At 59.7% G+C, this 84917-nt stretch carries 73 protein-coding genes and 9 pseudogenes; 44 read left to right on the top strand and 38 right to left on the bottom strand.

The genetic code is table 11. The features are described 5' to 3' along the window. Positions 1–175: 175 nt before the first annotated feature. The 4 genes from AAEZ09_RS24345 to AAEZ09_RS24360 all read right to left on the bottom strand — a co-directional run bounded on the left by AAEZ09_RS24345 (position 176) and on the right by AAEZ09_RS24360 (position 4487). Entirely contained in the window at positions 176–925 is a 750-nt protein-coding gene (locus tag AAEZ09_RS24345; protein WP_502947596.1) for a hypothetical protein, read from the bottom strand. Positions 926–1010: 85 nt separating this feature from the next. Next, positions 1011–2774 carry a DUF5666 domain-containing protein gene (locus tag AAEZ09_RS24350; protein ID WP_350601109.1) on the bottom strand — a complete coding sequence of 588 codons (1764 nt, stop codon included), beginning with the start codon at positions 2772–2774 and terminating at the stop codon, positions 1011–1013. Next, positions 2771–3616, bottom strand: coding sequence for a DUF6502 family protein (locus AAEZ09_RS24355; RefSeq protein ID WP_045057862.1), 846 nt, complete (start codon positions 3614–3616; stop codon positions 2771–2773). The genes AAEZ09_RS24350 and AAEZ09_RS24355 overlap by 4 nt, the downstream gene beginning before the upstream one ends. Positions 3617–3815: 199 nt before the next feature. Further along, entirely contained in the window at positions 3816–4487 is a 672-nt protein-coding gene (locus AAEZ09_RS24360; protein ID WP_350601110.1) for a hypothetical protein, read from the bottom strand. Between the two features lie 365 nt (positions 4488–4852). On the opposite strand from AAEZ09_RS24360, the gene AAEZ09_RS24365 reads away from it, so the two are divergent. Next, complete coding sequence (locus AAEZ09_RS24365) at positions 4853–5137, top strand: hypothetical protein (RefSeq protein ID WP_350601112.1); 285 nt, start codon at positions 4853–4855, stop codon at positions 5135–5137. Positions 5138–5338: 201 nt separating this feature from the next. Here the strand turns inward: AAEZ09_RS24365 and AAEZ09_RS24370 are convergent. Together AAEZ09_RS24370 and AAEZ09_RS24375 are read right to left on the bottom strand one after the other, a co-directional pair. Continuing rightward, positions 5339–5539: pseudogene (locus AAEZ09_RS24370) on the bottom strand (EamA family transporter); the annotation flags it as partial. Positions 5540–5862: 323 nt separating this feature from the next. Beyond that, positions 5863–6636 (bottom strand): IclR family transcriptional regulator domain-containing protein, encoded by a 774-nt coding sequence (locus AAEZ09_RS24375; protein WP_350601114.1) that lies wholly within the window; start codon positions 6634–6636, stop codon positions 5863–5865. A 145-nt stretch (positions 6637–6781) separates the two neighbouring features. Between AAEZ09_RS24375 and AAEZ09_RS24380 the strand changes: the two genes are divergently transcribed. The 5 genes from AAEZ09_RS24380 to AAEZ09_RS24400 all read left to right on the top strand — a co-directional run bounded on the left by AAEZ09_RS24380 (position 6782) and on the right by AAEZ09_RS24400 (position 11961). Continuing rightward, positions 6782–7600 carry a shikimate dehydrogenase family protein gene (locus AAEZ09_RS24380; protein WP_350601115.1) on the top strand — a complete coding sequence of 273 codons (819 nt, stop codon included), beginning with the start codon at positions 6782–6784 and terminating at the stop codon, positions 7598–7600. A gap of 31 nt (positions 7601–7631) precedes the next feature. Beyond that, the gene (locus AAEZ09_RS24385) at positions 7632–9410 is read left to right on the top strand and encodes an FAD-dependent oxidoreductase (protein WP_350601117.1); all 1779 of its coding nucleotides are present in this window, start codon (positions 7632–7634) and stop codon (positions 9408–9410) included. Further along, complete coding sequence (locus tag AAEZ09_RS24390) at positions 9379–9699, top strand: NIPSNAP family protein (RefSeq protein WP_045057867.1); 321 nt, start codon at positions 9379–9381, stop codon at positions 9697–9699. The genes AAEZ09_RS24385 and AAEZ09_RS24390 overlap by 32 nt, the downstream gene beginning before the upstream one ends. Before the next feature lie 68 nt (positions 9700–9767). Next, positions 9768–11585, top strand: coding sequence for an FAD-dependent oxidoreductase (locus AAEZ09_RS24395; RefSeq protein ID WP_350601118.1), 1818 nt, complete (start codon positions 9768–9770; stop codon positions 11583–11585). Continuing rightward, complete coding sequence (locus AAEZ09_RS24400; protein WP_045057868.1) at positions 11569–11961, top strand: hypothetical protein; 393 nt, start codon at positions 11569–11571, stop codon at positions 11959–11961. The genes AAEZ09_RS24395 and AAEZ09_RS24400 overlap by 17 nt, the downstream gene beginning before the upstream one ends. A gap of 170 nt (positions 11962–12131) precedes the next feature. Here the strand turns inward: AAEZ09_RS24400 and AAEZ09_RS24405 are convergent, their stop codons facing one another. Further along, positions 12132–13853, bottom strand: a complete 1722-nt coding sequence (locus AAEZ09_RS24405) for an FAD-dependent oxidoreductase (protein ID WP_350601120.1) — start codon at positions 13851–13853, stop codon at positions 12132–12134. 352 nt (positions 13854–14205) lie between these two features. Here AAEZ09_RS24405 and AAEZ09_RS24410 point away from each other — a divergent pair, with 352 nt between their 5' ends. Both AAEZ09_RS24410 and AAEZ09_RS24415 read left to right on the top strand, forming a co-directional pair. Continuing rightward, complete coding sequence (locus tag AAEZ09_RS24410) at positions 14206–15261, top strand: Gfo/Idh/MocA family protein (RefSeq protein ID WP_350601121.1); 1056 nt, start codon at positions 14206–14208, stop codon at positions 15259–15261. A 2-nt stretch (positions 15262–15263) separates the two neighbouring features. Further along, the gene (locus AAEZ09_RS24415; RefSeq protein WP_205892225.1) at positions 15264–16082 is read left to right on the top strand and encodes a sugar phosphate isomerase/epimerase family protein; all 819 of its coding nucleotides are present in this window, start codon (positions 15264–15266) and stop codon (positions 16080–16082) included. Between the two features lie 150 nt (positions 16083–16232). Here the strand turns inward: AAEZ09_RS24415 and AAEZ09_RS24420 are convergent, their stop codons facing one another. Beyond that, positions 16233–17009, bottom strand: a complete 777-nt coding sequence (locus AAEZ09_RS24420; protein WP_045057872.1) for a DNA-binding transcriptional regulator — start codon at positions 17007–17009, stop codon at positions 16233–16235. Between the two features lie 134 nt (positions 17010–17143). Here AAEZ09_RS24420 and AAEZ09_RS24425 point away from each other — a divergent pair, with 134 nt between their 5' ends. The 8 genes from AAEZ09_RS24425 to AAEZ09_RS24460 all read left to right on the top strand — a co-directional run bounded on the left by AAEZ09_RS24425 (position 17144) and on the right by AAEZ09_RS24460 (position 26095). Then, complete coding sequence (locus AAEZ09_RS24425; protein ID WP_152644231.1) at positions 17144–18802, top strand: bifunctional 3-(3-hydroxy-phenyl)propionate/3-hydroxycinnamic acid hydroxylase; 1659 nt, start codon at positions 17144–17146, stop codon at positions 18800–18802. A gap of 1 nt (position 18803) precedes the next feature. Next, on the top strand, positions 18804–19757 hold the full coding sequence (gene mhpB, locus AAEZ09_RS24430) for a 3-carboxyethylcatechol 2,3-dioxygenase (RefSeq protein WP_205892227.1): 954 nt from the start codon (positions 18804–18806) through the stop codon (positions 19755–19757). Between the two features lie 17 nt (positions 19758–19774). Next, positions 19775–20638 carry an alpha/beta fold hydrolase gene (locus AAEZ09_RS24435; RefSeq protein ID WP_045057875.1) on the top strand — a complete coding sequence of 288 codons (864 nt, stop codon included), beginning with the start codon at positions 19775–19777 and terminating at the stop codon, positions 20636–20638. Between the two features lie 14 nt (positions 20639–20652). Next, positions 20653–21459: a 2-keto-4-pentenoate hydratase gene (gene mhpD / locus AAEZ09_RS24440; RefSeq protein ID WP_350601123.1), complete on the top strand. Its 807-nt coding sequence runs from the start codon at positions 20653–20655 to the stop codon at positions 21457–21459. A gap of 32 nt (positions 21460–21491) precedes the next feature. Then, a complete protein-coding gene (locus AAEZ09_RS24445) occupies positions 21492–22427 on the top strand; it encodes an acetaldehyde dehydrogenase (acetylating) (protein WP_045057876.1) in 936 nt (311 codons plus the stop codon). 10 nt (positions 22428–22437) lie between these two features. Beyond that, the gene (dmpG, locus tag AAEZ09_RS24450; protein WP_045057877.1) at positions 22438–23457 is read left to right on the top strand and encodes a 4-hydroxy-2-oxovalerate aldolase; all 1020 of its coding nucleotides are present in this window, start codon (positions 22438–22440) and stop codon (positions 23455–23457) included. 85 nt (positions 23458–23542) lie between these two features. Next, the gene (gene mhpT, locus AAEZ09_RS24455; RefSeq protein ID WP_045057878.1) at positions 23543–24751 is read left to right on the top strand and encodes a 3-(3-hydroxy-phenyl)propionate transporter MhpT; all 1209 of its coding nucleotides are present in this window, start codon (positions 23543–23545) and stop codon (positions 24749–24751) included. Positions 24752–24823: 72 nt separating this feature from the next. Further along, positions 24824–26095 carry an OprD family porin gene (locus AAEZ09_RS24460; protein WP_350601124.1) on the top strand — a complete coding sequence of 424 codons (1272 nt, stop codon included), beginning with the start codon at positions 24824–24826 and terminating at the stop codon, positions 26093–26095. A gap of 333 nt (positions 26096–26428) precedes the next feature. Here AAEZ09_RS24460 and AAEZ09_RS24465 read toward each other — a convergent pair whose 3' ends face one another. Both AAEZ09_RS24465 and AAEZ09_RS24470 read right to left on the bottom strand, forming a co-directional pair. After that, positions 26429–26740 carry a putative quinol monooxygenase gene (locus AAEZ09_RS24465; RefSeq protein WP_350601126.1) on the bottom strand — a complete coding sequence of 104 codons (312 nt, stop codon included), beginning with the start codon at positions 26738–26740 and terminating at the stop codon, positions 26429–26431. A gap of 28 nt (positions 26741–26768) precedes the next feature. Continuing rightward, positions 26769–27767, bottom strand: a complete 999-nt coding sequence (locus AAEZ09_RS24470; RefSeq protein ID WP_350601127.1) for a zinc-dependent alcohol dehydrogenase family protein — start codon at positions 27765–27767, stop codon at positions 26769–26771. 102 nt (positions 27768–27869) lie between these two features. Here AAEZ09_RS24470 and AAEZ09_RS24475 point away from each other — a divergent pair, with 102 nt between their 5' ends. The 5 genes and pseudogenes from AAEZ09_RS24475 to AAEZ09_RS24490 all read left to right on the top strand — a co-directional run. Further along, complete coding sequence (locus AAEZ09_RS24475; RefSeq protein WP_082069117.1) at positions 27870–28757, top strand: LysR family transcriptional regulator; 888 nt, start codon at positions 27870–27872, stop codon at positions 28755–28757. Positions 28758–28944: 187 nt separating this feature from the next. Then, positions 28945–29088, top strand: a pseudogene (locus AAEZ09_RS24480) (IS5/IS1182 family transposase); the annotation flags it as partial. After that, positions 29088–29272: pseudogene (locus AAEZ09_RS29580) on the top strand (IS5/IS1182 family transposase); the annotation flags it as partial. The pseudogenes AAEZ09_RS24480 and AAEZ09_RS29580, both read left to right, overlap by 1 nt. Positions 29273–29360: 88 nt before the next feature. Then, positions 29361–29498, top strand: a pseudogene (locus AAEZ09_RS24485) (FAD-dependent oxidoreductase); the annotation flags it as partial. After that, positions 29492–30041, top strand: a pseudogene (locus AAEZ09_RS24490) (MFS transporter); the annotation flags it as partial. The pseudogenes AAEZ09_RS24485 and AAEZ09_RS24490, both read left to right, overlap by 7 nt. 117 nt (positions 30042–30158) lie before the next feature. Here the strand turns inward: AAEZ09_RS24490 and AAEZ09_RS24495 are convergent. The 3 genes from AAEZ09_RS24495 to AAEZ09_RS24505 form a co-directional block, all read right to left on the bottom strand. Next, positions 30159–31403, bottom strand: a complete 1245-nt coding sequence (locus tag AAEZ09_RS24495) for a serine hydrolase domain-containing protein (RefSeq protein ID WP_350601129.1) — start codon at positions 31401–31403, stop codon at positions 30159–30161. A 138-nt stretch (positions 31404–31541) separates the two neighbouring features. Then, positions 31542–32105: a G/U mismatch-specific DNA glycosylase gene (gene mug / locus AAEZ09_RS24500; protein ID WP_236695827.1), complete on the bottom strand. Its 564-nt coding sequence runs from the start codon at positions 32103–32105 to the stop codon at positions 31542–31544. Beyond that, the gene (locus AAEZ09_RS24505; RefSeq protein WP_350601130.1) at positions 32080–32703 is read right to left on the bottom strand and encodes a TetR/AcrR family transcriptional regulator; all 624 of its coding nucleotides are present in this window, start codon (positions 32701–32703) and stop codon (positions 32080–32082) included. The genes mug and AAEZ09_RS24505 overlap by 26 nt, the downstream gene beginning before the upstream one ends. A gap of 260 nt (positions 32704–32963) precedes the next feature. Here AAEZ09_RS24505 and AAEZ09_RS24510 point away from each other — a divergent pair, with 260 nt between their 5' ends. The 5 genes from AAEZ09_RS24510 (at position 32964) to AAEZ09_RS24530 (ending at position 39053) form a co-directional block, all read left to right on the top strand. After that, the gene (locus tag AAEZ09_RS24510) at positions 32964–34100 is read left to right on the top strand and encodes an HlyD family secretion protein (RefSeq protein ID WP_045057892.1); all 1137 of its coding nucleotides are present in this window, start codon (positions 32964–32966) and stop codon (positions 34098–34100) included. After that, positions 34100–35575, top strand: coding sequence for a DHA2 family efflux MFS transporter permease subunit (locus AAEZ09_RS24515; RefSeq protein WP_350601131.1), 1476 nt, complete (start codon positions 34100–34102; stop codon positions 35573–35575). The genes AAEZ09_RS24510 and AAEZ09_RS24515 overlap by 1 nt, the downstream gene beginning before the upstream one ends. Positions 35576–35594: 19 nt before the next feature. Continuing rightward, the gene (locus AAEZ09_RS24520) at positions 35595–37082 is read left to right on the top strand and encodes an efflux transporter outer membrane subunit (RefSeq protein ID WP_350601132.1); all 1488 of its coding nucleotides are present in this window, start codon (positions 35595–35597) and stop codon (positions 37080–37082) included. A 15-nt stretch (positions 37083–37097) separates the two neighbouring features. Next, positions 37098–38048: an aldo/keto reductase gene (locus AAEZ09_RS24525; protein WP_350601133.1), complete on the top strand. Its 951-nt coding sequence runs from the start codon at positions 37098–37100 to the stop codon at positions 38046–38048. Positions 38049–38120: 72 nt separating this feature from the next. Next, complete coding sequence (locus AAEZ09_RS24530; protein WP_350601135.1) at positions 38121–39053, top strand: LysR family transcriptional regulator; 933 nt, start codon at positions 38121–38123, stop codon at positions 39051–39053. Positions 39054–39097: 44 nt separating this feature from the next. Here the strand turns inward: AAEZ09_RS24530 and AAEZ09_RS24535 are convergent, their stop codons facing one another. Both AAEZ09_RS24535 and AAEZ09_RS24540 read right to left on the bottom strand, forming a co-directional pair. Further along, positions 39098–39358: a DUF2790 domain-containing protein gene (locus AAEZ09_RS24535; protein WP_350601136.1), complete on the bottom strand. Its 261-nt coding sequence runs from the start codon at positions 39356–39358 to the stop codon at positions 39098–39100. A gap of 351 nt (positions 39359–39709) precedes the next feature. Then, on the bottom strand, positions 39710–40021 hold the full coding sequence (locus tag AAEZ09_RS24540; RefSeq protein ID WP_045059058.1) for a cupin domain-containing protein: 312 nt from the start codon (positions 40019–40021) through the stop codon (positions 39710–39712). A 296-nt stretch (positions 40022–40317) separates the two neighbouring features. On the opposite strand from AAEZ09_RS24540, the pseudogene AAEZ09_RS24545 reads away from it, so the two are divergent. Beyond that, positions 40318–40704, top strand: a pseudogene (locus tag AAEZ09_RS24545) (helix-turn-helix domain-containing protein); the annotation flags it as partial. A 20-nt stretch (positions 40705–40724) separates the two neighbouring features. On the opposite strand, the gene AAEZ09_RS24550 reads toward AAEZ09_RS24545, so the two are convergent. Together AAEZ09_RS24550 and AAEZ09_RS24555 are read right to left on the bottom strand one after the other, a co-directional pair. Next, positions 40725–42584 carry an ABC transporter ATP-binding protein gene (locus AAEZ09_RS24550; protein WP_350601138.1) on the bottom strand — a complete coding sequence of 620 codons (1860 nt, stop codon included), beginning with the start codon at positions 42582–42584 and terminating at the stop codon, positions 40725–40727. Between the two features lie 105 nt (positions 42585–42689). Further along, positions 42690–43901 carry an MFS transporter gene (locus AAEZ09_RS24555; protein ID WP_045059056.1) on the bottom strand — a complete coding sequence of 404 codons (1212 nt, stop codon included), beginning with the start codon at positions 43899–43901 and terminating at the stop codon, positions 42690–42692. Between the two features lie 241 nt (positions 43902–44142). On the opposite strand from AAEZ09_RS24555, the gene AAEZ09_RS24560 reads away from it, so the two are divergent. The 3 genes from AAEZ09_RS24560 to AAEZ09_RS24570 all read left to right on the top strand — a co-directional run bounded on the left by AAEZ09_RS24560 (position 44143) and on the right by AAEZ09_RS24570 (position 46573). Beyond that, positions 44143–45036 (top strand): LysR family transcriptional regulator, encoded by an 894-nt coding sequence (locus AAEZ09_RS24560; RefSeq protein ID WP_350601139.1) that lies wholly within the window; start codon positions 44143–44145, stop codon positions 45034–45036. Between the two features lie 199 nt (positions 45037–45235). After that, the gene (locus AAEZ09_RS24565) at positions 45236–46177 is read left to right on the top strand and encodes an EamA family transporter (RefSeq protein ID WP_045059054.1); all 942 of its coding nucleotides are present in this window, start codon (positions 45236–45238) and stop codon (positions 46175–46177) included. A 96-nt stretch (positions 46178–46273) separates the two neighbouring features. Then, a complete protein-coding gene (locus tag AAEZ09_RS24570; protein WP_350601140.1) occupies positions 46274–46573 on the top strand; it encodes a hypothetical protein in 300 nt (99 codons plus the stop codon). A 43-nt stretch (positions 46574–46616) separates the two neighbouring features. Here the strand turns inward: AAEZ09_RS24570 and AAEZ09_RS24575 are convergent, their stop codons facing one another. From AAEZ09_RS24575 to AAEZ09_RS24610, 8 genes and pseudogenes are all read right to left on the bottom strand, one after another. After that, on the bottom strand, positions 46617–46979 hold the full coding sequence (locus tag AAEZ09_RS24575) for a response regulator (RefSeq protein ID WP_350601141.1): 363 nt from the start codon (positions 46977–46979) through the stop codon (positions 46617–46619). 24 nt (positions 46980–47003) lie between these two features. Then, complete coding sequence (locus AAEZ09_RS24580; RefSeq protein ID WP_045059064.1) at positions 47004–48446, bottom strand: ATPase domain-containing protein; 1443 nt, start codon at positions 48444–48446, stop codon at positions 47004–47006. Positions 48447–48534: 88 nt separating this feature from the next. Beyond that, positions 48535–49845: a sensor histidine kinase gene (locus AAEZ09_RS24585; RefSeq protein WP_350601142.1), complete on the bottom strand. Its 1311-nt coding sequence runs from the start codon at positions 49843–49845 to the stop codon at positions 48535–48537. A 175-nt stretch (positions 49846–50020) separates the two neighbouring features. Further along, entirely contained in the window at positions 50021–52135 is a 2115-nt protein-coding gene (locus AAEZ09_RS24590; RefSeq protein WP_350601144.1) for an EAL domain-containing response regulator, read from the bottom strand. A gap of 9 nt (positions 52136–52144) precedes the next feature. Then, positions 52145–52534: a response regulator gene (locus AAEZ09_RS24595; protein WP_045059062.1), complete on the bottom strand. Its 390-nt coding sequence runs from the start codon at positions 52532–52534 to the stop codon at positions 52145–52147. After that, positions 52519–54249, bottom strand: coding sequence for a PAS domain-containing sensor histidine kinase (locus AAEZ09_RS24600; RefSeq protein WP_350601145.1), 1731 nt, complete (start codon positions 54247–54249; stop codon positions 52519–52521). Before AAEZ09_RS24600 ends, AAEZ09_RS24595 begins: the two co-directional genes overlap by 16 nt. Before the next feature lie 223 nt (positions 54250–54472). Beyond that, positions 54473–54748: pseudogene (locus AAEZ09_RS24605) on the bottom strand (Nramp family divalent metal transporter); the annotation flags it as partial. Positions 54749–54930: 182 nt separating this feature from the next. Beyond that, the gene (locus tag AAEZ09_RS24610; protein WP_045059049.1) at positions 54931–55887 is read right to left on the bottom strand and encodes a threonine dehydratase; all 957 of its coding nucleotides are present in this window, start codon (positions 55885–55887) and stop codon (positions 54931–54933) included. A 104-nt stretch (positions 55888–55991) separates the two neighbouring features. On the opposite strand from AAEZ09_RS24610, the gene AAEZ09_RS24615 reads away from it, so the two are divergent. Beyond that, the gene (locus AAEZ09_RS24615) at positions 55992–56795 is read left to right on the top strand and encodes a helix-turn-helix transcriptional regulator (RefSeq protein WP_350601146.1); all 804 of its coding nucleotides are present in this window, start codon (positions 55992–55994) and stop codon (positions 56793–56795) included. Between the two features lie 9 nt (positions 56796–56804). Here the strand turns inward: AAEZ09_RS24615 and AAEZ09_RS24620 are convergent, their stop codons facing one another. Continuing rightward, positions 56805–57230: a universal stress protein gene (locus tag AAEZ09_RS24620; protein ID WP_350601148.1), complete on the bottom strand. Its 426-nt coding sequence runs from the start codon at positions 57228–57230 to the stop codon at positions 56805–56807. Between the two features lie 319 nt (positions 57231–57549). On the opposite strand from AAEZ09_RS24620, the gene AAEZ09_RS24625 reads away from it, so the two are divergent. From AAEZ09_RS24625 to AAEZ09_RS24635, 3 genes are all read left to right on the top strand, one after another. Next, a complete protein-coding gene (locus AAEZ09_RS24625) occupies positions 57550–57999 on the top strand; it encodes a hypothetical protein (RefSeq protein ID WP_045059047.1) in 450 nt (149 codons plus the stop codon). 141 nt (positions 58000–58140) lie between these two features. Beyond that, positions 58141–60267, top strand: coding sequence for a TonB-dependent receptor family protein (locus AAEZ09_RS24630; protein WP_205892248.1), 2127 nt, complete (start codon positions 58141–58143; stop codon positions 60265–60267). Between the two features lie 83 nt (positions 60268–60350). Beyond that, positions 60351–60911: a hypothetical protein gene (locus AAEZ09_RS24635; RefSeq protein WP_045059045.1), complete on the top strand. Its 561-nt coding sequence runs from the start codon at positions 60351–60353 to the stop codon at positions 60909–60911. 397 nt (positions 60912–61308) lie between these two features. Here AAEZ09_RS24635 and AAEZ09_RS24640 read toward each other — a convergent pair whose 3' ends face one another. Further along, a complete protein-coding gene (locus tag AAEZ09_RS24640; RefSeq protein ID WP_045059044.1) occupies positions 61309–61536 on the bottom strand; it encodes a hypothetical protein in 228 nt (75 codons plus the stop codon). Between the two features lie 100 nt (positions 61537–61636). On the opposite strand from AAEZ09_RS24640, the pseudogene proP reads away from it, so the two are divergent. Beyond that, a pseudogene (gene proP, locus AAEZ09_RS24645) lies at positions 61637–62839 on the top strand (glycine betaine/L-proline transporter ProP); the annotation flags it as partial. Between the two features lie 23 nt (positions 62840–62862). Here proP and AAEZ09_RS24650 read toward each other — a convergent pair. Together AAEZ09_RS24650 and AAEZ09_RS24655 are read right to left on the bottom strand one after the other, a co-directional pair. Next, positions 62863–64233: a heavy metal sensor histidine kinase gene (locus AAEZ09_RS24650; protein WP_205892281.1), complete on the bottom strand. Its 1371-nt coding sequence runs from the start codon at positions 64231–64233 to the stop codon at positions 62863–62865. Then, on the bottom strand, positions 64230–64901 hold the full coding sequence (locus AAEZ09_RS24655) for a heavy metal response regulator transcription factor (protein ID WP_045059042.1): 672 nt from the start codon (positions 64899–64901) through the stop codon (positions 64230–64232). The genes AAEZ09_RS24650 and AAEZ09_RS24655 overlap by 4 nt, the downstream gene beginning before the upstream one ends. A gap of 188 nt (positions 64902–65089) precedes the next feature. On the opposite strand from AAEZ09_RS24655, the gene AAEZ09_RS24660 reads away from it, so the two are divergent. Continuing rightward, positions 65090–65548, top strand: coding sequence for a GlcG/HbpS family heme-binding protein (locus tag AAEZ09_RS24660; RefSeq protein ID WP_350601159.1), 459 nt, complete (start codon positions 65090–65092; stop codon positions 65546–65548). A gap of 10 nt (positions 65549–65558) precedes the next feature. Next, entirely contained in the window at positions 65559–65969 is a 411-nt protein-coding gene (gene uraH / locus AAEZ09_RS24665; RefSeq protein ID WP_045059040.1) for a hydroxyisourate hydrolase, read from the top strand. 87 nt (positions 65970–66056) lie between these two features. On the opposite strand, the gene AAEZ09_RS24670 is transcribed toward uraH, so the two are convergent. Further along, positions 66057–66398 carry a YajG family lipoprotein gene (locus tag AAEZ09_RS24670; RefSeq protein WP_045059039.1) on the bottom strand — a complete coding sequence of 114 codons (342 nt, stop codon included), beginning with the start codon at positions 66396–66398 and terminating at the stop codon, positions 66057–66059. A gap of 188 nt (positions 66399–66586) precedes the next feature. Here AAEZ09_RS24670 and AAEZ09_RS24675 point away from each other — a divergent pair, with 188 nt between their 5' ends. Both AAEZ09_RS24675 and AAEZ09_RS24680 read left to right on the top strand, forming a co-directional pair. Then, entirely contained in the window at positions 66587–66823 is a 237-nt protein-coding gene (locus tag AAEZ09_RS24675; protein ID WP_045059038.1) for a hypothetical protein, read from the top strand. A gap of 108 nt (positions 66824–66931) precedes the next feature. Then, the gene (locus tag AAEZ09_RS24680) at positions 66932–69103 is read left to right on the top strand and encodes an ATP-binding protein (RefSeq protein WP_350601150.1); all 2172 of its coding nucleotides are present in this window, start codon (positions 66932–66934) and stop codon (positions 69101–69103) included. A gap of 64 nt (positions 69104–69167) precedes the next feature. Here AAEZ09_RS24680 and AAEZ09_RS24685 read toward each other — a convergent pair whose 3' ends face one another. Next, on the bottom strand, positions 69168–70268 hold the full coding sequence (locus AAEZ09_RS24685) for a polyamine ABC transporter substrate-binding protein (protein WP_045059036.1): 1101 nt from the start codon (positions 70266–70268) through the stop codon (positions 69168–69170). Between the two features lie 596 nt (positions 70269–70864). Then, positions 70865–71863: a bile acid:sodium symporter family protein gene (locus tag AAEZ09_RS24690; RefSeq protein WP_350601151.1), complete on the bottom strand. Its 999-nt coding sequence runs from the start codon at positions 71861–71863 to the stop codon at positions 70865–70867. An 85-nt stretch (positions 71864–71948) separates the two neighbouring features. On the opposite strand from AAEZ09_RS24690, the gene AAEZ09_RS24695 reads away from it, so the two are divergent. Then, entirely contained in the window at positions 71949–72737 is a 789-nt protein-coding gene (locus AAEZ09_RS24695; protein WP_045059034.1) for an AraC family transcriptional regulator, read from the top strand. Positions 72738–72850: 113 nt separating this feature from the next. On the opposite strand, the gene treS is transcribed toward AAEZ09_RS24695, so the two are convergent. Beyond that, positions 72851–74917: a maltose alpha-D-glucosyltransferase gene (treS, locus tag AAEZ09_RS24700; protein ID WP_205892251.1), complete on the bottom strand. Its 2067-nt coding sequence runs from the start codon at positions 74915–74917 to the stop codon at positions 72851–72853. 200 nt (positions 74918–75117) lie between these two features. Between treS and AAEZ09_RS24705 the strand changes: the two genes are divergently transcribed. The 3 genes from AAEZ09_RS24705 to AAEZ09_RS24715 all read left to right on the top strand — a co-directional run bounded on the left by AAEZ09_RS24705 (position 75118) and on the right by AAEZ09_RS24715 (position 79191). After that, complete coding sequence (locus AAEZ09_RS24705) at positions 75118–75624, top strand: sigma-70 family RNA polymerase sigma factor (protein ID WP_045059032.1); 507 nt, start codon at positions 75118–75120, stop codon at positions 75622–75624. After that, the gene (locus tag AAEZ09_RS24710) at positions 75621–76595 is read left to right on the top strand and encodes a FecR domain-containing protein (RefSeq protein ID WP_350601153.1); all 975 of its coding nucleotides are present in this window, start codon (positions 75621–75623) and stop codon (positions 76593–76595) included. Before AAEZ09_RS24705 ends, AAEZ09_RS24710 begins: the two co-directional genes overlap by 4 nt. Positions 76596–76749: 154 nt before the next feature. After that, a complete protein-coding gene (locus AAEZ09_RS24715; protein WP_350601154.1) occupies positions 76750–79191 on the top strand; it encodes a TonB-dependent siderophore receptor in 2442 nt (813 codons plus the stop codon). Positions 79192–79197: 6 nt separating this feature from the next. Here AAEZ09_RS24715 and AAEZ09_RS24720 read toward each other — a convergent pair. From AAEZ09_RS24720 to AAEZ09_RS24730, 3 genes and pseudogenes are all read right to left on the bottom strand, one after another. Then, positions 79198–80012 (bottom strand): annotated as a pseudogene (locus AAEZ09_RS24720) (tripartite tricarboxylate transporter permease); the annotation flags it as partial. 42 nt (positions 80013–80054) lie between these two features. Next, on the bottom strand, positions 80055–81143 hold the full coding sequence (locus tag AAEZ09_RS24725) for a polyamine ABC transporter substrate-binding protein (protein ID WP_350601155.1): 1089 nt from the start codon (positions 81141–81143) through the stop codon (positions 80055–80057). A gap of 52 nt (positions 81144–81195) precedes the next feature. Continuing rightward, a complete protein-coding gene (locus tag AAEZ09_RS24730; protein WP_350601157.1) occupies positions 81196–82497 on the bottom strand; it encodes an NAD(P)/FAD-dependent oxidoreductase in 1302 nt (433 codons plus the stop codon). Positions 82498–82645: 148 nt separating this feature from the next. Between AAEZ09_RS24730 and AAEZ09_RS24735 the strand changes: the two genes are divergently transcribed. Then, on the top strand, positions 82646–83545 hold the full coding sequence (locus tag AAEZ09_RS24735) for a LysR family transcriptional regulator (protein WP_045059027.1): 900 nt from the start codon (positions 82646–82648) through the stop codon (positions 83543–83545). On the opposite strand, the gene AAEZ09_RS24740 is transcribed toward AAEZ09_RS24735, so the two are convergent. Further along, entirely contained in the window at positions 83542–83763 is a 222-nt protein-coding gene (locus AAEZ09_RS24740) for a hypothetical protein (RefSeq protein WP_045059026.1), read from the bottom strand. The two genes, AAEZ09_RS24735 and AAEZ09_RS24740, sit on opposite strands and share 4 nt — an antisense overlap. A gap of 289 nt (positions 83764–84052) precedes the next feature. Beyond that, positions 84053–84706 carry a peroxiredoxin gene (locus tag AAEZ09_RS24745; RefSeq protein ID WP_045059024.1) on the bottom strand — a complete coding sequence of 218 codons (654 nt, stop codon included), beginning with the start codon at positions 84704–84706 and terminating at the stop codon, positions 84053–84055. Positions 84707–84917 lie beyond the last annotated feature (211 nt).

Here is an 84917-nt window from a genome sequence, read left to right on the forward strand (position 1 = left end):
GGTGAGTAGGTTCTCCAGTGGTGGTCGTGCCTGAGTTCAGGCCATTTGAAAATTCGACTTTTTCAACAGAATCGGCCAGACGCGGTCATTGGAATGCACATCCAGGAAACAACTCGTAATCGGCTAAAAGCAGTCAGTCTGCGGCGCTTGGTAAGTCAGGGGCAACGCATCGCCATTAGAACATGTGATAAAGCACCAGCCCGCCCTCTGCATCCGGGCTTGCGTCAGAAAAGCCTTTGACCACGTACAGTTGAATCTTCCATTCGTGGCTGAGCTTATGCGTGACGAACAGGGTGAGTTCCTGAATTTGCGAACCGGTGGAGACGACTTTCTGCCTCCAGTCGTAGGAGGCGCCCGCCGTGGTGCGCACAGCCACGGGCATGGCGAAGCCGAGGCTGGCAAATATCGGGTCGTCGAAATTGCTATCGGGTAGGTCGCCAAACTTTTTCCATCCCAGGGTCGCGAAGCCGGTCACCGAGCCGAAGGCCTTGGCGATGTCAACCTGAGCGGTATAGTCGAATTCGCCGGTGCCCAGGCACTGATCTTCATCTGCGGTGGGAAACTTGACCTTGCCGATCAGATCCAGCAACACGCCCCCCTCACTGCCATCGAGCAACGCATAATCTGCGCTGGTGACAGTATCGCCCAAGCCACTCTCCACATCCCTGCAACCACCGGGCAACGGGTCGCCGTTCGGGCCGACTTCGGGGTTAGTGATGCGCAACCAGGGCACGGTAACCTTGTAGGTCATAGGGCCCGTTTCATACTTTCCTACAACGGGGACATACCAGATTTCCGAAGTGGTACCGGTGCCATAGTCACCGCTTGAATAGTCCATGCCGATGGCGGTGCTGAAGGTATCGCCCGAAGCCTGCACGGTAAAGCTTGCCAGCAGGCTGGCAAAAAGAGGCAGCATGGGTCTCATCGTCACCTCAAAATCCCGTTGAGAAGTGTTATCGAACATACCCAGCCTAGTTGCTTATTCACCGTTTGTAGAATTGCCGCAGCGCTTATGCCGAACGGCCAGATCGATCCACTTTCTCTACTTTCTCTACTTTCTCTACTTTCTCTACTTTCTCTACTTTTTCGACCTTTTCAGGTAGTTCGACTTTCTCTGGTCCCTCTACCTTCTCAATTTTTTCGACCTTTTCTGGCCGCTCCACTTTCTCAACTTTTTCTACCTTTTCGGGACGCTCTACCTTCTCGATTTTCTCTGGTCGCTCTACTTTCTCAGCTTTTTCGACCTTTTCTGGCCGCTCCACTTTCTCAACTTTTTCTACCTTTTCGGGTCGCTCTACCTTCTCGACTTTTTCAACCTTCTCTATCTTCTCTATCTTTTCAGGCCGTCCACTGTTGTACTCCTTCTCGGGTTGCTCCATTTTCTCGACATGCTCTGATTTTCCAGACTTGTCCACGGTCTCGGATTTGCCGCTGTTGTTGCGGTCGTCCGCGTGGCTTCCACCGCTGCCGCCCTCACTGCCTTCACTACTTTCACTTCGCGGGCTTAAATCGCGCCCACCGTTACCGCTGCTGTTGTTGGGGTTGCCCGAGTCATCGGCACTCTGTTCCGTGTCGGCGCCCGTTCGGTTGTCACGTCCCCCATGGCCCCTGCCCGAGGTATCGGCGCGTTCGCTATGGAACTCGACACGTGTTGCCCGTATTTCACGCGTACCACTAAACACGCCGCTCACCCGAACGCGTCGATCCAGTACCAATGTGGTGGGCTGCTCCCCTACAAACACTGTGTCGTGCCCCAGTGTCACATTCAAGCCTGCGACCACCAGGTGTCGGTCCCGTCGGCTTTGTACCAGACCTTCGATCACGGCCTCATGCACACGGCCGGCAAAAGGCAGACTCGGGTCAAGACTGCTTTGAGCGACCTCCAACTGGTGACCGGACCATTGGCCACGCACCAGCACTTCCTGCCCCGGTGCCACGCGACTTCCCAGTTTCAGCCCCTGGAGGCTGCCGGCAGGATCTATCGAGCCGATGGCACTAGCTTCCCTGAGGGTAGGCGCCCGTTCGATGCGACTAGCGAATACTTCACCATTGGCATCTCGTAGACCGCTGACTCTGACCGGTTCACCCGTGCGTAGCCCTTCAGCAACCCGAGCCCCCACGGCAAGACGCACGGGTTGCCCCATGACCCGCAGCGGCGCCGAAGCAGTGGGTAATGCCGTCAGCGGCCCTTCATAGACGTTCAGGATCGAGATACGTCCGGCTCGCAGGCCTTGTTTGGTGGCGAATGCTTCCACCGCAACAACCTGTCCTATCGCCAGATGAGCGCTACTCGCGGCGACGCCGTTTTCGCTCACCGGTACGTCTTTGCCGAAGTGTACTTCCATTCCATTGACGCAAATCGAAGCGAACCCAGTGATGGTGCCAACGATTCCAGTGCCGCCAACACCTCCCGGATCCAGGATCGGTGCACCCGTGCCACCCACCCCGCCGTGACCACGATTGATGATGGTGCCATCCACGCCGGCAGCCACCGCGCCCGTACCACCGGTGCCTCCGGGACGCTGTTGCAGCGGCGCACCGGTGCCGCCGACGCCACCGCTTTCGGCGTGGATGCCTGTGCCGCCCACACCGCCTGTCTTTGCCCCGGTACCGCCAATGCCACCCGGAAACTGCAAGCCCGATGCGCCCGACATTCCCACTTCCTCGCGGCTAACACATGCCGGTGCTGCGTCGACCCGTGCGGGAGTCACCAGGTTCAGTCCAAAACCCAGGACAAGAGTGACAATACTGAAGCAGCGCTTGAGGGAGATCATGGGGCAGGCGTCATCGACGAAACGGGATCGGTGGGCTCAGTGTAGAAATAGAGTCCGATTGTGATGCGTTGACGTTGCTCGATACCTGGCGAATCAAGATTTTCGAGGTCTGCGGCAAGCCGGCTGAAATTGAGCAGGGTTTGCATTCCCTCCCTGGCAACAGCCTCGCGCAAAGTGTCGACACTGACCGCGGCCAGGGCGTCGTAGTGCACGCTGCGCTCGAAGAAAGGCAGGCCTTCCCCGCTCAGGTTATGCACCGCTGCACTGGCGTGATCGTGCAGGTTGTGGCCAAGGTAAGCAGCTTTCTCGTCGAAGCCCTTCTGCGGCAAGAACGCCTGGGCTTCAAGGTGTACACGGTCACGTTCATCGAGACGTACGACGCCGAGGCGCAACCATTCATCGAGCACCACCCGCGCGCGGATGTCCGTACTGACCTTCGCCATCAGGGCATCAAAGGAGCACTCACCGCCGACACTGGCCAGTCGCGGCAGAGGTAACGCCTGGCCAGCATCCGTGCAGAAAGGCCGACTGTTGGTCCAGGCGTTGACCAATTGCGCGCTTAAAGTAATGTTCTCCGGCAGCGCAGCGATTGACGTCTCGCTCTCGTTTCGCAGCCGGCGCACATCCTTGCGATGAACCCCCGTGAGCAGGCTGATGCGGCTGTCGCTCGAAACTTTGTCATCCAAGCGAAACTCACGATCAGCCACATCGACAAACACCTCTTTGAGCAAATCGGCGAATACCGTATAGGTGACCCCTTTGCGCAGCATCAGGCGCACCAGCGGGCGCATGACCCGCCGCAGGGCTCCTAACAGAGAGGGAGGTAAGGTGGGCGATTGCATACAGCACATTCCTTGACAGATAAACCCAGTATAACGACGTGGAAAAAATTCCCATATGAGCTGTTACGCACTTTGTCCAGGAATAAGGGATAGCTGCAAGCGCTCACTGCACATGCGTTACGGGGGGCAATAACGGGATGGACCAAATCTCATACAAAACTCTCTCCGAAGGTTTTGTATGAGATCCCATCAGAGTAAATCAGCTCCTGCTGGTGTCATCCCCTGCTTCGCCGCCGACATGAATGCCGCGGTCATCACCCTGTTCGCCACCCACAGGGTTGCCACGATTATCGCCAGGCTCACCCCCAACGTGATTTCCATTGTCGTCGCCAGGCTCGCCGCCAACATGATTGCCATGATCGTCCCCGGGCTCTGCGCCAACATGATTGCCATGATCATCACCAGGCTCACCACCAACGTGATTGCCGTGATCATCGCCAGCCTCAGCATGGTTGCTGCTGCGGCCAGAATTCGAATTCCCGGCGTTGCCCTGGCCTGCATCGCCATGGCTGCTGCCACTGCTACCACCGCCGTTGCCAGCATGACCACCACTACCACTGCCACCACCGCTGCTTCCACCATGACCGCCTCCACCTCCGCTTCCGCCGCCGTTTCCACCGCCGTTTCCACCGTGGCCACCGCCACCACCGCCACCACTGCCGCTGCCGCCTCCTCCTCCGCTACCGCTGCCACTACCGCCATTTCCGCCGTGCCCACCACTTCCGCCTCCACCGCCATGTCCGCCACCTTCTTTGGCGTAAGCACTGGAACCATGAAAGATCGTATCCGGCACCAAAACAATGGACGCCGACAGCACACCACCTATGGCCATCGCCAATAGTGCCTTGTTGAACAGCCTATGAATCTGCATTTTTCGTCTCCTGGTCATTACCGCGAGAAACGCCAAATCAAGTCAGAAATCGTAGTAAGTTTTTTTTGGCATTCAGTGCGTGGGATTTTTTCCCACGCATAATAATTAGACCTCTTTTCACGTAGGTTCAAGTGGCGCACAGAAAAGTCGACCGATGGTTGGCCTGGAAAGAAGTTGGAAATGACTTACCGCAAGATGATCTTTTTCGGACGGGACAGGCACTCAGTGCCATAGCCAGCGGCTGAGTGCCGGGGGAAAATGCAACAGTAATGTGGTTCTATTCGTCGACGCGTCCTTCGAGAAGCTCGACGAACGTTGTGAGTAGCCAGAGGTCAAACGGATACACGTCACTAAGGAGACGTCTGATGGTTACTCACTTCAAAGTAGGCGGGCATTTGGCCTGCGGTCACAATGGCAACCAACTCACCTCGACCACTGAACTGGCCCGCGTGAAATGCAGAAGCTGCCGCAACACCGACGCGTTCAAGGACGCACGCAAAAACCAGCGCAATTTGGCAAGACGCACGGCTCGCAAAGCAAAGATCACCCACGCGGCTAATGACTGGCGGGCAGCGTGGACCGAGCGACTCACCACCATGAAAGGGCGACAACGCCTGCCCCGTGGCTTTGCCGGCCAATCATTCGTCTAGCATGCCCATCTGGCGGCTGCGACGCCATTCCCCCAGCCGCCAACCCCAACGATTCAAGCAAAGCCAACAGCCTCCTCGGCTGATTTTGGCGATTATCGACTGCGTCAACTAGCATTTCGTAGCGTAACTGGGCTCTTTTCTTGTTTTCAGAGCGATCGCACAAGGACATGCTCCGTACGTGGCTCTGAATGCAAACGGTTGGAAAATCATGACTGAACCGAGCAGGCCGAAGACGGGCACCAATAATGACAATGGCGCGACTGAAGAAACTGGATATTGTTTCAGCAGTGAATTCCATACCCAGTAGCCTAACCGTGTATTGGGGTATACCTGGAACAGGATCGACAGGACGGCGCGGTAGTCGAGTTGATTCACCAATGCGCTGTAACCCGTCGAGCCGTTACTGTCCCATCAACGATGGAGATGATGCTCAGCAAACCACACAGAGCGAGCCCCATGCCCGCGTGCTGAAACAGGGAAATCGCAGTGCAGAACCTGCGACGGCTGGCCAGATTTTCATCTCAAGGGCCACCATTTTCTCCTGTGGTGGTCGCGCCTGAGTTCAGGCGATCTGAAAATCCGATTTTTTCAACAGAATCGGCCAAAAGCGGACTTTCACCATTTAATTGCTCGGAGTGATTTGCGCAATGGCTGCCACCTCTAAAAGCGTCGCCGAACCGCCTCAGTGAGTCTCCCATGCAAGCCTGACCACCAGCCCTTGAGATTCAACGCGTCATGATCGGCCGCAGCAGCGCCTGCCCTTCGTACAGCGTCGACAGATACCGCTCGCGCATGTCCTCAACAGTCATGCGCGATGCGTGAGTAGTCAGCGTCAGCGTTGCCTGTAATTGCCCTTTCCAATCAATCAGAGGCACGCTCAACACCCGCATGCCCACTTCATATTCCTGATCCACCATCACGTAACCACGCTCGCCCGCCAAGACGATTTCGCGGCAGATCAGTGCTTCGTCGGTGAGCGTATATGGCGTAATGGCCCGGGGCGGGTTGCGTTTGAAGTAGGTGCAAAGCGCCTCCTGCGAAAAACTCGCCAACCACAACCGTCCACTGCCGGTGCAATACATCGGCACACGTGAACCAGGTCGGATCGACATCGAGGTGATGTGGCTATAGCGACTACGCACCACATGCACAATGTCATCACCGTCGCGAACACCTACCGATACATGCTCCTGGGTGGTTCGTGCCACCTGTTCGACGATGGGCCTCAGCATGCGCGGCAGCACCGCGGAATCGACATAAGCCTGGCCGATACGCAAGGTCTTGGCGGTCAGCCAGTAATGGCGGCCGTCGGTCTGCGCAAAGTCGTCATGCACCAGGGTCAGCAGAAAACGCCGGGCGGCGCTCTGGGTCATATCGGCCATTCGCGCCACTTCCGGCACGCTCAGGCGCGGATGCTCCTGGGAAAACAACTGCAACAGCGCCAAGCCTTTTTGCAGGCCGACGATCAAATCCCGCGGGTGGATCGTAGGTTGCTTCATCACCTGGACTCTTTATCGCACACAGACTGCGATTATCGCACTGGCGATGCGATTATCAACCGAATCGTGCACAAGCTCGATTGTTCGCCGCGTTCACCGCTTGCAGTATCGGCCTTACAACAAAGCCAATAAGCGGGTATCTCTCATGATTCAGGGTTCGACTGAACTAGTCGCCATCGTCGGCTCGCCTGTAGCCCAGGTGAAATCGCCGGAAAACTTCAATCGCTGGTTCGCCGACCACCAGCAGAACGTCTCCATGCTCGCCATTGACCTTGCACAGAACGCCCTGGATGACTTCGTCCAGACTCTGCGCGGCTGGCAAAACTTGCGCGGATGTGTGGTCACCGTCCCTTACAAACAACTGTTGGCTACCTGCCTGGATAGCGTCAGTGCACGCTCGGCGGCACTACGCTCGGTCAATGTGATACGCCGCGAAGCCGACGGTCGACTGGTGGGCGATATCGTTGACGGCGAGGGTTTTCTCAACGCTACGCGCAAACACGGTTTCAGCCCCGCGAACACACAGGTTCTGGTGATCGGCACCGGCGGCGTAGGCAGCGCGATTGCGTATTCGTTGTGCCAGGCCGGGATCAGCCACTTGGCCATCAGCGACATCAGCCAGGAGCGCGTCGAGGTGCTCGGCGACCTTCTGCGCAACGCTTTCCCGGAAATTACGATCAGCGCAGGACCGGACTCACTTAATCACTTCGACCTTGTCGTCAACGCCTCGCCAGTCGGCATGAGTGCAACCAGTGATGACGGCCCGATGCCGTTGCCGACCGCGCTGATGCAAACCCTTAACGCTAAAACCCTTGTGGCCGATGTCGTGACATCACCCGCGGTGACACCTTTTCTCGCCTTGGCCCGAAGACTGGGCTGCCCGATTCAGACCGGACCGGAAATGGCATTGGCGCAGTTGGGCAACCTCGGTCACTTCATGGGTGTGACGCCGCTGGAGATCTGACCCTCCGGCGCGTCCTTGACAGGCGATAACAATGAACACTACGACTTTCCTGCATTCTGCCAATGCCGAGCTGACTTATGATGTGATCGTCCTGGGCAGCGGCGCAGCCGGATTCGCTGCAGCGGTGACTGCCAGTTGCCGCGGCCTTAAAGTTCTATTGGTGGAAAAGACTGAGGCCTTCGGCGGTACGTCGGCGATTTCCGGTGGTGCGGTGTGGCTGCACGATACCGACCAGGCCCGTGCTGCCGGGCATCACCTGCCCGCCGAACAGATGCGCATTTACCTGCAAGAGGTGATCGGTAACGGCTACAACCCGCAATTGATCGATGCCTTCATCGAGCAAGGTCGCGAAGCCCTGCGGTACCTGGAAACCCACAGCGAACTCAAGTACAGCCTGCGACCGTTGTCGCCTGACTACTACCCGGACTTGCCGGGTGGCACGCAAACAGGTCGAGCGCTGGAAATCGACGAGTACGACGGTCGTCGCCTCGGCGAGCATTTCAAAGACCTCAAGCGCCCCCCGGATGGCATGCTGCTTTTCGGCGGCATGATGGTCAATCGTGTCGACATCCAGCACTTCCTCAGCATCAAGCGTTCGCCGAAATCCCTCTGGCACTGCCTTAAACTGATCGGACGCTACGCCGTCGACCGCCTCAGCCACCCACGCGGCACCCGCCTGACCGTGGGCAATGCCTTGATCGCGCGCCTGGCCACCAGCGCTATGGCCAACGGCGTCGATCTATGGCTGCAAGCGACGGCCGAGGCGCTGATCGTCGAGCAGGGCTCGGTAAAAGGTGTGCAGATTTCCATGGGCGGAGTGCCCCGTTCCGTGTTCGCTCGTGGCGGTGTGGTGCTGGCCATGGGGGGGTTTGCCGCTGGGGCACAAGCCGCAGAACACCGGCCTTCCACTGATTCGGAGCATTGGAGCATGTCACCGCCTGCCAACGTCGGTGATGGGCAACGCTTGGCCGGCTCGGTCGACGCGGCAATTGGCGACAACCTGTCGGCGAATTTCTTCTGGGCCCCGGTTTCGGTGCTGCACAAGACCGACGGCAGTGTGGAACGCTTTCCGCATCTGGTCACCGACCGCGCTAAACCCGGTGTCATCGCAGTCAACCGTGCCGGGCGGCGTTTCGTCAATGAAGCCAATTCCTATCACTGTTTCGTCGAAGCCATGTTCGCCGAAGGCGGCGCCAATGCTCCCTGCTGGCTGATCTGTGACAGCGAAGCACTGAACAACTACGGCATGGGTTTGGCGCGTCCGCGACCCGTCGACAACAGCGCACTGATCGACGCCGGTTATCTGTTACGTGCCGACAGCCTCGCCGACCTGGCACGCATGGCCGGACTGGATGCGCATTCTCTGGAGCAAACCCTGGCGCAATACAACGACGATGCCGAACGAGGCGTCGACCAACAGTTCGGCAAGGGAAGTACGGCCTACAACCGCTACATGGGTGATCCACTGCATCAACCCAATCCATGCCTGAAACCCCTGCGCAAGGCGCCGTTCTACGCGGTGCGTTTATTTACCGGCGATCTCGGTTCAGCCCGAGGCCTGGTCACCAATGGCCAGGCCAACGTGCTGAATCGCAGCGCAGCGCCGATCCCCGGCCTCTACGCTGCTGGCAATGAAATGAATTCAATCATGGACGGTACCTATCCTGGTCCCGGAATCACCCTTGGCCCAGGCATCACTTTCGGTTATCTCGCCGCCAGCGATATCGCTCGCCGGCTCGAACACAGCACTGCACAACCATCCCGCACTGGAGAACACCATGTACTACGAACTGCGCACCTACACGATTAAACCAACCAAGCTCGGCGACTGGCTGGCCCTGTACAAAAGCGCCGCATTGGCCGTGCAGCAAGAACACTTGGGCAACCTGGTTGGCTTCTTCACCACCGAAATAGGTGAAGTCAATCAAGTGGTGCACATCTGGGGCTACGCCAGCCTTGACGACCGCATGACACGCCGCAATGCCATGGCGGCCGATCCACGCTGGCAGGACTTCGCGCGGCAGAACAAGGAACTGGACGCCGTGGTGACGCTGGATTCACGACTGCTGCGTCCGACCGACTTTTCCCCGCTCAAATAGCACTTCCGCCGCGTTGCGCTGCTTCTGATCGGGAGCGGCCAACCTCATTCCCTCTCGCGGTAATTCTTATGTACATCAGCGATCCCCTGCTTTGTGATGTTCTGGTCGTCGGCTCTGGTGCCTCTGGCCTGGCAGCGGCGGTGACTGCTGCGCAATTGAACCTCGACGTCATCGTTGTGGAGAAGGAGCCGCAGCTAGGCGGCACCAGCGCTTGGTCCGGCGGTTGGCTGTGGATTCCGCGCAACCCATTGGCCATCGCCGACGGTATCGTCGAAGACCTGGAACAGTCGAGGATTTACCTGCGTCATGAACTACGCAGCGAAGTGCTCGACCCGCGCGTAGAAACGTTCCTGGAACAAGGGCCGAGGATGATCGACTTTTTTCAACGCCATACCGAGGTGCAGTTTTTCTCCGGCAGCAAAATGCCTGATTTTCACGCCGGCGAAGGCCATGTAAAAGGTGGCCGCTCGGTCTGTGCGCAACCATTTGACGGTCGTCGCCTGGGCCCTTGGATCAACAAACTCCGCCCCCCGCTCGACATCATCAGCCTTGCGGGAATGGGCATCGCCGGCGGTGCCGACCTCAATCATTTTCTCAACGCCCGCCAGTCGCCGTCCTCATTGCTCTACGCCGGCAAGCGACTGTTGCGCCATGCCCGCGACCTGCTGTTTCATGGCCGGGGCATGCACCTGGTGAACGGCAACGCACTGGTTGCCCGCCTGCTGAAAAGCGCGCTGGATCGTAAAGTTCGCCTGCTGACCGACACGCCCGTGCGCGAACTGCTGCGTGACGGTGAGCGCGTGTTCGGAGCTCGTGTCGAATCTGCCGGGCGCCTGATCGAGATCCGCACTCGACGAGGCGTGGTGCTCGCTTGCGGTGGTTTCCCCCACGACCAGCAGCGCATCGCCCGCCTGTTCGGGCATGCCCCCAACGGCACCGAACATTTGAGCGCAGCGCCCAAAGGCAATACCGGCGATGGCTTGCGCCTTGGCGAAAGCGTCGGGGCGTGCGTGGCATCCGACTTGACCCATGCTGCAGCGTGGGCACCGGTGTCCAGAGTGCCGCGTGAAGATGGCGGTTTCAGCGGTTTTGCGCACCTGATGGAACGAGCCAAACCCGGATTCATCGCCGTGCGCCAAAATGGCCAACGCTTTGTCAACGAGGCCGACTCCTACCACGATTTCATGTGCGCGCTGTTTGAGGCCACGGAACCTGGAGAATGCCCTGTGTCCTGGCTGATCTGCGATCACCGCACACAACGTCGCTATGGACTGGGCTGGTCCAAACCCTTTCCGTTTCCGACCGCCAGGTATGTGCGCGAGGGCTATCTGTTCAAGGCCCCGACGTTGGTCGAACTGGCACTCCAATGTGGCATCGATGCGCAGCAGCTCGAAGAGACCGTTAGCGCTTTCAACCTAGGCGCGGAACTCGGTCACGACCCACTATTTCAGCGTGGTGAGTCGTTGTACAACAGAGCACAGGGGGAAGTTTTACATGGGCCAAACCCGTCCCTCGGCAGTCTACGCAGAGGGCCGTTCTATGCGGTGAAGCTGGTGCCCGGCAGCCTCGGCACCTTCGCCGGCCTGAACACCGATGCCTGTGCCCGCGCATTAGATGAACACGGCGCGCCGATCCCGGGGCTATTTGCCGTAGGCAATGACATGAACAGCATCATGAACGGCCATTACCCAAGCGGCGGTATCACGCTCGGTCCTGGAATGACCTTCGGTTACATCGCCGCAAGAGTTCTTGCCGGTCAGGCAGACGAAGGAAATCAGCCGGTCGACATGAGCTTTTCCAAGGCAGAAGAAATCGCCGGGGCAGATGAGCGTATGCGAAGTGATCAAGAAAAATTATCGGGAGTCTGCAATGAAAAATACACCTAGCAAGGCAATGCCTTCACGCTTGGCGTCCAGCTACCCAGATGTCCAACATGCATTGGACACGAGCATCCCAAGCAAAAAAATGGATGTGGCAACTCGTATCGTCTTGTGGGCAGCAAATGAAGCTGGCCTGAACAGGGCCGATATAGTTGTCGCACTCTCAAAAAGAGACCCAGAGCTATTCGACGACCTTTTCGCCGAAATGGAGGAGCAGCAATTCAAACTGTTTGAGCGCGGAGACGAGTTGCACCTATCGTTTTTCAGCAAGGCACGTGTCTATAACGCTAGCGCTTGGTTGGCTCGTGGAGCCCCTCATGAAGCAATATACGAGTCAACTTTTGCGACGGAAAAAACGCTCGTGGTTGCTGATTTTTTCTAGCAAATAAACGGCCATGCAATGATCTTGAGAGCCACCGTTGGTGGGTGAGCTTCCAGTCAGCTTGTGACGCCGTCGATGACCTTTACTATTCCAGGGCTGATTGGCAATTGGTTGGCCTCGCTGTTGGCTTTCAAACCCTGGGCATAAAAGTGTGCGTCCCGGTCGATCTCTTATTCATAAGTAGTGATGCCGGCGATATGGCGCGCGGCGATGTAGCCGAAAGTCAGCGCCGGCCCCAGGTTGATACCGCCAGCGGGGTAGTGGCCGCCCATGATGCTGGCCATGTCACCTCCCGCCGCATACAGGCCGGTGATGGCCCGGCCCGAGTCGTCGAGGACCTGGGCGTGTTGATTGACCTTGAGCCCGGCGAAAGTGCCGAAACAACCCGGTTCGACTTTCACGGCATAGAACGGCCCTTGTTCAATAGGCGCGACGCAGGGGTTGGGCTGCTGCAGCGCATCACCCTGTTTGCGGTTGTAGGGCGTCGAGCCTCGGCCGAATTGCGGGTCCTCGCCATTGCGCGCGTGGCGGTTGTAGTGCGACATGGTGGTGCGCAAGCCAACTGGGTCGATGCCGCAGGCCAGTGCCAATTCCTCCAGGGTCTTGCCGCTTTTCAGATAACCGCTGCGGATGAAGGATGACAGCGGTACCGGAAACGGCCGAGAAATACCCAAGCCATAACGTCGCTGAAAGCCATGACTGCAGATTAACCAAGAGGCCACTGCTTCGCCGGGCGGGGAGCAGGCGACCATGGCCGTCACATAGTCGTAGTAGCCATTGGCTTCGTTGACGAAGCGCTGACCGTTGCTAAGCACACCGATGATCCCCGGCTTGCCGCGCTCGATGATGTGCGGAAAATGGCCGCTGCTGCCATCGCGGTGTGGCACTCGTGAAACCGGTGCCCAGGCCACAGGCGACACCTGCTGGGTGTCGACTCGGGCGCCGGCGCTCTCGCCCAGCCGCAGGCCATCGCCAGACACGCCGAGGGGCGGTAGTGCCAAGTGTTCGTGTCCGGTCGGTGTGCGGGGGAACAGGGCCTTGCGCCGTTCGATATCATTGGCGAAACCGCCGGCCGCGAGCACCACCGCCCTGCGAGCCTTGATGCGAATCGAACCTTTGGCGGTGCGAACCACGGCGCCCTGAACCTGATTGTTCTCGCGCAACAACTCGGTAACCGGTGCCGATTCCCACAGCAGCACGCCAAGATCGTCGGCGGATTTCGCCAGGCGCGCTACCAGCGCCACGCCGTTGACCAGTTGCATCGCCCGACCATGCACGGCGAGGTCTAGCAAATGGCGAGTGAAACGCCGTGTAACGTGCCAGGCCGCCGACCAAGAGCGGGTCAGGTTGAGAAACGCGGTAAGGTCTGCGCCCGCCATGATCGGCATGCCCATGAAGGCTGTTTCGCGCATGGTTTTGCGCAGGCGCTTGAGCAGCTTGCCGACGTTGCGCGCGTCATAGGGCGCGGCGATCACCGAACGCCCGCCGGTACCGGCCCCCGGCGTGTCCCCATGAATGTCGGCAATCGCGTTGCCGTCGGCGAATTGCAGCGAGGTGTGTTGTTCGAAGAACGCCACCATGCGCGGTGCGGCCTCAAGGAAGGCATCGATCATCGCCGGGTCATACCGATCGCCCAGTTCATGTTCTAAGTAGGTGCGCGGTTGTTCAACGTCTTCAACGATGCCGGCCCTTCGGGCCAAGGGATTGCACGGTACCCACGCCCAGCCACCGGACCAAGCTGTGGCGCCGCCGAAAACCGGGTCTTTTTCCACCACTATCACTTTCAGGCCATGCCATGCCGCCGTCACGGCCGTTGCCAGGCCGGCTGCACCGGAACCGACGATTAGTACATCGCAGTCGATGTCGGGGAGGCAGTACGGTTGGACACGCATGGTTTGAGCTCCGATGCTAATTTATTGGAATTTGATTCCGGAAAATATAGTAAGGCGGAACTGGGCGGCAAGTTGCTGACCCGCAAAATGGGCGGTTATCGGACAGCTAGTTCAGATTTCGCTCGCCTGCGAAAATCCTTCGCGGGACCATGCTTGCTCACGAAGAGGGCGTGTCAGTCGACATTTAAGTTGAATGACCCACCGCACTCGCGAGCAAGTCCCACACGCATTTGGCCTTATCAAAGGTGTGCGCTGTTCGAACACTTTCAAAGTACGCTTGTATAAGAAACTGGAATCAGGTTCTAAATTGTTGAAATTCGACTTCCAACAATAATCACAAGAGGACCGCTGCATGAGTTTGCCCCTTCGAATAGCCATTATCGGTGCTGGCACCATGGGCCAGCAGCATTACCAGCATCTGAAAAATCTGACTGAAGCGACGTTGTGTGCAGTGGCCGACCCCGGGCCCCAAGCACCGGGTCTCGCGAAGGAGTGGGGTGTGGAATATTTCGCCGATCATCGTCAGATGCTGGAGCAGGTAAAGCCTGCTGCCGTCATTGTCGCCAACCCGAATGCGCTGCACGTCAGCACCGCGCTCGATTGCCTGGCTGCCGGCGTCCCGGTGTTGCTGGAAAAGCCGGTGAGCGTGCATCTGGATGAGGCCCGCGAGCTGGTGACTGCCTCGAAGTCGAGCGGCGTTGCGGTGTTGGTCGGCCATCATCGACGCCACAATCCCTTGATCGTGCGCGCTCATGAACTTGTCCACAGCGGCGCGTTAGGGCGGTTGAGCACCGTGACCGCGCTCTGGCAATTGCGCAAACCCGATAGTTATTTCGAGACAGCCTGGCGCCGCGAGCCCGGTGCGGGCATGTTGTTGACTAACCTGATCCATGATCTCGATCTGCTCAGGCATCTGTGCGGCGAAGTTCGCCAGGTGCAGGCCATCACCAGTAACGCCGTGCGTGGGTTTGCCAACGAGGATTGCGCGGCCGTGCTTCTGCAATTCGAAAACGGTGCGCTGGGCAGTCTGACCGGGTCCGATGCGGTGGCGGCACCCTGGAGCTGGGAGCTGGGTTCCGGAGAGAACCCGGTATATCCACGCCAAGCCGACCAACCGTGCTACTTGCTTGCGGGCACTGCGGGAGCGCTGAGTATCCCGCAGCTCAAACGCTGGCACTACACGCAAGCGGACGGTGGATGGCATCAACCCTTGGTGCCGACTAACGAGCCCTGCAGTGTCGATCAAGCGCTGCGCTTGCAGCTGCAGCACTTCGTGCGCGTTGCGCGTGGAGAGGCCGAACCGCTGGTCAGCGCCGCCGATGCAGCCCGCACCCTGGCGCTGGTCGAAGCGATTCGCCAAGCCGCTGAAACCGGGCGCGCCTGCGCACCCGCCTTGATCGAGGGTTGACCATGAGTGAACGAATTTTTTCCCTGGCCAGTCTGACTGTGCTGGAGTTGTCACCGCCGGACATGGTCGAAGTTGCGGCGCGGGCCGGTTACAGTCATGTCGGCTTGCGCCTGTTGCCGGCGACCCCAGAGGAACACCATTTTGCGTTGGTCGCCGATGCCGATCTGCGGCGCCAAACCTTGGCACGTCTGCGCAATACCGGCATTCGTGTCCTGGATATTGAAATCCTGCGGCTTAAACCGGACACCGTTGTTGATGATTTCGAGCGGGTGCTGGCAGTGGGAGCCGAATTCGGTGCCAGTGAGTTGCTGGTGGCTGGTAACGATCCTGACGAGGAGCGGCTGACAGAAAACTTTGCCCGGCTATGCGATCTGTCAGCGCCCTACGGACTGCATCCGCACTTGGAATTCATGCCCTGGACCGACGCGCGTGATCTGCAGCAAGCCGTGCGCATCGTTGAAAAGGCCGAACGTGAAAACGCAGCAGTGCTGGTCGACGCGTTTCACTTCGATCGCTCTGGGTCACGGCTGGAAGATCTGGCCAGGGTTGCCCCCTCGCGCTTGCGGTACGCGCAGTTGTGTGACGTAGCGGGTCCCCGGCCTGCAGACATGGCCGAGGTCTTACGGCAGGCGCGTAATGAACGGCGTTTTCCAGGCGATGGCGATTGTGATCTGCCAGGGCTGTTGCGGTGTCTGCCGGCTGACATCCCTTTGAGTCTGGAGATTCCCACCGCGAAACTGCTGGAGCAGGGCGTGAGTGGGCTGGAACGGGCGGAGATGGCATTGAGTAAAACCCTTCAATTGCTAGCGCGACTGACTTAGCTCCCGTGAAGTTTTTCACTATGAACATGGGCCCCCAATTACCATTAGCGCCCCGCTTCCGGTGTCGATCAGCTATTGCCAGAAGGTGTACGCCAGCCTGCTTGGCTGGCTATTGCTCCCCACCACCCGACCCTGACCAAACAGGCAACATCAGCCCAATTGAGCCTGGATCTGTTTCACTACGCCCTGCATCGCCGGCAAGTAGCGACGAGCGGCTTCCTCAATGGGCATCGCTTTAGCGATGTACACCAGATTCAGGCAGCCCATCACCTGCTCCTCGTGCATGACCGGGATAGCAATGGCGGCGATCTTGCGTTCCAGGCCCCAGTGCGAGTTGTTTTCGCCATACCCCTTGGCCAGCGTGTGCTCCACCAGCCGATCGACAAAACGACGATCCGCGGCCAGCACCGATTGTTCATCTTCGCGGCTGATCATCAATTCGATCAACTCTTCCCGCTCGGCGGGTGGGCAGAACGCAAAGTACGCACGCCCGGTCGCGGTCATTAGCAAGGGCAGGCGCCGACCCACCATGGACCGGTGAAACGACAGGCGGCTGAAGCGATGAGTGGTCTCGCGAATGACCATGGCATCGCCGTCCAGCGTGCACAGGTCGGTGGGCCAGATGACTTCCTGCAACAACTCTCCGAGCAAGGGCGCGGCGATGGAGGAAATCCATTGCTCATCGCGAAAACCTTCACTGAGTTCGCGCACTTTCAACGTCAGACGATAACTGTCATCCGACTCGCTACGCCGCACATAACCCTCAGCCTGCAGGGTCTCCAACAGCCTGCGCACGGTGGTGCGATGCAGCCCGCTCTGCTCAGCCAGTTGCGCGGTGCTGGCGCCGCCGTCGAAGCGGTTCAAGTCATTAATCAGTGCCAAACCTCGCATCAGGCCACGTACGGCTTTGTATTCGGTCTCGCTCATGGCTGGATCCTTTATCGTTGTAAATCAATCATGTGCACCCAGTGCACACTAACAAGGGTTGTCGTTGTCGACCAGCCCCGTGATTTCCATACTGGGCCCAATAAGAAATCCAAAAGCGCTGTACGGAGATGACCATGAGTTCTGCACCCACTCCTTCCTCATTGGACCTGACCACCGATGTCGCGATTATCGGCGCCGGCCCGGTTGGCCTGATGATCGCCAACTATCTGGGTCAATGTGGCGTGAACGTCACCGTGGTGGAAAAGCTCGAGAGACTGATCGACTATCCCCGCGCCATCGGTCTGGACGACGAAAGCCTGCGTACTTTTCAAGCAGTCGGATTGGCCGACAACGTGCTGCCGCACACCACGCCGTGGCACGCCATGCGGTTCCTGACGCCCAAGGGTCGCTGCTTTGCCGATATTCAGCCGAAAACCGACGAGTTCGGCTGGTCACGCCGCAACGCGTTCATTCAACCCTTGGCCGACCGTGTGTTGTTCGAAGGTCTGGCGCGCTTTGCCAACGTCAAGGTGTTATTCAGTCGCGAACTCGAAGGCTTCGAGCAAAGCGACAGTGGAGTGGCGCTCACCCTCAAAAATTCAGAGGGTCGTGGCGAACGCTTGCAGGCCAAGTACCTGATTGGCTGCGACGGCGGCAACAGCCTGGTGCGGCGCAGCCTGGACATCAGTTTCGAAGGCAAGACCGCACCCAATCAGTGGATCGTGGTCGACATTGCCAACGACCCGCTGGCCACGCCCCATGTTTATCTATGCTGTGACCCCGTGCGTCCTTACGTGTCCGCCGCCCTCCCCCATGGCGTGCGTCGATTCGAGTTCATGGTGATGCCCGGCGAAACAGAGGCAGAGCTGAGCAAACCCGAGAACATGCGCAAGCTACTGGCCAAGGTGTTGCCGAACCCGGACCACATCGAGTTGATCCGCAGCCGCGTCTATACCCATAACGCTCGTCTGGCCGGTCGGTTCCGTCAGGGCCGGGTGCTGCTGGCAGGCGATGCCGCGCATATCATGCCGGTGTGGCAAGGCCAGGGGTACAACAGCGGCATGCGCGATGCCTCGAACCTGGCGTGGAAGCTGTCGCTGGTGATCAAGGGGCTGGCGGCCGACAGCCTGCTCGACAGCTACGAACAGGAGCGCCGCGACCACGCCAAGGCAATGATCAATCTTTCCGTGCTCGCCGGCCACGTGTTGGCCCCCCCGAAACGCTGGCAAGGCACCCTGCGCGATGGCGTGTCGTGGCTGCTCAACTACCTGCCGCCAGTCAAACGCTACTTCGTGGAAATGCGCTTCAAACCCATGCCGCAATACACCCGGGGCGCCTTGATCGTGCCGAGTGAAAGGGGCTCGCCGGTAGGCAAGATGTTCATTCAGCCGAAGGTGTTGACTGACGCCGGCACCACTGTGTTGCTGGATGAAGTGATCGGCGAAAACTTTGCAATTATCGCCTGGGGCTGCGATCCGACCTGGGGCCTGACGCCGGCGCAAATTAAGCAATGGAAAGCCCTGGGCACCCGCTTTATTCAAGTGTTGCCGGATGTGCAGCTCAGAGCACCGAGTGATGCCGGCCCCGACGTGATCCGCGTCGGAGACAGCACCGGTCGTCTCAAGGAATGGTTCGCTCGCGGCACTTCGTCCATCGCCCTGGTGCGTCCAGACCGCTTCCTCGCCGGCCTGGCCATCCCCCAAACCGTTGACCAAGCCTGCGATGAATTGGCCCGGGCGCTCAAAGTCCTGCCGCAACCGGTTGCGAAAGCTGTTGTCAGCAAGGTGGCTTGAGATGAATGCCTATCTGCATTGCTTGTCTCACACACCACTGGTGGGCTACGTAGACCCAGAGCCACACGTGCTGGCGGAGGTCGATGGCATGATCAGCGATGCCCGTGAACGCATCGCCCGCTTCGACCCGGAGTTGGTCGTGTTGTTTGGCCCCGACCACTACAACGGCTTTTTCTACGACATGATGCCGGCCTTCTGCATCGGCATGGCGGCCGACGCCATCGGCGACTTCGACACCGCCGCCGGTCCCCTGGACGTGCCCAAAGCGCTGGCTGAATCCTGCGCCCAGGCGGTGTTGGATGCCGGTATCGACGCCGCTGTGTCTTATCGCATGCAGGTCGACCATGCGTTCGCCCAACCGCTGGAACTATTGCTGGGTGGCTTACAAGGTTGCCCGGTGATCCCGGTGTTCATCAATTCGGTCGCCGTGCCCCTGCCCGGCTTCAAGCGTGCCCGTCTGCTTGGTGAATCGATTGGCCAGTGGGCGCAGTCGCTGAACAAACGCGTGCTGTTCCTGGCGTCCGGAGGGTTGTCCCATCAACCTCCGGTGCCGGAACTGGCCAAAGTCGATGCGCGCATGGCCGATCGGTTGATGGGCAGCGGTCGCCAATTGCCAGCTGATGAGCGACAGGCGCGCCAGGAACGAGTCATCCAGGCTGCCCGGGACTTCGTTGAAGACCAACGCAGTCTGCACCCGCTAAATCCGGTTTGGGACCAGCAGTTCCTCGACACCCTTGAACAGGGCCGCCTGAGCGACCTCGATGCGCTGGGCAATGACGAGCTGTCGGTATTGGCCGGCAAGTCCACACATGAAGTGAAAACCTGGGTCGCCGCCTTCGCCGCCCTTAATGCCTTCGGCCCGTATCAAACCGAAGGTCGCTATTACCGTCCTATTCCCGAGTGGATTGCAGGCTTCGCCGCCCTCGGCGCACAGCCGCTGAACAACCACCATTGAATTCAAGGAACACTGCCATGACAGCCACTGCATTTACCGAAGCTTCCACCAGCCGCTTTGCCCGTATCAAGGAAGGCGATCTGGACCTGCAACTGCACTACAACGACGTTGGCGAAGGTGCCGAAACCGTGGTCATGCTGCACGGCTCCGGCCCGGGCGCCAGCGGCTGGGCCAACTTCCATCGCAATATCGAGCCGCTGCTGAATGCCGGTTACCGCGTGATCCTGATGGATTGCCCAGGCTGGAGCAAAAGCGACACGATCGTCAGCGAAGGCTCGCGCTCGAACCTCAATGCGCAAGCGCTCAAGGGCCTGCTCGATGTGCTGGAACTGGACCGCGTACACCTCATCGGCAACTCGATGGGTGCCCACAGCACAGTCGCCTTCGCCCTGGAATATCCTGAGCGGATCGGCAAACTGATCCTGATGGGTGGCGGTACCGGCGGCCCAAGCGCGTTTGTTCCCCAGCCCACTGAAGGCATCAAGCTGATCGGCGCGCTGTACCGCGAGCCGACCATCGAGAACCTGAAGAAGATGATGAACGTCTTCGTTTTCGATGCCAGTGGCCTGACCGACGAAATGTTCCAGACCCGCCTGGACAATATTCTGGCGCGCCGCGATCACCTGGAAAACTTCGTCAAGAGCAGCACTCTCAACCCCAAGCAATTTCCGGATTTCAGCCACCGCCTGCACGAAATCACCGCCGACACCCTGATCGTCTGGGGCCGTGAGGACCGCTTCGTGCCGATGGACACCGGCTTGCGCTTGCTGGCCGGCTTGCCCAAAGCGCAACTGCACGTGTTCAACCGTTGCGGCCACTGGGCGCAGTGGGAACACGCCGAGAAGTTCAACCGCATGGTCCTGGACTTCCTGACCCATTGAACACCGAGGCCGACATGAACCTGACTCAAGACACACTGCGACAGCTCGCCGCTGACCTGCGCCAGGCCGAAGCCCACGGCGAAGCCATCGGGCCACTGCGCGAGCAGATCGGCGAAAACAACGCCGAAGCCGCTTACAGCATTCAGCGCCTCAACGTCGACCACGGCGTGGCCAACGGCCGTCGCGTGGTCGGCCGCAAGATCGGCCTGACCAATCCAAAGGTGCAGGCGCAGTTGGGCGTCGACCAGCCAGACTTCGGCACCCTGTTCGCCGACATGTGTTACGGCGATAACGAAAGCGTGCCGGTGAGCCGCGTACTGCAACCGAAGATCGAGGCCGAAATCGCCTTGGTCCTCGAACGCGATCTACCCCGCGCGGACACTACATTTGCCGACGTAGTGGCGGCCACTGGCTGGGTGGTCCCGGCACTGGAAATCGTAGGCAGCCGCGTGCAGAACTGGAACATCCGCTTCGTCGATACCGTGGCGGACAACGCCTCCAGCGGCTGCTTCGTATTGGGGGGGCCGGCTCGACGCATCGACGGACTTGACCTGCGCCAAGCCAGCATGCGCATGACCCGCAATGGTGAAGAAGTCTCCAGCGGCAGCGGCGCCGAGTGCCTCGGGCATCCGCTCAACGCGGCCGTCTGGCTGGCCCGGACCATGGCTCGCCTCGGCGATCCGCTGCGGGCGGGCGACATCATTCTGACCGGCGCAATCGGGCCAATGGTGGCGGTGGCCGGTGGTGATCGTTTCGAAGCTGAAATTGAAGGCATCGGCAGAGTCGGTGTGGACTTCACGGTAGACAGTAGCGCCGAGTGATCGGCGACTTGCGTGCACATGAGGCAATAACAATGAATAAACTCAAAGTCGCCATCATCGGTTCCGGCAACATCGGCACCGACTTGATGATCAAGATCCTGCGTAACGCCAAGCATCTGGAAATGGCGGTGATGGTAGGCATCGACCCGGCCTCGGACGGCTTGGCCCGCGCCTCGCGCCTGGGCGTGGCGGTGACCCATGAAGGCGTTGAAGGCCTGACCCGTATGGACACCTTCAAGGACATCGACTTCGTGTTCGATGCCACCTCGGCCGGTGCCCACGTCAAGAATGACGCCTTCCTGCGCTCGATCAAACCTGGTATCCGCCTGATCGACCTGACCCCGGCAGCCATCGGCCCGTACTGCGTGCCTGTAGTGAATCTGGAGCAGAATCTGGATCAGCTCAACGTCAACATGGTCACCTGCGGTGGCCAGGCGACGATCCCGATGGTCGCGGCCGTATCGCGCGTGGCCAAGGTGCATTACGCCGAAATCGTCGCCTCGATCGCCAGCAAGTCCGCCGGCCCCGGCACCCGCGCCAACATCGACGAGTTCACCGAGACCACGTCTAAAGCCATCGAAGTGATCGGCGGCGCCGCCAAGGGCAAGGCGATCATCGTGATGAACCCAGCCGAGCCGCCGCTGATGATGCGCGACACGGTGTTTGTGCTGTCTGAAGCGGCCGACCAGGCGCTGGTCGAGGCATCCATAGTGGAGATGGCCGCGGCGGTGCAAGCCTATGTGCCGGGCTATCGCCTCAAGCAGAAAGTGCAGTTCGACATCATTCCCGAAGACGCGCCGCTGCACATACCGGGCCTCGGCACCTTCTCCGGACTCAAGACCTCAGTGTTCCTCGAAGTTGAAGGCGCAGCCCATTACCTGCCGGCTTACGCCGGTAATCTCGACATCATGACCTCCGCTGCCTTGGCTACCGCCGAGCGCATGGCGCAGTCGATGCTCAACGCCTGAGGAGACCGACATGACCTTTAATCCCGACAAAAAAATCTACATCTCCGACGTGACCCTGCGCGATGGCAGCCACGCGGTTCGCCATCAGTACTCGCTGCAGAACGTGCAGGACATCGCCCGCGCTCTGGACAAGGCCAAGGTCGATTCGATCGAAGTTGCCCACGGTGATGGCCTGCAAGGTTCCAGCTTCAACTACGGCTTTGCCGCGCACACTGATCTGGAATGGATCGAAGCCGCCGCCGACGTGATCAGCCACGCCAAAATCACCACCTTGCTGCTGCCCGGCATCGGTACGGTTCATGACCTGAAAGCCGCGTACAACGCCGGTGCCCGGGTGGTACGCATCGCCACCCATTGCACCGAAGCGGATGTCTCGAAACAACACATCGAGTACGCCCGCGAGCTGGGCATGGACACCGTCGGCTTCCTGATGATGAGCCACATGATCCCGGCCGAACAGCTGGCGGACCAGGCCAAGTTGATGGAAAGCTACGGCGCGACCTGCGTGTACATGGCCGACTCCGGTGGCGCGATGAACATGCAGGACATTCGTGACCGTTTCCGCGCGTTCAAAGCCGTACTCAAGCCGGAAACCGAAACCGGCATGCACGCGCACCACAACCTGAGCCTGGGCGTGGCCAACTCGATCACCGCGGTCGAGGAAGGCTGCGACCGCATCGACGCCAGCCTTGCCGGCATGGGCGCCGGCGCCGGTAACGCACCGCTGGAAGTGTTCATCGCCGCCGCCGAACGCCTGGGCTGGAATCACGGCACCGACCTGTACACGCTGATGGATGCGGCGGACGACATCGTGCGCCCGCTACAGGATCGGCCAGTGCGGGTCGATCGCGAGACCCTGGCCCTCGGTTACGCCGGTGTCTATTCGAGCTTCCTGCGCCACGCCGAAATCGCTGCCGCGAAGTACGGCCTCAAGACCCTCGACATCCTCGTCGAATTGGGCAAGCGGCGGATGGTCGGTGGTCAGGAAGACATGATCGTCGACGTGGCGCTGGATCTGCTCAAACGCTGAACCGCGCATCACCCCCGGCTGGTCGCCCACGCAGCGGCCGGACGGGTTTGCTTTGCCCACTACAAAAATAAAACGGGTATTCCACATGACATCGCTAAACGTGATAACACCGTTACACATGGCGCGGACCATCGGTCTGTGTTTCCTCGTCGCCCTGATGGAAGGCCTGGACCTGCAAGCCTCGGGGATCGCCGCCCAAGGCATGGCGGCGGCTTTCCAACTGGATAAACTACACATGGGCTGGGTCTTCAGCGCCGGCATTTTCGGCTTGCTGCCCGGTGCCTTCCTGGGCGGCTTGCTGGCTGATCGTATCGGCCGTAAACGTGTATTGATGGCGTCGGTAGCCCTGTTCGGATTGTTCTCGCTGGTCACGGCAATGGCCTGGGACTTCAACAGCCTGCTGGTTGCCCGCTGCCTCACGGGCGTGGGCCTGGGCGCCGCGTTGCCCAACCTGATCGCCCTGAGCAGTGAAGTGGCAAGCCCGCGCCTGCGTGGCACCGCCGTGAGCCTGATGTATTGCGGCGTGCCGTTGGGTGCTGCACTCGCAGCTACCATTGGCATCGCCGATCTGGCCGGTGGCTGGCAAGTGGTGTTCTATGTCGGCGGAGTGGTGCCGCTGTTGATTGTGCCGCTGTTGGCACTTTATCTGCCCGAGTCGCCACAGTTTCTCCAGCGCGGCCAGAACGTCGCTCCAGCCGGCGTGGTCCGGGGCCTGTTTCGCGAGGGTGCGGCCCTGCCGACCGCGATGATCTGGGTCAGCTACTTCTTCACGCTAATGGTGGTCTACATCCTGATTAATTGGCTGCCCAGCCTGTTGATCGGCCAAGGCTTCAGCGGTACCCAGGCCAGCTGGGTGATGTTGGCGCTGCAATTTGGCGCAGCGACCGGCACCTTGCTGCTGGGCTGGGTCATGGACCGCTTGCCGGCCTGGGCGCTGTCGGCGCTGATCTATCTCGGCATTCTCGCTTCGTTGACCGCCCTGGGTCTGGCCAGTCAGCTGCAGAGCATGCTGGTGGCCGGGTTCGTTGCCGGCTTTTTCGCGACGGGCGGGCAATGCGTGCTGTATGCCCTGGCACCGCACTTCTATCGTCCGTCCGTGCGTGCGACAGGCGTCGGCTGCGCGGTCGCCATCGGCCGATTGGGCGCCATGAGCGGCCCGTTGGTGGCCGGCAAGATGCTCGCCTTGGGCACCGGCACCGCCGGGGTGATGCTGGCCTCGGCACCGGGGATTGTCATAGCGGCGCTGGCAATGTTTTACCTGTCAGTGCAGCGCAACGGCTCGCAAGCCGACTGACTTTCTACCCGTTACACCCCGCGTCGCGATGGGCGCGGGCTTACTCCAACAACAATAAAAGTGAACACTGCCATGCTCAGGAATTCTCTTGGGGCGCTCAGCGCCTGCGCCTGCGTTTTATCCCTTGGTCAGGCTTGCGCCAGCGGTTTTGTCGACGACAGCCACGCCGATCTGGTGATGCGCAACTATTACTTTGACCGCAACTACGTGAATGCCACGCCTCAGGCCGCCGCCCGCGAATGGGCGCAGGGCTTCATTCTCAATGTGCGTTCCGGTTTTACCGAAGGGCCAGTGGGGTTCGGCCTTGATGCTCAAGGTTTGCTGGGTGTGCGCCTGGATTCCTCACGCGCTCGCGCCGGTACCGGCCTGCTACCGTATAGCGCCACCACCCGTGAGCCGGCCGATGAATATTCGGAGCTGGGCCTGACGGCCAAAGTCAGGGCGTCGAAAAGCGAGCTGCAATTGGGCACCATCAGCACGTTCCTGCCGATCGCTTTCGCCAGCCCTACTCGCCTGCTGCCACAGACGTTTCGCGGCGCGTACCTCAAGTCCCAGGAAATCGACAAGCTGACCCTGCACGGCGGCTGGCTCGACCGCATCAACCTACGCGACTCCACCGACTACCAGAAAATGTCGGTGGCCTCGCCCAACGGGCGCTTCAACGGTGCGGCTGAGTCCGACCGCTTTTCCTTCATCGGAGGCGACTACGCCTGGTCACCGCAACTGACGCTGAAGTACTACCACGCAGAACTCGCGGACCTGTACCGCAAGGACTTCTATGGCGTTGTCGACAATCGGCCGATGGGCCCCGGCAGCCTGAAAAGCGACTTGCGCCTGTTTATCACGGGTGAAGACGGCGCGGCCAAAGCAGGCACAGTGGACAACCGCAACGCCGCCCTGATGCTGACGTACAGCCTGGGAGCCCACAAATTCGGCGCCGGCTACATGCAACTGAGCGGCAAGACAGGCATGCCGTACCTGTTCGGCACCGAGCCGTTGGTGATCACCGAGGGCTCCCTGAGCTCCGACTTTCTGAATCCCAAGGAGCGCAGCTGGCAGCTGCGGTATGACTACAACTTTGTCGCCCTGGGTCTGCCCGGCCTCAATGGCGTGCTGCGCTACGTCAGCGGCGATAATATCGAGTTGCCCAAGTTGGGCGGCAGCAACCTGAAAGAAAGCGAAAAGGACATCGAACTGAACTATGTGCTTCAGGGCACACCTCTCAAAGGCCTGGCCCTGCGGGTGCGCAACGCCTGGTACCGCAACGACTTCAGCCCCCAGGCCAGCCATCGGGATGACAATGAGCTGCGGGTGAATGTCGATTACACATGGAAATTATGGTGAGTTCCGGCCGGTTCCCCGGTGAGGCGCCAATACTTGCATCACGAAGATGTGCGTACCTCGTCATTGGATCAAGCCGGCTCCATAGGCCAAATTCCTGGTTTGCAGGTAGCGCCCAGCGCTTGCTACGGGCCGATTTCGGCCCGTTGTGACCGATTTTCATGTTCCTAGAGCCCTGCTTTAGATCCAAAGCGGTTATTGAAACCGAGTCAGTTTATAGTGCTAACTGGCAACAGGATTACTGCAGGTCGTCAACGCTGATTAAGCCAAGCGGCAGCCGATAGAGCAGAGGACCGCCAATGTCGGACCAACAACAGGTGTTTCTAGCGAATAATTTCAGCTTGTAAAGCTTATTTTATTTACATCTGAAGTTACAGTTGATAGCGCCTCCACACGGCTAATAAAATTAAAAAAGTGAGGCGTGTACATATGTGCATCCAAATCGTCTTGACTTCTCCACACCTCGTGAATCACGAAAGATCTCTCTTCACATGTATCACGATACAAACTATATTCCATGCAGCCGGCTTCCAATTTTGTCGCACAAACAAGTTCATGTAATGCACTTAGTAAACCGGGGGCTTCTTTTTCGCTAACAGCCAACTTGGCAATAACATAAACAGGGGGAGCAATATCGCTACTTTTCATAATATCCTGACGTCCGCTCTTAAAATAATTAATCAGTTCGCTCGATGATGACTTTTCCTATCGCATTGCCTGATTCCATGCGAGCGTGAGCAGCTCGCACGCCATCTACGGTAAAGTCAAATCTGCTATCTATCAATGTCTTGATCTGGCCGCGATCCACTAGTGATGCTAAACGCTCTAGAATGTTACCGTGATGGGCACGCCCGACATTGTGAATAATTGATACAGCCATAAATACAACGTCTAATCTCAATGCTTTGAAGTGCATATCCGTAAGATCGTAGGTGTCGTAACCAATAGTCGAAATCACATGGCCTTTCAGCTTTGCAACGCGCAAGGAATGTTGAAGAACTTGCCCGCCTAATGTGTCAAATACAACATCAAACCCATCACCCTTGGTGATGCGTTGACGATAATCATCAGGAGACTCATCCTTGTAGAAAATAATTTCGTCTGCTCCCAGCCTGCGGGCAATTTCCGCTTTCTCCTGGTTGGAAACAGTTGTCGAAACACGAGCACCTAAAACCTTTGCCAACTGTATGCCGATGTGCGCTACACCACCAGTTCCACCATGAACCAGTACGTTATCGTCGGGCTGGATCGCGGCTTTGTCTACAAGTGCCTCCCACGCCGTAATCGCAACCAATGGCAGACTTGCGGCCTCACCAAAAGAAAGAACTTTCGGTTTGAGAGCGAGCATTTGGGCATCAGCCTCCATCTGCTCTGCGAGTGCGCCGGGGATACCCACAATACCTCCGAAACAGCCGTACACCTCGTCGCCGACTTTAAAGCGAGTTACGCCAACCCCGACCGAACTGACGACTCCGGCCACGTCGATATGAAGGATGGCTGGGAATTTCAGCCCGGCAGTGCCTTCGCTGCCCTTGCGAATCTTGGTATCGACCGGATTCACACTTGTGGCACGAACATCGATAAGCACGTGCCCTGGTCGAACCCCCGGAGTCTCAACATCTATTTCTGTGAAGACCTCTGTGCCGCCATGAGCGTAGATCGCAATAGCTTTCATTGAATGTTTCCAGTGCAAGGAGAAAGGCCAAACTAGCACCGTTTGCCGGTTGTGAATATGCTATAGTTCTTGATTGTTTCGGTCCTGTTGGTTGCGAATCTTATGATTGATTCCGTTGATGAACTACGCTTATTCATTGCCGTTTATGAGTCTGGATCCTTACGCGGCGCCTCTGAACATTTACGATTGACTCCAGCGGGCGCCAGCAAACGTCTCCTTACACTGGAAAATCGTCTGGGTCGGCGCTTGTTTAACAGGACCACTCGCAAGCTAAGTCCGACGACGGACGGTGAAATCTTGTATCGTTATGCCCAGAAGATATTGATATCGGTGAATGATGCAGAAAAGTTATTTCTTAATCGCACTGAGCTGGAGGGGCATCTAAGAATTACTGCGTCGGCAACATTTGTACAAAGCTATTTATCGCCGGTTGTGAGTGAATTTCTTCGGGCCTACCCCAAGGTCATAATGGACATTATCCCGACGGATCAAGTGATGGATCTGGCAAAAAGTGGAATTAACCTTGCGATACGACATGGATTTCTTGCTGACTCAAATTTGATTGCGCGCAAAATTTCCTCTTCTCGGCGTTTGATATGCGCCTCTCCCGAATACTGGGGAAATCATGGCTTTCCGGAAAAACCAAATGACCTCATTTCATTGGATGGAGTTATTGTTGGGAAGGACTCGAGCTGGACGGTTACGAAGGGAGATACACATCATCTCGTTAAACTAAAGAATCGTTTTTCTTCTAGTCTTGGAGAAGTCGTGCGTCAAATGGCAATCGCCGGCCATGGCGTTGCACTACTTATGGATTGGCATGTGCGCGAAGATTTAGAGAGAGGAACTCTTGTAGAGGCTCTTCCAGATTGGATAGTTGAGCCTCCTGTCGGTATCTACGCTGTCTATCCGTCAAGGGAAAATGTATCTCCAGTAGTAGAAGTCTTTATAGATCATCTTCAGAAATGGATCAAAGGGCACCCACTGTAAAATTTTTCTTCTTCGACCTGCGCGCTAACTTCTCTGCGTCGAGTAAGAAGAACTATAAGGGATGTGTCTATGTGTATTGCTCTAGCCAAAAGCAGACGTCCATGAATGACCGCTTCCGACCCAGGCTGTGTGAAAACTCCCGCAGTTGTCTAATCTTCTGATCGTCTAGATCATAGCGGGGGCGATCATGAAACGATTTATTGAAGGTGAGACTCGGACGCTAGTCACCTTGCTGCCGGAGTGTCTGGACGATTACGTATCCGAAGAAAATCCAGTGCGCGTGGTCGATGTTTTCGTCGATGAACTCGACCTGGGCGTACTTGGTTTTGAGAGCTCTTCCTCACAGGCCCAGATGCACGCTCAATGGCCAAGAGCGGCCGAGGCACCGAAACGGTTGGTTACAACGTACAAACGCTGTCGACGACAAACACCATCTGATCATTGCCCATGAGGTGAGCAACGTTGGTAATGATCGTGGGCAACTGAGCAATATGGCGAACCCACGTCAAAAGCAGCCTTTCGGCCACTGCTTCCCCACCCTATCGTTCTCTCCACTCGCAAGGAGCACTTCGTTCCCGCTTCCTTGCAAATCGAGGAGCGATAATGATCGATGTCTTAATCATAGGGGGTGGCAACGCTGCCTTGTGCGCCGCTCTGATGGCGCGAGAAGCGGGCGCCAGTGTGATGCTGCTGGAAGCCTCTCCGAAAATCTGGCGCGGTGGCAACTCCCAACACACCCGACCACCACGTTCTACCTGATTACGGTCTACACCCCGACGTTTGGCAGGACAGTACTGAACCTGAGCACCACCGACAGCCTGGTGGACACACTGCTGGTCGGCATCAGCAACTATCTGGCTGCCTATCGGCGGCGCCCTCTCCGACCGCATTGGCCGCCGACCACTGCTGCTGGCGATTTCGTTTCTGTGCATCTTCACCGCCTATCCCGCCATGCACTGGCTGGCAGAGGCGGCGAGTTTCGAACGACTGCTCGCTGTCCTGCTGTACTTCTCATTCTTCTTTGGCATTTACAACGGCGCCATGGTCGCGGCACTGACCGAAGTCATGCCACAGAACGTGCGGGTAGTCGGATTCTCACTGGCCTTCAGTTTGGCCACTGCGGTGTTTGGCGGTTTTACTCCGGCAATTTCGACACTGCTCGTCCAGGCCACCGGCGACAAGGCATCACCTGCCTACTGGCTGATGTTCGCGGCGGTGTGCGGGTTCACGGCGACGACGATTCTGTATCGTCGGCAAAAAGCTTTGGCAGTCAGCACCGTTTAGTTCCTTTATCGCCGATCGCTCACCACGGGTCGATCAGCGGCGGGAACCGAATCAGATTGGCGTAAGGTCGATTACAGTCTTTCGTCGGATGACATCAACGTCATCCGACACGCTGAATTACTTCAACGCAGCTACCACGGCATCAAAAAATACCATCGGGTCGATCGGCTCTTTATCAACCGGCTTGGGCTGGGCACCGAAGGTGACAATTACCACGTTATTGGCGGGGTTGATGTAGATGTTCTGGCCTTGGATACCGACCGCGGAATAGGCGCCGTCTTTCACCGACGGCTCGGTCCATGCCGTCCACCACATGTAGCCGTAGTCCAGGGATTTGCCGCCTTTGAGGGTGGTCGGCAGCGTCGCCTCCTTGACCCAACCCTCGGGTAGAATCGACGCTCCATCGATCTTGCCGCCGTTCATGAAAAACAGCCCGAAGCGTCCATAATCGCGCAGCGTGGCGCTGATACCGCTGCCACCGATTTCCACGCCGTCAGGTGAATCGAGCCACCACCGGGCATCACTCTCCATACCGAACGGCTGCCAGATCTTCTTCGACAGATAATCGGCCAGCGGCATCTTCACAGCGCCACGAACGATCTCTCCGAGTACCTGCGTTTCGCCAGTGCTGTAATTGTTGGTCGTGCCGGGCTCAGCCGCTCGCGGCAAACTTGCCATCAACGCCATGGCCGAACCCGGTTTTTGCGATATTTGCGCTTTGAGTAGCGCACGACGGTCAGACGCTGGGTCGGTGTAGGTCTCGTTCCACTTCACCCCCGACGACATCATCAGCACGTTGCGCACGGTTACGCCATCGTAGGCGCTGCCCTTTAGTTCTGGAACGTAATCCACCACTTGCGCATCGAGGCCCTTGATAAGGCCGTCTTTGATCGCTGCAGCCGCCAGCGTAGAGGTAATGGATTTGGCCATCGACATCGACATCCAGCGCGTTTTCTCGGTGTTGCCACGCTGATAGGTCTCGAACACGACCTTGCCGTCCTTGAGCACCAGCATCGCCGTAATGCTGTCCAGTGCGACGAAGTCATACAGGTCGTACTTTTTGTCCCCTACAGTAAAGCGCACGTCGGGCAACTGTTTTTCCGATTTCGCCAGCGCATACGGGTGATCGCCGGCCTTGATCCTGTGGGTAGGGAACAGCCGGTCGATGTTGCGGTAGGTACTGACCGCAAGATCGGGGAGCATGGCGCCGTCATAGATCTGCTCGACGGTGCCAATCGGCTCCTGGGAGTGGGGATAGTCGTCAGCCCATGCGCCCGAGGTGATACCCGCAGAGAGCAGACCCAGCGAGAGAAGCAGCGCCCGACCAGGCGCAGCCGGACGAAAAATAACGGATGAGTGCATAACCTATCCTTTTTTGTTTTTGCCGTTCACGAACATTGGGACACGCACGCGCTTGAACCATAGCCTACTCATTGGGATTGCGCCGCATGGGCAGCGCTGATGGAATGGCGGATATGTTTCACGTTTATGTCTTTGCGCTCAATCGGCCACCCGCGCTCCAACCACAGATGCCCGGTAGAGCTCTCGATACGCCGCCGCCAGTTGCTCCAGATTGAAAGCCAGATTACGTCCACTGGGGTTCGGCAGAATCCACACTGCCGCGCCAGCAAACGTCTCCGCCTGAAGCCCCCATTGCAGCTGTTTTCGCCCGGACAATCCGGCGTATGCAGCTTTACCAAGAAACGCCACGTAGCGAGGCGCACAGCGGGCGATCTTCTGCTTGAACCCGACAGCTACAGCGCTGAATTCATCAGCCGACAACTGATCCGCCCGCGCCGTCGGCCGCTCGACGACGGCGGTCAATCCGCAGCCGTATTGCAGAAGCGAGTGGTCGTCTACCGCGCACACTACATGCGGGGTGAACCCGGCCAGATGCAATGTGCGCCAAAAGCGATTGCCCCGCCCTGCGAAGTGATGCCCCTGGGCGGCGGCCAACAGTCCGGGATTGATGCCGCAAAAAACCACTGACAGTTTTTCGGCCAGAATGTCCTCAAGCCCCTCTCCCACCTGACACCTCTCAGCCGCAGATGACGCGAACGGCATTACGAGCCTGCGCGCTCAGTTCCTCGCGGGATTTGCCGGCGCGGGCGCGGATTGAAATGCTGTGCAGCAACGACGACGCCAGTACCGCCAGGGATTCGGCGTCAACATCGCCTGGCAACTCGCCGGAGGCGACGGCCTTGCGCAGCCGCGCTTCCAGATCAGCATCCAGTTGACTGAGTCGCAGTGACAGCACTTCGCGGATCTGCAGATCCTCGACCGCTTCAGTGGTCGCCGTGCCAATCGCAAAACAGCCACGAGGCTGGCCGTCACCCGAGAAGTAAATCGCCAGTTGCCCCTCATAGAAGGCTATCAGCGCTTGCGCAAGCGTCAGGTCGCTGTTGTTCAGCGCGGCCTGCATCGTGGCATGGGCAGTTTCCCAATATTGGTCGAGCGCCTTTATATACAGCGCGTGTTTATCGCCGAACGCAGCATAGAGGCTCGGCCGGTTCATTCCGGCGGCGCTGGCGATGCTATCCAGCGAAGCCGCCGAATAGCCGGTGTTCCAGAACACACCTAGCGCCTGGTTCAGCGCGGTCTGCGGATCGTAGGCGCGGGGACGGCCGCGGCCTTTTCCTTCCGTCGTTTTATTTTGTGCCATATCGTACAAATTCCTTGCAGGAAGGGTTAGTCACCCATATTCTTACACCATCGCACAAAATTGAGGAAACACAAATTCCTTGATTCGCAGTTTGTTGTAGCGGAGCTCGAACCGGGTCTGGCAACGACGAAAACAGCGGCAACGGAGCCACCCTCCCCCCGCCGCGCACGGGCTTGATTACTCACGGCAATGATGATGTCGGGGCCGCTGGCGATTGCGCACAGGTCGGCCCGATTTCCCGGTTACAGGTGGATTCGATCATGACTAAGCAATTCGATCTCTCGGCAACAAACGCCCAACAACATCCAGGTCCTGACCTGGGTGGCACCTCGCCAAAAAAGCAGTTCAAGGAGAAGCTTCGGCCGCTGCTCATGGCCGGCCTCCCGGCGCTGTTTGCAGCGCTGGGCTGCAACTATTACCTGGCCAACGAGCCCTTCGTTTCCACCGATAACGCCTACGCCCGGGTCGCAAAAGCCTCGATCAATGCGCGGATTTCCGGGCAAGTGGTCGAGATCGCGGTGGAAGATAACCAATCGGTGCACAAGGGCCAGGTGCTGTTTCTCATCGATCCGGCGCCGTTGCAGATCGCCGTCGACCGCGCCGAAGCCCAACTGGGTAACGCCCGGCTGCGCATTGACAGCCTCAAGGCCAGCTATCGCCAGCAACAGGCCGAACTGCAATCGGCCAGGGCGTCGGAGGATTACGACCAGAAAGAGTTCGTCCGCAAAAAAGCCCTGGTAGCCGCCGACTTCGTCTCACGAGCGGTATACGAACGGGCAGAAACCGACCTTAAAGTCTCGCACCAACGCATCGCCTCGATTGAACAACAAATCGCCAGCACGGTGGTCGCGCTGAACGGAAACGCGAACATCGCTATCGACAGCCACCCGACCGTTCGCGAGGCCAAGGCGCAGCTCGATGAGGCGCGACTGTACCTGTCCTACGCCACCGTGACCGCACCGGACGACGGAATCGTTGCCAAGGTCGACGATCTGCAAGTCGGCAACTACCTCAACAGCGGCGCGCCCGCGTTCGCATTGATTTCCAACCGCGAGATCTGGGTCGAAGCCAACTTCCGCGAGACGCAAGTCACGCACATGCGCCCCGGGCAGGCCGCGACCATTTCGATCGATACCTATCCGGATCGCCAGTTCAAGGCCCACGTTACCAGCATGAGCCCGGGCGCAGGTTCCGACTTTGCTCTGCTGCCGCCGGAGAACGCTACTGGTAACTGGGTGAAAGTCGTGCAACGGGTGCCGGTACGGTTGGAGCTGGATGAGCTTGATCCGAGCCTGCCGCTGTTTTCCGGTACCAGCGCCACGGTCCGGGTCGACACCGGGCACCGTACGCCATGGTGGCATCCCCTCAAGTCGTTGCTGAGCGCAGGTGACTTCTGATGAATACCACCACTTCGGCGGCAGCCGACGCCCGCGCCCTGCGCTTCGTCGCCCTGCTTGCGACCTACCTGCAGTCGGCCAACCTGCCGCTGCCCAACGCGGCACTGCGCCTGATTCAGGGCAGCCTGTCGATGACCGACGACCAGGCCGGGTGGATCTTCACCGCGTACCTTGCCGCTAGCGCCATCACCACGCCGGTCGCTCAATGGCTGGCCGGGCGCTTTGGTTTGAAGCTTGTCTATCAGACTGCGCTCGCCGCGTTCGCCACGGGCCTGTGGCTCGTTACCCTGGCCGACACGCCGCTGACGTTTATCGCCGCGCGCATCCTGCAAGGCCTCGCCGCCGGCGTGCTGGCGCCGTTGTCGATGGCTATTGCCATGGAGACGCTGCCCGCCGCACGCCACCAGGGCTTCGGCCCGAAATGGACGGCGCTGGTATTGTTCGGCATCGTCAGCGGTCCGAGCATCGGCGGTGTGATCTGCGAGTACTTCGACTGGCGACCGATGTTTTACCTGAGCCTGCCACTGACCGCTTACATCTTCATGGTCGTAACACTGTTGCTCTCCGAGAAGAAAGCCGCACAGCGTCCTGCATTCGATTTCTTCGGCTTTGCCAGCTTCACCCTCGGCATGATCGGGCTGCAAATGCTCCTCGACCCTGGCGAACGGCTGGACTGGTTCGACTCGCCGGAGATCTGGATCGAAGCGCTGGCCAGCGCGCTCGGGCTGTACCTGTTCGTGGTGCATGTGCTGACGCGCCAGGTGCATTTCCTCAGCAAGGGGTTGTTCGCCGACCGCAACTTCCTGTGCTCAACAGCAATCTTCTTCGCCCTCGGTTTCGTGTTGCTGTCGACCATGGCGCTGACCTCACCGATGCTCGATGAAATCCTCGGTTACCCGCCAGACACCACAGGGTTCCTGACCATACCGCGCGGCATTGGCCTGGTCGGCGCTTTCCTGCTGATGGGCCGGGCGCCGACGCGGATCGATCCTCGGTTGTTTGTTGTCCTCGGCATCGCGCTCGTGGTGTACGCCAACTGGCTGATGCTCGGCTACTCGCCACTGATGGACTGGACGCCCGTGGCCGTCAGCGGATTCGTCCAGGGCGCCGGACTCGGCATGTTGATGCCGGCCCTGAGCAAAGTCGCCTTCAGCACCCTCGATCCGCAGCTGCGCCCGGAAGCCACCGGTTTCTTCAACCTGATGCGCGTCTACGGCAGCACGCTTGGCGTGGCGGTGGTGCAGATCTACTTCTTCAACAACACCCAGTCCATGCACTCGGCGCTGGCCAGCCAGCTGACGCCCTATCGCCATTCGCTGCCGACGTCCCCGCCAGCGCTCGAGGGCTTGAACCATCTGATCACCCATCAAGCGGCGTTTATCGCGGTCATGGGCCAATTCAAGATTCTGCTAGTGGCGATGCTGGTGGCCAGTCCACTGGTGCTGTTCCTGCGCAAGCCCGTTGCGGCCAACTAATGTTAGTGGAGTCTGGAACATGAAATCTTTTACGCGCTTCATCTCGCGGCAATCGTTGCCGACGAAAATCACCCTGTTGGCGGCGCTGGTCATGCTGTCGGCCTGTACTGTCGGGCCGGACTTTCAGCGACCCGATGTCAGTCAATCGCAACACTACGACCAGCAGGCCGAGCAGACACAGGGCGCGCCGGGGGCTCAGCACTTCGACATGGGCCAACGCCTCAACGGTGACTGGTGGTCGGCGTTTCACTCGCCGAAGCTCGATCAAGTGGTGCGTCGCGCCATCGCTGGCAACCTCGAACTGGTTGCTGCCGACGCCACCATTCGCCAAGCCGCGTCCTCGGTGGCAGCCGCTGAAGGCGCGCTGTATCCGCAAGTGGATTTCGCCGGCCAGGCCGGACGCCAACGCACGCACAACGGGCCGGAACCCGTGGTGGAAAATTTCTACGCAATCGGTCCACGAGTCGCGTTTGATCTGGATGCGTTTGGTGGCAACAAACGGCGGGTCGAACAGCAGCAAGCACTGACCACTCTGCAAACCCATCGCTACGAAGCCGCGTACCTGACGCTGACCGGAGACGTCGCCAGTCAGGCATTGCTGCTCGCCTCGGCCAACGCGCAGATCCAGGCCGTGGAAACCCTGCTGGCCAACGACACGAAGAATCTCGACCTGATCCGCCGCGCCCATCAGAGCGGCAGCACCAACCAGATCGACGTATCCCTGGCCGAAACCCGCCTCGCCCAGGATCGCACCCTGCTGCCGCCCCTCGCCCAGCAGCGCGATGCCGCACGTCATGCGTTGTCGATTCTGGCCGGCGCAGGTCCGGCGGACTGGATTGCCCCCGACTTCAGCCTCGATGACTTCAACTTGCCGCAGAGCATCCCGGTCAGTCTGCCGTCGGAGATGGCCCACAGCCGGCCGGATGTGCTGCAAGCCGAGTCGGAACTGCACATCGCCAGCGCCGCCGTGGGTGTCGCCACCGCCAATCTGTACCCGCATGTCGAGCTGTCCGCCTCGCTAGCGCAAGCGGCATCCGGCAACGGGGGCGCCGCACTGTGGGGATTCGCCGCGGGGCTGACCGCGCCGATCTTCAATGGTGGCACGCTCAAAGCTGAACGTCAGGCGGCCGTCGAAGGCTACAACGCGGCACTCGCCCGCTATCAACAGACGCTGATTCAGTCGTTCGGTCAGGTCGCGGACACCTTGCAGGCGATCAACCACGGCGCGGAGCGGAGCCAGTTCCAGGACGACGCCTTGCGCGCCGCCGATAGCAGTTTGCGGCTCAACCAACAAGCTTACGTGCAGGGAGAAAACAGCGTGCTGCAGGTGCTCGAAGCCGAGCGCGCCTACCAGCAGGCGCTGCTCGGCCAGATCCAGGCCCGGACCGCGCGATACCTCGACAGCGTGCACCTGTTCGTCGCGCTCGGCGGCCACTCGGTTGGCGTGTTCAAGCAACAAGTCGCCGCCCACGCCGCTGCGAAATCCCTCGCTCAACAACCGCTGTAACGACGGAGAAACGCCATGACCTACGAAGCCTTTCACGATGCACTACGCGACACCCGTTTACCGCTGAACAATGGCGCTGGCACGATGCCGGCGGTGGGATTCGGCACGCTGTTCCGCGACCTGAGCACCACCACCGAAGCGGTCAAATGCGCCCTGGAAGTGGGCTTTCGCCACTTCGACTGCGCCGAGCGCTATCGCAATGAAGAACAGATCGGCGTGGCCTTTCAGCAGGTGTTCGCCGCCGGTCTGATCCGACGCGAAGACGTGTTCGTCACCACTAAACTGTGGAACACCAACCACCGTCCGGAGCGAGTCGAAGCAGCACTCGAAGCGAGCTGCCGGCGCTTGCAAGTCGACTACATCGATTGCTACCTGATTCACACGCCGTTCGCTTTCCAGGCGGGTGATGACCAGGACCCTCGCGACGTGTACGGGCATGTGATTTACGACGGCGAGGTCAAGTTGATCGATACCTGGCGCGCCCTGGAGAACCTGGTGGATGAGGGTCGCTGCAAATCCATCGGCCTCTCGGACATCACCCTCGACGCTCTCAAGGAAATCGTCGCCGCCGCACGGATCAAGCCGGCCGTGGTGCAGATCGAATCGCACCCGTACTTGCCTGAATGGGAGCTGCTGGAGTTCTGCAAACAGCACGGCATACTCGTCCTCGCCTTCGCCCCGTTGGGCCATGGCATGCAGCCGAATGTGCTGGAGGACTCGGTGATCACCGGCATCGCCAAGCGCGTGCAGAAGACCCCGGCACAAGTGCTGCTTGCCTGGGCTGTGCAGCGCGGTACAGCGTTTCTCACCACTTCGGCGACGCCAGGGCACATTCAGGAGAACTTCGACATCAGCACCCTGCCGCAGCGCGCCATGCGGGAGATCAAGGACGAGATCACCACGCGGATTCGTTTCAACTCCGTGGTGGAGACAGGGGTGCCGGGGTTTATTCCACGCAAGAAGTGACACACGATAGATAGACGGCCTCCGAGCGAGGCCATCTATCTATTTTTCCAGTGAATTTGCGGGAGCACCCCGATGGACGTCTTCCAGAGCATGCGCTTCTTCGTCTGCGTCGCCCAAAGCGGCAGCTTCACCGCCGCTGCGCAATTGCTGGATACCACCACGACCAACGTCTCGAAAACCATCACCGCCCTCGAAACCCGGCTGCACACGCGCCTGATCAACCGAACCACTCGACGTCTGGCCCTCACGGAGGCCGGCATGCGCTACCTGAAACGTTGCGAAAAGATCATTGACGACGTGCGCGACGCCGACGACGAAGCTGGCACCGCGCAAACCCTTCCCGTCGGCCGCCTGAAAATCCACACCATGTCGGCTATCGGCAACCATTACTTGATCGACGCCATCGCCAGATACCGCGAGATCCACCCCACCGTGATGTTCGACCTGACCCTGACAAATCGCGTCCCCGACCTGCTCGAGGAAGGCTACGACATGTCCATCGTCCTGGCCCGCGACCTGCCCGATTCCGGCTTCGTTGCACAACGGCTGGGTACCACCTACAGCGTGCTGTGCGCCTCGCCGGCCTACCTGAAAAAACGCGGAACCCCCGACTCCCCCGCCACACTCGGCGAACACGATTGCCTGCGCATCGTCAACACAGTGATGCCGGAGGAAAACTGGACATTCGAAGGGCCCGAAGGCATGGAAACCATCAACATTCCGGTGTCGCCCTTGCACATCAACACCGCTGACGGCATGACCATCGCGATCAACAAAGGCATGGGAATTGGCATACAACCGGTTGCATCGGCCGTGGACGGCTTGAGGGCGGGAACGCTGGTGCGGGTCTTGCCGAAATATCGGATGGAAGAGTTGAACCTGTTCGCGATCTACCCGTCGCGCAAGTTCGTCGATGCGAAAATCAAAACCTGGGTGGAATTTCTCAAGCAGTCGATACCAGAGCGACTGGCATCGGATGAACACATCATCGGACCAGGAAACTGAGCGTAGCGGCATGGAGTGTCGACCCTCCAACGCCAGCACCGGACTCAACTTGAGCAGCCGGTCCCCATCACGTGATACTGCAAAACATGGCGCTCGCCGTAAGAGTCCTCATAAGTCATCCGAACCGGCACCGGGGCACACTCGTTGGCTGGTTCGCTGATGGAGATGACGTGCTCGATGTCCAGTTTGGTTGCGTAGTCGTAGGTCTCGATTGGGATGGTTTTGGACTCGGCGTTGTCCGCCGCATAGGCGTGTGCACCGAAGGTGCCGAAAAGTATGAGCAGGGCTGTTTTCTTGAAGGTCATGATGTTCACCGCCTCGTTGAGGAAGCCGCGAAGCGTAATTGCTGGCGGCTTGGGGGCGATGTTAGGTGGCGCGGGGTGGGAGAAAAACGGGGGGGTTGGACAAAGAGTATTGCCGGAGTTTGTATGAATCGAGGATTGCATGACCAGGGGCGGTTACGTGTTTCTTACGTTCCGCTGAAGAATCCCTTCATGAGGCTTACGTGAGAGTCTTCATGAACGGAGTAATTGGCTCAGAATAGCTTCTGATGACCGGAAGCTTTTTTGCCAGGAGCGACCTGTCGCCAATGCACGCTATCGATCCCGAATGATCTGTCAGAGCCGCTGATAGTGATGAGCGCAAGCTTAGGTCGTTCAAACGCTGCCCTCACGTTCGACAACCAGAATCCGCGCTTCTCCACGAGGATGCGCAACGTGCTCACATCCAACCCCTGCGAAGAACACGTCGCCCACCACCAATGTCACGACGCGCTCGATGCCTGATTCGCGATAATGCATATCTACCGTGCCGTCGAGGACGGCGAATACCTCCTCGCCATCATTGACATGCCATTTGTACGGCTGGTCGGTCCAGTGGAGGCGGACGGTGGTTCCACCCATGTTAGCAATGTCGTCAGCGCCCCAGGCGCGACTGGCGGTGAAATCCTTGCTACGAATAACTCTCATGGATTGTGTTTCTCGAACAGATAGCAAATTTGTCCCAATCTATCAGAACCTTTGACCGTCCACTGCTAACCAAAAAGAAGGCCAATGCGAGATGCACGTTATCGGAAAAGGAACCGGATCTATTGTCCTCCGATTTCGGATCGCCCCAGGTGGTGACATACACGGGATACCGAACTTTTCCGCACGCATTCGCGATGCTCGATGAATGTTGTGCTGCAACATTCCCTGTAGGAGCTGCCGAACGCGGCCCGAGCCTTCGGCAGCTCCTACAAGGCGGCGGTGGCATGAGGCGACGTCTCAACCTGCTCGACACCCTGTTGCGTCCCGGCGGCTTGGGAGACTGTCTGGTGAACGCACAGGAAATCCGGGCTATTGCGTGGCAACGCGCCGCCAGGGAAGCCATCAGCAATCCCGACTTGGCGCGTCTTATGCAGCACCTGGCAGGGCCGACAGACATCCCGCTGGACACACCATCGTCACCCTTGATACTGACCCGAGTGCGCACCAACAAAGGGGAACTGCGATTCCTATCCACCTTTACAACGTTCGGCATGCCGCTCGATATCACCGTGGCCTCATTGCGCATCGAGCACCTCATCCCCGCCGACGCGCATACCTGGCAGAGGATGAAAGAAGCTTACGAACTGTGGTCAGCGGCCGGTGCGGAGACGGCGCATGAATAAACGCGCCGGACACTTCACGCTCACTCCTGCTCCATAAACTCGGCCACCCCTCGATCCTCCCCCAGAAAACCGCCGCTCTGGTGATGCCACAGCCGCGCATAGATGCCGTTCTTAGCGAGCAGTTCGCTGTGAGTGCCCTGCTCGATGATACGGCCGTCATCCATGACAATAAGTCGATCCATGGCTGCGATCGTGGACAGCCGATGGGCGATTGCGATCACGGTCTTGCCTTGCATCATGTCATCGAGGCTTTCCTGAATCGCCACTTCGACTTCCGAGTCCAGTGCACTGGTGGCCTCGTCAAGCAGCAGGATCGGAGCGTTCTTGAGCATCACCCGGGCGATCGCGACGCGCTGGCGCTGGCCGCCCGAAAGCTTGATGCCGCGCTCGCCTACCAGGGTGTCGTAGCCGGTGTGGCCTTGTCGGTCGCTCAGTTGGCTGATGAACTCATCGGCCTGCGCACTGGCCGCAGCACTGCGGATTTGCGCGTCGCTCGCGTCAGGTCGGCCGTAGGCGATATTGTCGCGGATGGAACGGTGCAACAGGGAAGTATCCTGAGTGACCATCCCGATGGCGCTGCGCAAGCTGTCTTGCGTGACGTGTGCGATGTTTTGCCCGTCGATGCAAATCTCTCCTTTGTCGACGTCGTAAAAGCGCAGCAGCAGGTTGATAAGCGTCGACTTCCCTGCCCCGGAGCGGCCAACCAGACCGATTTTTTCGCCCGCGCGGATGTTCAGGCTCAGGCCATCGAGCACCTGGCGCTCGCCGTTGTAGTTGAAGCTGACGTTGTCGAAAGTGACCGCCCCGCCAGAAGTCACCAGCACACCTGCGTCCGGCGCGTCCTGCACCTTGGGGCCGTGGGTCAGTGTGGACATGCCGTCCTGCACGGTGCCGATGCTCTCGAACAGAGAGGTCATTTGCCACATGATCCAGTGCGACATGCCATTGATGCGCAACGCCATGGCGGTGATGGCCGCCACGGCACCGGCGCCGACCTCGCCTTGGTGCCATAGCCACAGGGCATAGCCGCCGGCCGCCATGATCAAGGCCACCACCAATGCCTGGTTGACGATCTCGAACTGGCTGACGAGGCGCATCTGGCGAAAGCCGGTCAGCTTGAAATCCTCCATGGCTGCACGCGCGAAGTGCGCTTCACGATTGGAGTGGGAGAACAGCTTGACCGTCGTGATGTTGGTATAGGCGTCGGAGATACGCCCGGTCATCGAGGAGCGCGCGTGCGCCTGTTCCTGCCCGACTTTGCCCAAACGGGGTACGAAATAGAGCATGGCTAGCCCGAACAGCAGGATCCAGGCAATGAAAGGCAGCATCAGTTTCAGTGCGAAGCCGCCGGCCAGCGCAATGATCGCGATGAAGTACACGCCTATTCCCGGGACGATCTCAATAAGGGTGAACAGCACGTCGCGCACGGCCAGCGCAGTCTGCATCACCTTAGTGGTGACCCGGCCGGAAAACTCATCGGAAAAGAACGAAAGGCTCTGCCGCAGCATCAGGCGGTGGAAGTCCCAACGCAGCCGCAACGGCAGGTTGATCGCCAATATCTGGTGCTGCACCATGGTGCGCAACGCCACCAGTGCAACACTGGTCACCATTACGATGCCCATGCCCCACAGCACGCGACTTTCCTGGGCCGCGGCATCACCGCCGGCTTTCCAGGTCGAGAGCAGATCCACGACCTGGCCGAGGAAAGAAAACAGCCAGGCTTCGTAGATCGACACACCGGCACTCAGCAGCGCAAACGCAAGAATATAACCGCGCGCGCCCCGTGTGCATGCCCACAGGAACCGCGCCAGCCCCGCGGGTGGCGGTGGTACCTCGTCGGGAGGAAAAGGGTCGAGCCTTCGTTCAAATCCACGAAGCATGGTGGTCTCCAAAAAGATCAAGTTCGGGAGATTCTGCCATTGAACGGTTGCCTTGAGGGTTTCAAGCGGCGGACATTAGCCTGCCTTGATCAAATCCACCTTCCATCAAAGCTGTTTTCGCGATGTGAAAAAGGCCGACACTGCCGCCAGCACCAGCAAGATGGCGCTGGCGAGAAATGTCAGGCGATAGCCGCTTGCGTCGAACAGCAGCCCGCCGAGGGTGGAGCCCAGCGCGATGAATAGCTGAATGACGGCCACCATCAGGCCGCCACCGGCTTCCGCGTCCCTGGGCAATGCCTTGGCCAGCCATGACCACCACCCCACCGGTGCCGCCGTTGCGATCAGGCCCCACAGACCCAGCAATACAAACGCTGCCACGACTCCGTCGCCGAGGACAATCAAGGACAGTGCAATGGCGGCCATCAACAGTGGAATGCAGACCAGTACCCGGTACATTCCGGCTTTCAGGAATGTGCCGATCACAAGGGTCCCGACAAAACCCGCCACTCCGATGACCAGCAGGATCATCGACAACAGGGAGACATCTACACCCGTGATACTTTCCAGGAACGGGCGCAGATAGGTGAACAACACAAATTGCCCCATGAAGAACAGGCCCACACTCAACATGCCGAAACTGACCAATGGCTTTTTGAACAATCGAAAGACATTGCCAGCACCCGCTTCGCGCGGCGCCGCCGGCATGGCTGGCAGGCTGATCCATTGCCAGATCAACGCGATGATCGCGACCGGAATCAGGCACAAAAAAGCGCCCCGCCAACCGATGACACTGCCCAGATAGCTTCCCAGCGGTGCGGCCACTACGGTTGCCAACGCATTGCCACCGTTGAAGATCGCCAGAGCCTTGGGCACGCTATGGGAAGGCACCAGGCGCATGGCCATTGCCGCCGACATCGACCAGAACCCGCCGATCACCACGCCGATCAGCGCACGCCCCATCATGTACACCGTATAGTTTGGCGCCAGGCCCACCACCAGCCCCGAAATACACATCATCCCGGTCAGTAGCAGCAATAGCGTCTTGCGGTCCAGCGAGCCTGCCAGCCTGGAAATCGAAAGGCTGGTCAGCACCGCGAAAGCGCCGGATATGGCGATCCCGTAACCGGCCAGCCCTTCACTGATTTGCAGGTCCGAGGCAATCGGCGTAAGCAAGCTGACAGGCATGAATTCCGAGGCAATCAGCGCGAATACGCACAGTGTCATCGCAAAAATGCCACTCCAGCAGGCCGGCTGTTCGCCAGTCCCAGGCCGGGCTGAGACATCACCTTCCGGGGTGTCGAATACTTGAGCCGTCATGCAAAAACCTCTCATCCAAACGTTGTGGGGTGCAGCCCTGCCCGGTTAGCCAACCACCGTCAGCTGCCGGGTAAAAAAGGCGTTGAGCCGGGTCCAGGGAATCAAGTCCACGCGGTCATACCGATGCACCTGACCCGCACCGGCCATCCAAGCCATCGCCCGTAGGTGACATAGCTTGACTGATCGGGAATATCTTGATTAGTAGTCATAATCTTCATGCGGTTTTGAGAAAAATTCAGTAATGGCCAACACCAAAGTCAACGACCTGCAGGCTTTTTTGGCAGTAGCGCGAGATCAGAGCTTCACGAAAGCCGCCGCCAAACTGGGCGTCTCGCCTTCTGCGCTAAGCCATACGATCCGCGCACTTGAACAAAGACTGGGGATACGACTGCTGGCCCGTACGACACGCAATGTGGCGCCCACGGAGGCGGGGGAACGGCTGATGCGCTCGATTGCCCCGCTCTTTGACCAGATTACCGCCGAGCTTGAAGCGCTGGGCGAGCTGCGGGACAAGCCCAGTGGCACGATTCGTATTTCCTGTACTGACGATCAGATTGAATTGTGCGTGCGGCCGATGCTTGCAGAATTCCTGACGTGCTACCCGGATATCACGCTGGAGTTCTACGTCGACTATGGCTTCACCAACGTGGTCGAGGAGCGATTTGATGCCGGCATCCGAATGGGCGAATCGATCAGCAAAGACATGATCGCCGTTCGCATAGGCCCGGATTGGCGGTTGGCCGTGGTGGGTTCTCCAGAATACTTCGCCCGCAACCCGGCTCCCACAACCCCCCATGAGTTGACCAGACATAAATGCGTGAACATCCGCCACCGACCATCCGGGGCGATCTACGCCTGGGAATTCGAAAACGATGGCAAGGCTTTTACGGTCAAGGTCGACGGCCAACTGGTGTTCAACAGCATCATGCATGTACTCAACGCAGCCGCCGATGGCATTGGCTTGGCCTACGTACCCGAAGAACTGGTTGCACCGTACCTGGCCGACGGCCGACTCCAGGAGGTCCTGGCCGACTGGTGCCCTGAGTTCCAGGGCTACCATTTGTACTATCCCAACAGACGCCAGACGTCTGCAGCGTTTTCTGCATTGGTGGAAGCGTTGAGGTACAGAAACTGACCTAACGAAGTCATACGACCTCTACAGCTTTGCCAAAGCACTAGAAAAATTCAACTTAGCTCAATCCTAAAGCCTTCATCGCTCAAAAACTCTCTTGCCCGGCCTGGCTGAATACGGTACAAATCGAAGCAGTTGTACGACAACATAATAAAAACCCACGAGCCATCCCGAGTTGGCCTGTCACCCTTCGAGATCTGCCATGCCCCGCCCTGCCCTTGCCCAAACCCTACCGGCGCCTTTCCCCCGCCATCTCGCCGTGATCATTCTGTTGTGCATGGGCTGTGCGTTCGCCGGCAACCATGTGGCGGCACGGGTCGCTTTCGATGATGGCGCGGGTGTGTTGCTGGCGATTTTGCTGCGTTCTGGCGGGACCTTGCTGGTACTCGCCATCCTGGTGCTGTGGCAAAAACAGAGTCTGCGTCTGCCGGCAGGTGCCTGGCGCTGGCAATTGCTGTTGGGCCTCCTGATTACCGCGCAGAGCCTGTGCCTGTACTCGGCTGTCGCGCGGGTGCCGGTGGCACTGGCGCTGCTGGTGGCAAACGTGTTCCCCATCCTGCTGGCGTTGCTTACATGGGCAATGGGCGGCCCGCGACCAACCGCGCGCACCGCTATGTTGATGGGTTTGATTCTGGTGGGGCTGGTGTTTGTGCTCGACGTCCCCGGGCGCCTTTCGACCACCAGCGACGTCAGCCCGGAATGGCTCCTGGGCGTCGCACTCGCGTTCTGCGCCGCCAGCGTATTCGCCTGCGCGTTGTGGATCACCGACCACAAATTGGCGCAGGTACGTGGTTCGGTGCGCAGTCTGTTGACCATTTTTATCGTCTTCAGCAGCGTCAATCTGGCGGGCCTGACCGGCGCCCTGCCAGGCGGACTGAACCTGCCCGCAACCTCGACCGGATGGCTGGCCCTCGCCACTCTGGTGGTGCTTTATGGCACCGGTTTTATCGTGCTGTTCATTTCAGTGCCTCGACTGAACATGCCACGCAATGCTCCGGTCATGAACATCGAGCCGTTGGCAACGCTGCTGATGGGCTGGATTGTGCTGGATCAAATGCTCAGCGCGGGGCAGGTGCTGGGAGGGGTGATTGTGGTCACCGGCATCGTTTTGCTGACTTATCGCATGACCGGCGCGCCAAAGTAGGCATCGTCATTACAGGAATGAAAACTCAATATTGCGTAGAAAATAAACCGACTACGCTAAACAGGTCACCATCACGTCGCTACAGGGGACATGGGAATGACCGCCAAAACAGCGCATCCCTGCTCAACCTGGGTCATACCCTCCCTGCTCGCCATTAACCTGGCGCTGACTGCCGGTTGTTCCGGCGGAACCACCACGGCTCGCTACGCGGCTTCGAACGTCGGTTCAAGTTGCTATGCCAAGGCCTTGCCCACGGCCGGCGAAGGCGGCCTGGCGTGGGGGGCTACCCTGAGCATCGCCCGGCAGAAGTCGCTGAATAACTGCGCTCGTTATGCCGGACGATCAGGCGGCACGCCCAGGACCTGCAAGGTGGTCTTGTCGGAGTGCCGGAATTGATGCATCAGGGAGTTGGGGGTGGCGGCAGGTTTTGCCAGGCCGGTCAGCTCAACGCCAGCAGCTCCCGCGCCTTGGCGATCACCAGGTCAATATTGAACGGCTTTTCCAGCACCGCATCGAACAGGTCCGAGCGCTGCATGCCGATGTGGGCCTGGGCACCGCTGATCAGGATGATCGGCAATTGACTGGCCACCGGCAGTGCCCGAACCGCCTTGGCAAATTCGAGGCCGTCCATCACCGGCATCATGAAGTCGGTAATGACCAGCGAAGGACGCTCGCGCTCCATCACCTCAAGCCCTTTTTGGCCATTGCTGGCCTTTACTACCATGAACCCCTCATCCTCCAGCGCGTAGCCGAGGATATCAGCGATCAAGTACTCGTCGTCGACGACCAGGATGGTGGTCATGTCAATTCAACCCGACTCACAGACTTAGGAAATTGAACCGGGCAACGCAGAATCATTGGGGACTGCCGTTGCATGTCGTGAGGCCTTTTTCAGTTCGACGCCGTGTTCATGGATAACCACTTCAAGAAGCGAGGGGTCATAGCCGCTGTCTCGTACCTTGAGAATCGAAAGCAGTCGTCGAAGTTCAGACTGGGTCTCGAAGAAACGCATCAGCATCAGGTTATCGACGATGCTCGACAGGTCCGGCGTCGGCGCACTGACCTCGGAACCGAACAGGTCACGCATCTCCCACGAGGCGAATACCGTCACGCCCCGGGCGCGCAGTTCGCTCATCAGGGCGCTGTAGAAATCAGTGATCCGCGCCGGCGTGGTCGACACCCGTGCCAGACCACTGAGGCTATCGATAAACACGCGCTTGATGCCCTTCTGCTCGACGATGCTCAGCAGGCGTGCACCCAGGCTGTCGATCAAGCCCTCGGTGGTGGGCTGCCAGGCAATGCTGAGCGCGCCACTTTCTTCCATGCCCTTGATGTCGATCCCCAACGACTGGCCCTTGAGCCGCAGCCGTTGCGGACTTTCGTAAAAACCGAAATGCAGGCCGGGGGCGTCCACCGTCGATTCAGCAAGAAACTTGAGGCCCAGGGTGGTTTTGCCGACCCCCGAAGGGCCCATCACCAAGGTCACGGAGGAACTGTGCAACCCGCCGCCGATCAGACCGTCAAGCGCACCAATGCCGCTGGGGATGCGCGTCAGGTCTGCGCTGTCGGGCATGGACGGATGGCTGTAGAGGCTTTCCAAACGTGGATAGACGACCAGGCCGTCATCGGTGATTTCGCATTCGTGCAGGCCGGTAAGCGCGCCGCTGCCCCGGGTCTTGCGCATCTGGATGCGCCGCACGGAACGGGTGCCGAACAGCTCTTCACCGATCTCAATGACGCCATCGACCATGGTGTGCTCGGGGCTGCCGTCATCCAGCCGGGAGCTGGTGAGGAACAGCACGGTGCAACCAGCGAAGGCGGCGTGGCCTTGCAGCTCGGAGATGAATTTTTTCGTGTCGATGGGTGAGTCGGCCTTGGAGCGCGCATTGAGCAAGCCGTCGACCACCAGCACCGTGGCCTTCTGTCGGCTGATTTCACGCCGCAGCAGTTTGACCACTTCGTCCAGGCCTTCGTTTTCCAGGGTGTCGAAAGCGCTGACAAACTGAATCTCGGCGCCGACCCGGGCCGGCTCGAAGAAGCTCAGGGTCGAGAGAAACTGAAACAGGCGATCATGGGATTCGGCCAGCAACGTGGCGACCAGGACCCGGCCGCCATTGCGCGCATGATGAAACCCGAGCTGGTTGGCGAGGATGGTTTTACCAGAGCCCGGGCGTCCTTGAATGATGTAGGACGAACCCGCGACAAGCCCACCCTTGAGCAGAGCATCAAGCCCCTCGATTCCGCTTTGAAGGCGTTTTAGCTTTTCCACAATGAAACCCTGATCTGAACTACAGGCCATCGGCCGAAGGTCTACGATGCTAACGCCATTTTCCGATTCGGGCTATCCACTCGCTCGCTTACGCACAAGGTAAATACAGGGTGAAGGCACTGCCCTGGCCCAGGCAACTGTCCACGCGTATCTCGCCACCAGACTGCTTGGCAAACCCGAACACCTGGCTCAAGCCCAGGCCGGTGCCCTGGCCAACGGTCTTGGTCGTGAAAAAAGGTTCGAAAATCCTTTCGAGACAAAACGGGGCAATGCCCGAGCCGTTGTCGCTGACAGCGATGGCAATGAAGTTGCCTTCGATCGCAGGGTCACCCCGGGTCGCCGGAATACGCTCGGCCGCGGCTACGCTGATGACCAGTTCACCGTGGCCGTTCATGGCTTCAATGGCATTGTTGGCCAGGTTGAGCAGCGCCACTTCGAACTGGCCTGGATCAGCTAGAATCGCATAGCATTCTTCGGGCAAATCGATGACGACGTTGATACCCGATCCAACCTGCAACGTCATGGCGTCGGCGATGGCCGTGACGCTGGCATTCACATCCAGCGCCGACGGATTGAGCGCCTGACGGCGGGCGAATGACAGCAACTGACCAGTAAGGCTGCTGCCTCTTTCCACGGCTTCGGAAATCGCGTCGACCAAGCGCAGACGGCGTTCCTCGGAACTGCCAGGGCGCTTGAGCAAGTCACAGGAGGACCGGATAACGGTCAACAGGTTGTTGAAGTCATGGGCAAAGCGTCCGGTCAAGCGCCCCACGGCCTCCATCTTCTGCGACTGACGCAATTGCTCCGTGCGCACCTGCACCTGATGCTCAAGGGACGCGGCCAAATCGCGCAGATCATCCCGGGCACGGCAGCGTTCGGTTGCCATGCGCGTGCGTTCGGCGACTTCGCGAATCAGCGCCAGCTCATCATCCGACCAGTCGCGAACCTCGCAATGGTTGAGGTAGAGCAGCGCCACCGGCCGGCCTTTCTCGGTGATGGGCATATTGATAAACGACTGGGCGCTGATCGCCTTGAGCTGCTGGGCACTGTCACGAGTTCGCGGGTCCTCGCCGACATCGCGCACCACCACGGTCTCGCTCTTTTTCAGGTCTTCGATGTAGCTGCCGTATTCGCGAAAACTCAAGACGCCAGCCAGGGTTTCAATCCCCGGCGCATTCCAGTCGCGCTCAATCGTGATGGTCTCGGCCACCGGGTCGATGGTGCCGTAGCCGACCCGGCTGACCTGCAATGTGCGCCCGAGTATTTCCGCTGCCGCATAGGCTAACGCGGGCGTGTCATCCAGGTCGCGAATCCGCTCGCCTATCTCTATAAGGGCGAGCCGATGGGTGTCGTAGGCCAGGAAGCCAGCGCCGGCGCCTGGTAAGTGATTAGTTGGCATGTTGAGTCCGGCTCGTTGTGAGACTGCCCTTCGTGCACCGGGCAACGTCGTCTTGTGTAAAGCCAACCTTTGCTTTTTGCCCACCTGACGGCGAGCGCAAAATTGCTCCCCTATGGGCGATGGATTGCAATCCACGGCAAAAGGTTTCAAATTTTTATGTTGAGTATCATCTTACTCAGGTGGATGCCTGCTGCTCGCGCAGGAACACCTCCAGCTCCGGGACTGGCAAGGGCCGGCTGAACAGGTAACCCTGCACCTGGTCACAACCGTTTTCCGTGAGGAATGCCAGCTGCTCGGGGGTCTCTACCCCCTCGGCGATGACCTGCAGATCAAGGCTGTGAGCCAGCTCGATAATGGTCCGGGCAATCGCGGCGTCCTGGGGGTTGCTGGTCACCTCGCGGATGAAGGCGATGTCGATCTTCAGTTTGTCGATCGGGAATCGCCGCAGGTAAGCCAGGCTGGAATAACCGGTGCCAAAGTCGTCGATGGAAACCTTGACCCCAAGTTGTTTGAGCGTTTGCAGGCTGGCGATGGTGTGGGCGGTATTTTCCATCAGTGAGCTTTCGGTCAGCTCGATTTCCAGCCAGCGTGGTTCAATCTGGTTGTCGATCAGGGCCTGGCGGATGCTGGCGATCAGGTCGCCCTCGATGATCTGCTGGCCGGACACGTTGACCGCCACCTGCAGCGGCCCCTGCCCCGCACGTTGCCACTCGGCCATTTTCTGACAGACCTGGGTGATCACCCAGTTACCCACCTCGGTAATCAGCCCCATGCTTTCCAGAATAGGTACGAACACCGCAGGGGACACATTGGCCTGTCCCGGCCGTGGCCAGCGCAACAGGGCTTCGAGCCCGCACACCGCGCCGTCTTCCAGGTCGATCTTGGGCTGGTAGAACAGTTCGAACGCCTGCTGTTGCACGGCTTCGCGCAGGGCGTTTTCCATCTCCTGGCGCGCCGATGCTTCCACGTTCATTTGCGCGGTATAAAACCGGTAGGTATCGCGGCCGATCTTCTTCGCCCGGTGCCTGGCGGTGTTGGCCTGCTTGATCAGACTCTGGGCATCGGCGGCGTCGTTGGGGTACAGGGAAATACCGATACTGGCGGTCATCGAAGTGTCCTGGCCGTCGAGCTGAAACGGCAGGCGCAGCACTTCACGGATGCGTTCGACGGTTTGCAGCGGGTCCGCCTGGCCCTGGCGGAGCATCAGGATCAGGGCGAATTCGTCACCGTGCAAGCGCCCCAAGGTATCGCTGACGTTGAGGCAGCCAGTCAGGCGCTGAGCCAGCTCAGCCAGCATCTGGTCACCCAGCAGGTGGCCCCAGGTTTCATTGACGTTGTTGAAATCGTCCAGATCAACCGTCACCACGGCCAACTGCCAATCGCTGAGCGCCGCCTGGGTGAGCCCCATCTCCAGTGTGGTAAAAAACAGATTGCGGTTGGGCAGGCCGGTCAAGGTGTCGTAGTGGGCCATTTGCAGCATGCGCTGGTCGTTTTCCTTGCGCTGGGTAATGTCGCGCGCGATACCGACAATGATCCAGTCGTCGCCGGTCTTGTAGGCCTGGCGATGGACTTCCACCTCCAGGTAACTGCCGTCCTTGCAACGGATGCGCGACTCCGCAGGCTCGAGCGGCCCTGCGCCGGCGATGATCTGGTCATACAAGCCCTTGAGCTCTTCAATGGTTTGATCGCTGAGGTCCGCAGGTGTCATGCGCAGGAGCTCTTCAGGGGTGTAACCCAGCACCTGGCAGGCCCGCCGGTTGAATTCGATCAGCTGCATGCTGCTGCGGTTTACCAGGAAAATCGCGTCCCCCGAGGCATCCATCGCCGAGCGAAAGCGCTCCAGGTCGATGGTGCGCTGCTGCAGCTGCTCTTCGAGCATCAGGCTGTGGCTTTTGAGGTAGTCGCCGAACGCCTTGAGCCGCAGCAGGTTGCGCACCCGCAGCCACAATTCGGCACTTTCCACCGGCTTGCTGAGAAAGTCTTCAGCCCCCGCCTCCAGGCCCGATATACGCGCACTGTGCTCCCCCAAAGCCGAGAGCATGATGATCGGAATGTTCGAGGTGGCCTTGTCGGTTTTCAGGTGGCGGGCGACTTCGTAGCCGTCCATGCCCGGCATCATGATATCGAGCAGGATCAGGTCGGGCGGCTGTTGCGCAATCATCGCGAGGGCCTCTTCCCCCGAACTGGCGGTTTGTGTCTGATAACCCTGATTCTGCAGCAGGATCTGCAGCAGTTTGCGCACATGGGTTTCATCGTCGACGATCAACAGGGTTGCGGCAGTGTCGGACATGGAGAGAGCTCAGGTAGAGGGCTGTTGAGGCAGAGTGTTTTGCAGCAACGTGTCGATGACCCGGTAGAGCTCCTTGTAACGTAGTGGTTTGATAATGTACGCATTGCAACCCGCCAGGCGGGTCTTTTCCTCGTCTTCCTTCATGGCCATGGCGGTGAGCGCCACCACCGGAATGGCCGCCGTCGCCGCGTCCTTCTTGAGCAGCGAGGTGGCCTTGAGGCCATCCATGCCCGGCAGCTGGATATCCATCAGGATGAGCGCAGGCTGCCGTTCGCGTGCCAGCTTCAGGCCGGTTTCCGCATCAGCCGCGCAAATGACGCTGTGACCGGCACTGGTGAGCAGCAACCGGGCCAGGCGCATATTGGCGGCGTTGTCTTCGACGATCAGGATTTCAGCCACGGCGCCTCCACAATTGTTGTTCCACGGATGGGCAACCAGGCCACGAAACGGGCCCCTGCCCCTTCGCGGCTGGCAACCGCGACACTGCCACCCTGCAGCTCGGTCAATTGCTTGACCATCGCCAGGCCCAGGCCAGTGCCCTCGAATTTACGGGCCAGGCTGCTGTCGATCTGGCTGAAGGCCTTGAACAGCTTGTCCATGTCCGCCTGGGCGATACCAATGCCGGTATCGCTGACACTCAGTTGCAGAAACTGCTCATGCTCGCTGGACGGCACCTCAAAGCCATGCACGGGCCAGTCGCCTTCAATGATCCCGACCTGTTCGCGCGTAACCTGCTTGACCGCCAGCGTGACCACGCCTTCAGCGGCGCTGAACTTCACCGCGTTGGCCAGCAGGTTGTAGACGATCTGCTTGGTCTTGCGCAGGTCCAGCTCGAAGGTGCCCAGGTCGTCGTCGGTTTCCAGTTTCAGCTGAATACGTTGCAGGGCCGCCTTTTCGCGCACGATCAGCAAACTGTTGCTCAGCAGGCCTTGCAGCTCGACGGGTTCGAGCTCCAGGGCCATCATCCCGGCTTCGACCTTGGACAGGTCGAGAATGTCATTGATCAGCGACAGCAGGTGCTGGCCGCTGGTAAAGATGTCGCTGATGTACTCGCGCTGGGTGTCGGTCATGTCACCCACCATGCCGTCCTTGAGCGCTTCGGAAAAACCGATCACGGCGTTCAACGGAGTGCGCAGTTCGTGGGACATGGTCGCCAGGAACTCCGACTTCATCAGGCTGGCATGTTCGAGTTCGACGTTTTTCTCTTCCAGCGTGCGCTCGAAGCGCTTGCGCTCGGTGACGTCACGGGCGGCGGCAAATACGCCCTGCAGCTTGCGATCGCGGTCGTGGAAGGTCGCCGCGTTATAGGACACCACGGTTTCGGTGCCGTCGTAGGCACGCACCGTCAGTTCATAGTCGCTGACCTTGTTTTCGCTTAGCACGCGCTTGATGGCCGCATCGGCACGCGCAGGGTCGGTGAAGAAGTTTCGGCATGGCGCGCCGATCAACTCGTCCCGGGTGCGCCCGGTCAGCGCCATCATCTGCTTGTTGACGTCGGAGATGATCCCCTGGGGATTGGTCATCATCAGCGCATCGATGTTCGACTCGATCAGCGAGCGGGTATAGAACTGCTGGTCGCGCAGGCGCTGATCGAGCAAGGCTTGGGTGGCTTCTTCCTGCTTGCGTGCGGTGTTGTCAGTACCGATCAACAGGTAACCGATGATGACTTCGGCGCTGTCGCGCAATGAAGTCACCGAGACCATTGCCGAGAGGCGGCTGCCGTCCTTGCGGATGTAGGTCAGCTCATAGATATCTTCGATGCCCCGGGAAGCCTTGAATACCAGCGCGTCGAAGCCCGGCGTGATTTCGGTCTTGAGTTCCAGGCTGAGGGCTGCGGCGCGGGTGATCAGCTCGGCAGGGTCGGAAATGTCCGCCGGAGTGATCTTGTCGACCACATCCTCTGACAGGTACCCAAGCATGCGCTCGGCACCCACGTTGAAGATCTGGATCACGCCTTTTTCGTCGGTAGCGATGCTGGAGAAATAAGCGCTGTTGAAAATCGCGTCTTGCAGGGCACCGGTCTTGAGCAGGCTTTTCTGCCTTCGAAACTCGACAATCTTCTCGGCGCGAGACTGGGGTTCGGAGGGTGGACGATCTACCGGCGGGTTTTCCATGGAATGGTTTTCCGTTAACTCGCAAACCTGACCGTGATGACGGTGCCGTAAAGCGTGCTTACGGAAAATCGCCCGAAGGGGCGATTAGAGGTTTTCATACGATAGCAGAGCTCGGCTCGAAGGGTGCGCCAGGAAACTTTCGTGAGGCTTTCAGCGATGAACAAATCCATCAACCGCACACCCAACACCGAGGGGCCATGGGGCCCCTCGACGGTTGCAGCTGCTACAGGCTGAACAGGTCAACGCCCAGCTGGAACGCGACCCACAGGGCCAGGCCGGTCGCAAAGTCCGGCATGCCCGGTACCGACCAGACCAGCGGAGTCACGAGTATGAACAGCATGAACCACTTGTGCATCGGATCATGGTGAAACTCTTTGCCGTACTTGTCGCGACGCTTGGGCAGCACGTGCTGGAAGGCATCGGTAATGAGCATCGAGAAGGCGGCGGTTTTGCCGGAGATGCTGGCGAACAGCGTGGCAAATACGCCGATGAAGAACACAGAGTAGATGTTGCGACCGACCAGCAGCCACACCACCAGCACCACTGCCAGGGAACATAACAATGGCTGGTCGGGGAGAGTGTGGCAGATGTTTCCATATTGACGGCCGGGCCCGGTGACCCGTGTCCCCGGCCGCTGTGCTCGGTTTCAGTCTTTACCCGAACAATTAATTGCCAGTCCGCTTATTGGATCACCTGTGCATATACCCCACGATCGACGTTACCCCCCGACAGGATCACTCCGACTTTCCTGCCCGCCATTGTTTCACGCTCCTGTACCAGGGCCGCCAGCGCCGAAGCGCCCGCGCCTTCTGCAAGGTTGTGGGTATCGGTGTAATACATGCGCATCGCTTCGGCGATCTGCCCGTCGCTAACCGCGACAATTCGCGCCGCGCCCGCACTGTAGATGGCAAATGCCTCGGGAATCGGCTTGCGCACCGCCAAGCCATCGGCAAAGGTATTCGCCGAGGGGGTTTCACAGATCTCTCCCGCCTCAAACGATAACCTGGCGGCGTCAGCCTCCGTCGACACCACTCCCACCACCTGGGTCTTGAGGCCCAGCGCGTCGCGCGCGGCGATCACCCCGCAGATCCCCGAACCGCAGCCGATCGGCACATAGACGGTGTCGAGGTCGGGCACCGCAGTGAACAGTTCCAGGGCATAGGTGGCCACGCCCTTGACCAGTTCGGTGTGGAACGGTGGCACCAGCAACAGGTCATGCGCCTGCGCCAGGCGAGCAGCCTCGACCCGGGCGTCATCGAAATCGCGGCCGCACTCGACCACCTCTCCCCCGAAGCCACGCATGGCGTTGTTCTTCTCCACCGAGTTGCCTTCGGGCACCACGATCAACGCGCGCAAGCCCACGGCACTGGCAGCCAGCGCCAGGCTCTGGCCATGGTTGCCGCGAGTTGCGGTGACGATGCCCTTCACTCCGGGGTGGGTGCGCTTGAGCCAGTGCATGAAGGTAATGCCGCCGCGTACCTTGAAGGCGCCCGTGGGGGTGTGGTTTTCATGCTTGACCCACACCGTGCAGCCCAACCGTTCTGCCAGCAACGGCCAGGCGTACTGAGCCGTGGCGGGCATGACCTGGTACACCAGGCGGGCGGCGTGTTCGATGTCGTCGCGAGTCAATGTGTGCATGGGCAGTCTCCTTGAGGTTTTGCCCAGTCTAGGTGCGCAGGCGCTACGTCGGCTTTCAGAAAGCCGACCTGACTTTTTTGCCCCATCTTCACTACTATGCGGGCATGAACCCGCGAAATCGCCAGCCCTCAACGCTCATGACCGAACCGGTGCGCCGGGTCGACGCCGGGCCGTGGGCGATTGAGTTGTTGCCCGCCGCTCCCTACACGACCCGTTACGTAGCAAGCCAGGCCGCCATTGGCTTCGCCTTTGACAGCCAGCGCGGCGTGCACGCCATCGGCAACGACCGGGTACGGCCCTTCCTCGCCACTCCCAACGGCCTGGCGTTTGTCCCGGCCGGTTGCGATGTGTTGTCCGAGTCCTCGCAGGGCGGTGAATACCTGCGGGTGGTGCGCACCGATGGCCTGGAATTGCCCGGCGATCACGCTTTTAATAATCGTATCGATCCGCAAGCGATCCGCCTGGCGCTGCGCATGCGCAACGCAATGCTGCACGCCGCCTTGGATGACGATTGGCAGGCCTGGGCACTGGCCCTGGCTGAGCGGGCATCGGCGCACATCGCCTCGCCTGCGCAACCGACAGGCTCCCTTACGGCCAACCGCCTGCGCCTGCTGGATGAGTTCATCGATGCGGGCCTTGAAGGGCCGCTGAGTGTGCTGGCGATGGCCGGCCTTTTTGAACTGTCGGAAGGGTTTTTCATGCGGGCGTTCAAACAGGCTACCGGTAAAAGCCCGCACAGCTACCTGATCGACCGGCGCGTGGCCAAGGCCCGCGCCCTGCTGCGCGACTCAAGCGCCAGCCTGGCCGAGATCGCCCTCATCTGCGGCTTCAATTCCCAGGCGCATATGGCGACGCTGTTCCGACAACGGCTGGGGGCGAGTCCGGGGCAGTTGCGCAGTGGCAAATGACAACACCACTCACCCCGCCTCAATCAGAATCGGGCAGGGAGCATTCTGCAAAACCTCATACGCCACCGAGTTGCCCACCAGCCGCTCAAACGTCGACATGTGGTGATGCCCCATCACAATCAGATCGCACCCCTGCTCCCGCGCGTGGTTGCAGATGGCATGCTCCGGGTCGCCGGCAATGACGGTGGCCGTGCATTTGATGTGCCGAGCCTGAAGAAACAGCCGGGCCTTTTCGACAATTTCTTCGCTGTGCAACTGCTCTGCCCACGAGGCGGGCGATGCTTGCCGGGACTCAAGATCCGGTGCGCTGAATTCGTACGCGATTACGCTCACCACATGCACCCGCGTGGCGTCATGGGCCACTCTCATGGCCAACTCCAGGACCTTGTCGCTCTGGGCGTTGCCATTGATAGCCACCAGGATTTCACTGAACATCATTGATCCCGTTTGAATGCTGGATAAGAAAGCTGAAGAGCTGCGAAGTCTAGCAACCGTCAAATTCTCCGATAACTGACTTGTGAGCACTGTATGAGTGCACACAACGCAGCAATCGCCTCACTCCAGGTATGGGGCACCACCAACCCCGTGCCGAGCGAACTTGCTCGCGCTGGTTCGCAAAGCGGCCCCAAAACCTGTCGCCGCGAAACGATAAGTTGCGTTTCGCCACGTTAGAATCAAACCCGCTGATCAGCAGATTCGACAGCGGCAAACCTACTAATCTACCAGTGCAGTTTTTCCACTCTGGAGATTCGACATGAAACTCAAAAACTCATTGGCATTGCTGATCACCGTCACCCTGGTCGGTTGCACCACTCCCGCCCAGAAAGGAGTGTCCGTGCCACTCCAGGCCACCCGGCATAACACCGGGCAAATCGGCAATGTAACCCTGGCCAACTGGGGCAAGAAAACCGGATTCAACTTCATCATCAGTGGCGTTCCCGACGGCGCCTCCCTGCCGCTGCGGCTGTATACCTTCATCAACAAGGGCAGCTGCCAGCAGCCCGGCCCCGTTGCCTACGAAATGAACGACCAGGTCGGCACCGAACGCCAGGCCATTCGCGGCTGGGTATTCTCAAGAAGTGCGCCAGTGGAACTGCCCGTGTTGCTTGCCAGTGAGCACTCGGTCGTCGTGCGAACTGCCCCGGACAGCGGCAATCTCGATATTTTTTGCGGTGATATCAAGCGAGCAGGCTCGGTGAATTAGTCATGGGCATGTGACGCGTCATGAGGGCTTTGCAGTGCAAGCATGTAGCCTGGAGCATTAGTTTTTCGGCAGTAATGTGCTCCCTTCGGTGTTTCCTGCGTCGCACTTCTCACTGCCCGCGCCATTCACCCGGAGTTCCCCATGCCCTCGCCCCATTCCTTCCCGGCAGCCCTGCTGGGCCTGGCTCTCGTCTGTCCGGCCATCGCTGCGGCACAGGGCATGGAGTTGGGGCAGGTGCTGATCGAAGCTGACGGACAAGGCACCGCAGACTCGTCCATCGAGGAAGCCAGCGAGCGGCTTTCCCAGGTGCCTGGCGGCACTAACGTGGTCGACATGCGCCGTGCGCTGCAGGGTCGAGTTGCCAGCAACCAGGATGTGCTGGCCTATCAGCCGGGCGTCTATGCGCAGTCTGCGGGCAATGAAGGGGTGAAGATTTCGATCCGTGGCTCCGGAATCAACCGTGCGCCCGGCGCCCATGCCTCGGGTCTGTACGCCATGCTCGACGGCCTGCCGCTGACGGGGCCGGGGGGCACGCCCTATGAGTTGCTGGAACCGCTGTGGCTCGATCATGTGGAAGTGTTGCGCGGTGCCAACGGGTTTGACCGCGGTGCACTGGCCCTGGGTGGGGCCATCGACTATATCAGCCACACGGGCTACGACGCGGCGCGGTTGCAGGTGCGCTATGCGGTAGGCAGTCACGGCTATCAGCAGCGCCAGATCAGTTCCGGGCAGGTGCTGGGGGCATTCGATTACTACGTGGCGGTGACCGACGCGAGCGCCGACGGGTATCAGGATCACACCGCCAGCAAAAGCCAGGGGCTGATCGCCAACTTCGGTTATCGCTTCAACCCGAACCTGGAAACGCGCTTCTATCTGCGCCACCGCCAGACCGACAACGATCTGGCCGGGCGCGTGACCAAGCACTCCATCGAGCACGACGCACGGGCCGCCAACCCGGCCTATGTCGCACGGGACGACAGCCGCGATCAGCCGGGCAGCACGTTCATCGGCAACAAGACCACCTGGTTCATCGATGACGATTCGAGCATCCAGACCGGGCTGGCCTATCACGACTATCCGATGGACCTGCGCGAAGGCCCCAACCGCCTGAAGGTAGCGTATTCGGATGTCAGCGGCACCTTCGACTACAAGCGTCGCGATACCCTGTGGGGCCTGGAAAGCCAGAGCAATGTCGGCCTGCGAGTGACCAGGCACCTGCCCAACGCCGGCGCCAGTGAATCGGTGCGCATCCCCACCGGCAACACCGCCGGGTACGCCCCGGGCACCGCCATGCGTAATTTCACCTATCAGGGCTCGGACACGGTATTGCACGCAGGCAACGATCTGCAGATCGCCGACGACCTGTGGCTGACCACCGGCCTCGCCGCCATCTACACACGCCGAGAAAGCGCCGTGACCTACCCGGACGGCGGCGGCAAGACCAGTCTCAATGACTGGGACTACGCCCCGCGCCTGGGCCTGCGCTATCAGGTGAACCCGGACCTGCAACTGTTTGGCAACCTCAGCCGATCCGTTGAAGGGCCGCATCCCTGGTCGCTGATCTACAGCGCCAACCAGCGCTTCCCGGCAGGCAGCGGCGCCGCCACGGGCACTCAACGTGATCCGGTCAAGCTGCAAAACCAGACCGCCACCACCCTGGAACTCGGCGGGCGCGGCGACAGTCGCCTGGGTCAATGGAGCCTGGCCTGGTACTACGCCCAGGTGCATAACGAGTTGCTCTCGGTGCTGCCGGACGCCAACGCCACCACGCCATACGAACTCAACGCCAGCCCCACCGTGCATCAGGGTGTGGAAGCCGGCCTGCAGAGCAACCTCTGGTCCCGAGACGACGGCGGCCAACTGAGCCTGCGCCAGAGCTATACCTTCAGCGACTTCCATTACCGCGACGACGATCGCTTCGGCGACAACCGCCTGCCGGGCCTGCCAATGCACTACTACCAGGGCGAACTGCGTTATGACTGGCCCCAGGGATTTTTTGCCGGGCTGAACACCCAGTGGGTATCCAAGGTGGCAGTCGATTACGCCAACAGCTATTACGCCGATCCCTATGCGCTGTTCGGTGCGACGGTGGGCTACAACTCGCCCAAGGACGACTGGCAGACCTGGCTGGACCTGCGCAACCTGACTAACAAGCACTACGCCGCCACGGTCACGCCGGGCTATGACGACAAGGGCCTGGATGCCGCGCGGTCGACGCCGGGTGAAGGCCTGGGTGTGTACGCCGGGGTGTCTTGGAGCCTTCGCTGAGGCCTGCACGTCGCTGAGTGGTGGTCTACGCTTGCGACAATTTTGCGGTGTTGCGCAGATTGGCAATCTGAACAGGAGGGGTGATGAGCAATTTCGCCATCGTGGCCACGGTACTCTCCATGATCCTGGGGTTGTCCGTTACCCGCCTGCTCCTGGGTGCATTGACTGTTTTCCGCATTCGCCGGGTCGCCAAACCTGACTGGGTGCCCCTGGTCTGGGCGATCATGCTGTTCGCCACCCAGCTGGATTTCTGGTGGGCGGTGAACTCCCTGCCGGCGGTCAAGACGACCTTTTCGTTCCCCGAATTCCTGGTGCTGGTCCTGCTGGCGTTATCGTTGTTTGTGGCCGCTGCGCTGCTGCTTCCCAGCCGCAGCGAAGACGAACAGAACGGCCTGCGCCTCTACTTCGAGCAGGATGGCCGCTACGCCCTGCTGTCGCTGTCGACCTACCTGCTGCTCGGGCTGTGCGTTAACGTGTGGTTTTTCAAGGCCTCGCCGCTTGCACTGTGGGGAGTCCTGGATGTGATCATGATCGTCCTGCCGGTCTGCGCATTCCTGGCCCGGTCACGTAAAACGTATTCGTTTATCACCCTGATTTACGTGCCCTTCACTGCGCTGGACCTGGCGGTTTCACTGTCCAACTAAGCGCGCTGTGGCCTGCCTTTAGAGGCCTCGCCCCGGGCTTGTCGTTCTGCGGAGTAAGCCTCGCCAAGTGCCTTGCCTAACCCTTCCCGATGCAACAGTTCGGCAATCTCTGTCAGACAACGTTCTGACCCACACCGCAAATCCCCTGCTGGAGCAATTGTCTTCCCCCTGCCGCATCAATGTCGAATGTGCAGACGCCATCGCGGGCAAGCCCGGCTCCCACAGTGATCTGCGCCGAACACAAATACTGCGCACACCAACAACACCTGTGGGAGCGGCGGTGCGACGATTCGACTTGCCCGCGAGCAAGCGTCGTAGCCGGCTAACGCAATACGGCTCTGCGTGGCGTACTCGTTGGCGCGTGTTGCGTGCATTCCAAAGGGGAATGCGATTGCACTCAATCGAGCACCTTAATCTGCGTTAACCCTACCACCTCAGCTTGTTGCACAATTTCCTCCGGCGATGCGTCAGCTGGGGGCATGATCAGGCCGTTTTCCGCGTCACCAAAATGTAACTCCAACAGATGCAGAGCGGCCTCATGCACTGGTAACTGCTCCTGCTTGAGCTCGAACAGGTGGGAGCGGAGCTCGCCGTTGAACAGGTATTGCACCGTGAAATTGCGCATGATCGATCCTCGGAATGAAAGAAGAGCTGCTGATCATCCTGACCTCCTGGTCAGTTTTTAGTTCGCACAATTTCAGCTTGGCACGATCCTTGCGGGAGCGGCCGCCACCATTGTCATCATGTCGCTGAGCACCTTCGCCATCGGGCTGATCCCGTCCTATGCCTCGATTGGCATCTGGGCGCCGATCCTCCTGCTGCTGGCCAAAATGGCGCAGGGCTTCTCGGTTGGAGGGGAATACACCGGCGCCTCGATCTTCGTCGCCGAATACGCCCCTGACCGCAAGCGTGGTTTCCTCGGCAGCTGGCTGGACTTCGGCTCGATCGCCGGTTTAGTCCTCGGTGCCGGGGTGGTCGTGCTGATCTCCACCATCATAGGTGAAGAACAGTTCGAAGCCTGGGGCTGGCGTCTGCCGTTCTTCCTCGCCCTGCCCCTGGGCATGATCGGCCTCTATCTGCGTCATGCGCTGGAAGAGACTCCGGCGTTCCAGCAGCATGTAGAGCAGCTGGAACAGGACGATCGCGACGGCCTGGCACGTGGGCCGAAGGTGTCTTTCAAGGAAGTCGCCACCAAGCACTGGCGCAGCCTGTTGACCTGCATCGGCGTGGTCGCGGCGACCAACGTCACTTACTACATGCTGCTCACCTACATGCCGAGCTACCTCACGCACAACCTGCACTACAGCGAAAATCACGGTGTGTTGATCATCATCGCGATCATGGTCGGCATGCTGTTCGTGCAGCCGCTGATCGGGCTAGTCAGCGACAAGATTGGTCGTCGTCCTTTCATCATCTGCGGCAGCGTTGGCTTGTTCTTCCTCGCTATTCCGGCGTTCATGCTGATCAACAGCGGCAAGCTCGGCCTGATTTTTTCCGGGTTGCTGATGCTGGCGGTTCTGCTGAACTTCTTCATCGGGGTAATGGCGTCCACCCTCCCGGCGATGTTTCCTACGCACATCCGCTACAGCGCGCTGGCCAGCGCCTTCAACGTCTCGGTGCTGATAGCGGGCCTGACGCCAGCTATCGTCGCCTGGCTGGTGGAAAGCACACAAGACCTGTACGTGCCGGCGTATTACCTGATGGTGATCGCCGTGGTCGGCCTGGTCACCGGCGTGACGATGAAAGAAACGGCCAACAAACCATTGCGCGGTGCGGCGCCAGCGGCGTCCGACCTGGAGGAAGCACGGGAGCTGCTGCAGGAGCATCATGACAACATCGAGCAGAAGATCGAGGACCTCGATGCCGAAATCGCCGAGCTGCAAGCCAAGCGCGAGCGGCTGGTGCAGCAGCATCCGCTAATTGATTAACCCATCTGTCCCGGGTGATTCGCTCAAGTCTCGGCGAGCGGAAAACCCAGGCGAAAACGCGTACCGGTTTCGTCACTGTCCACGCTCACCCAACCGTCATGCAGGTGCATGATCGAGCGGACGATGGCCAGGCCCAACCCGCCGGAATCATCCGGCTGATTGCGTGACGGGTCGCACCGGTAGAACCGTTCGAACAATCTCGGCAGATGTTCCGCAGCGATCGGCGCGCCCTGGTTGTGCACCGTGACCTCGAGGCGGTCCTGCAGCAGTGTGCTGCTGATCGTCACCGCCGTGCCAGGCGTCGCGTAGCGCAGGGCATTGGCCAGCAGGTTGGCCAGTGCCCTGCGAACCAGGCCGGGGTCGGCCAGCAACTGATCATGGGCCTGGTTGATCAGCCCTACCTCGCGCTCCTGCGCCACGCCTTCAAAGTAATCACAGAGCTGCTCGATCAGCTCGTGCAAGTCGATTTGAACGGCTTTCACCGCCGCGTCGGACTGCTCGGTGCGGGCGAGAAACAGCATGCTGTCGATCATTCGCGCCAGACGCTCGTATTCTTCCTGATTGGATACCAGCAGGTTTTGGTAATCCTCGATCGAACGACTGTGCCGCAGGGTCTGCTGGGTATGGCCCATCAGGTTGCTCAGCGGCGTGCGCATCTCATGGGCCAGGTCTTCGGAAAAACGCGACAGCTGGGCAAAGCCGTCTTCCAGTCGTGCGAGCATCTGGTTGAGTGCATGGCTCAGCGCCTGCAGCTCACTGAGTTCACTGAACTCATCCAGGCGCAAATGCAGGTGCTGCACATCGATCCCGGCAGCACGCCTGGCCAACAGGCGCACCGGTCGCAAACCACGCTGGCTGACCCACCAGCCCAGCACAAAAGCCAGCAGCGCACCGACCGACATGGCCAGCCAGAGCTTGAATCGATAGGCCGCCAGCATCTGCTCTCGCTCGCCAAGCAACTTGCCGGCGATCAGGGTGAGCCGGCGGTCGCCCTGGGTGACATCCTTCCAGGCAAGGCGCACGGGTTCTGACGCATCTGCGTCAGCAACGAGCGCCTGGGGCGTGGCTGGCAACCTTGGCAGGTTCATCTGGGCCGGGTTGATTTCGATCAGCACCTGGCCGCTTTCATCGAGGATCCACAGCAGGTTGTCGCGATTGCCCAGCATGTTCTCGTAGAGCTTGGGCCGACTGCGCAATTGCTCGACGCTGTCGCTGTCGTTGATCAACGCCTGCATGCGCTCGAGGCGACCGAGCAAGGCCTGGTCATCGCGCCAGGCAATCTCCCGCTCCAGGGACTGATACAGGTAAAAGCCGATCGCGCCCAGCAACAGCGCGCTGACGAGCGCGAACATCACCGCCAGGCGCAGGCTGAGGGCGCGCGGGAACAGGTTCAGGATTGCACCTCGAGCATGTAGCCAATACCGCGCACGGTGTGGATCAACTTGAGCGGGTAAGGATCATCCACCTTCGCCCGCAATCGACGGATCGCGACGTCGACCACGTTGGTGTCGCTGTCGAAGTTCATCTGCCAGATCTGCGAGGCGATCAGCGAACGGGACAATACCTCCCCTTCCCGACTGAGCAGCAAGTGCAGCAGGGCGAACTCCTTGTTGGTCAGGATCAGGCGCTCGCCGCCGCGGGTGACCTTGCGCCGCAGCAGATCCAGGCTCAGGTCACCGACCACGAAATGTTCGACCTCACGCGGCGGGCCGCGGCGCAGCAGGGTGCGCACCCGGGCCAGCAATTCGGCATAGGAGAAAGGTTTGACCAGGTAATCGTCAGCGCCCAGTTCCAGCCCTTTGACCCGATCGTCCACGGAATCCCGGGCCGTCAGGAACAGTACCGGGGTTTGCCATTTGCGCCGGATGATCTGCAGCAATTGCCAGCCATCCAGGCCGGGCAGCATGACGTCGAGGATGATCAGGTCGAACTCGCTCTCCTGAGCCAGGTGCTGGCCGTCCAGCCCGTTCAGGGCGATCTCGACCACATAGCCCGACTCAGTCAGGGCCTTGCGCAGGTAATCCGCCGTCTTCGCTTCGTCTTCAACCACCAGGATACGCATTTTTTCCTCCAGAACTGGAGCATAGGCTAGCCCGCTTCGCGTGGTTCTCACATTACATATTGGTAATGATCGGGCAATCATCCTGAGCGGACGGGCCGGGCATCATGGCGACCAATGACTCAACCCGCCCTGATCAAGGAACAAGCATGCGTACCGGCCTATCGACTTCATTGCTGATCACACTCGCCATGAGCCCTGTATTCGTCCACGCCGCCCAGGCGCCAGTGCAGCGGATGGACGTGACGCTGGCGCTGGCCAATGACTTGCTCAATGCCACGCTGGGCGCCTGCCACGCCGATGGCCGCACGGCCGTTGCCGTCGTCGTCGACCGTGGCGGCAACCTGGTCGCCGTGCAGCGCGACGACAACGTCGGCCCGCACAACACGCTGGCCGCTCAACGCAAAGCCTACACCGCGCTATCGACCAAGACCTCGACCCGCCTTCTCGCCGAGCGAGCTCGCAGCACCCCGGATGCAGAAAACCTCAACACCTTGGGTGAATTGTTACTGCTGGGTGGGGGCGTGCCATTACAGTTCGAGGGCCAGGTGATCGGCGCCATCGGAGTGGCCGGCGCCGGTGGCGCTGCATTCGATGAAGGCTGTGCACTGGCTGCCATCAACCAAGTCCTCCCTGCCGTTAAACACTAAGGAAATCACCATGACTGTATTGAAATCTCTCTTCGCCGGCGTCGTATTGAGCGCCCTGTCGACCCTGGCATCAGCGGCAGCCAACCCGCTGAGCGTCCACGTACTCAACTTGCAGGATGGCCTGCCTTCCCCTGGGGTCAACGTCACGCTGGAAAAACAGGACGGCAAGAACTGGGACATGCTCAACAGCGCCGCGACCAACGAACAGGGGCGGGTTACCGGTTTGTATCCGGAAGGCCAGAACCTGGAGAAAGGCACCTACCGCGTCACCTTCAAGACCGGCGAGTGGTTCAAGGCGCACAAGGTGGCCAGTTTCTTCCCGGAAGTACCGGTGATTTTCGAGGTGGATGGCACCGTTCCTCACTACCACATCCCGCTGCTGCTCAGTCCTTACGGGTTTTCGACCTACCGGGGTAACTGAAGCGCAAAAAAAACCCCGCAACCGAATGAGGTGCGGGGTTAAAAAATTGGTTGGTTGCGGCCAACCAAAGGAGCTCTGTAGTAAACCTTAGATGCAGTCCTGTGCTGCACGTTCAAAACTGGAAGGCAGTAAATTCGACGCCAGCAAGTGCCGCTCATAGATGAACACTTTGCCGCCGTGGCCGGCCTTGTAGGCTTCCAGCACGTTGTCCGCCGAGATTTTGCTCGGCACCACGATCCGGTAGCTGCGCTGTGTCTGGGAAACGGTCGGATGCAACGCACTGCCCTGCAACTTCGGTACGACGCAGTCAGCGTACTGGGCCGGAGTCTTGCTGGTCTGCAAGGTCATGGTCGGATCGTTCGGCGCGGAGGCACAACCGGCCAGCAGCAACGAGGCATACGCCATGGCAAAAACAAAAAGAGCACGCATCCATCTCATCCTGAAAAAATTGGGCGATTCAGCAGTTGAACGGCATCGCCCTGTTCGATGGTGGTGATTTTCCGGGTATTGTCAGCAAAGTAGAACTTGCCTTTGGTGATGTTCACTATTACTTCTAGCAATAGTTGCCCGCCGTCCCGGCAGGCACGCCATCTAACAAGATCGATGAGGGTCTCTACTTGAGAACTTTTGACTTTATCCGCGACGCCGTCTTGCCCCAGTACCGTGAACGGGTGGCCGAATATCTGGTGCAGTACGAAAGCGTGCTATTGAGCGACCCCGCGCCGAGCCCGGAGCTGGCCCGGGACACTGCCAATCAGCTACGCGGCTACCTGCGCGGCCTGAACACCACGCGTGTATTGGGCATGGCGGATCTGGAGGAGCTGGACCGGCGTCTGGCAGATACCTGGCTGTAGATTCGGCCGCTGCCTTGCTGTGGGAGCAAACCCCGAGCCTTCGATCAAACCGGTTGAACCTACCCGCCGCCCTACCCCTCGGATATTAAAATCAGATCGGGTAAACCCATGGACATCGAGGACACACTACTGCGCCAGCGCAAGGTGCTTGCCGAATTTGGCGAGCTGGCCCTGGTGTCGGATGATCTTGAGCACATCCTCGACGAGGCCTGTCGCCTGGTGGGTGAGGCGCTGGAAACCAATCTGGCCAAGTTCATGTTGTTGCGCGAAGACGGCATCACGTTCCTGGTGCGCAACGGGATTGGCTGGACGCCGGATGTCGTGGGCAAGGTCCAGGTGCAAGCCTGTGAAGGCAGCCCGGAGCGTTACTCCCTGGACACTGATCTACCGGTGATCTCGGTGAATGTCGCCACCGAAACTCGCTTCCGCTACCACGACTTCCAGACCAGGAATGGCGTGCAAGCGTTCGTCAACGTGCTGGTACACGGGGCCACCGATCAGCGTCCCTTCGGGATTTTCGAAGTCGACAGCCGCTGCCCTCGCGAATTTACCGACAGTGATATTGATTTCCTGCGGGTCTACAGCAATCTGCTGGGGGCGGTCCTTAAACGCTTCAACGCCTTGCAGGTCATGCGCTCCACCGAAGGAAAACTGCGCGAAAGCGAGAAGCACTACCGGATCGCCGCAGAGCTCAATCCGTTGTGGCCCTGGAGCGCCGACAGTCAAGGCGCGCTGATTTCCATCGATCAGCGCTGGCACGAATACACCGGGCTGAACCCGGCGCAAACGCTGGGTCGCGAGTGGACCCAAGCCGCCCACCCTGACGATCGCCAATCCCTGGCGCAAGGCTGGGATCATTCGCTGGCGACCCTGGAACCCTTCGATCTGCACGTCCGATTGCGCAAGCACGATGGCGAGCTACCCTGGTTCAGGGTGCGCGCATTGTGCAGCCTCGACGCTGGCGGGCACAGCGAGCAATGGTATGGCACCCTGGAGAACGTCGATGACCGGGTGCAACTTGAGTCAGCGTTGCGCGACTGGAACGATTTGCTGGAAGACCGAATCGCCCAGCGCACCGCGCAGCTTGAGGCCGAACAGCAAGAGCGGGCCAGGGCAGAATCCAAGCTTCGGCAAAGTCAGAAAATGGAAGCAGTCGGCCAGCTGACTGGCGGCATCGCCCACGACTTCAACAACTTGTTGGCCGGGATCATTGGCAGCCTTGAGTTGATGCAGCGACGCATCGACGCCGGGCAGCACAATCAGCTCACCCGCTACAACTCAGTCGCCATGACTTCCGCCTCCAGGGCGGCCGCCCTGACTCAGCGGCTGCTGGCGTTTTCCAGACAACAATCACTGGAGCCCGAGCTGCTCGAACCGCGCACCGTCGTCGCGGGCCTGGAAGAAATGATCAGGCGTTCGGTGGGGCCCAGCATTGTCGTCGAGTGCTCGTTCAGAGCGAGCGACCGCATCCGCTGCGACCTCAACCAGCTGGAAAATGCGCTGCTCAACCTCGCCATCAATGCGCGGGATGCGATGCCCGACGGCGGCACTCTGAGCTTGATGGTTGATCGCTGCACTATTGATGCGCCAGCGTCCTTTGACAGGAACATGCCCCAGGGTACCTATGTCAGCATTTCGGTCACCGACTCGGGCACCGGTATCAGCCCGGATATCCTCTCGCGCATCTTCGACCCTTTCTTCACCACCAAGAAAATAGGTGAAGGCACAGGCCTGGGCCTGTCGATGATCTATGGCTTCACCCAGCAATCCGGAGGCCAGATCAAAGTCCACAGCAGCCTCGGTGTAGGTACGACCGTCACCATGTACTTCCCGGTAGACCATTCGCAGCCGGGGCATAGCCGAAAAAAAGCCGGTGAAGCGCATTCCACGCTGCCCGCAGCCCACAACGAAGTCATCCTGCTGGTGGACGACGAAAAAGCCATTCGGCAGATGGTATCGGAGTTTCTGAGCGAGATGGGCTATCGCGTGATCGAAGCCGTGGACAGCGTGTCTGCCATCAAGCAGGCGGAAAAACTCGACCATCTGGACCTGTTGCTGACGGATATCGGCTTGCCCGGCGTGATGAACGGAGTCAGCCTGGCTGCGGAATTCAGGGGGCGATACCCGTCGCTCAATGTGCTGTTCATTACCGGTTTTGCCGCAGGTTCGCGCCTGGTCTCGATGGATGCGTCTACCCAGGTATTGCCCAAGCCGTTCAGCCTCAATGATCTGAGCCATCGGGTGCGCGAGCTGCTCGATTCAGGCCTGGGCAGCACATAGCTGTCGCTCTGGCCAGCGAAGCTGCGCACACACCGTCGTTTTGCCGACGGTGTGGAGCGAGCGGTTATTTGTCGGACTTGATACTGGTCCACACCCGAGTACGCACCCGCTCAAGTTTCTGTGGCAGCGGTTGCACGACGTAAAGGGTTTTCAGGGCTTCGCTGGTCGGGGTCAGGTTCGGGTTGCCGGTAATGTCCTTGTTGATCAGCGCGATCGAATCCTTGTTGGCGTTGGGGTACCCGAGGAAATCACTGATCGGGGCGATGACTTTAGGGTCCAGCAGGGTATTGAGGAACTCGTGGGCCTCCTCGACGTTCTTCGCACTTTTGGGAATGGCGAAGGTATCGAACCAGATCGGCGCGCCTTCCTTGGGAAGGCGCCAGTCCACTACTACGCCATTACCCGCTTCCTTGGCGCGGTTGCCGAATTGATAAAAGCTGCCGGAGTAACCAATGGCGACGCAGATGTCACCGTTGGCAATGTCGGTCATGTATTTGGCGGAGTTGAAGTAGGTGACATACGGGCGGATTTTCATCATCAACGCCTTGGCTTTTTCGTAGTCATCGGGATTCTGGCTGTTGGGATCCAGGCCAAGGTAATGCAGGGCCAGCGGCAGGATTTCCGAAGGTGAGTCGAGCATGGCCACGCCACAGGCCTTGAGCTTCTCCATGTTCTCGGGCTTGAACACCAGGTCCCAGCTGTCCACCGGGGCATTCTCGCCAAGTGCCGCCTTGACCTTGGCCGGGTTGAAGCCAATCAGCACGGTGCCGTACATATAGGGCACGCCGTAGAGATTGCCGGGATCGTTCTTGTTCAGCAGCTTGAGCAGTTCCGGGTCCTGATGGCTCCAGTTCGGCAACTTGGATTTATCGAGTTTCTGGAACACGCCAGCCTTGATCTGGGTTTCGATGAACTGGTTCGACGGCACCACCAGATCGTAGCCGGAGTTACCGGTCAACAGCTTGGCTTCCAGTGACTCGTTGGTGTCGAAGGTGTCCCAGGTCACCTTGATGCCAGTGTCCTTGGCGAAGTCCTTGGGCACCGATGGCAGGATGTAGTCTGCCCAGTTATAAACTCTCAGTTCGCGCTGTTCGGCGTGTACTGCGGCGGCCAGCAGTGTCAGCCCGCACAGGCCTGCACCGAGAATGCGTTTCATCGTTTGCATTGATTTCCCCAAGTGTGACGTCAGTACGATGGTTTTTATGTTCTGTACACGGCAGCAGGCTTGAAAAATAGCCAAAGGCAAGGAGCAGCAGGAATCTGATCGTCGTGGCGACTGCCACCGATTCTTGCTGACAGCAGGGTCGGTTCACAGTGGGCGATTGGCCAAAAGGGGATCGAAATGGCCAAAATACTTGTCCGCAAATGGACGTCGAAGGGTTTTATAGGCTATACGAAAAAGCCCGCTCTAAGCGGGCTTCAGATTTCGAGTAGGTGGCCAGTGCTGGTCTCCGGCTTACAAGGTTTATCAGGACTCCCACACAAGCGCTTTGTATGTACTGCACTAGTGCTTCACACGGCATCAGGGCTGGATCTCAGCGCGGAGATCTTTCTAACCGTGTACCCTTCGGAACGCTGCCCCGCGTCTCCTCGCTATCCGCTTGCGCATCAGTCTGCGTCTTCACCTACACCTTCAGGATAGCAAAAACCCTCGATTTTCAAACTGCTCGATTAGATTGATTCGCTCTGGCGCTAGAACCTTGTGAAGATAAAACCTGCCTGCAAAATTGCCTGCCGTTGAATGCGAATCCTACTGCCACATCAGGGGTCCACCTGCTCCATCAATTCGGCGACGCTCTCCTGGCGCTTGGCATAACGCTGCGCCAGCACTGCACAGACCATCAGCTGAATTTGATGGAACAGCATCAGCGGCAGGATCAGCACACCGATGGTGCTGCCGGCGAAGAGCACTTGTGCCATCGGCACCCCGGTGGCCAGGCTCTTCTTCGAGCCACAGAACAGGATGGTGATACGGTCTTCCTGGTTGAAACCGAACACCTTGCCCAGCACCGTGGCAGATGCCAGCACCAGCGCCAGGAAGATGCAGCACACCAGTACCAGGCCCGCCAGCTCCCATACCGGAATCAGCTGCCAGATGCCCTCGTTCACCGCCTCGCTGAAAGCACCGTAGACCACCAGCAGGATCGAGCCCTGGTCGACGAATTTGAGCCAGCTCTTGTTGCGTCCCACCCACGCCCCTATCCAGCGTCGGGCGATCTGCCCGGCAATGAACGGCAGCAGCAATTGCACGCTGATCTTCATGATCGCATCGAGGGTTGACCCGCCGTCGCCGTGCACGTCCAGCAGCAAGGTCACCAGCAACGGCGTCAGGAAAATCCCGAACAGGCTGGACGCCGCCGCGCTGCAAATGGCCGCCGGGATATTGCCCCGGGCCAGGGACGTGAAGGCGATCGCCGATTGTACGGTCGCGGGTAACGCACAGAGGTACAGCATGCCCATGTACAGCTCGTCGCCAATCAGTGGCGTCAACAGCGGTTTGAGCGCCAGCCCCAGCAGCGGGAACAGCACGAAGGTCAGGCCAAATACCAAGAGGTGCAGGCGCCAGTGACCGGCGCCGGCAATGATCGAGTCACGGGAAAGTTTGGCACCGTGCAGGAAAAACAGCAGCGCAATGGCGATGTTGGTCAACCAGCCGAAGCCCACGGCGACCTGACCGCTGGCAGGCAGCACGCTGGCGATAACGACCACGCCAACCAGGGTCAGGGTGAAATTGTCGGGCAGGAAACGAGGGCGAGTCATCAGATCATCATCCGGGGGTTGCCAAGTACGTGGCACCGACTCTAACGTGCCTGCTGATTACCGACTAACGCCGATGAGTCAGCTGATGCCGCCTAAAGGACATGAAAAAAGCGTAAGGCGCAGTGTACCGGGGCTTCCCAGCCTGCCCAGACCGGTCTACGGTCGTACCGAATCACTGCCCAATCGCGCGTTAACCCGCCGCCACAGTCACCCATGGGTGCAGTTGTCGTACGCGATTCAGGGCGTGCTGGAGGTGCAGACCAGTGTGGGCCGCTTCGTAGCGCCACCCGAACGGGCGGTATGGATACCGGCTGGTATGCCGCATCGGGTGTTCAGCTCGCCGCGCACGGAAATGCGCAGCCTGTACCTGGATTGCAGCGTGACGCAATGGGCACCGCCGCGTTGCCATGTGCTGGGGGTCAGTGATCTGCTGCGCGAGTTGATCAGGGCGTTCAGTAAAATCCCCATAGAGTATGAGCAGCACGGCGCCCATGGGCGGCTGACTCAGGTATTGCTGGACCAGCTCGCCGAGGCGCCGACGATCGACTTGATGCTGCCACTGCCTCAGGATCTGCGTTTGCGGCAGATCTACCAGAGCCTGCAGGCCCATCCGGAACAGCAGACAACCCTGGCTCACTGGAGCCAGAAATTCGGCGTGACGGAAAAGACCCTGAGCCGCCTCTTCCTGCGCGATACCGGCCTGACCTTCCGCGCCTGGCGCCAGCGTCTGCGCCTGCTGGGCGCGCTCACCCCGCTGGAACAGGGAGAACGAGTGACCGATGTGGCGCTGGCCTGCGGTTACGAATCGACCTCGGCATTCATTGCGGCGTTTCGGCAACAGTTTGGCGAAACGCCGGGGGAGTTTTTTCGGTAGATGCTGGTGGCTGCAAGCCGCCCCTGCAGGAGCTTGGCTTGCCAGCGATGGCGGCATCAAATGCACCATCGAATCGCCGGCAAGCCGGCTCCTACGAAGACTTTTGTGCAGCGTTAATTCATAGGCGAAGTGCTGACCACCCGCAGCGCCAGGCCCTCATAGGCATCCAGGGTGATGGTGAATTCACCCTCGGCCGTGAGGTCGCCTTCCACTCGTTCATTAATGATGTCGACCACCGGGCCCGGCGCGATGTTGGGCAGGTGCAGGGTTTCGGTGATCGGCGTCGAGCCGAAATTCAGCGCAGTGATTTGCGTGCCTTTGCCGGCGGGCAACTCATGCACCATGACCAACAGCCCAGGGTGCTGCACATCCGGCACCAGGATCTGGCGGCTGGCGGCGATGTCATAGGCGCGGCGCGCGGCGAGGATTTTCTGCAGCTGGGACGCGAAGGAGTCAGGGTCGTTTAGCTGCGTCGGCAAGCTGCCATAAAGCGTCTTCGGCCGCGGCATCTGTCCCGCGGACAGGGGCGCATCAGGGTTCAGATCGACCAGGTCGTAGGCCCCCCGATGGATCCAGCGGGTATCGCCATCGAGCATCAAGTGCTCGACCTGTTCCGCGGGCAGTGGCAAGGCGCCCACCAGATCCCAGCCAGACAAGGCAAACACCCCTGGCTGCATCGCGTTGTACATCACCAGCAGCAGGTGCACCTGACGGATCTGCGCGATATCTGCCGCAGTGATCGCGTCAAGATCACGAATCCCCAATGCCGCCGTGATGATGCTCGCCGTAGTGCACGACACGCCGTTGGTGACGAATTTAAGGTTATAGGGTGCATGTTCGCCGGCCAGGCGTTCGTACATCTGTTCGCGGATGTGCTCGCGCAGGATATTGCCGGGGAAGGTCTGGCCTTGATACAGGTAGGTATCATGGGCGTGCAGCGTCCAGAAGTGCACCAGCTCCAGGGTCAGCTCGTCGTGGTTTTGCAACGCGTGGATCAGCGAGCCGGGGTCGATGCCCAGGGTGTGCATCTGACGCAGCATCAGGCGCAGGAATTCGGTATCCCCCATCAGCAAGGCATGCTGGTAGGCCGGGCGGGTGATGAAGTCGTAGGACAGGTCCGCGCCGCCGTGGGACATGGCGGCGATGTCATCCACGGTGAGGTTCAACTCCTGGAAACTGAACCCGCCGGCCTTGCGGATCGCCCCGGCCAACAGCTGGTTGCCGGTGATCGACAGCGGGTGACTCTCCGACCAGGCGGTGCCATCGAGCTTGCGCTCCACGCCGAGAAAGCCATTGGCGTCCAGGCGCAGGATCTTTGCGCCCATCACGTCGATAGCGTGCAGGGCGTCGCCGATGATCATCTGCTGCGCAGCGAAGGTCGGGTCCAGCCAGTTCAATGACGGCTGGCCTTCCTTGAAGTAATGCAGGTACACCCAGCGGCGCGGTTTGCCGTCGACGCCGACGACTACCGGTGTGGCGCTCCAGTCGGTCTCCTTGACCCCTGGCTCGAAGAAAATCACCCGCTGCAACTGGCCGACGATGTAATGCTTGTCCCGCAACACATCAACCTGCTGCGGGCTGAGGTTGTGCGCGTCGCGACCTTCCTCGATCTCCGGTAGCAGGGGCCAGTCTTCTTCGCGGATCTCGACCATGTGGTAGAGACCCGGGTAATCCTCGTACGCCATCTCGGCCAGGCGAAAATCCGCGCCCTTGCCGGTGTGCGAAGGAATCACATCGTCGATGATCACCGCGTTATGCGCGGCGGCCATGCGGGTCAGCGCTTGCAACTGCGCCTCGGTGCCCAGTTGCGGGTCGATCTCGAAACTGATGCGGTCGAAGTTACCGTCGATGGTTGGCGTCTGGACCGTGCCGCGCAAACCACCGGACATTTTCAGCGGCCCATTGTGAATACCCTGGATACCGATTTTCGACAGCGCATGCCACAGGGTTTCATCGCCCAGTGCCTCAAGCACAGTGCCGTCTTCGCGGGTGACGATGGATGCCGGATACGCGGTGAACCACACTGAAGACAACGCCGAAGCATCTCGCGGGCGGGTATGGGCAAACGGCTGTTGCCACAGGCGGCCCTGCCCCGAGTAGAGCTTGGCCCGCTGGCGGGCGGCGTGCAGCATTGATTGTTGAACCAGCCAGGCCACATGGTTATTTTCCGCTGCCGTCATATAACAATCACCTGTGTTCGAGAATCGAAATCGCAGTCGGCCATTGCACTCCAATAGCACCGCTCGTTTTCATATGAGGGCCTGGGGCGCCATTCGTTGCATCTTCGTCGCGACCAACGCCACTATCGAGTGATTGCAGTGGCCATCATCTCGCAGGTAATATTGAGAGCGATTCTCACTCACATCTGGAAAGCCGACCGGTGCAACCCTCCTCGACCCGCAAGCTGGGCTTCTTTTTCAGCGACCATCACCGCTGGTTGCTGCAGCATATCCAGCAGCGAATGCGCAATCATGCGGATGCCGAGGACACTGCCGCCGATACGTTCTGCCAGCTGCTGGCGGCTCGGGTCGACCCGGACAGCATCGAACAACCACGCGCCTACCTGTCGACCATCGCCCGTCGGCTGATCTTTGACCGCCACCGTCGGCGCAAACTGGAACTGGCCTATCTGGAACGCCTGTCATTGCTGCCGGAAGCACTGGCGCCCTCCCCTGAAGAGCAGATGCTGCTGATTGAAGCATTGGTCGCCATCGACAAGGCCATCGATGGCTTGCCGTCGATCGTCAAGGCGACTTTCCTTTATAGCCAGCTCGACGGGCTGAGCTACGTGGCCATCGCGCAGAAACTGGGATTATCGGAGCGCACCGTCAGCCGCTACATGAAGCAGGCCCTGCGTCAGTGCTACCTGAGCGAGATCACGCCATGAGCAAGCTGCGCCTGGACCCGGTCAGCGAGCAAGCCATAGACTGGATGGTCAAGCTTCGCGCCGGCACCCCGGATGCCGCATTGCAAACGCGCTTCAATGCCTGGTTGGCGATGGACCCGGCGCACCTGCAGGCCTGGACGAATCTGCAGGAGCGACTCGGGGCATCGTTCAACACCGTGCGCGCCCTGGATCGCCGAGTGCCGGGCCAGGCCGGTGAAGCGCGGCAGATCCTGCTGCAACCCCAAGGCTCTCGACGGGATGCTCTGCGGGTCATTGCCGGGCTGGGTCTGCTGGGCGGCGGTCTGTGGCTCTGCGCCCGCAGTCCGCTGGGGGATTCCTTACTGGCCGACCTGAGCACCGGGCGCGGTCAGCGTCAGGGGTACAACCTCGCAGATGGCAGCCGCCTGAACCTCAACGCCAACAGCGCGGTGGACCTGCGCTTCTACGACCAGCAACGCCTGGTGGTTCTGCGTCACGGCGAATTGGTGATTCAGGTGGCACCCGATCCGCAACGTCCATTGCGTGTGCGCACCGCTCAAGGGCAGGTGCAGGCCCTGGGCACACGTTTCCTGGTGGCCCAGGAACAGGACGCCACCCGGGTCGTTGTGCTGCAGCATTCGGTGCAGCTGCGACTGCCGGACGGTACCACACGGGATCTGCAGGAAGGCCAGTCCGCCCTGCTGGCCACTGGGCGCATCACGCCAACGGCCGGCGACCAGCGTGGTCGCGCCGACTGGCTGGTCGGACGCCTGAATGTGCTCGACGAACCCCTCGAGCAAGTGGTCGAGGCCCTGCGTCCGTACCAGCGCGGATTCATCCGGATTGCGCCGCAGGTGCGTCACTTGCGGGTCCAGGGTGTATTCCCCCTCGACGACCCGGCCCGGACCCTCGCCGCGCTGGCAGAAACCTTGCCGATCCAGGTGGACAGCTACAGCCCGTGGCTGACGTTGATCCGGGCACGAAACACGTGAATGGAACTGGAAGCTGTGACCCTGTGGCGCTCGCCGCAAGAGGGGTGCAAAACTCCAAGCGAAAAATTTTTTTGAAAATACTTCTTATTCGTGTCCGGTTTTCGTTTCTCATCCCACCTATCTCCTGACACTTTCACATCATCAGGAGAACGCTGTGTTCAACCCGTGGCCCCACGCCCTTTCCGTCGCTGTTGCCCTGGCAACCCTGGCCAGCCCCATCCTGGCCCAGGCGCAACCCCTGACCTTCAACCTGCCGGCCGGCCCCTTGGCCGCCACGTTGAATGCGATTGCCAGCCAAAGCGGGCACATCGTCTCGCTTGAACCCGCTCTGGTACAAGGCAAGCAGGCGCCTGCGGTGGTCGGCCAGATGCTCCCCGAACAAGCGATGAACCAGGCACTGACCGGCAGCGGCCTGCAATTGCGCGTGACCGGGCAAGGCAACTTCAGCGTCGAGCCTGGCGCCGATGGCAGCGCAGCAGTGCAGCTGGGGGCGACCACCATCGTTGAGAACAGCGTCGAGGCCACGACTGAAGGCTCCGGCTCCTATGCCGCGCGGGCCGTGACCATCGGCAAGGGAACCCACACCCTCAAGGAAATTCCGCAGTCGGTCACCGTGATGACTCGCAAACAGATGGACGACCAGGGCCTGACCGACCTCAAGGACGCCGCCAACCAGACCACCGGCCTGGTCGGTGTGCAAGGCGTGGGTAAAGGCATGATCCTCACTTCCCGCGGCTTCCAGATAGATGACTGGCAGTACGACGGCGTGCCGATCCCGCGCAACACCTACGCCCTGGGCAACTGGGCGACCCAGGACCTGATCTTCTTCGATCGCCTGGAAGTGCTGCGCGGCGCATCGGGCTTGCTGCAAGGCACCGGCAGCCCTGGCGGTGCGATCAACCTGGTACGCAAACGCGGACAGAACGCACCGACCGTGACCCTCACCGGCAAGGCCGGCTCCTGGGACCGTTACGGTCTGCAACTGGATGCCGGTGGCCCGCTGAATGAGAGCGGGACGGTACGTGGACGCCTGGTTGCCGACGAGGACGACAGCCATTCGTTCACCGATTATGAATGGAGCAAAACCCACTCGCTGTACGGCGCTCTGGACTTTGACTTGCGCGAGGACACCACCCTTGGCCTGGCATTCAGTCGCACAGATGCCGAGTCGAGACCCATGATCCGAGGCCTGCCGCGCTACGCCGATGGCACGATGATTAACGTGCCGCGTTCCACGTTCGGCGGCTCGACCTGGAACCACTCGCAAATTGACGTCAATACGGTCTATGCGGATCTTGAACACCGCTTCAATGATGACTGGGCGTTCAAGGTCGGCGCCGTGCACATGACCGAGAACAACGACGCCAAGAACCAGCGGCTGCAATCGATTGATGACAGCATCAATGCCGATGGCAGCGGCGTGCAATATGCCGATTTCGTCACGGACTTCGATGCGACCAAAATTGGCCTGGACATGAATCTCACCGGACGCTTCGACGCCTTGGCGATGGCCCAGGAGGTGATGATCGGCAGCAATTACTCGAAGTTGCATTCTGACGACAAATTCGCACGCACCTTCAACGACAGCACCGACTCAATCTTCGGTATTGACCACCATCGTCCCGAGATCAGCTACGACGGACTGCTCAATACCGCCGGCGGTCGTGCGACCATAAGCGAATACGACATTCGGCAAAAAGGCCTCTACGGCAGCTGGCGGGTCAAGCCGATTGAGCCGCTGACCCTGGTGCTCGGCTCCAGGGTCAGCTGGTACGATTACAGCTACAAATCGGCGGACCAGCGAGCCTTCGCCAATGTCGCCACTACCAATGCGCCAAGCACCATGAGCGAGAACGGTGAAGTCACGCCTTACGCCGGTATCGTCTACGACCTGAACCGCGAATGGGCGGTGTACGCCAGTTACACCGATGTCTTCGAGCCACAGACCGCTCGCACCACCAGCGGCTCGGTGCTCAAGCCGGTGATTGGCAGCAACTACGAAATCGGTCTCAAGGGCGAACTGATGGATGGCAGGGTCAACACCTCCCTGGCGCTATTCCGCTACGACCAGGAAAACCGCGCGGTCAACGATGTGGCCTCGGGGTTCGCCTGTGACGGCTGGTATTGCTCCACTGCTTCGGGGAAAGTCCGCAGCCAGGGGCTCGATGCCGAGATCAGCGGTGAAGTGCTCAATGGCCTGCAACTGTTCGCCGGCTACACCTACAACACCACCAAGTACCTCGACGACCCGGACAATGAAGGCAAGACCTTCAGTACCTGGACGCCCAAGCACATGCTGCGGGTATGGAGCGACTACCAGTTCAGTGGCGACTTCAACCGCCTCAGCACCGGCTTGGGCTTCACCACGCAAAGTCATACCCTGGGCTACGAACACACTTACGAGGTGCCGGGCTACACCGTGTGGAATGCCCGCGTCGGCTATCAGCTGACTCCGGAGATCGGCCTGGCGATGAACGCCAACAACCTGTTCGACAAAAGCTACATCACGGCGGGGTATAACCAGCTCAATGGCAATAACAACTATGGCGATCCACGCAACCTGATGTTCAGCGTCAAATACACTCCCACCTTTTAAGCCGGCTCAGTCGTCCTCATGCAGCTTGATGCCACGGGCAAGCAGCAGCGGCGGGACCACCAGCACCAGCAGCGTCAACGCCAGGAACGCAGCCGATATCGGTTGCGTGACGAAGATAAGCCAGTCGCCCTCGCTGATCGACAAGGCGTTTCGCAGCTGTTTTTCCGCCATGCGCCCCAGCACCATGCCGACGATCACCGGGGCCACAGGGAAATCGAATCGCCGCATCAACACCCCGCCCCAACCGATCCCGAGCATCAACAGCAGATCGAACGAGGAATGGCGCATGCCGTACACGCCGATCGTGGCAAACACCAGGATGCCGGCATTGAGGTAGGGCCAAGGGATCTGCAACAGCTTGACCCACAGGCCCACCAACGGCAGGTTCAACACCAGCAGAATCACGTTGCCGATGTACAGCGAAGCCACCAGCGTCCACACAAGGTCCGCAGAGGTTCAAAGAGCATCGGCCCCGGCTGCAGGTTGTAGTTCTGGAACGCTGCCAGCAGTATCGCCGCAGTGGCTGAAGTGGGGATGCCCAGGGTCAGCAGCGGCACCAGCGAGCCGGTGGCGCTGGCGTTGTTCGCCGCTTCGGGGCCGGCGACGCCCTCAATGGCGCCCTCGCCTTTGTTCGCCGAGAACTCCTTGGGGTATTTGCTCAGTTTGCGTTCCGTGGAATAGGACAGGAAAGTCGGGATCTCCGCACCGCCAGCCGGAATCGAGCCAAACGGAAAGCCGATCAGGGTTCCGCGCAGCCAGGCGGGCACCTAGCGTTTCCAGTCCGAGCGGGTCATCCACAGCGAAGTCAGGCGATGTCGGCCGGAGTGCCAGACCCGTGCGGAGGGGATCAGGCTATCGAAACCTCAGGTATTGGTCTTCAATCGAGTCCACAAGCGCGTACTCAACCGCGCAATCGCCGCTGGCAACTCCTCGACCGTGAACAGCTTCTCCAGCACCGTCTTTGGCGGATAGATCGCCAGGTCCTGCTTCACCGCCGGCACCACATATTGATCCGCCGCCAGATTGGGGTTGGCGTAGTGGATGCTGTTGCTGATATTGGCAATCACCTGCGGATCAAGCAGGTAGTTCATGTAGGCGTAGCCGTTCTTCTCGTGCGGTGCGCTCTTGGGCATCACCACCATGTCAAACCACAGGGTCGAGCCCTCATCAGGAATCGAATAGGCGATGTTGATGCCATTGTTGGCTTCCTTCGCACTGGCCGCCGCCTGTACCACGTCGCCGTTGAAGCCGATCACTGCGCAGACATTGCCGTTGGCCAGGTCGCTGATGTACTTGGAGGCATGGAAGTACTGCACATACGGGCGGATTTTCAGCAACGCCTGCTCGGCCTTCTTGTAGTCCGCCGGCTCGTGGCTGTGGGGCGGCAGGCCCAGGTAGTTGAGGGTGATCGGCAGGATCTGCGTGGGGTTATCGATGATCGCCACGCCGCACTGGCTGAGCTTCTTGATGTTCTCTTCGTCAAAGAACAATTTCCAGGAACGGGTAATATCGGTGTTGCCAAAGATCGCCTTGATCTTCTCGACGTTGTAGCCAATGCCTGCCGTGCCCCACATATAGGGGTAGCCATACTGGTTGCCCGGGTCGTTGACCTCAAGCTTGTGCAGCAATACCGGGTCGAGGTTTTTCCAGTTCGGCAGCTGGCTCTTGTCGAGCTTCTGCACGGCGCCGGCCTTGATCAGGCGCGAGAGAAAATGGTTTGAAGGGCTGACCACGTCATACCCTGTGTTGCCGGTCATCAGCTTGGATTCCAGCACCTCGTTGCTGTCATGAATGTCGTAGGTGGCCTTGATCCCGGTTTCCTTGGTAAAAGTAGTCAGGGTGTCATCGGCAATGTAGCCGTTCCAGTTGGAGATATTGACCACTTCATCCGCGTAACTGGCTGCCGGGAACGAGGCGAGCATGACCACCAGGGTAAGGTTGTTGATGCGCATTTTCTGTCACCGTGTGTGCTGAGTTGTTGTTCTTGGTTGATCGACGGATGTTCTAGATTTCAGTTCTGGCCCTGACTGACTCCACACGCATGCGCAGCATGGCACCGATATCCAGCAACGGTTTGGGTGGCAGCCAGCCGGGTTGGGCTCGGCGCATCACCGATTGCAGGACTGGCGAATCGACGCCAGAGGACATTTCAGCCAGCAACCGCCCCCACAAAGTGCCGCGTGCCACGCCGGAACCATTGCAGCCGGCCACCGCATAAACCCCCTCCTCGACCTTGGCGAAGTAAGGCTGGCCGCTGCGCGATGCGCTCAAATGTCCGGTCCAGGTGTACTGGATGTCGTGCGCGCCGAGGAATGGGAAACGCCGCTGCAAACCCAGCACATGATGTTCACGGCGCACTCGCAGCTCGCTGGCGGACAAATCCCGCGACCGGTATTCCGCCGTGTTGCGGATCATCACCCGGCGGTCCGGGGTCAAGCGCACGGTGGCGCCCAGCGGGCGGGTGGACAGCACGCCCCAGGGCTCGACCGCGCCGATTGCCTGGTACTCGGCGTCAGTCAGCTGCCGGGTGAGGCTCGCGCTGAGCTCCATCGCAAACGTTGCGCTGTCGTCGATGCCCGAACGCGAGATGAATGCATTCAGGCATACCAGCACCTGCTGCGCTTCAATTCGGCCGGCAACGCCATTGGCGCGCACGCGCCCCTGACTCAGGCGCTCCAGACCGGTGATGTCGGTGTTTTCGTAGAGGGTGACGCTGGCGGGCAATGCATCCAGCAAGCCCTTGACGTACTTCGCCGGCTGCAACAACGCGTTGCCATTGCCGCACCAGATAGCCGCCTGGTAATGCCGGGTGCCCAGCTTGTGATACAGCGCCTCGCCTTGTAGAAAATGCGCCGAAGCACCCACCGCGCGCAGGGTTTGCAGCTTGTCCTCGACCTGGGTCAATTTGCCGGGATCGCTCACCGCAAAAAAGTAACCATCGTCGCGAAAATCGCATTCGATGCCATGCCGGGCGATACGCTGGCGCACTTCGAGGCTGGCAACCCGGGAGATCTCGGTGTCCACCTGATAATTGGCAAAACCCTTGCTACCCAACAACTCATCGGTGCCCGGATGTTCGTGGGCCACGGCAAACCCTGAGTTGCGCGCCGAAGCGCCTTGCGCCGCACGCTGGCGATCAACGATCACGATGCGGGCCTGAGGGTGCATCTGCGCGAGGGTGTGGGCGGCGTTCAACCCGGTAATCCCAGCCCCGATAATCAGCCAGTCAGCCTTCTCGGTACCCTTCAGGGAACCGCGCACGGGCGAGCTGCCCGCCTGCGCAATCCAGCCACATTCATTGGTCATGCATCACCTCGATCCACTGTTGTCCCGCCGTGGGCACTGCCCTTTCCCATGCGCTGAACGCATGAGAAAACTCGGCCTTGACTGGAATTTAGAGCGTCATCGGTGATAAAACCAACGTTATAAAATCATCGAAGTATTCGGAAAACGCATGGATAAGCTTCGTCACGTGCCGTCGCTGCAAGCAATGCAGGCGCTGGTGGAAGTCGCCGACTCGGGCAGCTTTACGCAGGCCGCATCAAGGCTGTGCCTGACTCAAAGCGCTGTGAGTCGGCAAATTCAGCAGCTGGAGAGTCACTTCGGTGTGGCGTTGTTCGTGCGCACCAGTCGCAGCCTGAGTCTCACGCCCCAGGGCGAGCAGGTGCTAACCAGTGCCCGCAGCATCCTTGAGCAACTCAAAGCCCTGGAGGAACGGCTGGCCCCCAGGGAGCGTCCGTTTCGCATCCGCATGCACGTATCCCTGGCGGTGCGCTGGCTGCTGCCCAGGCTGAGCGAGTTCTACCGATCTCATCCCGAGGTTTTGCTGTCGATCGAGACTGTGGCAACTGAAGTGGTGGAGCCAGCCGTCGACAGCGACGCCTACATCCTCTATCTGGCGCAACCCTCGAATGATCCGCAGTCCATGACGCTGTTCGAGGAAGCGCTAGTGCCCGTCTGCGCGCCGGGGCTGGCTGACCCGCTGCGAGCAGTTGAAGACCTGGTGCATTGCACCCTGCTGCATCGCTCCTCGGACCGGCATGACTGGATAAAATGGTTGGCAGCCAACGGCGGTGGACCGCTGGAGCGCTACCGGCACATTCCTTTCAACCTGGATGAACTGGCACTGGATGCGGCTGCACGCGGGCTGGGTGTGGCGATGACAGACCTGACCCTGGCGGGCGAGTCGGTAGATCGAGGCGTGTTGGTGATTCCCTTCGGCAAGGCGCTGAAGACAACGGGCGTGTATGCGCTGATCCTGCAACCCTCAGCGAGCACGCATCCGGCCTGTGGGCTGATCCTTGAGTGGTTTGCCCAGCAGGCCGAGGGGGAAATCGCGAACCCCGAAAGCTAGGTGCCGTTACCGATGCCCTCGGTCGCCTGGGCAAACGCCACACCGGCCTCGCGCACCAGCTGACGCCATTCATAGCTGTTGATCAGACCGGTACGTTCCATCTCGTCAGCGGCCTTGAGGAGCTCATCGTACTGCTCTTCACAATCCATGCGAATCAACGGCTCCTTGAGCAGTTGGTACCAGGCCGCCATTGCTTGCTGCTTTCGATCGTCGTTCATGGCCAGACTCCAACGGTTGTTTCTGGTTGGGCGTCTGGTGCAGATAGCGGTTCCCGGGTGCCGACATACGGCGATTAACCTCATTATTGTTAGTGGCAGATGCTGATCCGCGCGCCCTTTGCAGGGCCGCGTGAACAGTTTTCAGGGGGAATCAGGCGATCAGACGAACAGGCTCAGTGCACCGGTCAACAGCGCCAACGCTTGCTCAGTCTTCCCGGCACCCGCGCCGAGCTGATCAAGGCGATGCGGGCACGAGGCATCGCGATTGAAGTCGGGATGGGCAACAGAGCTATTTCGGTTGCGCGACTGTGCGCAAATAGGGTTTTACCGTTTTAAAACCGTCCGGGTACTTCTTCTTCGCGTCTTCATCGGAAACCGAAGTCGGGATGATCACGTCCTCGCCCGGGCGCCAGTTCACCGGGGTGGCCACGGTGTGTTTGGCATTGAGCTGGATGGCATCGAGCAGTCGCAGCACTTCATCGAAGTTGCGCCCGGCGCTCATTGGGTAGATCAGCATGGCCTTGATCTTCTTGTCCGGGCCGATGATGAACACCGAGCGCACGGTGGCGTTGTCCACGGCCGTGCGCGCGCCGCCACTGGCATTGGGGTGGATCATGTCGTAGAGCTTGGCCACCACCAGGTTCTCGTCGCCGATCATGGGGTAATTCACCGCGTGGCCCTGGGTTTCCTCGATGTCCTTGGCCCAGCTTTGATGGTTACCCACCGGGTCAACGCTGAGCCCGACGATCTTGGTGTTGCGCTTGTCGAACTCGGGCTTGAGCCCGGCCATGTAGCCAAGTTCAGTGGTGCACACCGGGGTGAAGTCCTTGGGGTGGGAAAACAGGATGGCCCACTGATCGCCAATCCATTCATGGAAATGCAGCGTGCCCTCGGTGCTCTCGACGGTGAAATCCGGTGCTTCGTCGCCAATACGAATGGTCATGTGCGTTCTCCTCGCGGTGAAGGGTTGGGAAACTGCTGGACGGGTCAGTATAGGAGACGGTTGAGGATAGAGGTCCGGGAATGGAGAACCCGTAGAGTCTGATGTGCTGCACAAATCCCGTGCACAACCCTGACCCTGTAGATACTCTGTTACCGGTCAAGCTTTCAGCAGGTGTTTTTCGCTGAAAAGCTTGGCCGTATCAAAATCTTCT

Source organism: Pseudomonas sp. 65/3-MNA-CIBAN-0223 (assembly GCF_040310425.1).
In the GTDB taxonomy this organism is placed as follows: Bacteria; Pseudomonadota; Gammaproteobacteria; order Pseudomonadales; family Pseudomonadaceae; genus Aquipseudomonas; species Aquipseudomonas gregormendelii.

Excerpts from the sequence above, each read along its gene's own strand:
- AAEZ09_RS24365 (WP_350601112.1), top strand. The coding sequence starts at position 4,853 with ATGGTTACTCACTTCAAAGTAGGCGGGCATTTGGCCTGCGGTCACAAT.
- mhpB (WP_205892227.1), top strand. The coding sequence starts at position 18,804 with ATGAATGCCTATCTGCATTGCTTGTCTCACACACCACTGGTGGGCTAC.
- AAEZ09_RS24565 (WP_045059054.1), top strand. The coding sequence starts at position 45,236 with ATGCCCCGCCCTGCCCTTGCCCAAACCCTACCGGCGCCTTTCCCCCGC.
- AAEZ09_RS24410 (WP_350601121.1), top strand. The coding sequence starts at position 14,206 with ATGAGTTTGCCCCTTCGAATAGCCATTATCGGTGCTGGCACCATGGGC.
- AAEZ09_RS24560 (WP_350601139.1), top strand. The coding sequence starts at position 44,143 with ATGGCCAACACCAAAGTCAACGACCTGCAGGCTTTTTTGGCAGTAGCG.
- AAEZ09_RS24570 (WP_350601140.1), top strand. The coding sequence starts at position 46,274 with ATGACCGCCAAAACAGCGCATCCCTGCTCAACCTGGGTCATACCCTCC.
- AAEZ09_RS24710 (WP_350601153.1), top strand. The coding sequence starts at position 75,621 with ATGAGCAAGCTGCGCCTGGACCCGGTCAGCGAGCAAGCCATAGACTGG.
- AAEZ09_RS24670 (WP_045059039.1), bottom strand. The coding sequence starts at position 66,398 with ATGCGTGCTCTTTTTGTTTTTGCCATGGCGTATGCCTCGTTGCTGCTG.
- uraH (WP_045059040.1), top strand. The coding sequence starts at position 65,559 with ATGACTGTATTGAAATCTCTCTTCGCCGGCGTCGTATTGAGCGCCCTG.
- AAEZ09_RS24695 (WP_045059034.1), top strand. The coding sequence starts at position 71,949 with ATGCCGCCTAAAGGACATGAAAAAAGCGTAAGGCGCAGTGTACCGGGG.
- AAEZ09_RS24415 (WP_205892225.1), top strand. The coding sequence starts at position 15,264 with ATGAGTGAACGAATTTTTTCCCTGGCCAGTCTGACTGTGCTGGAGTTG.
- AAEZ09_RS24745 (WP_045059024.1), bottom strand. The coding sequence starts at position 84,706 with ATGACCATTCGTATTGGCGACGAAGCACCGGATTTCACCGTCGAGAGC.
- mhpD (WP_350601123.1), top strand. The coding sequence starts at position 20,653 with ATGAACCTGACTCAAGACACACTGCGACAGCTCGCCGCTGACCTGCGC.
- AAEZ09_RS24535 (WP_350601136.1), bottom strand. The coding sequence starts at position 39,358 with ATGACCTTCAAGAAAACAGCCCTGCTCATACTTTTCGGCACCTTCGGT.
- AAEZ09_RS24525 (WP_350601133.1), top strand. The coding sequence starts at position 37,098 with ATGACCTACGAAGCCTTTCACGATGCACTACGCGACACCCGTTTACCG.
- AAEZ09_RS24555 (WP_045059056.1), bottom strand. The coding sequence starts at position 43,901 with ATGACGGCTCAAGTATTCGACACCCCGGAAGGTGATGTCTCAGCCCGG.
- AAEZ09_RS24685 (WP_045059036.1), bottom strand. The coding sequence starts at position 70,268 with ATGCAAACGATGAAACGCATTCTCGGTGCAGGCCTGTGCGGGCTGACA.
- mug (WP_236695827.1), bottom strand. The coding sequence starts at position 32,105 with ATGCCGTTCGCGTCATCTGCGGCTGAGAGGTGTCAGGTGGGAGAGGGG.
- AAEZ09_RS24375 (WP_350601114.1), bottom strand. The coding sequence starts at position 6,636 with ATGAAGCAACCTACGATCCACCCGCGGGATTTGATCGTCGGCCTGCAA.
- AAEZ09_RS24620 (WP_350601148.1), bottom strand. The coding sequence starts at position 57,230 with ATGTTCAGTGAAATCCTGGTGGCTATCAATGGCAACGCCCAGAGCGAC.
- AAEZ09_RS24420 (WP_045057872.1), bottom strand. The coding sequence starts at position 17,009 with ATGAGCGAGACCGAATACAAAGCCGTACGTGGCCTGATGCGAGGTTTG.
- AAEZ09_RS24690 (WP_350601151.1), bottom strand. The coding sequence starts at position 71,863 with ATGACTCGCCCTCGTTTCCTGCCCGACAATTTCACCCTGACCCTGGTT.
- AAEZ09_RS24600 (WP_350601145.1), bottom strand. The coding sequence starts at position 54,249 with ATGGAAAACCCGCCGGTAGATCGTCCACCCTCCGAACCCCAGTCTCGC.
- mhpT (WP_045057878.1), top strand. The coding sequence starts at position 23,543 with ATGACATCGCTAAACGTGATAACACCGTTACACATGGCGCGGACCATC.
- AAEZ09_RS24585 (WP_350601142.1), bottom strand. The coding sequence starts at position 49,845 with ATGCCAACTAATCACTTACCAGGCGCCGGCGCTGGCTTCCTGGCCTAC.
- AAEZ09_RS24360 (WP_350601110.1), bottom strand. The coding sequence starts at position 4,487 with ATGCAGATTCATAGGCTGTTCAACAAGGCACTATTGGCGATGGCCATA.
- AAEZ09_RS24395 (WP_350601118.1), top strand. The coding sequence starts at position 9,768 with ATGTACATCAGCGATCCCCTGCTTTGTGATGTTCTGGTCGTCGGCTCT.
- AAEZ09_RS24640 (WP_045059044.1), bottom strand. The coding sequence starts at position 61,536 with ATGCGCAATTTCACGGTGCAATACCTGTTCAACGGCGAGCTCCGCTCC.
- AAEZ09_RS24575 (WP_350601141.1), bottom strand. The coding sequence starts at position 46,979 with ATGACCACCATCCTGGTCGTCGACGACGAGTACTTGATCGCTGATATC.
- AAEZ09_RS24520 (WP_350601132.1), top strand. The coding sequence starts at position 35,595 with ATGAAATCTTTTACGCGCTTCATCTCGCGGCAATCGTTGCCGACGAAA.
- AAEZ09_RS24385 (WP_350601117.1), top strand. The coding sequence starts at position 7,632 with ATGAACACTACGACTTTCCTGCATTCTGCCAATGCCGAGCTGACTTAT.
- AAEZ09_RS24515 (WP_350601131.1), top strand. The coding sequence starts at position 34,100 with ATGAATACCACCACTTCGGCGGCAGCCGACGCCCGCGCCCTGCGCTTC.
- AAEZ09_RS24390 (WP_045057867.1), top strand. The coding sequence starts at position 9,379 with ATGTACTACGAACTGCGCACCTACACGATTAAACCAACCAAGCTCGGC.
- treS (WP_205892251.1), bottom strand. The coding sequence starts at position 74,917 with ATGACGGCAGCGGAAAATAACCATGTGGCCTGGCTGGTTCAACAATCA.
- AAEZ09_RS24735 (WP_045059027.1), top strand. The coding sequence starts at position 82,646 with ATGGATAAGCTTCGTCACGTGCCGTCGCTGCAAGCAATGCAGGCGCTG.
- AAEZ09_RS24530 (WP_350601135.1), top strand. The coding sequence starts at position 38,121 with ATGGACGTCTTCCAGAGCATGCGCTTCTTCGTCTGCGTCGCCCAAAGC.
- AAEZ09_RS24660 (WP_350601159.1), top strand. The coding sequence starts at position 65,090 with ATGAGCCCTGTATTCGTCCACGCCGCCCAGGCGCCAGTGCAGCGGATG.
- AAEZ09_RS24465 (WP_350601126.1), bottom strand. The coding sequence starts at position 26,740 with ATGAAAAGTAGCGATATTGCTCCCCCTGTTTATGTTATTGCCAAGTTG.
- AAEZ09_RS24355 (WP_045057862.1), bottom strand. The coding sequence starts at position 3,616 with ATGCAATCGCCCACCTTACCTCCCTCTCTGTTAGGAGCCCTGCGGCGG.
- AAEZ09_RS24550 (WP_350601138.1), bottom strand. The coding sequence starts at position 42,584 with ATGCTTCGTGGATTTGAACGAAGGCTCGACCCTTTTCCTCCCGACGAG.
- AAEZ09_RS24475 (WP_082069117.1), top strand. The coding sequence starts at position 27,870 with ATGATTGATTCCGTTGATGAACTACGCTTATTCATTGCCGTTTATGAG.
- AAEZ09_RS24625 (WP_045059047.1), top strand. The coding sequence starts at position 57,550 with ATGAAACTCAAAAACTCATTGGCATTGCTGATCACCGTCACCCTGGTC.
- AAEZ09_RS24400 (WP_045057868.1), top strand. The coding sequence starts at position 11,569 with ATGAAAAATACACCTAGCAAGGCAATGCCTTCACGCTTGGCGTCCAGC.
- AAEZ09_RS24405 (WP_350601120.1), bottom strand. The coding sequence starts at position 13,853 with ATGCGTGTCCAACCGTACTGCCTCCCCGACATCGACTGCGATGTACTA.
- dmpG (WP_045057877.1), top strand. The coding sequence starts at position 22,438 with ATGACCTTTAATCCCGACAAAAAAATCTACATCTCCGACGTGACCCTG.
- AAEZ09_RS24345 (WP_502947596.1), bottom strand. The coding sequence starts at position 925 with ATGAGACCCATGCTGCCTCTTTTTGCCAGCCTGCTGGCAAGCTTTACC.
- AAEZ09_RS24635 (WP_045059045.1), top strand. The coding sequence starts at position 60,351 with ATGAGCAATTTCGCCATCGTGGCCACGGTACTCTCCATGATCCTGGGG.
- AAEZ09_RS24460 (WP_350601124.1), top strand. The coding sequence starts at position 24,824 with ATGCTCAGGAATTCTCTTGGGGCGCTCAGCGCCTGCGCCTGCGTTTTA.
- AAEZ09_RS24610 (WP_045059049.1), bottom strand. The coding sequence starts at position 55,887 with ATGCACACATTGACTCGCGACGACATCGAACACGCCGCCCGCCTGGTG.
- AAEZ09_RS24740 (WP_045059026.1), bottom strand. The coding sequence starts at position 83,763 with ATGAACGACGATCGAAAGCAGCAAGCAATGGCGGCCTGGTACCAACTG.
- AAEZ09_RS24630 (WP_205892248.1), top strand. The coding sequence starts at position 58,141 with ATGCCCTCGCCCCATTCCTTCCCGGCAGCCCTGCTGGGCCTGGCTCTC.
- AAEZ09_RS24435 (WP_045057875.1), top strand. The coding sequence starts at position 19,775 with ATGACAGCCACTGCATTTACCGAAGCTTCCACCAGCCGCTTTGCCCGT.
- AAEZ09_RS24725 (WP_350601155.1), bottom strand. The coding sequence starts at position 81,143 with ATGCGCATCAACAACCTTACCCTGGTGGTCATGCTCGCCTCGTTCCCG.
- AAEZ09_RS24540 (WP_045059058.1), bottom strand. The coding sequence starts at position 40,021 with ATGAGAGTTATTCGTAGCAAGGATTTCACCGCCAGTCGCGCCTGGGGC.
- AAEZ09_RS24510 (WP_045057892.1), top strand. The coding sequence starts at position 32,964 with ATGACTAAGCAATTCGATCTCTCGGCAACAAACGCCCAACAACATCCA.
- AAEZ09_RS24655 (WP_045059042.1), bottom strand. The coding sequence starts at position 64,901 with ATGCGTATCCTGGTGGTTGAAGACGAAGCGAAGACGGCGGATTACCTG.
- AAEZ09_RS24505 (WP_350601130.1), bottom strand. The coding sequence starts at position 32,703 with ATGGCACAAAATAAAACGACGGAAGGAAAAGGCCGCGGCCGTCCCCGC.
- AAEZ09_RS24590 (WP_350601144.1), bottom strand. The coding sequence starts at position 52,135 with ATGTCCGACACTGCCGCAACCCTGTTGATCGTCGACGATGAAACCCAT.
- AAEZ09_RS24730 (WP_350601157.1), bottom strand. The coding sequence starts at position 82,497 with ATGACCAATGAATGTGGCTGGATTGCGCAGGCGGGCAGCTCGCCCGTG.
- AAEZ09_RS24680 (WP_350601150.1), top strand. The coding sequence starts at position 66,932 with ATGGACATCGAGGACACACTACTGCGCCAGCGCAAGGTGCTTGCCGAA.
- AAEZ09_RS24495 (WP_350601129.1), bottom strand. The coding sequence starts at position 31,403 with ATGCACTCATCCGTTATTTTTCGTCCGGCTGCGCCTGGTCGGGCGCTG.
- AAEZ09_RS24350 (WP_350601109.1), bottom strand. The coding sequence starts at position 2,774 with ATGATCTCCCTCAAGCGCTGCTTCAGTATTGTCACTCTTGTCCTGGGT.
- AAEZ09_RS24380 (WP_350601115.1), top strand. The coding sequence starts at position 6,782 with ATGATTCAGGGTTCGACTGAACTAGTCGCCATCGTCGGCTCGCCTGTA.
- AAEZ09_RS24470 (WP_350601127.1), bottom strand. The coding sequence starts at position 27,767 with ATGAAAGCTATTGCGATCTACGCTCATGGCGGCACAGAGGTCTTCACA.
- AAEZ09_RS24445 (WP_045057876.1), top strand. The coding sequence starts at position 21,492 with ATGAATAAACTCAAAGTCGCCATCATCGGTTCCGGCAACATCGGCACC.
- AAEZ09_RS24425 (WP_152644231.1), top strand. The coding sequence starts at position 17,144 with ATGAGTTCTGCACCCACTCCTTCCTCATTGGACCTGACCACCGATGTC.
- AAEZ09_RS24615 (WP_350601146.1), top strand. The coding sequence starts at position 55,992 with ATGAACCCGCGAAATCGCCAGCCCTCAACGCTCATGACCGAACCGGTG.